At 73.2% G+C, this 115,343-nt stretch carries 89 protein-coding genes, 1 tRNA gene and 6 pseudogenes (1 of these 96 running past the window's edge); 42 read left to right on the top strand and 54 right to left on the bottom strand.

The genetic code is table 11. From position 1 onward, the window contains the following. The 7 genes and pseudogenes from ABZ621_RS32390 to ABZ621_RS32360 form a co-directional block, all read right to left on the bottom strand. On the bottom strand, window positions 1–722 hold the start of the coding sequence (locus ABZ621_RS32390) for a S8 family serine peptidase (RefSeq protein WP_360610019.1). It extends 2,608 nt beyond the left edge of the window; 722 of the gene's 3,330 nt are visible here — the first part of the coding sequence; its start codon is at window positions 720–722; its stop codon lies off the left edge, out of view. Next, window positions 719–1,066 (bottom strand): hypothetical protein, encoded by a 348-nt coding sequence (locus ABZ621_RS32385; RefSeq protein WP_360610018.1) that lies wholly within the window; start codon window positions 1,064–1,066, stop codon window positions 719–721. Before ABZ621_RS32385 ends, ABZ621_RS32390 begins: the two co-directional genes overlap by 4 nt. Window positions 1,067–1,160: 94 nt before the next feature. Further along, window positions 1,161–4,388, bottom strand: a complete 3,228-nt coding sequence (locus ABZ621_RS32380; RefSeq protein WP_360610017.1) for an AAA family ATPase — start codon at window positions 4,386–4,388, stop codon at window positions 1,161–1,163. Between the two features lie 177 nt (window positions 4,389–4,565). Further along, window positions 4,566–5,642, bottom strand: a complete 1,077-nt coding sequence (locus ABZ621_RS32375) for a zinc-binding dehydrogenase (RefSeq protein WP_360610016.1) — start codon at window positions 5,640–5,642, stop codon at window positions 4,566–4,568. A 28-nt stretch (window positions 5,643–5,670) separates the two neighbouring features. Next, window positions 5,671–7,128: an aldehyde dehydrogenase gene (locus tag ABZ621_RS32370; RefSeq protein WP_360610015.1), complete on the bottom strand. Its 1,458-nt coding sequence runs from the start codon at window positions 7,126–7,128 to the stop codon at window positions 5,671–5,673. Window positions 7,129–7,305: 177 nt separating this feature from the next. After that, on the bottom strand, window positions 7,306–8,169 hold the full coding sequence (locus ABZ621_RS32365) for a 3-hydroxybutyryl-CoA dehydrogenase (protein WP_360610014.1): 864 nt from the start codon (window positions 8,167–8,169) through the stop codon (window positions 7,306–7,308). A gap of 17 nt (window positions 8,170–8,186) precedes the next feature. Further along, window positions 8,187–8,486: pseudogene (locus ABZ621_RS32360) on the bottom strand (hypothetical protein); the annotation flags it as partial. Between ABZ621_RS32360 and ABZ621_RS32355 the strand changes: the two are divergent. From ABZ621_RS32355 to ABZ621_RS32335, 5 genes and pseudogenes are all read left to right on the top strand, one after another. Continuing rightward, window positions 8,486–8,872 (top strand): annotated as a pseudogene (locus ABZ621_RS32355) (ATP-binding cassette domain-containing protein); the annotation flags it as partial. The pseudogenes ABZ621_RS32360 and ABZ621_RS32355 overlap by 1 nt on opposite strands. A 65-nt stretch (window positions 8,873–8,937) precedes the next feature. Next, window positions 8,938–9,741 (top strand): ABC transporter ATP-binding protein, encoded by an 804-nt coding sequence (locus ABZ621_RS32350; RefSeq protein WP_360610030.1) that lies wholly within the window; start codon window positions 8,938–8,940, stop codon window positions 9,739–9,741. Beyond that, window positions 9,738–10,628, top strand: coding sequence for a branched-chain amino acid ABC transporter permease (locus ABZ621_RS32345; protein ID WP_360610013.1), 891 nt, complete (start codon window positions 9,738–9,740; stop codon window positions 10,626–10,628). Before ABZ621_RS32350 ends, ABZ621_RS32345 begins: the two co-directional genes overlap by 4 nt. Window positions 10,629–10,689: 61 nt before the next feature. Then, on the top strand, window positions 10,690–11,838 hold the full coding sequence (locus ABZ621_RS32340) for a branched-chain amino acid ABC transporter permease (protein ID WP_360610029.1): 1,149 nt from the start codon (window positions 10,690–10,692) through the stop codon (window positions 11,836–11,838). Further along, window positions 11,835–13,097 (top strand): ABC transporter substrate-binding protein, encoded by a 1,263-nt coding sequence (locus ABZ621_RS32335; protein WP_360610012.1) that lies wholly within the window; start codon window positions 11,835–11,837, stop codon window positions 13,095–13,097. Before ABZ621_RS32340 ends, ABZ621_RS32335 begins: the two co-directional genes overlap by 4 nt. A 532-nt stretch (window positions 13,098–13,629) precedes the next feature. Here the strand turns inward: ABZ621_RS32335 and ABZ621_RS32330 are convergent. Together ABZ621_RS32330 and ABZ621_RS32325 are read right to left on the bottom strand one after the other, a co-directional pair. Next, window positions 13,630–14,616, bottom strand: a complete 987-nt coding sequence (locus tag ABZ621_RS32330; protein ID WP_360610011.1) for a hypothetical protein — start codon at window positions 14,614–14,616, stop codon at window positions 13,630–13,632. Window positions 14,617–15,000: 384 nt separating this feature from the next. Then, window positions 15,001–16,701, bottom strand: coding sequence for a class I adenylate-forming enzyme family protein (locus ABZ621_RS32325; RefSeq protein WP_360610010.1), 1,701 nt, complete (start codon window positions 16,699–16,701; stop codon window positions 15,001–15,003). A 441-nt stretch (window positions 16,702–17,142) separates the two neighbouring features. On the opposite strand from ABZ621_RS32325, the gene ABZ621_RS32320 reads away from it, so the two are divergent. Then, a complete protein-coding gene (locus ABZ621_RS32320) occupies window positions 17,143–17,460 on the top strand; it encodes a hypothetical protein (protein ID WP_360610009.1) in 318 nt (105 codons plus the stop codon). Then, on the top strand, window positions 17,457–19,040 hold the full coding sequence (locus ABZ621_RS32315) for a transporter (protein ID WP_360610008.1): 1,584 nt from the start codon (window positions 17,457–17,459) through the stop codon (window positions 19,038–19,040). The genes ABZ621_RS32320 and ABZ621_RS32315 overlap by 4 nt, the downstream gene beginning before the upstream one ends. Before the next feature lie 175 nt (window positions 19,041–19,215). Here the strand turns inward: ABZ621_RS32315 and ABZ621_RS32310 are convergent, their stop codons facing one another. The 4 genes from ABZ621_RS32310 to ABZ621_RS32295 form a co-directional block, all read right to left on the bottom strand. After that, a complete protein-coding gene (locus tag ABZ621_RS32310) occupies window positions 19,216–22,575 on the bottom strand; it encodes an AAA family ATPase (protein ID WP_360610007.1) in 3,360 nt (1,119 codons plus the stop codon). 95 nt (window positions 22,576–22,670) lie between these two features. Next, entirely contained in the window at window positions 22,671–25,613 is a 2,943-nt protein-coding gene (locus tag ABZ621_RS32305; protein ID WP_360610006.1) for a hypothetical protein, read from the bottom strand. Beyond that, complete coding sequence (locus tag ABZ621_RS32300; RefSeq protein ID WP_360610005.1) at window positions 25,613–28,186, bottom strand: S8 family serine peptidase; 2,574 nt, start codon at window positions 28,184–28,186, stop codon at window positions 25,613–25,615. Before ABZ621_RS32300 ends, ABZ621_RS32305 begins: the two co-directional genes overlap by 1 nt. Window positions 28,187–28,761: 575 nt before the next feature. Further along, on the bottom strand, window positions 28,762–29,898 hold the full coding sequence (locus ABZ621_RS32295; protein WP_360610004.1) for a tyrosine-type recombinase/integrase: 1,137 nt from the start codon (window positions 29,896–29,898) through the stop codon (window positions 28,762–28,764). A 451-nt stretch (window positions 29,899–30,349) separates the two neighbouring features. Here ABZ621_RS32295 and ABZ621_RS32290 point away from each other — a divergent pair, with 451 nt between their 5' ends. The 16 genes from ABZ621_RS32290 (at window position 30,350) to ABZ621_RS32215 (ending at window position 49,893) form a co-directional block, all read left to right on the top strand. Beyond that, the gene (locus tag ABZ621_RS32290; RefSeq protein WP_360610003.1) at window positions 30,350–32,362 is read left to right on the top strand and encodes a phage tail sheath subtilisin-like domain-containing protein; all 2,013 of its coding nucleotides are present in this window, start codon (window positions 30,350–30,352) and stop codon (window positions 32,360–32,362) included. Window positions 32,363–32,373: 11 nt separating this feature from the next. Beyond that, window positions 32,374–32,895, top strand: coding sequence for a phage tail protein (locus tag ABZ621_RS32285; RefSeq protein ID WP_360610002.1), 522 nt, complete (start codon window positions 32,374–32,376; stop codon window positions 32,893–32,895). 4 nt (window positions 32,896–32,899) lie between these two features. Further along, the gene (locus ABZ621_RS32280; protein ID WP_360610001.1) at window positions 32,900–33,637 is read left to right on the top strand and encodes a hypothetical protein; all 738 of its coding nucleotides are present in this window, start codon (window positions 32,900–32,902) and stop codon (window positions 33,635–33,637) included. Between the two features lie 1,631 nt (window positions 33,638–35,268). Next, complete coding sequence (locus tag ABZ621_RS32275) at window positions 35,269–35,466, top strand: hypothetical protein (RefSeq protein WP_360610000.1); 198 nt, start codon at window positions 35,269–35,271, stop codon at window positions 35,464–35,466. Further along, window positions 35,463–36,662, top strand: a complete 1,200-nt coding sequence (locus ABZ621_RS32270; protein ID WP_360609999.1) for a DUF4255 domain-containing protein — start codon at window positions 35,463–35,465, stop codon at window positions 36,660–36,662. The genes ABZ621_RS32275 and ABZ621_RS32270 overlap by 4 nt, the downstream gene beginning before the upstream one ends. Then, window positions 36,659–36,934: a hypothetical protein gene (locus ABZ621_RS32265; protein ID WP_360609998.1), complete on the top strand. Its 276-nt coding sequence runs from the start codon at window positions 36,659–36,661 to the stop codon at window positions 36,932–36,934. Before ABZ621_RS32270 ends, ABZ621_RS32265 begins: the two co-directional genes overlap by 4 nt. Next, a complete protein-coding gene (locus ABZ621_RS32260; RefSeq protein WP_360609997.1) occupies window positions 36,931–37,563 on the top strand; it encodes a hypothetical protein in 633 nt (210 codons plus the stop codon). The genes ABZ621_RS32265 and ABZ621_RS32260 overlap by 4 nt, the downstream gene beginning before the upstream one ends. A gap of 32 nt (window positions 37,564–37,595) precedes the next feature. Beyond that, complete coding sequence (locus ABZ621_RS32255; RefSeq protein ID WP_360609996.1) at window positions 37,596–37,922, top strand: LysM domain-containing protein; 327 nt, start codon at window positions 37,596–37,598, stop codon at window positions 37,920–37,922. Beyond that, window positions 37,919–39,040 carry a hypothetical protein gene (locus ABZ621_RS32250; protein ID WP_360609995.1) on the top strand — a complete coding sequence of 374 codons (1,122 nt, stop codon included), beginning with the start codon at window positions 37,919–37,921 and terminating at the stop codon, window positions 39,038–39,040. The genes ABZ621_RS32255 and ABZ621_RS32250 overlap by 4 nt, the downstream gene beginning before the upstream one ends. Next, window positions 39,037–39,585, top strand: coding sequence for a phage baseplate assembly protein V (locus ABZ621_RS32245; protein WP_360609994.1), 549 nt, complete (start codon window positions 39,037–39,039; stop codon window positions 39,583–39,585). The genes ABZ621_RS32250 and ABZ621_RS32245 overlap by 4 nt, the downstream gene beginning before the upstream one ends. Window positions 39,586–39,592: 7 nt before the next feature. Further along, complete coding sequence (locus tag ABZ621_RS32240; RefSeq protein ID WP_360609993.1) at window positions 39,593–39,946, top strand: hypothetical protein; 354 nt, start codon at window positions 39,593–39,595, stop codon at window positions 39,944–39,946. 4 nt (window positions 39,947–39,950) lie between these two features. After that, a complete protein-coding gene (locus tag ABZ621_RS32235; RefSeq protein ID WP_360609992.1) occupies window positions 39,951–40,313 on the top strand; it encodes a GPW/gp25 family protein in 363 nt (120 codons plus the stop codon). After that, window positions 40,310–43,102 carry a putative baseplate assembly protein gene (locus ABZ621_RS32230; RefSeq protein ID WP_360609991.1) on the top strand — a complete coding sequence of 931 codons (2,793 nt, stop codon included), beginning with the start codon at window positions 40,310–40,312 and terminating at the stop codon, window positions 43,100–43,102. The genes ABZ621_RS32235 and ABZ621_RS32230 overlap by 4 nt, the downstream gene beginning before the upstream one ends. After that, window positions 43,099–46,317, top strand: coding sequence for a putative baseplate assembly protein (locus ABZ621_RS32225; RefSeq protein ID WP_360609990.1), 3,219 nt, complete (start codon window positions 43,099–43,101; stop codon window positions 46,315–46,317). The genes ABZ621_RS32230 and ABZ621_RS32225 overlap by 4 nt, the downstream gene beginning before the upstream one ends. Next, the gene (locus ABZ621_RS32220) at window positions 46,314–48,452 is read left to right on the top strand and encodes a hypothetical protein (RefSeq protein WP_360609989.1); all 2,139 of its coding nucleotides are present in this window, start codon (window positions 46,314–46,316) and stop codon (window positions 48,450–48,452) included. Before ABZ621_RS32225 ends, ABZ621_RS32220 begins: the two co-directional genes overlap by 4 nt. 76 nt (window positions 48,453–48,528) lie before the next feature. Beyond that, the gene (locus ABZ621_RS32215; protein ID WP_360609988.1) at window positions 48,529–49,893 is read left to right on the top strand and encodes a DUF6519 domain-containing protein; all 1,365 of its coding nucleotides are present in this window, start codon (window positions 48,529–48,531) and stop codon (window positions 49,891–49,893) included. Window positions 49,894–49,909: 16 nt separating this feature from the next. Here ABZ621_RS32215 and ABZ621_RS32210 read toward each other — a convergent pair whose 3' ends face one another. Both ABZ621_RS32210 and ABZ621_RS32205 read right to left on the bottom strand, forming a co-directional pair. Further along, window positions 49,910–50,245 (bottom strand): hypothetical protein, encoded by a 336-nt coding sequence (locus ABZ621_RS32210; protein WP_360609987.1) that lies wholly within the window; start codon window positions 50,243–50,245, stop codon window positions 49,910–49,912. 312 nt (window positions 50,246–50,557) lie between these two features. Further along, the gene (locus ABZ621_RS32205; RefSeq protein WP_360609986.1) at window positions 50,558–51,454 is read right to left on the bottom strand and encodes a BTAD domain-containing putative transcriptional regulator; all 897 of its coding nucleotides are present in this window, start codon (window positions 51,452–51,454) and stop codon (window positions 50,558–50,560) included. Window positions 51,455–51,815: 361 nt separating this feature from the next. Between ABZ621_RS32205 and ABZ621_RS32200 the strand changes: the two genes are divergently transcribed. From ABZ621_RS32200 to ABZ621_RS32190, 3 genes are all read left to right on the top strand, one after another. Next, window positions 51,816–52,523 carry a hypothetical protein gene (locus ABZ621_RS32200; protein WP_360609985.1) on the top strand — a complete coding sequence of 236 codons (708 nt, stop codon included), beginning with the start codon at window positions 51,816–51,818 and terminating at the stop codon, window positions 52,521–52,523. 16 nt (window positions 52,524–52,539) lie between these two features. Then, window positions 52,540–54,060: an alpha/beta fold hydrolase gene (locus ABZ621_RS32195; RefSeq protein WP_360609984.1), complete on the top strand. Its 1,521-nt coding sequence runs from the start codon at window positions 52,540–52,542 to the stop codon at window positions 54,058–54,060. 135 nt (window positions 54,061–54,195) lie between these two features. After that, window positions 54,196–55,530 carry a sugar ABC transporter substrate-binding protein gene (locus tag ABZ621_RS32190; RefSeq protein WP_360609983.1) on the top strand — a complete coding sequence of 445 codons (1,335 nt, stop codon included), beginning with the start codon at window positions 54,196–54,198 and terminating at the stop codon, window positions 55,528–55,530. A gap of 52 nt (window positions 55,531–55,582) precedes the next feature. Here the strand turns inward: ABZ621_RS32190 and ABZ621_RS32185 are convergent, their stop codons facing one another. The 6 genes from ABZ621_RS32185 to ABZ621_RS32160 form a co-directional block, all read right to left on the bottom strand. Then, window positions 55,583–57,100 carry an alkaline phosphatase family protein gene (locus ABZ621_RS32185; protein ID WP_360609982.1) on the bottom strand — a complete coding sequence of 506 codons (1,518 nt, stop codon included), beginning with the start codon at window positions 57,098–57,100 and terminating at the stop codon, window positions 55,583–55,585. A gap of 184 nt (window positions 57,101–57,284) precedes the next feature. Beyond that, on the bottom strand, window positions 57,285–58,433 hold the full coding sequence (locus tag ABZ621_RS32180; RefSeq protein ID WP_360609981.1) for an extracellular solute-binding protein: 1,149 nt from the start codon (window positions 58,431–58,433) through the stop codon (window positions 57,285–57,287). Window positions 58,434–58,492: 59 nt separating this feature from the next. Then, entirely contained in the window at window positions 58,493–61,261 is a 2,769-nt protein-coding gene (locus ABZ621_RS32175; RefSeq protein ID WP_360609980.1) for a SpoIIE family protein phosphatase, read from the bottom strand. Window positions 61,262–61,331: 70 nt separating this feature from the next. Next, a complete protein-coding gene (locus tag ABZ621_RS32170) occupies window positions 61,332–62,129 on the bottom strand; it encodes a DeoR/GlpR family DNA-binding transcription regulator (RefSeq protein WP_360609979.1) in 798 nt (265 codons plus the stop codon). 190 nt (window positions 62,130–62,319) lie between these two features. Then, entirely contained in the window at window positions 62,320–64,740 is a 2,421-nt protein-coding gene (locus tag ABZ621_RS32165; RefSeq protein WP_360609978.1) for an RICIN domain-containing protein, read from the bottom strand. A 148-nt stretch (window positions 64,741–64,888) separates the two neighbouring features. Further along, window positions 64,889–66,328, bottom strand: coding sequence for an RICIN domain-containing protein (locus tag ABZ621_RS32160; RefSeq protein ID WP_360609977.1), 1,440 nt, complete (start codon window positions 66,326–66,328; stop codon window positions 64,889–64,891). 414 nt (window positions 66,329–66,742) lie between these two features. Between ABZ621_RS32160 and ABZ621_RS32155 the strand changes: the two genes are divergently transcribed. Then, window positions 66,743–67,738: a LacI family DNA-binding transcriptional regulator gene (locus ABZ621_RS32155; RefSeq protein WP_360609976.1), complete on the top strand. Its 996-nt coding sequence runs from the start codon at window positions 66,743–66,745 to the stop codon at window positions 67,736–67,738. Between the two features lie 62 nt (window positions 67,739–67,800). Here the strand turns inward: ABZ621_RS32155 and ABZ621_RS32150 are convergent, their stop codons facing one another. Continuing rightward, entirely contained in the window at window positions 67,801–68,796 is a 996-nt protein-coding gene (locus tag ABZ621_RS32150; RefSeq protein ID WP_360610028.1) for a LacI family DNA-binding transcriptional regulator, read from the bottom strand. A 311-nt stretch (window positions 68,797–69,107) separates the two neighbouring features. Here ABZ621_RS32150 and ABZ621_RS32145 point away from each other — a divergent pair, with 311 nt between their 5' ends. The 4 genes from ABZ621_RS32145 to ABZ621_RS32130 all read left to right on the top strand — a co-directional run bounded on the left by ABZ621_RS32145 (window position 69,108) and on the right by ABZ621_RS32130 (window position 74,346). Continuing rightward, window positions 69,108–70,034 (top strand): sugar ABC transporter permease, encoded by a 927-nt coding sequence (locus ABZ621_RS32145; RefSeq protein WP_360609975.1) that lies wholly within the window; start codon window positions 69,108–69,110, stop codon window positions 70,032–70,034. A gap of 3 nt (window positions 70,035–70,037) precedes the next feature. Next, window positions 70,038–71,021, top strand: a complete 984-nt coding sequence (locus tag ABZ621_RS32140) for a carbohydrate ABC transporter permease (protein WP_360609974.1) — start codon at window positions 70,038–70,040, stop codon at window positions 71,019–71,021. Window positions 71,022–71,112: 91 nt separating this feature from the next. Then, window positions 71,113–72,453, top strand: coding sequence for a sugar ABC transporter substrate-binding protein (locus ABZ621_RS32135; RefSeq protein ID WP_360609973.1), 1,341 nt, complete (start codon window positions 71,113–71,115; stop codon window positions 72,451–72,453). A 141-nt stretch (window positions 72,454–72,594) separates the two neighbouring features. Beyond that, window positions 72,595–74,346, top strand: a complete 1,752-nt coding sequence (locus ABZ621_RS32130) for a beta-galactosidase family protein (RefSeq protein WP_360609972.1) — start codon at window positions 72,595–72,597, stop codon at window positions 74,344–74,346. Window positions 74,347–74,755: 409 nt separating this feature from the next. Here ABZ621_RS32130 and ABZ621_RS32125 read toward each other — a convergent pair whose 3' ends face one another. The 10 genes and pseudogenes from ABZ621_RS32125 to ABZ621_RS32080 form a co-directional block, all read right to left on the bottom strand. Then, entirely contained in the window at window positions 74,756–75,784 is a 1,029-nt protein-coding gene (locus ABZ621_RS32125) for an ABC transporter permease (RefSeq protein ID WP_360609971.1), read from the bottom strand. Further along, complete coding sequence (locus ABZ621_RS32120) at window positions 75,781–77,385, bottom strand: sugar ABC transporter ATP-binding protein (RefSeq protein WP_360609970.1); 1,605 nt, start codon at window positions 77,383–77,385, stop codon at window positions 75,781–75,783. The genes ABZ621_RS32125 and ABZ621_RS32120 overlap by 4 nt, the downstream gene beginning before the upstream one ends. Window positions 77,386–77,498: 113 nt before the next feature. Next, on the bottom strand, window positions 77,499–78,554 hold the full coding sequence (locus ABZ621_RS32115) for a substrate-binding domain-containing protein (protein WP_360609969.1): 1,056 nt from the start codon (window positions 78,552–78,554) through the stop codon (window positions 77,499–77,501). Window positions 78,555–78,674: 120 nt separating this feature from the next. Further along, window positions 78,675–80,739: pseudogene (locus ABZ621_RS32110) on the bottom strand (ATP-binding protein). 48 nt (window positions 80,740–80,787) lie between these two features. After that, window positions 80,788–81,474, bottom strand: coding sequence for a response regulator (locus ABZ621_RS32105; RefSeq protein WP_360609968.1), 687 nt, complete (start codon window positions 81,472–81,474; stop codon window positions 80,788–80,790). Between the two features lie 100 nt (window positions 81,475–81,574). Continuing rightward, a complete protein-coding gene (locus ABZ621_RS32100; RefSeq protein ID WP_360609967.1) occupies window positions 81,575–82,246 on the bottom strand; it encodes a potassium-transporting ATPase subunit C in 672 nt (223 codons plus the stop codon). Window positions 82,247–82,252: 6 nt separating this feature from the next. Next, on the bottom strand, window positions 82,253–84,403 hold the full coding sequence (kdpB, locus tag ABZ621_RS32095) for a potassium-transporting ATPase subunit KdpB (RefSeq protein ID WP_360609966.1): 2,151 nt from the start codon (window positions 84,401–84,403) through the stop codon (window positions 82,253–82,255). Next, window positions 84,400–86,064 carry a potassium-transporting ATPase subunit KdpA gene (gene kdpA / locus ABZ621_RS32090; RefSeq protein WP_360609965.1) on the bottom strand — a complete coding sequence of 555 codons (1,665 nt, stop codon included), beginning with the start codon at window positions 86,062–86,064 and terminating at the stop codon, window positions 84,400–84,402. Before kdpA ends, kdpB begins: the two co-directional genes overlap by 4 nt. A gap of 8 nt (window positions 86,065–86,072) precedes the next feature. Further along, entirely contained in the window at window positions 86,073–86,162 is a 90-nt protein-coding gene (gene kdpF, locus ABZ621_RS32085; RefSeq protein WP_033204243.1) for a K(+)-transporting ATPase subunit F, read from the bottom strand. Then, the gene (locus ABZ621_RS32080) at window positions 86,159–86,296 is read right to left on the bottom strand and encodes a hypothetical protein (protein ID WP_360609964.1); all 138 of its coding nucleotides are present in this window, start codon (window positions 86,294–86,296) and stop codon (window positions 86,159–86,161) included. The genes kdpF (ABZ621_RS32085) and ABZ621_RS32080 overlap by 4 nt, the downstream gene beginning before the upstream one ends. 112 nt (window positions 86,297–86,408) lie before the next feature. Between ABZ621_RS32080 and ABZ621_RS32075 the strand changes: the two genes are divergently transcribed. Beyond that, window positions 86,409–86,744 carry a YnfA family protein gene (locus ABZ621_RS32075; protein WP_360609963.1) on the top strand — a complete coding sequence of 112 codons (336 nt, stop codon included), beginning with the start codon at window positions 86,409–86,411 and terminating at the stop codon, window positions 86,742–86,744. 6 nt (window positions 86,745–86,750) lie between these two features. Here ABZ621_RS32075 and ABZ621_RS32070 read toward each other — a convergent pair. The 3 genes and pseudogenes from ABZ621_RS32070 to kdpF (ABZ621_RS32060) form a co-directional block, all read right to left on the bottom strand. After that, a pseudogene (locus ABZ621_RS32070) lies at window positions 86,751–89,012 on the bottom strand (ATP-binding protein); the annotation flags it as partial. Window positions 89,013–89,186: 174 nt separating this feature from the next. Beyond that, window positions 89,187–89,342: pseudogene (locus ABZ621_RS32065) on the bottom strand (sensor histidine kinase KdpD); the annotation flags it as partial. Between the two features lie 50 nt (window positions 89,343–89,392). Then, on the bottom strand, window positions 89,393–89,482 hold the full coding sequence (gene kdpF / locus ABZ621_RS32060) for a K(+)-transporting ATPase subunit F (RefSeq protein WP_033204253.1): 90 nt from the start codon (window positions 89,480–89,482) through the stop codon (window positions 89,393–89,395). A 366-nt stretch (window positions 89,483–89,848) separates the two neighbouring features. Here kdpF (ABZ621_RS32060) and ABZ621_RS32055 point away from each other — a divergent pair, with 366 nt between their 5' ends. After that, the gene (locus ABZ621_RS32055; protein ID WP_360609962.1) at window positions 89,849–90,166 is read left to right on the top strand and encodes a hypothetical protein; all 318 of its coding nucleotides are present in this window, start codon (window positions 89,849–89,851) and stop codon (window positions 90,164–90,166) included. On the opposite strand, the pseudogene ABZ621_RS32050 reads toward ABZ621_RS32055, so the two are convergent. Further along, window positions 90,147–90,614, bottom strand: a pseudogene (locus tag ABZ621_RS32050) (hypothetical protein); the annotation flags it as partial. The gene ABZ621_RS32055 and the pseudogene ABZ621_RS32050 overlap by 20 nt on opposite strands. 30 nt (window positions 90,615–90,644) lie before the next feature. Beyond that, window positions 90,645–91,331, bottom strand: coding sequence for a VanZ family protein (locus tag ABZ621_RS32045; RefSeq protein ID WP_360609961.1), 687 nt, complete (start codon window positions 91,329–91,331; stop codon window positions 90,645–90,647). A 180-nt stretch (window positions 91,332–91,511) separates the two neighbouring features. Here ABZ621_RS32045 and ABZ621_RS32040 point away from each other — a divergent pair, with 180 nt between their 5' ends. Continuing rightward, window positions 91,512–92,192, top strand: coding sequence for a DUF4230 domain-containing protein (locus ABZ621_RS32040; RefSeq protein ID WP_360609960.1), 681 nt, complete (start codon window positions 91,512–91,514; stop codon window positions 92,190–92,192). 75 nt (window positions 92,193–92,267) lie between these two features. Here ABZ621_RS32040 and ABZ621_RS32035 read toward each other — a convergent pair whose 3' ends face one another. Further along, the gene (locus ABZ621_RS32035) at window positions 92,268–93,113 is read right to left on the bottom strand and encodes an RNA polymerase sigma factor SigF (protein ID WP_360609959.1); all 846 of its coding nucleotides are present in this window, start codon (window positions 93,111–93,113) and stop codon (window positions 92,268–92,270) included. Window positions 93,114–93,298: 185 nt separating this feature from the next. Here ABZ621_RS32035 and ABZ621_RS32030 point away from each other — a divergent pair, with 185 nt between their 5' ends. Continuing rightward, window positions 93,299–93,721, top strand: coding sequence for an ATP-binding protein (locus tag ABZ621_RS32030; protein WP_360609958.1), 423 nt, complete (start codon window positions 93,299–93,301; stop codon window positions 93,719–93,721). An 18-nt stretch (window positions 93,722–93,739) separates the two neighbouring features. Here ABZ621_RS32030 and ABZ621_RS32025 read toward each other — a convergent pair whose 3' ends face one another. From ABZ621_RS32025 to ABZ621_RS32010, 4 genes are all read right to left on the bottom strand, one after another. Beyond that, complete coding sequence (locus ABZ621_RS32025) at window positions 93,740–94,165, bottom strand: SsgA family sporulation/cell division regulator (RefSeq protein WP_360609957.1); 426 nt, start codon at window positions 94,163–94,165, stop codon at window positions 93,740–93,742. Window positions 94,166–94,231: 66 nt separating this feature from the next. Beyond that, window positions 94,232–94,621 (bottom strand): STAS domain-containing protein, encoded by a 390-nt coding sequence (locus tag ABZ621_RS32020; protein WP_360609956.1) that lies wholly within the window; start codon window positions 94,619–94,621, stop codon window positions 94,232–94,234. Beyond that, entirely contained in the window at window positions 94,618–95,733 is a 1,116-nt protein-coding gene (locus ABZ621_RS32015) for a cobalamin B12-binding domain-containing protein (RefSeq protein WP_360609955.1), read from the bottom strand. Before ABZ621_RS32015 ends, ABZ621_RS32020 begins: the two co-directional genes overlap by 4 nt. Continuing rightward, window positions 95,730–97,409, bottom strand: a complete 1,680-nt coding sequence (locus ABZ621_RS32010; protein WP_360609954.1) for a PP2C family protein-serine/threonine phosphatase — start codon at window positions 97,407–97,409, stop codon at window positions 95,730–95,732. Before ABZ621_RS32010 ends, ABZ621_RS32015 begins: the two co-directional genes overlap by 4 nt. Window positions 97,410–97,679: 270 nt before the next feature. Here ABZ621_RS32010 and ABZ621_RS32005 point away from each other — a divergent pair, with 270 nt between their 5' ends. Next, a complete protein-coding gene (locus tag ABZ621_RS32005; RefSeq protein WP_360609953.1) occupies window positions 97,680–97,937 on the top strand; it encodes a WhiB family transcriptional regulator in 258 nt (85 codons plus the stop codon). A gap of 24 nt (window positions 97,938–97,961) precedes the next feature. Here the strand turns inward: ABZ621_RS32005 and ABZ621_RS32000 are convergent, their stop codons facing one another. Both ABZ621_RS32000 and ABZ621_RS31995 read right to left on the bottom strand, forming a co-directional pair. Further along, entirely contained in the window at window positions 97,962–98,408 is a 447-nt protein-coding gene (locus tag ABZ621_RS32000; RefSeq protein ID WP_360609952.1) for an ATP-binding protein, read from the bottom strand. 113 nt (window positions 98,409–98,521) lie between these two features. Next, complete coding sequence (locus tag ABZ621_RS31995; protein ID WP_360609951.1) at window positions 98,522–99,733, bottom strand: SpoIIE family protein phosphatase; 1,212 nt, start codon at window positions 99,731–99,733, stop codon at window positions 98,522–98,524. A 107-nt stretch (window positions 99,734–99,840) separates the two neighbouring features. Between ABZ621_RS31995 and ABZ621_RS31990 the strand changes: the two genes are divergently transcribed. After that, on the top strand, window positions 99,841–100,353 hold the full coding sequence (locus ABZ621_RS31990) for a MarR family transcriptional regulator (RefSeq protein ID WP_360609950.1): 513 nt from the start codon (window positions 99,841–99,843) through the stop codon (window positions 100,351–100,353). 134 nt (window positions 100,354–100,487) lie between these two features. On the opposite strand, the gene ABZ621_RS31985 is transcribed toward ABZ621_RS31990, so the two are convergent. The 4 genes from ABZ621_RS31985 to ABZ621_RS31970 all read right to left on the bottom strand — a co-directional run bounded on the left by ABZ621_RS31985 (window position 100,488) and on the right by ABZ621_RS31970 (window position 108,750). Further along, window positions 100,488–101,648 (bottom strand): PP2C family protein-serine/threonine phosphatase, encoded by a 1,161-nt coding sequence (locus ABZ621_RS31985; RefSeq protein ID WP_360609949.1) that lies wholly within the window; start codon window positions 101,646–101,648, stop codon window positions 100,488–100,490. Between the two features lie 66 nt (window positions 101,649–101,714). Then, window positions 101,715–102,083, bottom strand: a complete 369-nt coding sequence (locus ABZ621_RS31980) for an STAS domain-containing protein (protein WP_360609948.1) — start codon at window positions 102,081–102,083, stop codon at window positions 101,715–101,717. Between the two features lie 54 nt (window positions 102,084–102,137). Beyond that, window positions 102,138–104,606, bottom strand: coding sequence for a SpoIIE family protein phosphatase (locus ABZ621_RS31975; RefSeq protein ID WP_360609947.1), 2,469 nt, complete (start codon window positions 104,604–104,606; stop codon window positions 102,138–102,140). 115 nt (window positions 104,607–104,721) lie between these two features. Then, on the bottom strand, window positions 104,722–108,750 hold the full coding sequence (locus ABZ621_RS31970) for a HAMP domain-containing protein (RefSeq protein ID WP_360609946.1): 4,029 nt from the start codon (window positions 108,748–108,750) through the stop codon (window positions 104,722–104,724). 284 nt (window positions 108,751–109,034) lie between these two features. Between ABZ621_RS31970 and ABZ621_RS31965 the strand changes: the two genes are divergently transcribed. Further along, on the top strand, window positions 109,035–109,262 hold the full coding sequence (locus ABZ621_RS31965; protein WP_360609945.1) for a DUF5133 domain-containing protein: 228 nt from the start codon (window positions 109,035–109,037) through the stop codon (window positions 109,260–109,262). A gap of 123 nt (window positions 109,263–109,385) precedes the next feature. On the opposite strand, the gene ABZ621_RS31960 is transcribed toward ABZ621_RS31965, so the two are convergent. Beyond that, a complete protein-coding gene (locus ABZ621_RS31960; protein ID WP_030215177.1) occupies window positions 109,386–109,547 on the bottom strand; it encodes a DUF5670 family protein in 162 nt (53 codons plus the stop codon). A gap of 108 nt (window positions 109,548–109,655) precedes the next feature. Then, on the bottom strand, window positions 109,656–110,027 hold the full coding sequence (locus ABZ621_RS31955; protein WP_360609944.1) for a hypothetical protein: 372 nt from the start codon (window positions 110,025–110,027) through the stop codon (window positions 109,656–109,658). Window positions 110,028–110,206: 179 nt separating this feature from the next. Between ABZ621_RS31955 and ABZ621_RS31950 the strand changes: the two genes are divergently transcribed. Further along, complete coding sequence (locus ABZ621_RS31950; RefSeq protein ID WP_360609943.1) at window positions 110,207–110,380, top strand: CsbD family protein; 174 nt, start codon at window positions 110,207–110,209, stop codon at window positions 110,378–110,380. A 119-nt stretch (window positions 110,381–110,499) separates the two neighbouring features. On the opposite strand, the gene ABZ621_RS31945 is transcribed toward ABZ621_RS31950, so the two are convergent. After that, on the bottom strand, window positions 110,500–111,021 hold the full coding sequence (locus ABZ621_RS31945) for a DUF6328 family protein (protein WP_360609942.1): 522 nt from the start codon (window positions 111,019–111,021) through the stop codon (window positions 110,500–110,502). Between the two features lie 1,186 nt (window positions 111,022–112,207). Here ABZ621_RS31945 and ABZ621_RS31940 point away from each other — a divergent pair. After that, window positions 112,208–112,281, top strand: a tRNA-Trp gene (locus ABZ621_RS31940). A gap of 28 nt (window positions 112,282–112,309) precedes the next feature. On the opposite strand, the gene ABZ621_RS31935 is transcribed toward ABZ621_RS31940, so the two are convergent. Both ABZ621_RS31935 and ABZ621_RS31930 read right to left on the bottom strand, forming a co-directional pair. Beyond that, window positions 112,310–112,684 carry a PRC-barrel domain-containing protein gene (locus ABZ621_RS31935; RefSeq protein ID WP_360609941.1) on the bottom strand — a complete coding sequence of 125 codons (375 nt, stop codon included), beginning with the start codon at window positions 112,682–112,684 and terminating at the stop codon, window positions 112,310–112,312. Between the two features lie 72 nt (window positions 112,685–112,756). Then, window positions 112,757–112,981, bottom strand: coding sequence for a DUF6458 family protein (locus tag ABZ621_RS31930; protein ID WP_360609940.1), 225 nt, complete (start codon window positions 112,979–112,981; stop codon window positions 112,757–112,759). Between the two features lie 276 nt (window positions 112,982–113,257). Between ABZ621_RS31930 and ABZ621_RS31925 the strand changes: the two genes are divergently transcribed. Continuing rightward, on the top strand, window positions 113,258–114,277 hold the full coding sequence (locus ABZ621_RS31925; RefSeq protein ID WP_360609939.1) for a serine/threonine-protein kinase: 1,020 nt from the start codon (window positions 113,258–113,260) through the stop codon (window positions 114,275–114,277). A gap of 89 nt (window positions 114,278–114,366) precedes the next feature. Next, a complete protein-coding gene (locus ABZ621_RS31920; RefSeq protein WP_360609938.1) occupies window positions 114,367–114,510 on the top strand; it encodes a hypothetical protein in 144 nt (47 codons plus the stop codon). Between the two features lie 178 nt (window positions 114,511–114,688). Here ABZ621_RS31920 and ABZ621_RS31915 read toward each other — a convergent pair whose 3' ends face one another. After that, a complete protein-coding gene (locus ABZ621_RS31915; protein WP_360609937.1) occupies window positions 114,689–115,075 on the bottom strand; it encodes a hypothetical protein in 387 nt (128 codons plus the stop codon). Window positions 115,076–115,343: the final 268 nt, after the last annotated feature.

Below are 115,343 nucleotides of genomic sequence, written 5' to 3'. Positions count from 1 at the left end.
GGGTGGGTCTGGTCGGCCCCGGTGTCGAGCACGGCGACCTTGACGCCCTTGCCGGTACGGCCGGACTGCCAGGCGGTGTCGGCCCCGATCTGGGTGAGGTTGCGGTCCAGCGCGTCGGCGTGGACCTTGCCGTCGAGCCAGATGCTCTCGACGCCCTTCAGCGCGCCCTTGGTGTCGAGGGCGTCACCGAGCTCGGCCGCGTCGTCCTTGTCGAGGACGGCCGTGCTCGCCTTCAGCGAGCGGAAATCACGCTGGGCGGGCAGCAGACCGTCGCCGGCCAGCGCCTCCGGCCGCTGCGCGCCGGCGCGGCGCACGATCAGCGGCAGCGTTCCGGCGCGGGAGTCGTCGTACCCGTCGCGGATCAGGCCGTCGACGTTGAACAGCTGCGGGTCCAGGACGGAGCCCACCTTGCCGATGACGTCGCTCGGGTAGAAGTACGCGTCGCCGTCGATGTCCGTACGGGCGAGGACCGTACCCGGCTCCGAACCGTCGGCGGGCTCCGCGCTGTACGACTTCCTGCCGTCCGAGGTGGTGGTGACCGTGACCCGGTCACCCGTGACGAGGGTGACCGTACGGCTCACCGCGGCGCCGGACGGGGAGACGGCCGGGGTGACGGCCGCGTCCGGTACGGGCCCCGCGGCCGCTGACGGCAGGGCCGCGGGCGAGCACAGGGCGGCGACGGTGATCGCCGCCACGAGTCGGGCACGGGCGGGGTGTCTCATGAGGTCTCCGGGTTCTGGAGGGGGGAGGAGGTCGGCGTGCCGGGCGCGTTGGACGACGGCAGCTTGATGCGGTACGCACTCCGGTCGTCCGTCCCGTCCTCCTCGAGCAGCACGGTTCCGGTGAGCCGGCACCACGCGCGGAGGGAGGGACGGACCTGAGGGTTCGCGCTGTGCAGTTCCAGCACGCTGCCCTCGGGCAGCTCGCACCGGCGCCGCTCCAGGAGGTCGAGGATGCGCGCCCATGGCTCGCCCCCCGCGTCGACGACGGCGCGGACCGAGTCGTCCGGAGCGGACGACTCGGGGAAGGCGGCGCCGGACGACGCTCGGGACGGGGCAGCACACATGGGGCGGTTCTTCCTGGACGGTCGGGAACGCGGGCACGCTCACCCGGGATTCCGGGGGTGGCCAGGACCGTAGGCAGCCCTCGTTACCCGCGAATTACCGCTTTTCCAGGAGGGTGGACGGACCGGCTCTCCGGGTGACGACCCGAGTCGCGGCCAGCTCCGCCGTCAGCCGTCGCATTCCTTCCAGCACCTGAGGATCGCGGGCGAGTGGCATCGCGTCGGCGCAGGCCCGCAGCGCCTCCTCGGCCCGCGTGTGACGCCCGCACCGCAGTTCGACCTCGGCGAGTCCCACCAGCGCGTACGGCAGCACCCATGAGGCACCGAGCGAACGGGCCAGCCTCACTGCCGCGTTGGACAGAGCCGTCGCCCGGCGGTGGTCGCCCACCAGCAGCTCGGCGCCCGCCAGATTGCTCTGGTCGAAGGCCAGCACGGTGGGGTCGCCCGTGCGCCGGGCGACCCAGACGGCTCGCCGCGCGAAGTCCCGTGCGGCCTTCGGCCGGCCCTCCTCACGGGCCAGTTCGCCCACGACGGAGAGCGCGCTGGAGATCAGCGCCGCGTCGCCGGTCCGCTCGGCCGTACTCAGGGCCGCCTCGGCCGCCTCGCGGCTCTCCCGTACCCGTCCGGTGACGAGCAGGGCGGCGGCGCGGGTGGTGAACGTGCGGGAAAGCAGCGGATCCCGCTCTCCGGCGGGGAGCCGCACGGTCTCCGACTCCGCCCGGCGCAGGGCGACGAGCGTCTCGTCGAAGTGCCCGGCGTGGAAGCCCAGCGCGCCAAAGGCGAGATGGAGCCTGGCACGCTCACCTGCCGTCGACCGACCGCGCGGAGCGCCCCGGAGCACGGCGAGACCGTCGAGCGGGCGCCCTGCACGGCCCAGGACCTCGGCCAGACACACCGCGGCGCGCAGCGTGCCGGAGGAGTCCCCGGCCGCCGTCAGATCCCGCAGCGCCCGCCTCAGCACGTCCTCGGCCTCCGGATAGCGTGCCGCGCGGCGCAGGACCTCGCCCCAGGCCAGCCGCGCCTCCCCCGCCGCCGCCCGGTCGGTGGTGTCCAGCCGGGCGACCAGTTCCCGGTAGTAGTCGCAGGCGCTGTCGTTGGCGTACAGGGCGGCCGCCCGGTCGGCGGCCGCCCGGAGGAAGACCGGTGCCCGCTCGTCGTCGGCGACCGCCATGTGGAACGCGAGGGTGTCGACGGCGTCGGGACGCAGCCGCAACACCGCGTCCGCGTACGCCTGGTGGATCCGCCTGCGCGCGGCTCTGCTCAGCTGTTCCGCGCAGGCGAGTCGTACGAGTGGGTGGCGGAAGGCGTAACCGAGAACGGCCCGGCCGCCAAGGACGACATCACGTTCCTCCACGATGCCCGATCCGGCCGCCGCGTCGAGGGCCGCCGTGACTTCCGGGCCCTCCAGCGGCGGATGCAGACCGGCGGAGGCGACGGCCTCGATCTCGGTGAGCGCGACGGCGGTACCGCCGGCGACCGCCAGGGCGGCGAGGGTGCGGCGGGCGTCACGGGGCAGGCGGGTGAGTCTGCTGCCGACGAGACGCCGGATGCCGTCGGGAACGGCGTCGGCGTCCGGCTCGGCGGTGGTGCGGTGCCGCGGTTCCATGCGCTCCAGGTCCGCTCCCGGGGTGCTCGTCAGTTCCAGGGCGAACAGCGGGTTTCCGAGCGAGAGCCGGAAGATGCGAGAGACCGTGCGACGCGCCTCCGCGGATTCGACGGAGCCGGAGCCCGAGCGGCCGGAGAAGTCCGTGCCGGCCGCGGAGTCCGTGCCGACGGGGCGGCCCGCAGCCGCGGCGGCCAGCCCGGCGCAGTCGGCTCGGCTCAGACGCAGGAGGTCGACCTCCACCGCCATCCGCTGCCGCAGGATCCCGTCGAGCACCTGTCGCCGCACGTCGTCCGGTTCGAGCGTGTCGTCGCGGCAGGTGGCGATGAACCGCCAACGTCTGGCCTGAGTGGTCCGGACGAGATGGTGGAGCAGGCTCAGCGAGCCCGGGTCGGCCGCGTGCAGATCGTCGAGCACCACGAGGACCGGCCGGGCCGCCGCCAGGTCGGTGAGGAAACCGGCGACGGCGCGGAACAGCCGCGCTCGCTCCTCCTCGGGGCTCGCGGCGGCGGCCGGTCCCCCGCCCAGCGACGGCAACAGGGTGGCGAGCCCCGCATGTTCGGCGCCCACCCGGGAACGCTCCTCCGCGCCGCACCCGGCGAGCAGGCCGTCGAGCGCGTCGACGAAGACCCCGTACGGCGTCTGCCCCTCCGCCTCGTGGCTCGTGCCCCACAGCACGCACACGCCCTCGGCCGCCGCACGGCGTGCCGCCTCCGCGACGAGCCGCGTCTTGCCGATGCCCGCCTCGCCGCGCACCACGACGAGGGGGGCCGGCCCGGCCGGCGCCGCCGCCCCGGGTTCCCGCGCGGACCCTCGGGCATGCTCGACGAGGAGCTCCAGCGGGCGCTCCCGGCCGAACAGCGGCAGGCGTTCGGGGCGGCGGATCGCGGGCGGCAGCGGCGCGGGTTCCGGCAGGGTGCGCGCGGGCGGTGGGACGGTCCGGGCGTCGAGCGCGGCCAGGGCGGACCGGTGCAGCGCCTCCAGTTCGGCGCCCGGCCGCACGCCCAGTTCCTCGGAGAGCGCCTCGCGGCAGGCGTGGTACTGCCGGATGGCCTGGCGTGGCCGGCCCATGGCGCACCAGGTCCGCGCCAGGAGCAGGTGCAGCCCCTCGTCGGCGGGGAATCGGTCCAGCGCCTCGCGCAGCACACCGACGGCGTCGTCGGTGCGGCCGTCGGCCAACAGACTTTCCGCAAGGGCCCGTACGAGCTGTTCGCGGAGCACCTCGATGCGGAGCCGACGTTCCCGCGCCCAGTCCGCGTACCGGTCCTCAGGGAGGAGCTCCCGGCCCAGGGAGGCCAGTGCCGCGCCGAGTGCGTCGGGTGCTCCCCCGGCGAGCGCGGCCCGGGCGGACTCCTCCGCCTCGTCCGCGTCGACCCGTACCCGGTCCGCCGCCAGGAAGAGCGCCTCGCCCTCCGCCACCACGTAGGAGGACGGAGTCCGGGGCGTGAGTTCCGGTTCCAGGGCGTGGCGCGCGGCATGGAGCGTGACCCGCAGGTTCCGTGCCGCCGACTCCATCGGGACGTCCGGCCACAGCAGCTCCATCATCTCCTCGCGATGGCGCCGCCGCCCCGGGGCCACGGCCAGCAGCTTCACCAGCGTCTGCGCGGTGCTGCGGCGCCAACGCCGGGGAATCTCCACGCCGTCGTCACGGACCGCCCCGAACCCTCCCAGGAGGTGCAGGGTCAGCCGTGGAGCGCGCGGGGTCTCGGCCGGTCCTGGCATGGCGCACACCTTAGCGATGAACGGTCTCTCGTACGACGGTGCTGTGCGCCCCTGCCGTCGCGGGCGCGACACCGTGGGCGGTGTGTCCGGACGACGTGCTTCCGGACGTCCGCGCGACCGGGGATCCGGCTCGTTCCTGCGTGGAGTCCCCGGTCGTGCCGCCGCCGCTGGAGCGGCTCAGGCGATGTCGACGATCGTGCGCAGGGCCTCGCCGGTGTGCATCTGGCGGATCGCCTCGTTGATGTCGGTCAGCGGGACATGGTGCGTGATCATCGACTCGAGGTCGATGCGGCCCGCGCGCCACAGGTCGATGATCGTGGCGTACGTGCGGCGGATGTCGTCGCCGCCGTAGAACGAGGGCAGGATCGCCTTCTCGTTGAGGACCAGTTCGGCCATGCTGATGTCGGTCATGTCGGTGCGCGAACCGGCGCCGACGAGGCAGACCGTGCCTCCGAGGCGGGTGGCGTCGTAGGCGGCGCGCAGGGTGCCCGCCTTGCCGACGGCCTCGAAGGCGTAGTCGAAGCCGAAGCCTCCGGTGAGGCGCTTGACGGTCTCCGGCAGCTCATCGGGAGCGATGGCCTCCGTGGCGCCGAACTTCAGCGCCCACTCGCGGCGGTTCGGTGTCGGGTCGACGGCGATGATCCGGGCCGCACCGGCGACCTTGGCGCCCTGGAGGATGCTGATGCCGACGCCGCCGAGACCGATGACGACGACCGACGAACCGGGCTTGACCCTGGCCGTGTTGAGGGCCGCGCCGATGCCGGTGGTGACGCCGCAGCCGATCAGGGCGGCGATGTCGTAGGGCACGTCGTCGGGGATCGGGATCGCCGCGTAGGCCGCGATCACGGTCTCCTCGGCGAAGGTGCCGGCGCCCAGCATTCCGGGGACGGCCGTCTCCCCGCTGCGGAAGTTGATGTGGGCGAGGTTGCGGTAGCCGCTGCGGCACAGGTGGCCGTCGCCGGCCTTGCAGGAAGGACAGGCGTCGCACGGCGGCATCCAGCAGACGATGACGCGGTCGCCCGGCTTGACGTGCGTGACGCCCTCACCGACCTCGACCACCTCGCCGGCGCCCTCGTGGCCGGGAACGAACGGGGCGGGGTGGGCGAGCACACCGCTCATGGCCGACAGGTCGGAGTGGCACAGGCCGGCCCTGTGCAGCTTGACGCGGACGCGTCCGGGGCCGAAGGACGTCGACTCGACGTCGACGACGTCCAGGGTCCCGTCGCCGGTCTTGTGCAGGACTGCTGCGTGCATCGTGGGCTCCTCGTGGGTGTGGCGGGGGTCAGGATCGGGCCGGGGCGGGCAGGTGGATCGTCTTGGTCTCCTGGTACGCGGCGAAGCCCTCGGGGCCGAACTCGCGGCCGATCCCGGAGTTCTTGTAGCCGCCGAACGGGCCGGCGACGTCGAAGCGCTGGCAGTTGACCGAGTACGTGCCGGTGCGGATCAGCCGGGCGATCTCGGTGCCGTGCTCGTCCGTGCCCGCCCAGACGGTGCCGGCCAGGCCGTAGGGGGACTCGTTGGCGATCCGGACGGCGTCGGCCTCGTCCTCGTAGCGGATGAGGCAGATGACCGGCCCGAAGATCTCCTCCTGGGCGATGCGCATCCCGTTGTCGACGTCACCGAACAGGGTGGGCTCGATGTACCAGCCGGTGCCCAGACCTTCGGGGACGCCGCCGCCGGTGAGCAGCTTGGCGCCCTCGTCCTGGCCGATGCGGATGTAGTCGAGGTTCCGCTGCCGCTGCCGCTCGGTGACCATCGGACCGATCTGCGTGGCCGGGTCGGACGGGTCGCCGACCCTGAGCGAGGCGACGGCGGCGGTGAGCTTCGCGGCGATCTCGTCGTAGCGGCTCGCCGGGGCGAGGACGCGGGTCAGGGCGACGCACGCCTGGCCGCTGTTGGCGAAGGCGCCCATCACGAGGTTGGGCAGGGCGGCGTCGAGGTCCGCGTCCTCCAGGAGGATCGCCGCGGACTTGCCGCCGAGCTCCAGGGTGACGCGGGTGAGGTTCCGGGCGGCGGCGGCCATGATCCGCTTGCCCGCGTCGACCGATCCCGTGAAGGCGACCTTGTCGATGTCCGGGTGGGCGACCAGGTAGGCGCTGGTCTCGCGGTCCGCCGGAAGGACGCTGAGCACGCCTTCCGGAAGTCCGGCGGCCTCGCACACCTCGGCCAGGAGGTAGGCGTCCAGGGGCGTTTCCGGGGAGGGCTTGAGGACGACGGTGCAGCCCGCGAGCAGGGCGGGCGCGAGCTTGCCCGCGATGGTCAGCTGGGGCACGTTCCAGGGGGTGACGGCGGCCACCACGCCAACCGGCTCGCGGCGGATCAGCAGGGGGCCGGTGAGACCGGGCCGCTCCTCCTCCGTCGCGAGGCCGGCGGCGACGGCGAGGGTCGCGCCGAAGGTGGCGACGGCGCTGAGCGCCTGCGCGCGGACGGAGACGGTGACGGGGCAGCCGTTCTGCAGGGTGATCAGTTCGGCGAGCTCCTGATGACGCGCGAGGAGCCCGTCCTTGATCCGGGTGACGATCTCGATGCGCTCCGCGGGCGTCATCCGGGGCCACGGGCCGTGGTCGAAGGCTTCACGGGCCGCCGCGACCGCGCGGTCCACGTCCTCGGGCGTGGCGTGCGGCACGCGCCCGACGACCTGCTCGGTCACCGGCGACACCACCTCGATGCTGTCCCGGCCCGCGGGCTCGGCCCACCGGCCGCCGATGAAGAGGGTGCGGCGTTCCAGGATGTCGGTCATGTGCGGGGTCCTCGCTGTCATTGCGTAGGCAGGGTGATGCCGGAGGGCGGTCGGTCACACGATCGACAGGATCCTTCGAAGTGAACGATGACTACTTGTCCAACAGGTGCGACACCTTTGAAATCCGGCTCCATCGCTGGCTAAGTTAATTTAGACTAACGCGGCTGCCCAGAGACATCAGTCCGTGTAGACATAGAAGCCGCACCCCGCCTTCCGGCCCACGGCGCCGGCCGCCACCATGCGCCGCAGCAGCGGCGGCGGGGCGTACAGCGGCTCCTTGAACTCCTCGTACATCGATTCGGCGATCGACAACGCCGTGTCGAGGCCGATGAGGTCGAGAAGCCGGAGCGGCCCCATGGGGTGGGCGCAGCCGAGCACCATGCCGGCATCGATGTCCTCGGCCGAGGCCACCCCGGACTCGAGCATCCGCACGGCGGAGACGAGGTAGGGGACGAGCAGGGCGTTGACGACGAAGCCCGCACGGTCGCGGGCCAGGACGACGGTCTTGCCGAGCGTGCGCTCGATGAAGGCCGTCACGTCCGCGGTGACCTCCGGGGCGGTGAGCTGGGTGGGGATGACCTCGACCAGCCGCTGCACCGGTACGGGGTTGAAGAAGTGCACGCCGACGACACGCCGCGGCTGTCCGGTGACCGCGGCCAGGTCGATGATCGGGATCGACGAGGTGTTGGAGGCGATGACCGCCTCGCGACCGGCCAGGACACGGTCGAGCCGCTGGAAGACGGACGCCTTGACGTCGCGCTGTTCGGCAACCGCCTCGACGACCAGATCGCGGTCGGCGAAGCCGTCGAGGTCGGTGGTGAACGAAAGCCGGCGAAGCGCCGCCTCACGCTCCCCCTCGGTCAGCTTGCCGCCCCGGAGCCCCCGGTCGAGCGAGGCGGTCAGCCGGGACCGGCCTGCCGCGAGGGCTTCGGCGCCGCGTTCGGCGACCACGACGTCGAGGCCGGCGCGCGCGCAGACCTCGGCTATCCCGGAGCCCATGAGCCCGCAGCCCACGACCCCGACTCGACTGAATTCACGCATCCGACGGATGTCCTCTCTCACTGTTGACGGCGCCACCGTTCACGGTCGTCGGTGTCGCACACCCCGAACACCTCGAAGACGAGCTCGCCGGCGGCGGGGTCCGTCCCGGCCACCGGACGCACCCGGGTCCCCTCGCGCACGAGATGCGGCGGGGCACCGACGACCCGACAGCGGAGCGTGAAGCCCTCCGGGAACCGCACGACCGACTCGCTGCGCATCGCCCTTCGATAGCGGCTCACCACCGTCGACCGGACCACGACGCCCCGGCCGTCACTCCGGTGGGAGTCGAGGTCGCTCGACGCGCACACCGGGCACAGGGCTGCTCTCCGGCGGCGAACAGCAGATGCTCGCCATCGGGCGGGCCCTGATGGCACGGCCCCGGCTGCTGCTCCTGGACGAGCCCTCCCTCGGCCTCGCGCCGCTCGTGGTCGCGCGGATCGCCGAGGTGGTCCGGCACATCAACGCACTCGGCACCGGCGTCCTGCTCGTCGAGCAGAACGCGGCCCTCGCCCTGGAACTCGCCGACCACGCGTACGTCCTCGACGTCGGCCGGATCCGCCTCGAAGGACCCGCCGACGAGCTGTCCCGGTCCGACGAGGTCCGGCGCCTGTACCTCGGCGAGCGGCCGGAGGGAGACGGCGAGCCGGGCCCCGGCGACGAGGAGGCCGCTCCCGCCCCCTCGCTGGGCAGGTGGTCCCGTTGATCCGCGAACTGCTGCGCCACGCCGCCTCCCCCGGGACCTCACCCTCGCAGGAAGGGGTTCCGGCGCTGACCGTGGAGGACGTGACCGTACGCTTCGCCGGCCTCACCGCCCTGGACGGCGTCGGGTTCACCGTCGCACCGGGCAGCGTGCACGCGCTGATCGGCCCCAACGGGGCCGGCAAGTCCTCCTGTTTCAACGTCCTCTCGGGGGTCTACCGCGCGGCGAGCGGCAGCGTGCGCTTCGGCGAGGCGGAGCTGACCGCCCTCCCGCCGCACCGGATCGCCGCCCTCGGCGTCGCCCGGACCTTCCAGAACATCGTCCTCACCCGGGGAACGGTCGCGGACAACCTGATGCTGGGCCGCCAGACCCTGACCCGCGCCGGCTTCACCGCGACGGCGCTGCGCCTGCCGAGCGTGGTGCGGGAACAGCGTCTGCACCGCGAGCGCGTCCGCGAGATAGCCGAGTTCACCGGGCTCGGGGCGCTCTTCGACGCACCGGTCGCCCTCCTGTCGTACGGGGACCGCAAGCGCGTCGAACTCGCCCGGGCGCTCTGCATGGAGCCCAGGCTGCTGCTCCTCGACGAGCCGGTGGCCGGCATGAACACCGCCGAACGTCTGGGGATGGCCCGCACGATCGCCCACATCAGGGACGCCCTGGGCGTCTCCGTGCTGATCGTCGAGCACGACATGGGGATGGTGATGCGGATGGCGGACGAGGTGACCGTCCTGGACTTCGGGCGCCGGATAGGCGGCGGTTCGCCCGAGGCCGTCCAACGCGATCCGGCGGTCGTCCGGGCGTACCTGGGCGGCGGCCCGTCCTCCGCCACCATCCCGGCCCCCGACGGCCCTGACACGGAGCAGGCTCCATGAACACGCTCGTCCAGACCGTCTTCAACGGCATGGCCCTCGGCTCGGTCTACGCCCTCGTGGCCCTCGGCTTCTGCCTCGTCTTCAAGGTGTCCGGCGCGGTCAACTTCGCCCACGGCTCCCTCCTGCTCCTCGGCGGCTACCTGGTCGCGGTCCTGCACGAGCCGCTCGGCTTCGTCGGCGCCCTCGCCGTCGCCGCGCTCGGAGCGGCGGCCGCGGCGGCGCTCGAAGCACTCGTCCTGCGCCGGGTGGCGCGGGCGAACGGTCCTGCCGTACCCACCATCCTGACCATCGGCGTCGACATCCTCCTGCTCACCGAGCTCGCCCGGCGGATCGGCGGCGACGTCCTCGGCACCGGCGACCCCTGGGGAGCCGACGTGCTCACGGTCGGCGGCGTGACCGTCGCCCAGGCCCGGGTGTACTCGCTGCTCGCCGCCGCACTCCTGGTGGGCACGTTCCTGGCGGCCTTCCGGTGGACGGGCTGGGGCCTGTCCATGCGCGCGTACTCCTCCGACGCCGAGGCCGCCGCGCTGATGGGCGTACGGGGCGACCGGCTGCGCATGAGCGCGTGGCTGCTCGCCGGCGCGCTGGCCGCGGTGGCCGCCGTCTTCCTGGCGGCGTTCCCCGGCACCGGCATCGACCGGACCACCGGCCAGATCGCCCTCGCGGCCTTCCCCGCGGCGGTGCTCGGCGGACTCGGCTCGGTCGGCGGCGCCCTGCTGGGCAGTCTCCTCGTCGGCATGGCGGAGGCCCTGGCGACCGGCTACCAGCAGCAGTTGAGCGGCCTCGGCTCCGGACTCGCCGAGGTCGTCCCGTACGCCGTGATGGTGCTGGTCCTGATCGTCCGGCCGCAGGGCCTGCTCGGAGCCAAGGAGTCATCCCGTGTCTGACCGCTTCTCATCGGCTCCCGCATCGGTCGTTCGGCGGCTGCGGGCCCTCGGCCCCCGGCGGATCGCCGCCCTGGCGGGCTGTCCGCTGCTCCTGGCACCGCCGCTCTACCTCTCCTCCTTCTGGCTCCAGACCGGGCTCTTCGCGATGGTCGCGGTGATCGCCGCGATCGGCCTGAACCTCCTCGTGGGAACGGCCGGACAGCTCTCGCTCGGCCACGCTTTCTTCCTGGCGGTCGGGGCGTACGGCTACACCTGGCTCGCCGACGACTCCCACCGCTCCGGGACGACCGAGCTCGCGGGTCTCGGCCTTCCCCCGCTGGTCGCGTTCGCCGCGGCGGTGACGCTCGCCGGTGTCGCGGGCGCCGCCTTCAGCCCCCTCTCGGGTCGGCTGCGCGGCATGTACCTCGGGGTCGCCACGCTGGCCCTGATCTTCTTCGGCCACCACGCGATGCTCAACGCCGAGTCGTACACCGGCGGTTTCAACGGCCGGACGGTCCCCGACATGGAGATCCTCGGGCTGAGCCTGGGCGATGCCGACGACGGCCTGGCGGTGCTCGGCGTCCCCTTCGGGGGGCTGGAACGGCTCTGGTACTTCGGCCTGGTGCTGGTCGTGGTGGCCGCCCTGGCGGCCAGGAACCTCCTCAGGGGGCGTCCCGGCCGGGCACTCGGAGCCCTGCGCGACAGCGAGGTCGCCGCCGCGGTGATGGGGGTCCCTGCAGCCCGCTACCGCGCCGCCGCCTTCACCGTCTCGTCGATGTACGCGGGCGCGGCGGGCGCACTGCTGGCGCTGGCCGCCCAACGGGTCGTCCCCGACTACTTCAGCCTGCTGCTCTCCATGGACATGCTCGCCATGATCGTGATCGGCGGCCTCGGCTCCGTCGCGGGCGCGGCGGCCGGGGCGGTTTTCGTCAGCGTGCTGCCTCAGCTGCTCGCCCACTACTCCGACGCCCTTCCGCTGGTGGTGTCCGCCGGTTCCACCGAGCCGGGGCTCGGCTCGGCAGACGCGGCGCGCTTCCTCTACGGCGCCGCGCTGGTCCTGACCCTGGTCTTCGCCCCGGGAGGACTCGTGGGTCTCCGCGGCCGGCGGGCCGCCCGCGTCCTGCGGGGTCTTCCACGGCCGCGTCGCTCCTCCTCCCCTACCACTCCTCCTCCCCCGCCTTCCGCCGGTGCCGGCACCGGCGGCGACACCCTCAAGGAGCACACACCGTGAACCGCAGAAAGACCCTCGTGGCCGCCGCGGCGGCCACCTCGCTGGCCGTCGTCCTGGCCGCATGCAGCACCAAGGGCGGCGACTCCGCCGGTTCCACCGACAAGGCCGGCATGAAGACCGGCCCCGGCATCACGCAGGACAAGATCAGCGTCGGGGTCCTCACCGACCTCAGCGGTCCGGTCGCGCCGCTCGGCAAGAGCGCCCTCCAGGCCGAGCAGCTCTACCTGAAGCAGGTGAACGCCGCGGGAGGCGTCTGCGGACGCACGGTCGAGCTGGTGGTGCGCGACCACGGGCTCGACGTGCAGAAGGCCGTCGCGGCCTACGCCGAAATCGAGCCCCAGGTCGCGGCGCTCGGCCAGCTGAGTGGCTCGGCACAAACCGCGGCGCTGCTGGACGGCATCGAGAAGGACAAGCTCCAGTCGATCCAGATCGGTGCCTCCGGCACCGTCCTGGGCAAGCCCCACCTGCGCCTGATGGCCAGCACGTACGACATCGACATGGTCAACGGAGTCGGCTTCCTGGTGAAGGCCGCGAAGCTGAAGAAGGGCGACAAGGTCGGTCACGTCTTCATCGAGGGCGAGTACGGCGGCAACGCGGCCGAGGGCGCCAAGTTCGCCGCGCAGAAGGCCGGCCTCACCCTCGTCGCGCAGACCGTGAAGCCCACCGACAAGGACCTCACCGCGCAGGTGACCGCGCTCCGTGCCGCGGGCGTCAAGGCCGTCGTGTTCAGCGGCGTCCCCGCTCAGACCGCGTCCCTCGTCGGCGTCGCCGCCGCCACCGGCCTGAAGGTACCGGTGCTCGCCAGCGCCCCGGCCTACGTGCCTCAGCTGCTGGCAACACCGGCGAAGCCGGCGCTGGAGAAGATGCTGTACGTGGCCAGCCCCTGGCCGGCGCTCAGCGTCGACGAGCCGTCGGTGAAGAAGCTCGTCGACGACTACACCAAGGCCTACCCCAAGGACCCGGTGAACCAGGCGGCGCAGGCCGGCAACGCGGCCGGCTCCCTCCTCGTTGGCACCCTCAAGGCCGCCTGCGAGAAGAAGGACCTCAGCCGCGACGGCATCAGCAAGGCCCTGCGCAGCCTCACCGCGTACGCCGAGGGCTTCCACGAGCCGCAGGACTTCTCCGACCCGGCCAAGGCGTCCAGCACGAAGACGTACATCGCCCAGCCCGCCGCGGACGTTCCCGGCGGCATGAAGCAGATCCAGGACGCCACCGAGGACCCGGCACTCGCCGAGTACCTCGCCGCGCACGGGAGCTGATACATCGGGCGCGGTGACATGACTGCACGGGACGCCGAAAGGCGCTCCCGTGCGGTCGTCGTCTTGTGCGCGGTCGCTCCCCACGGGCTCTCGGATCCCGGTCAGCACGACGAGTGTCCCGACAGCGCGTGCCTGCTCCCTGTTGAGCGCGAAGAGGTCGAGAAGACCGCGCTCGGTGCGGGCTCGGCGGACGTCGTCGAGGGAGTACGTGTTGACCGGCCGCCAGGTCCGGTCCCGCGGTCAGCGACCGTACGCGGTCCGCCATGGTCGCGACCCGCTGCCCGCGGACGAGGCCGCCGCCCGCGTCCGCAGAGTCGAGGCCCCCGGCGACCGTGCACCGCGCCTCGCCGTGTCCGGCGAGGGGTGCTGACGTGGGGAACACGGAGCGGGAGGGGCGCCTTCCGTACGGCGGGCGCGCGAGGGCGGACCACTCCGGGGTCTCCCCGGCCGGCCCCGTGGCGTCCGCGACGGCACGGACGCGAGCGGGCCCGTGCCGCTCGGCGGCACGGGCCCGTTGTCGGGGAGGGCGGGGTCAGGACAGGGCGTAGGAACGCAGGGACGGCTCGGCCCACACCTTGGTGGCGTTCAGGAGCTCCGCGCTCATGTTCGCTGCGGCGACCGCGGTGGCCCCGCTCGCCTCGGACACCGTGACGCCGGGGAGGTTCACGTCCAGGCACTTGCCGAACGGCAGCCGGCCGGGGTCGGCCGCCCCGGAGTGCGAGAGCGCGTCGACGACCAGCCCGTAGGCGACGGAGTCGTACAGGAAGCCGAAGTGGGTGACGGTGCGCCCGGGGCAGACGCTCTGCATCGATATGTTCGCGGCGCCGCTCACCGGCGCGGTCGTGACGGGGACGATGGCCTCGTCGGTGAGGCTGTAGAGGTTGGTGTAGGAGACGGGGCCGGGGGTCTCGTCGCCGGCGTTGAGGGCGGCGAGGAAGTCGGATCCGACACTGAACTGGTGCAGTGCGGGAGCGCAGGGGGCCGTGCAGAAGAGGTTGCCGGCACCGATGCCGTGGCCGGGGTTGGCCAGGAAGACCGCGTCGTCGACCTCGCCCTGCAGGCTCGGCCACCACCTGAGCGCCCAGCGGATCTCCATGTTGCCCTGGCTGTGGCCGATGACGTCGACCTTGCGACCGGTCAGGGAGTTGATCCTGCCGACGGCGTGGACGACGTACTCGGCGGCCTCCTGGATGTCGCCCATCGACCTGTTGGGCAGGTCGACCGTGCAGACGTCGTAGCCCGCGTCGCGCAAGGCGGGGGCGTAGCCCCAGCCCCAGCTCTCGTCGGCGGTGGAGCTGGTGCCGTGGACCAGCAGCACCGGCTCACGGTCGGGATGGGCGTAGGAGCCGGGGCAGTGCAGCGCCGCGTCGAGCGTGGCGGCCGGGGTGTCGAGCCCGGGTTCGACGGCCGCGGTGGCGGCCGGGGCGGGCCCGAGAAGGACGGCGACGAAGACGCCCAGCAGGGCTGCGGCGAAGGCGCTCGGCCGGCGGCGCAGCGGGGTCTTCCACGATCTGTTCAACGTGACTCCTGTGGGTGGAGGGGTGGGTGGGTGCCGTGTCCGGACACCGGCCGTGGCCGTGTCCGTGGTTGTGGTTGTGGCCGTACGCGCACGAGGTTCGGTCGGGGCCCGGCGAGAATCGGCGAGCGAATCGGAGGATCACGTTCCAGGTCCCGGCGGGAGCGAACAACCCTTCGCGCACGCCCTGTTCGGCTCCGGCGCGATCTGTGTGGGCGGTCACAGGAGAAGGCACCGCGTCCTGCCCCGCGACACAAGACCTGCCCGCCCGCGACCGTCACCCAGCCGTGGCGTCCACGCACCGGAGCGACGAGCGTCTCCACGCGCGTGGACGCGAAGGCGTCGGCGCCCCGCGCTTCCCCGGGGCGCCGACGTATCCACCTGTTCTCAGCGCGCCGTGGCGGCATCCTCGGTGAGCTGGTCGCGCAGTGCCGTCTTGAGGATCTTGCCGGTGGGCGTGAGCGGCAGGAAGTCGACCACGCGCAGGTCACGGACCTTCTGGTAGGGCGCGACGCGCTCGGCCACGTACACCATCAGCTCGTCGGCCAGCTCATCCGCTTCCGCGACGCCGGGGCGCAGGACGACGAACGCGGCCGGGATCTCGCCCGCGTTCGCGCTCGGGGCGCCCACGACCGCGGCCTGGGCCACGGCCGGATGGCCGCAGAGGATCTCCTCCAGCGGCTGCGGATAGACGTTGTAGCCCTTGTAGATGATCATGTCCTTGGCGCGTCCGACGAGGAAAAGATGGCCGTGTTCGTCGAGGCGCCCCATGTCGCCGGTACGCAGCCAGCCGTCGGCGAACTGCTCCGCCGTCAGCTCGGGCTGCCCGTGGTACCCGTCGGCGACCTGTGGGCCGCTCGCCCACACCTCACCCGTCTCCCCCGCCCCGAGGACGGTGTGCGTGTCCGGCGAGCGGATCTCGATGCGGGTGTCGAACACCGCGATGCCGACGCTGCCCACCGGGGTCGCGACGGTCGGGTTCGGCGGGGCGCCGGCGAGCCCCATGCTCGCCTCGGTGAGTCCGTACCCCTCGCAGACCAGGGCGTTCGGGAAGACCTCGGCGAGGCGGCTCAGCGCCTTCGTGTCGATCGGCGCGGCTCCGGAGACAGCCATCAGCACCCGGGAGTAGTCGTGCTTGTCGAGGGCCGGGCTCGCGAGCAGGGCGTAGTACATCGCGGGGGACCCGGTGATCGCGGTGACACCATGGCGCTCGACGTCGGCGAGGAAGGCATCCGGCTGGAAGCCCGCCACCATGACGGTGGTCTGCCCCAGGACGATGTTGACGCTCTGCGTGATCAGGCCCATGCCGTGGAAGAGCGGGGCGACGGCGATGGTGGCGCCCTCGCCCACCGGCAGCGCGTACGCGTTGAGGGCGTCGGGTACCGGCCGGAGGAACACGCCGCCCTCGGCGTCCTGCTCCGGCAGGGTAGCGGAGCGCAGGCACGCCGCCTGGAGCGCGGCGGCCACGGCGTTGCGGTGGAGCACGCGCACGGCCTTGGAACGGCCGGTGGTACCTCCGGTCAGCTGGAAGTGGGCGACCTGCTCCGGGTCCGTCGCGTACCCGGTCAGGGGGGCGGCGGCAAGCAGCTCGGCGAAGGGCACGGTCTCCCGGTGGGCCGGGGGCGGGGATGCCGGCGCCGGAGCGGCGGCGGTCCCGGACACGCACACCACGAACCGCACGCCGGGGACGTCGACGCCGGCGAGCGCGGCGGCACAGGCCGGGTGGGTGACGACCGCTGCGGCTCCCACGTCCTGGAGCTGCTCGGTGAGCGCGCGGGCCGGTTGGGCGGGGTTGACCGGGGCGACGGTCGCGCCGGCGCAGATCGCGCCGTAGTACGCCACGACGTACCAGAGCGAGTTGGGCATGTGCATCGCGACGACGTCGCCCGGGACGATGCCCCGCTCCCGCAGCCCGCCCGCCACGCGCAGCGCGTGGTCGTACAGCTCCGCGAAGGTCAACGTCTCCTCGCCGTCGCGGACGGCGATCCGGTCGGAGAAGGACCGGGCGGCGCCCGCGAGGATCCGGTCGATCCCGGCGTCCGGGTAGTCCAGGGACGGGGGCATGCTCTTCGGCCACGCTCTGGTCATGGGGAACTCCTGTACTCCTGGATTGCCTGAAGAGACGGCAGCGGATCTTGAGGGATCGGCGCGCGATCGCACGGGGCGCAGCCGAGGGAAGCGGGAGGGACCTGGCAACGACGTCACCAAGTGGCGGCCAAGTTAATCCCACATAACCACCGTGTCCAGGCATTGCTCATGCAGTCGAGCCCGAGAACATGGCAGTAACAGGCATCGACCCCGGAAAGCCATCAGCGATGTGTCTTCACACAAACCGAATGATCCCCGATGGGACGACACACACGATCGGCGCGGTCCACGAGGCCCGGCCCCGATCCGAATGGACTCGGCACCCGCGGGCCCCGCATGCTGCGGCGGCCGACGTGCGCGATGTGCCCGCGCACCGACCCTCCCGACCCCCTTGGAGCCACGTTGACGCTTCCCGGCCGGCCACGCCCAGTTCCACCGTTCATGCCCACGTCGGCACCCCGCACCGTCGGCACCCCCGCCACAGACGTCGCCACCGCCGAATCCGACGCCGCGGGCCTGCTCGCGGCGATCATGCGGACCGGCGGCCGGTGGGCGGGCCGGGCCGGAGCCGGCTTCGCCCTGCTCTCGGTGGCGGCCTCCGCCGCGCCGGAAGGTCTCGCCGACCCCGTGGCGGGACACCTCTCCCTCGCGCTGCTCCTGCTCTGCCCCCAGGTACTCGTGATCGCCTGGGCGTTGACGGGGCACGGGCACGAGTCGAACCGCGTCGACGTCGCCCTGGGCGCCCGGGGGCTGTCGTGAGAGCGGCGGCCTTCGACGCGCCGGAGTCGTTCTTCACCGTGTTCACGGTGTTCCTGAGCCTGTGCGGCTGCCTGTGGGTGGTCAGCGGCGCGGGCGACGACGACGCCGCGATGTTCCCCTCGCGGTCGTCCGAGGAACCGGCCTGGCGCAGCGGCCTCGTCATCAGCGGCGCCGCCCTGTCCGCCGTGACCCTGATGGCCCTCATCGGGCTCGTCGCGCTGACCGGTTACGACGGGATGATGCTCTCGCTCGGGGTCGTCATGGGCCTCGTGCTGCTGGCCCTGCTGTTCGCGGACCCCCTGCGCAGGGTGGGCGGGTACACGGTGGGCGACGCGCTCGCCCACCGCTTTCCCGAGCGCTCGGTCCGCCTGGCCATGGGTCTGGTGACGTTGGGCGTCTGCCTCCCCTACGTGGTGCTGCAACTGACCGCGATCGGGTCGCTGTCGGCCTTCGTCCTGGGGCTGACCAGCAGCGGGGCGAAGACGGCGTGCATCCTCGTGATCGGCTGTGCCGTCGTCTCCCTCGCCATGAGCGGCGGGGTTCGCGGCACCGGCCGTGTCCAGCTCGTCAAGGTGCTGGTCCTGCTCGTGGTGATGGCGGGCGCGGCCTTCCTCGTCCTCGACCGCTTCGACTGGAGTCCCGACCGGCTGCTGGGCGCGGCGGTGACGGGGAGCGGCGTGGGCACCTCCTACCTGGGGCCGGGTGTCCAGTACGGCAGCGGACCGATGGCGGCGGCGAACCGCTTCGGTCAGCTCATCACCGTGGCGCTGGCGGTGTGCTGCCTGCCGCACGTCACGATGCGGGTCCTCGGCTCGCCGGGCGGCAGGGCGACGCGCGCGGCCATGCGCTGGGCGGTCGGGCAGCTGATCGCGATCTCGGCCCTGCTCCTCGTCGTCGGCCTCGGCGCGGCCGCGGTCCTCGGCGGACCGGCGCTCAGAGGCGCCGACCCGACGGGCAGCATCGCCCTCCTCCTGGTCACCCAGGAGCTCAGTCCCGGCGGCATCCTCGTGTCGGCCGTCTTCAGTGCGGTGTTCCTCACCGCCCTGACCACCGTCGCCGACGTCACGCTCGCCGCCGCGGCCTCGGTCGCCCGCGACCTGCTGCCACGCCGCCCACGGCCGGGCACCGAGAGCGTCCCCCGTCAGGACCGCCGTGCCCGCTGGGCGGCGGCCGTGGTGGGCGCGGCCACCGTCGGTCTGTCCGTGCCCGCCGCCGCCTGGAACCTGCTCGTGCTCTCCACGCTGGCCATGACGCTCGCCGCCTCCGCCCTCGCCCCCGTCCTGGTGTACACCTTCCTCTGGCGCGGGTTCACCCGGCAGGGCCTGCTGTGGTGCGTCTACGGCACGAGCGTTCTCACCCTCGCACTGGTGGCCGTCTCACCCCTGTTCTCCGGCTCCCCCTCGGCCGCCTTCCCCGACCTGGATCTCCAGGGGACGGCCCTGGTCAGCCCCGGGCTGCTCACCGTTCCCGCCGGCTTCGCGCTCGGCTGGCTCGGTAGCGTCCGCGACCGCGGGTCGGACGCTCCCGCGCGGTACGCGGACCTGGCCGCCGCCATGGCCTCCGAAGACCGGGCGGCATGACCTCGCCGATCCGCTGCGCGGCGGGTCGGCGACGCCGGCCGTGGGCGACGGAACCGTTCCCCTGGGCCCGCTGCCGCGCGATCTGCAGGACCTCGGCGTCAGGCGCGAGTGCTGCTGGGGCCTCGCCTGCACCACGGTTCTCAGGGGTGGGGGCGAGCGGACCCGGCGGCCCGCCTCACCACCGCCTACCGCGGGCGAGTTCGATACGACGGATCCCGGCCGGGTACGGCAGCCCGGCTGCCAGCTCCTCGGCCGCGGCGAAGAGCTCCGCCGACTCGGCGGAGCGGCCCGACGCACCGACGGCAGCGGCGTGGACGGTGCGGGCCGCGGCCTCCGTCAGCCGCTCGCCCGCCTCGGTGGCCCGCTCGATCTCGGCCCGCGCCAGCTCGGCGGCCCGCTCGGCGCGCCCTGCGGCAAGGTGCGCCCACGCGGCGATGTGGACGGCACCGGACCCGGTCACCTGGTCCAGCAGCGCCAGAGCCGCCTCGGGGTCGCCCTGCCTGATCCGCCATTCGGCCTGCGCGGTCAACACCTCGTGCTGGGCCTGGCGGTCGGTGTGCACCACCGCCCAGCGCAGCGCGGTCTCCAGCAGCTCGGCCGGGTCACCTGCGGCCGTACGCATCCTGACCCGGGCCCCTGCGAGCAGCGCGTACGGCGTCGACCAGTCGGGCTCGGTCCGCGACGCCTCCACCGCGGCGGCGGCCTGGGCCGAGGCCTGCTCGCACTCCTCCAGCAGGAGATACAGCTCGGCCAGGTTGGCCTGCTCGAAGGCGACGGTCGCCGGATCGCCCGCACGCTGGGCGACGGCCAGGGCCCGGTGCCCGGTCTCGACGGCCTCCCGCAGCCGGCCCGCGCGGCGTGACTGCTCGCGCTGGACGGACAGGACGGACCCGAGCAGTCTGGGTTCGCCGAACGCCTCGGCGTGCGGCAGCGCCGCGTCGGCGACCGGCCCGGCCTCGGTGAACCGGCCGTCCAGGGCCAGTGCGGCCGCCTGAAGCATCAGCGCCCGTCCCCACAGGCCGCGCCGCTCGGGACCGACGACCCGTTCGGCGGAGGCGCCGGCCAGCCGGGCCGCTTCCACGGCCTGCGCGTAGCGGCCGACGGTGAGACAGACCGCGGCCCGGCCGGAGTGATGGACCGCGGTCGCCCGAGCGGAGGTGGCGGGACCGGGTGGCTGGGCGTCGAGCAGGGCCAGGCCCTCCTCGGCGGCGCGCACCCTGGCCAGCACGTCGGCGAGCCGGCCCGTGGCCAGCACGAGCCCGTCCGCGTCGCCGCGTCGCCGCAGGTCCTCCACCGCCCCGCGCAGCAGACGGACGGCGTCTTCGTAGCGGCCCATCCGCTGGAGCACGGCGCTGTGGTCGATGCGGGCCCAGGCGGCCTCGGCGGTCAGCGAGTCGAGCAGGCCGGTCAGCTCGGCGTAGTAGTGATCCGCGGTGTCGTTGGCGCACAGGGCGGCGGCCCGCTCCGCGGCCTGGCGCAGATAGCCGGTGGCGCGCGGGTCGTCGGCGCGGGCGAGGTGCGCGGCAAGGGTGTCGACCGCGTCGGGGCTGCGGCGCCGGACCACGTCGGCGTACGCGGAGTGCAGGAGGCGACGGCGGGCCGCGGAGAGCTGCTCGTAGCAGGTGAGCCGGATCAGCGGGTGGCGGAAGGCCAGTCCCGGGACCGGGCGGCCGTCGACGACCACCGCACGTTCGGTGAGCACGGAGGCCGCGACGGCGGCGTCGGCGCCCGCGGTGGCGTTCGCGGCGGGTATCCGTGGGTGCATACCGTTAGCCGCGACGTCCAGCACCTCCGGCAGCGCGGCGTTGCCGCCTGCGACGGCGACCGCCTCCACCACCCGGCGGGCCTCGGGGTCGAGCCGGGCCAGTCTCCCCGCGACGAGCTGGCGTACGCCCTGCGGAGCGTGGACCTCCTCGGGTTCCCCGGCGTGCTCCCCCCATTCCCGCGCGAGCTCCAGGGCGAACAGGGGGTTGCCGAGCGACAGCTCCCAGACCCGCTCCGGGGCCGCGGTCCCCTCGGGCAGACCCAGAGCATGAGCGGCGAGCGCCAGGCAGTCGTCGCGGCCGAGTCGCTCCAGCCGCAGTCGCCGGGAGAGTCCGGCCCGTTCCAGGAGGTCGAGTGCGGCCTGCCGCGGATCGGTCTCGGCCAGTTCACCCGTCCGGCAGGTGACGGCGAAGCGCCAGCGGAGGCCGGCGGCGGACGCCCGCCGGGCCAGATGGCTGAGCAGCTGGAAGGAGCCGGTGTCGGCCGCGTGCAGATCGTCGAGCACGACGAGGACCGGCGCCGCCGCTCCGAGGTCGCGCAGCAGTCCCGCCGCCGCGCCGAACAGCCGCTCGCGCTCCTCCTCCGGGCTGCGCGCGGCGTCGATGCCGGTGCGGCCGAGTGACGGCAGCAGCGCGGTCAGCTCCGGGTACTCCACGCCCACACGGGCCCGGTCGGCCGCCGACCGGGCGACGAGCCAGCCGTCGAACGCCTCCACGAAGGCGCCGTACGGGGTGCGCCCCTCCGCCTCGTGTCCGGCTCCCCACAGCACGAGGGCGCCCTCCGACGCGGCCCGCCGTGCCGCTTCCGTCACCAGCCGCGTCTTGCCGAGGCCGGCCTCGCCGGCGAGCAGCTGGACCGGGGGCGCGTCCTCGGCCAGCAGTTCGGCGAGCGCCCGGTCCCGGCCGTGCAGCGGAACGGGCGCCGGGACCCGCAGCGGAGCGGGCAGGGTGAAACCCGGCCCCGTCGCGGTCAGGCCGCTGCCCGGTGCGCCGAGGGCCAGCAGATGCAGTCGCTCGGTGGCCGGGCCGGGGCGGATGCCCAGCTCCGCGTCGAGGATCTCGCGGCAGCGGTGGAACTGCCGGACCGCCAGTCGGGGCAGGCCCTGCCGGAGATAGGCGTCGATCAGGAGCTGGTGGGCGCGCTCGTCCGCGGCGTTGTCGTCGAGGACGGCCCGGGCGGCCGCGACCGCCTCCTCGGTGAGCCCGTCGGCCAGCAGCGCGGCGGCGTGGGCGAGGCGCAACCGGTCCCGCAGCTCGGCGGCCCTCTCGCGGCGGGCCCGGGCCCACGGCGCGTAGCGGTCCTCGGGGAGCAGTTCCCCGGGGAAGGCCGTCAGGGCGTCGGCGAGCCGGTGGACGCCGCCGGCCTCCAGGGCCGCGACGGCCAGGTGCTCCGCCTCGTCGGCGTCGATCCGGACGGTGGCCGGTTCGAGCCTCAGCAGCTCGCCGTCGGTGGTGAGGTAGGAGGAGACGGTGCGAGGGGCGAGCTCGGGTTCCAGGGCACGGCGGGCGGCGTGCAGGGCGACCCGCAGGCTCCCGAGGGCGGCCGCGCGGTCGGCCTCGGGCCAGCAGGTCTCCATCACCAGCTGACGGTGCAGCTGGTGGTCGGGAGCGACCGCGAGCAGCTTCACCAGGGTGCGGGCGCCGGGCCGCGGCCAGCGTTCGGCCGGGGCGGGACCGCTGTCCCGCGTGGCCCTGAATCCGCCGAAGAGGTGCAGCCGGAGCAGGGGGGCAGCGGTGGAGCGGTGCTGTCGGTCCGCGTTTTCCCTGTTCATGAGGGCAGCAACTGTAATCCGTCCGGTGCAGTGCGCCCGGCGGGTCCCGTGTGCTGTGTCGCACACGGGACCCGCCGGTCAGCAGGTGGTCGGGCTCACGGGCTGTCGATGGTGAGCGTGGTCAGCTGGCGGATCGCGGTGTACGGACGGACGTACTCGTCCCCGGCGAGGGCGTAGGTGCGGTCGGTGCCGTCCTCGTCGAAGTTGAGCGAGACCACCTCGTCGACGCCGTCTCCGTCCAGGTCACCGGTGAAGAGCTCCTGGGCCCCGAGGATGATCTTGCTGACGGTGGGAAACGGGTAGTCCGTCCCGGCGGTGAGCACCGACGGTTCGTGGACTTCGACGGTCTGTACCCCGCCGGAGACCAGCAGGGTCTGTCCGTTCGGGCCCGCGGCTATCGCCCCGCTGCGGGTGTCGGCGTACATGTACAGCCTGTGGTCCTGGCCGTTCGCCGCGTACGTCCGGTAACCGGCGTTGCCGACCATGACCAGGCCTTGCGGGCCGGCGAACCAGTTCCACAGCGTCCTGGCGCCGCCGGCCAGGGCCTCGTGCAGGAGCTCCCCCGTACGGCCGTCGCGGATCTGGGTCGTGATGGTGAACTGGCCGTTGTACACCGGATCGTCGGAGACCTGGCGCGTCACGTACGTGTACACCACCGCGTGCCCGTCGGCGTACGGGATGCCCGCCGACGCGAAGGTACCGGCGCGCAGCGGGACTCCGTAGACCTTGCCGTCCGTTCCCGCACCGGGCTGCGGCGTGAACGACCAGGCGACCGAGCCGTCCCTGCCGTTCAGGGCCACGCCGCCCGCCGGAGTGACGTTCGGGATGCCGGTCCCGCGGGTCTGGAACTGGGCGTAGACCCGGCCGTCGCCGGTCGAGACGTCGGCGAAGACGGCGTCGCCCACGCTCGCGGGGGCGGCGTACTCCCACAGCGGCTTGCCGTCGCCCTGGTACGCCCGGACCTTGTCGGTGGCCACCACGATCGCGGCCTTGCCGTCACCGTCGAGGTCGGCGGCGGCGACGTTGCGCACGAACCGGCCGCCGCCGTCGATGACGGTGAGGACCTTGCCGGTCCGGGCGTCCACGACCGCGGTCGCGGTGTCCGCGGCGACGACGAGTTCGTCGCGGCCGTCGCCCGTCACGTCGGCCTTGACGACCTGGTGGACCTGGCCGGGCAGGACGGCGGTCCACAGCCGCTTCGGCTTTCCCGCGACCAGTGACGGGCCGTCGAAGGCGAAGAGCCCGTCGGACTGGCCGCCGACGACCAGGTCCTGCTTCCCGTCGCCGCTGATGTCCGTCGAGGCGGCGGTGAAGAGCATGCCCTGGAGCGGCAGCAGGCCCTCCTGCTTGCCGCTGCCCATGTTGTAGACGCGTACGTTCTGATTGTTGTCGACCGTACGCAGGTGCCAGCCGTTGTCCTGGTGGTACGGCTGCGCCGCGAACTGCGAGGCGACCGGGCCGCGTTGTTCCCACTTGATGGCACCGTTGTTCCCGGCCAGTACGGCGAGGCGCGCCTGGCGGGCGGCTTTGCGGTTCTCCGCGGTGGTGCTGCCCCTGTCGTCCAGGTAGGAGGCGACGACCTTCCCGTCCACCGTCCTCAGGCCCCACGCCCCGCCGCTGTCACCGATCGAGCCGGGGTCTCGCTTGATCGTGCGGGACCACAGCGGCGTGGCGTCGTCGCCGTTCAGGGCGCGCACGGTGTTGGCGTTCAGAAGCAGGCCGCCGCTGTCGAGCGTGGACTCGCTGACGATGTACTCGGGCTCGGCGTCGCCCTGGACGTCACCGGTCGTCATGGCCAGCGGAAGCGCGTTGACCCGGGTGTCGAGGGAGGTACGGGTTCCGTCGGCCGGCGCGTAGGAGACGATCTCGTACTTCACGCCGTCGTTCGGATCGGACTGCTCCAGGGCGACCAGCCGGTCCCGGGCGGCGTCGAGGTACAGCCCGCGGGAGTACAGGCGGTTGGTCACCGCCCACTTGACGCTGCCGTCCGCGGTGTCGAGGACGAGGGTGTGTCCGCTCGGCGTCCTGTCGGGGCTGTACGCGCGGCTCTGGTTCCAGGAGGCGGCCAGCAGGCCCTTCCCGAGCGGCTCCAGACTGCTCCACGCGACGCCGGTGTAGGCGCCCGCGTCATGGGTCCAGGTCTCGCTGGGGACGAGCTTGCCGTCGCTCTTCGCGAAGCGGATGCCGTTCAGCGTCGTGCGGGAGCCGGCCTTCGAGTTGAGGTTGTAGAAGGCCGAATCGGCGACGATCAGCGTCCTGTCGACGATCTTGATCTGGAACGCGCCCGCGTACAGCTTGGACCAGAGCGTCCTGCCCGTGGCGCCGTCCAGGACCGTGACGAAGGTCCCGGTGGGCAGGGGGGAACCGGGCGACGTGAACGGGCGGTAGGGGTTGTCGCCGACCTTGGCGGTGAAGACCACGTCGGCCACGCCGTCGCCGGTCAGGTCGCCCGTGTCGTAGCCCTGGTCGGAGCTCGCGCTGAAGGGGCTGACCGCGTTGAAGCCCATGACGATGCGGGCCGGGTAGGGCTCGGCCTGGTACGGCCGGATCGGGGTGACCTGCCAGTCCGTGTACAGCGAGGTGGTGTCGCGCATCCACAGCTGCCTGCCGTCGGCGGTGCGGCGCTGCACGGTGCCCAGAGAGTGAAGGGTGAAGAAGTCGCCGTCGGTGCCGGCCACGGGAACGGTGGCGGCCATGCCCTGGACGCCCTCCATCGCCGACCGCTGGGTCAGCTTCCCCAAGGAGGCGCCGGTGCCGGTGGCGTCCAAGGACGACTGGCCGTCCGTGGCGGTGGTGTCGGTGGACCCGGACGGCACGGAGGTGTCCGCTCGGGCCGTGGTGTCCAGGGGGTCGTCACTAACGCCGTCGCCGTAGACGTCGATCCGGGCGTGCCGGGCCAGCGCCTCGCTCTGGGCGGCGGTGAGGGTGAGCAGGCCGCTGTCGTCGGCGCCCAGGGCCGGCGGGGCGACGCTCAGCGTCAGGCCGGCCGCCACGAGGACGGAGGCGAGGCGGAGGCCTCGGTGGCTGATGGTGCTCATCACGCGCCCTTCCGGGAGAAGCGGATCGCGGTGGCGTCACTCAGGACGCCCGCGTCGAAGGAGTACGGGAGGGCGTCGGTGCCGGCCTGGTTCTCGATGCCGACGGTCGCCGAGGCGCCCCGCTGCAGGGCGTTGGCGCCGATGCCGCGGTACTGCAGGGTGACGGCGCCGGTGGCCTCGTCGAAGACGGCCTCGAAGGAGATCCGGACCGAGGTGTCGGCGGCGAACGCCGCGTTGTTCCAGACGATGGCGAACTTCCGGGAACCCGGGCCGCCGGTGGTGGCGGTCTGGACGCTGGACTTCTTGTCCAGGACCAGGTCGTCCCAGAAGGCGGCGAGGACGCCGTTGGGCTGGGCGGCGGTGGGCAGTGCGGTGTTGGCGTAGTCGCCGAGGCGCGGCTGGAGGAAGCCGACGAGTCCGTTGGTGGTGACCGAGGCGCTGGTGTACTCGACACCGTAGAACGTCACCGGGAAGGGCAGCGTCACGCTGGTCGCGTCCTCGTCGCCGGTGAGGCCGGTCCTGGTGGTGCCCGCGATCCAGGAGGAGGCGACCGGGGCGCAGCTGTAGGTGCCGGCGGTGTCGGTGCGGTGGGGCAGCCGCACGGGGGCGGACTCGTCACCGTCGACGGTCAGGGCGCCGGTCCAGACGCCGTTGCACAGCACCGGAGCGGCGGGAGTGGCCTTGAGGGAGAAGGAGCCCTCGGCGACGTCCGGAAGGGTGAAGCGGCCGGTGGCGTCGGTGGTGGCGACGGGTACGGGGGTGCCCGGGAGCTGCACGGTGGCGCCCTTGAGCGGATTGCCCGTGACGTCGACGACGGTGCCGGTGACGGCGTGGTGCGGGACGGCGGTCAGGCCGAAGTCCTTGGTGGCGTCTGCGCCAGCGGTGACCTGGTAGCCGGTCGCGGCATCGGCGTATCCGTAACCGCTGAGGGTGAAGGAGTAGCTGCCTGCGGGCAGGGTCAGCCGGTAGCCGCCGTCGGCGGTGGTGGTGACGCTCCGGGTGGCGGTGTCGCCGGTGGCCTTGACGACCATGCCGCCGAGCGGGGCTCCGGTGACCTGGTCGGTCACGTGGCCGCTGATGACGGCGGCGGTGTGCGGGGCCGCGTCCACGGCACCGAGGATGTCGAGCTTGCCCTCGCCCCAGACGTTGTTCATCCCGGCGGTGCCGCCGCAGTGGGTGTCGTCCACGTCGCGGGCTGCGCCGTTCAGCAACGCGCGGGTGGCATCGATGTCACCGACCAGCGACGGTGCCTCGGACCACAGCAGTGCCACGGCGCCCGCGACGTGCGGCGTGGCCATCGACGTACCGTTGATCGCCTTGTAGGTGGAGCCGGGCCAGGTGGAGCGGATGTTGACGCCCGGGGCGGAGATGTTCGGCTTCGCCGAGCCGTCGACCAGGGACGGGCCGAAACCGGAGAAGGAGGCGATCTTCCCGCTGGAGTCGTAGGCGCCGACGCCGTAGGAAGGGGCCTGCGCGCCCGGCGCGTGGGACGTGGAGCAGGTCACGCCGTCGCCGTCGTTGCCGGCCGCGAAGGCCTCGAAGATGCCGGCGGAGTTCCACGCCTCGACGATGTCCTGGTAGAAGGTGGTGTCGCCGCCGCCCCAGGAGTTGTTGACGATGTCCGGCGCCAGGTCCGGGCGCGGGTTCTGCCCGTTGCGGTCGGTCGGGGCGAGGATCCACTGTCCGGCGGCGAGCAGCGAGGAGTCGGAGCAGGACGAGGACTCGCAGCCCTTGGCGGCGATCCACTTCGCACCGGGCGCGACGCCGATGCCGCCCTTGCCGACCATGGTGCCCATGGTGTGGGTGCCGTGACCGTTGTTGTCGCAGGGGGCGCCGTTCGACGAGGCGCACTGGCCGGTGGGGTCGTACCAGTTGTAGTCGTTGCCGAAGGTGCCGCCGCCGAGGTTGCCCCGGTAGCTGTCGACCAGTGCCGGGTGGTTGAACTGGACGCCCGAGTCGATGTTGGCGATGACGACGCCCTCGCCCCGGGTGCCGTACTGGGACCAGACCTGGTCGGCCTTGATGTCCGCGACGCCCCACTCGGGGGTGCTGTCGCCGGTGGCGAGGGAGTCGGTGCCGGTGGCGGCGCCGTCCGTCTCGGAGGCGGCCTCCACCTCGTCCAGTGCGTAGTGGCGTTCGGGCACGATGGCGGCCACGTCGTCACGGGCCGCCAGTTCCTCGACCAGCGACTCGTCATCGGTGGTGACGAGCAGCGCGTTGGCGATCCAGAAGGGCCGGTAGCCGATCTTCTGCTGGTCCAGGAAGGTGCGGAGCGGCCTCTGGCTGCGGCCGGCCTCGGCCCGCAGGGCGTCGAACGCGGCCTTGGTCTTCTCCGCGTGGCCGCGCTTGCCGCGGGCGGCGGAGAGGTCGGCATGCCGCTTGAGCACGACGAAGAAGGCCGATTCCCTGCCGGCGGCGACGGAGTCGAGGACTGCCGAGTCGACCTTGGCCCGGGCGGCGTCCGCGCCGGCGGGAGGCTGAGCGGCGACGGGTACCGCGCTTGCCAGCACAGCGGCGAGCGCGGCCGTCGCCCACAGGGCGCGTCTGCGGCCGGGCGTACGGGGCACGTACATGGGACGGCTCCTTGGTGAGCGAGTGAGGGGAGTGATCCCGGCGCGCCTCGGGGCCGGTGCGCAGAGGGGGGATCAGGCAGAACGCACGTTAGACCAGGTGTCATTACTGGCCCGTTACAGCACATCCGGCCGGCCGGTACGAGGTCGGAACCACCGCAGGACCCCGCGAGCACCGCCGACCCGGTGGCGAACAAGCCCCGGCAGCGACGGCCGGCGTCCCGGCGCCCCTTCGAAGGGGCGGAAGCTCACCCCACGCCCCGCGTCGTCGAGCGGGCCTTCGGCCGACGCCTGCAGATCCGCCACCTCGCCCGCGACGACGAAACCCGCCACACCACCCGGAAGCTGACCCGCCTTGCGGTGATCGACCTGACGAGTCAGGGGCGGCGGTGGGTACGCCGGGAGGGACGTGGTCCCACGTCTGGGCTCCAGCCTCGCCCTTGGGGCTCGCCGACAATCCGACTGGGTCGGGGCGGAACACCGTTGCCGTTCCGAACCATCGTTCCCGCTGGAGAGAAGGATGCCGTGCTCGTACTACCAGCTGACCAAGAACCTGCTGTTCCTCAGCGGTGGAGGAATCAGGCGGCTTCCCAAAGGCCGGCTTCCAGGATCCGGGCGGCCTTGGTGATGCTGCCCGGCATCAGATGTCGGTAGGTCCGGTACGTCTCTTCGATGGACTTGTGACCCATCCACTCCGCCACATCGGTGATCGGGATGCCGTTCCCGAGTGCGTTCGAGGCGAAGTAGTGCCGGAAGCCGTACATCCCGACCCCTTCCTCCGGCGGAAGATCCTTGAAGAGTTTCCTCACCCGGCGCCGCTCCATGCCTTCGGTGAAGTAGCCGCCCGGACCCCGCAGCAGATAGCCGTCCTTCGTGGTGCCGTGCTTCTCCGCATGCCGCTCGATCGCCTCCCGCACCGACCGCGGCAGAGGCACCTCCCGGAACTCCCCCGCCTTGCGGTGCTTCAGTTTCGCCGGCCTCAGCGTGTTGGAATGGATCTGTTCCCTCACCCGGTACACGTCCTTGGCCACGACGTTGTTGACGTTCACCGCCCGCGCCTCGCCATTGCGCAGACCGCACCCCGCCATCATGACGATCTCCAGAGCAAGGTCCTCATCGGCCACGGTCAGCGCCTTCGTCACGTAGCCGAGGGACGGAATGGCGACCTTTCCCCGCACGTATTCCGGTTCCTGGACTCCCTTCACCGGATCATCGACCATGGCCCCCTTGGCATAGGCGTCCCGCAGGATGGTCTTCAGGATCCGGAATATGTTCACCTGATTCCCTCGGCCGACTCCGTCGCTCTCCATCTCGTCCAGGAACCGCTCCACCACCATCGGCGTGACCGCATTCAGCTTCCGCGCTCCCAGACGGGGGACGATGTGCACGTTGATCGAGCTGTCGACGTGCTCCCCCGTGGAGTAGTCCGTCATCCTGCGCTGCCGGGGCCGCCACTGCTTCGCGTACTCCTCGACCGTCAGCTGCCCCAGCTCACGCCGGGCCGCCGCCACCGACGGCGCCGTGGTCTTCTTCTCCGCGTAGAGCTGCGTGAGGCGTTCGATTGCGTCGTCCTGCGTGGCATATCCGGACTCCTCGCGCTGCTTTCCGAGCGCGTCGCGGAAGCGGATCGAGTACGGGTGGGGGCAGCGGGTGGGCTTCGCGCAGTCGCAGTCCTTGAAGAAGGAGCCCATGCCGCGGGCGAGCTGTCGGGCCATGTCACGCACCATCCGTTCCGGCCCAAGATCCTGCTCAGGCGCCGCACTGTCGGTCACAGGCCAGCAAGCACGGACACCATGCAGACGCATGCTGACCGTTTGCTGACCTGAGGGGGGCACATGATGCCCCTGACCTGCGGCGACGCCAAATAGTCAGATCTTGGACTTGGACAGAGTGCGCAGCACTTCGGACTCCTCCAGGACGGCTCCCTGCCTGCTGGAACATCGCTCCGGTCCCTGCCGGACGCCGTGCCGCCGACCGGTCGGCAGGTCGTCACCTGATCGACGGAGCCGGTCGGCACACAGAGCGCCGTGGTCCGATTTGTCTGTATATGGTGCTCGCAGATCACGATCAGAGTCCTGCCGGGCCGACGTCCGGCGGACCCACGTCCCTGCATCCTCCCCGCGGACACCGGGCCGGGCGCATACCGGACGGAGAGAAGGTGCTGGCATGCCGGTGAACGTCACCTACCCAGGCGTCTACATCGACGAGGTCAAGAGTTCCGTCAGGACGATCACGGGCGTTCCGACCTCGGTCGCCGCGTTCGTCGGTCACGCCCCCCGCGGTCCGGTGGACCGGCCGGTGCACATCACCGGCTGGGCCGACTACGAGGCCAACTTCGGTGGTCTCCAGGCGAACTGCCCGATGAGCTACGCGGTGTACCAGTTCTACCTGAACGGCGGGAGCGAGGCCGAGATCGTCAGGGTGGTGAAGACGGACGAGGAGCTCGTCCACCTGCCTCTGGCGACGCCCCCGCCCGCGCGGCGGCCCGCCCGGACGCCGTCCCCGCCCGCGGAGGACGACGAGGCGGCGGAAGCCTCCCCCGGCACAGGGGACGACGCAGCCTCCGGCGAGCAGAGCCGAGGGCGGAGCGGGGCGGGCGGCTCGGGCGGCTCGGGCAGTTCAGGCGGCTCCGGCGGCTCGGGCGGTTCAGCCGGCTCGGGCGGTTCGGGCGGCTCCGGCGGTTCAGGCGGCTCCGGCGGTTCAGCCGGCTCCGGCGGTTCGGGCGGCTCCGGCGGTTCAGCCGGCTCCGGCAGTTCAGGCGGCTCCGGCGGCTCGGGGAGGCATGGCTCCGATCGTCAGGGCGGGGACACCGCCCGGACGCCGGGCCTCGTCGCCGCCTCGCCGGGGCGGTGGGCGCGGAACCTGCGCGCCCGTGTCGACCACGACACCTCCGAGTTCGAACCCTCCGCCCTGGAGGACCGCCCCAACCCGCCGCACGAGCTGTTCAACCTGACGGTGCGCGACATGGCGACCGGCGCCGAGGAGCGGTACCTCAACGTCAGTATCAAGCCGGGCAGCCCGCGCCACCTCGCCCAGCTCCTGGAGTCGTCCCAGCTCGTCCGCCTCGCACCCGGCGCCACCCTCGACACGGTGCCACCGGAGAACTCCGTCCCGGAGGACGGATCCGACCCCTTCGCGGCCAAGACGCCGGACGGGCCGACGGGGAAGGCACCGTTCTACTACGCGCCGGCCGACGCCGGCGCGAGCGGTGCCGCCGAGGACACGCTTCCGGCCCCAACGGACTACGTGGGCAAGCCGGCGGAGAAGACCGGCCTGTACCAGCTGCTGAAGACGGACATCTTCAACATCCTCTGCCTGCCGGACGCCCACTCTCTCGACGAGCGCCAGGGCGGCGCGACCAAGTCACTGCGGGCCGAGGCGCTGCAACTGTGCGTGCAACGACGGGCCGTCCTCCTGGTCGACCCGCCCCCGACGTGGACGAGCCCGACCCCACCGAGCGGCGCTTCCAACGCCGGTGTCGTGGCCGCCGTCCTCGAACACGCCGCGGACGTCGAAGCGGGCGTCGACGGCAAGAACGCCGCTGTCTACTATCCCCGTGTCCTCGCGCCCGACCCGCTGCTCGGCGGCGCGGTCCGGGCCTTCCCGCCCTGCGGGGTGATGGCCGGCGTCCTGGCCCGCACCGACGTCCAGCGCGGCGTGTGGAAGGCCCCGGCCGGTACGGACGCCTCGCTGACCGGTGTCAGCGATCTCGAAGTGCCGCTGACCGACCTGGAGATGGGGCGGCTCAACCCGGTCGGCATCAACTGCCTGCGACGGCTGCCGGCGGCCGGCCCGGTCGCCTGGGGAGCCCGCACCCTGCGCGGCTCCGACCGGCTCGCCGACGAGTGGAAGTACCTGCCGGTCCGCCGCCTGGCCCTCTTCATCGAGGAAAGCCTGTTCCGGGGCACGCAGTGGGTGGTGTTCGAGCCGAACGACGAACCGCTGTGGGCGTCCGTCCGGCTCAACGTCGGCGCCTTCATGAACTCGCTGTTCCGCGCCGGCGCGTTCCAGGGCCGGACTCCCCAGGAGGCCTACCTGGTCAAGTGCGACAAGGACACCAACCCACAGAACGACATCGATCGCGGAATCGTGAACATCCACGTGGGCTTCGCCCCTCTGAAGCCCGCCGAGTTCGTGATCGTCCACATCCAGCAACTCGCCGGTCAGATCCAGGTCTAGGAGGACGACCGATGCCGGAAGTCACACGTCGCGATCCCTTCAAGAACTTCCGGTTCCGGGTGAAGTTCAGCGGGGAGACGGCCTACATCGCCGGAATCAGCAAGGTCAGCGGGCTCAGACGGACGACCGAGGTCATCCGGCACCGCGACGGCGGAGACCCCGGCACCAGCCGCAAGCTCCCCGGCCGCACCGAGTACGAGGCCATCACCCTGGAACGCGGATGCACCACCGACACGGCCTTCGAGGAGTGGGCCAACAGAGTCTGGAGCCTGAAGAACTCGGCGGGCGGTCTGGAGACCTCCCTCAAGGACTTCCGGCGTGACCTCATCATCGACGTCTTCGACGAGGGCGGCCAGCAGGTGCTGTCCTACTCCGTCCACGACTGCTGGGTCTCCGAGTACCACGGCCTGCACGAACTCGACGCCGGATCCAGCGGCGTCGCCTTCGAGCGGATCAAGGTCGAGCACCACGGCTGGGTGCGGGAACACACCGAGCAGCCTCAGGATTCGCAGTTCACCGATACCGCCGGGTGACCGCGTGCCGCGTCGACTGACCGAAGCGAACGTCCTCGACGTCTGGGAGGGCGGACTGGACAGCACGCCGGCGGCCCGGGCCCTCCTGATCGCCTCGATGGCGATGGCCTCCCCCGGCGAACAGGACATCGCCGACCTGCCGTTGAGCGCCGTGAACGCCCTCCTCCTGGACCTGCGGTGCGGCGCCTTCGGCGACGCGTTGCCCTGCACGACCGAGTGCCCGGCGTGCGGCGACAGCCTCGACGTCACGGTGGCGGCGGACGAACTGCGGCCGGCCGCTGCCGGCGGCCGGACCGGAGAGGCGGTCGCCGCGCCGGCCACGGCCACGTTGACGACGGGTGGCTTCACGCTCGCCTACCGTGCCCTCACCGGCCGGGACCTCCGGGCCGTCGACCCCACGGCACCCGGGGCGCGCCGGACTCTGGTGCGCCGGTGCCTGCTGAGCGTCAGCCCGCCCGCCGACGACCTCCCCGACGACGTACTCGACGCCCTGGCGTCGCGGCTGGCGGAGCTCGACCCGGGCGCCGACACCGTGCTCACGCTGGACTGCCCCCAGTGCGAACACCGTTGGGAGGCCGCCCTCGACATCGCCGACCACGTGTGGAGCGACGTGTCCGGTTACGCGCGCGGGGTCCTGCACGACGTCCACGCCCTGGCGCGGGCCTACGGCTGGTCGGAGGCCGACGTGCTGTCGGTCAGCCCGGCGCGGCGGCAGTTCTACCTGGAGGTGAGTTCCGGATGACCGACTTCGTGGACCGGCTGCTCGGCGCTCCGGGCCCGCGCCTCCGGCCGCTGGCACCCCACGCCTTCGGCCGACGGGCGCCCTACCTGCCGGGCGGCGCCACGGACCTGCCGGACGCGAACCTCGTGGAGGACGCCGAGGAGCCGGCGGCGGCCGCGAGTGCGGTGGCGGTGGCGGCGGTTGGCGTGGCGCCCGGTACGACGGCCGGCGTGGCACCCGGTACTGCGGCTGACGTGGCCCCCGGTACGACCGCTGGCGTGGCACCCGGCACGGCCACCGGCATGACGCCCGGTACGGCCGCCGGCATGGCGCCCGGAACGACTGCGCCTGCCCCGCCGGCGCCGCCGTCCCAACCTGTGCCCGTAGCCGATGCCGTTGCCGGAGCCGGAGCCGGTGACGCCGACGATGGCGATGGCGATGGCGACAACACGGACGAGCGGACGGCTTCTGGTGAGCGGAGCCCGTCCATGCCCTCGTACGTCGGCACCCCCCAGCCTTCCCCTACCGGCGCCGTGACCCGTGACCGCACCCCGTCGGCCGGCCCGTCACCGACGGACGAGGACCGTGCCCGTGCCGCCGACCGGCCGGTGCTGGGGCCTGGTCCCGCGCACGCCGACCGTCCCGCGCGCCCCGACCGCCCCCGTGCCTCCGACGGACAACCGAGGCAGGGTTCCGCGCGCCACGACCGTCCCGACCGCCCCCGTCACCCCGCTCGCCGTGACGCCCAGCATGGGCCCACCCTCGGCCCGGGGCCTCGCTCGATCGCCTCCCCGCCGCCCGCCGACGGGCCTCCGTCCGCCGTCGATACGCCCGCCCGGACCGACCCGACGGATCCCACCTCCACCACGCCGTCATCCGGCGAACCGCACGCCTCGCCGGCCGCACCGCCGCGGGCAACGCGTTCCGTCGGTCCGGGGCCACGCTCGTTCGCCTCCCCGCCGCCCGCCGACGGCCCTCCGTCCGCCGTCGATACGCCCGCCCGGACCGATCCGGCGGATCCCACCTCCACCACGCCGTCATCCGGCGAACCGCAGGCCTCGCCGGCCGCACCGCCGTGGGCAGCGCACTCCGTGTCGGCCTCTCCCCCGCCGCACCTGCGCGCGCATGGGATCCGCGCCAACCCTGACGTGTCATCGCAGGAGCCGCTGCCCGGTCCCGAGGCGGCGCGGGAACCGGGACCGCGTCCACAGCCGCCGTCGCGTCCGCAACCACAGCCGCAGGGGACTCCCGAGGTCTCGCGCGCTCCGGGGCGAGCGTCTGCCGTGCCACGTGAGCCCGCCCCTGCGGTGCGACGTGCCCATGTCGGTGGCTCCGCCGGGACCTCCTCCGCGCCGACACACCCCCCGTCGGCTTCCCCCACGCGCACCACGCCTCCCACGCCTCCCACGCCCTCCGCTCCCCCCGTGGCACCAGCGACCGCCGACACCCCCGCGGTCACCCGGCTCGCCGAGAGCGTCGAGAGCGTCGAGGCCGGTGAAGCCACCACGGCGTCACCCGACCGCCCCGCCGCACCCCTCGTCACCGGAAGCGCGCCGTCCCCTCAGTCGTCCGCCGCCCACCCCGTCGTCGACGAGCCCCGGACGTCCTCACCTCCGCGTGCGTCTTCCGGACCCGCCCGTACCGCGACGCCCGTGACCCGTCGATCCGCCTCCGAGACGCGCCGGGCGCCCTCCGACTCACCGGCGGCGGAGCCCGTGGAGACCGTCGTACACGTCACCATCGACCGTCTGGTCGTGCGCGCCGCGCCCGCCGAAGCCGTCGTCGACGCCCCGGCTCCACCGCGGCGCTCGCGGCTGAGCCTCGACGAGTACCTCGGGAGGCGGCCGTGAGCGACGCGCTCGCCATCGCCGCGGTGACGGAGACCCTGCGGGCCGTCCTCGGCGACGCCGTCCGGCGCGCGGTGCCGGGCGCGCGCGTGACCGCCCGTCACCCCTACGACGCGGGCGACGCCGACGCCGCGCAGGCCGGACCGGCGCTGAACGTCTTCCTGTACAGAACCGACGTCGACGCGGCCTGGCGGAACACCGACCCGGTCGGCACGCACCCCGGTGAGACCCGCCACCCGGCGCTGGCGCTCGCCCTGCACTATTTGTTCTCCGCGTACGCGTCGCCGGGTGAGGACTCCACCCTTCCGGAGCGGCTGATCGGGGCGGCGATGTCCGCGCTGCACGACCGGCCCGAGCTGCGGGCGGACGATCTCAGGACCGCCGCGGACTTCAGCGATCTGCACCTGCAACAGGAACCGGTGAAGCTCACGCCGTCGGCGCTGACGGCCGACGAGATGTGCCGCCTGTGGTCGTCCCTGGGCGGCGGCTACCGGCTGTCGGTGGCCTACGAGGCCCGCGTCGTCCTGATCGACAGTTCCGTTCCCGGGCGCACGCCGCTGCCGGTGCTGCGTCGTGGGGAGGCCGGGGCCGGTCCGGCGGCGGCGCCGACGGCGGTGGCACCGTGGCCGGTGCTGGAGGCCGTCGGTCCCTCGGTGGCCGCGCCGGGATCGGACGTCGTGCTCAGCGGCACCGGGCTGGCCGTGGGAACACCGAGCGTGCGCCTGACGCACCTGCTGCTCGGCGGGCCGCCGGTCGTGCTGCCGGCCCGCGCCGACACGGCCGGCGCGGTGCGCGCCACGCTGGGCGAGGACCTCGGGGCGGGCCGCTGGTCGGCGGTCGTCGTGCTCACCGACGCCGACGGCGCCGAGCGGACCACCCGGCCCCGGACCCTGCGGGTCGCGCCGCGCGTCACGAGCCCCCTGCCGCTGACCGTCGTACTCGACCCGGAGGGAGCCGCGGTGCTGGAGGTGACGTGCGCACCCGCTGTTCACCCGGGGCAACGGGTGGAACTGCTCGTGGCCGGCCGGCCGGTGACGGCCGAACCCTTCACGCGGGCCACCGGCACCCTGCGGTTCCGGCTGGCGGCGGGCGCGCCGGGGCGGTATCCGCTGCGCCTTCGCGTGGACGGCGTGGACAGTCCGCTGGTCGACGGGGACACCGGGCGGTTCGACCCCGACGCGGCGGTGGTGATCACATGACGGCCGGCCGTGTCGAACTGCGCATCCGCCGGCTGGAGCTCGACGCGGCCGCCGTGCCGTCCCGGGCCGCGCTGTGCGCGGCCGTGGAGGCGGAACTCGCGGTGCGGCTCGGCCTCGCCCCCGCCGACCGGGGCGGGGGCGGTCGCCGCGCCGTACCGGCGGACGACGCGATCGCCGCCCTCGGCCGGCGGGTCGCCCTGGCCGTGCTGCGTGAGCTGGACGTCCGCGAGCCGGTGCGGTCACGGCCGGGGGCAGGTGAGCGCAGGCCATGAGTTCACCCGCGCCCCGGAGGGGCGGCATCGTCTTCCTCGATCCCGAGCAGGGACGTGTGCTGCGCGTCGTGCCGTTCCAGTACAACCCCGACAGCATCACCCGTACGCTCCGCCCGCGGGGCATCGGCGCGGACGCGGGGGACCGGCTGGAGGCACTGCGGTTGCAGGGACCGCCGTGCGAGACCTTCCGCGTCGACGCGGAGCTCGACGCCACCGACCAGCCGGGGGCGGCGGGCGGTCCCGCGGAGTCCGGGCTGTTCGGGATGTTGTCCGCGCTGGAGACGGCCGTCAGTCCCACGGCCGAGCAGCTGACCCGGCAGAACGATCTGGCCGCCAGGGGAATCCTGGAGATCGCCCCCGTGCAGGCCCCGCTGCCGGTGCTGGTGCTCGGCCCGCGGCGGGTGCTGCCCGTCCGGATGCTGGACATCGACGTGACGGAGGAGGCGTACGACGGGGACCTGAACCCGATCCGGGCGCGGGTGACGCTGACGGTGCGGATCCTCACCGTCGACGACGTCGGCTTCAGCCACCGGGCGGGCGGTCTCCACCTGCAGTACCAGCAGAGCAGGGAACGCTTCGCGGGACTCGTCGGATACGGCCCCGGGGCCGTCGGCTACGCGGGGGGCTGAACCGTGCACCACCAGGACGGAGGAGGTCGGGCGTGATCGAGCCCAACAGCAGGTACCACGCGGTGCCCACCACCACGTACACCCTGCCCGGCGGCGGGACCGTCGCCCACCTGCGCCGCCGCTTCCTGCCCCGGCCCGAGGAACTCACGGCCGTGGGTGAGCACGTCGTCGTCGCCGGGGACCGGCTGGACCGGATCGCGGCCCGGCGGTACGGGGATCCCGAGCAGTCGTGGCGGATCGCCGACGCGAACAGGGCGACGCGTCCGGACGAGCTGACCGCCGTTCCCGGCCGGCGGCTGCGGATCACCCTGCCCGCCGAGGCCTCCGCGCCGGGCGCCGGCGGCGGGACGGCCCCGTGACGGCCCACTCCCTGCACCTCATGCTGCTCGTCGGGGACGTCGTGCCCGCCCCGGCCCCGGCGGCGCTCGTCGACGCCCTGCACGGGGCGCGGATCACCTCCGCCAGCGGCCGGACCGGCGGCTTCCAGCTGACCTTCGCCGTCAGTGCCGGATCCGCGCCGGCGCAGGCCGTCATGCCGGGCGGGGCGCTGCACCCGAAGAAGCGCGTCGTGGTCGCCGTGATCCTGGCCGGCCGGTGCCACGTCCTCGCGGACGGGGTGATCACCCATCAGGAGATGCACGCCGTGCGGGAGCCGGGCCGGTCGTTCCTCGTCGTCACCGGCGAGGACCTGTCGACCCTCATGGACCTGGAACACGTCAGGCGCGCGTACCCCGGGCTGCCGCCGCACCTGCGGGCGGCCACGGTCTGCGCCGCGTACGCGCAGTACGGCATCACGCCGCGGACCGTGGCTCCGGTGCTCGCCGACCAGCCGAACCCGCTGATCGACATTCCGGTCCAGTCGTCGACCGATCTCGCCTATCTGCGGTCGATGGCGTCGGACGTCGGGCACGTCTTCCACCTCGAACCCGGCCCGGCGCCGGGCGTCAGCACCGCCTACTGGGGCCCGCAGAACCGCGACGGGGCGCTGCAACCGGCCCTCACCACCGGCTGCGGCGCCGCCGACAACGTGGAGGAGCTGACCTTCGCCCTCGACGCCCTCGCCGACTCCGGCCTGCGGACCCACCACCTCGAACCGTCGTCCACGACCGCCTCCGAGCTCACCGCGCCCGAACCCGCTCTGCTGCGCCGGAGCCTCGCCGAGAGCCCCGTACAGGTCCTGCGCACCGCAGCGCTCGGCGGCCAGACCGGCCGCTCCCCGACCAGGACGCTGCTGGCCGGACTCGGCCGCAGGCTCGCCACCGACGCCGTCACCGGCCACGGCACGCTCGACGTGCTGCGCTACGGCCACGTCCTCACCGCGCACGGCCTGGTGGGCGTGCGCGGAGCCGGACGGGCGTATGACGGGCGCTATTTCGTGGCGGGCGTCACCCACGACCTCACGCGCGATACCTTCAGGCAGCACTTCACGCTGGTCCGTGACGGACTCGGCGCCGACACCCGGACGGTGACCCCATGACAACCCCGGCAGCAGGGACGACGGCCCGGACGGGACAGTGGCCGGGCATGTACGAGGGTGTCGTCGAGTCGGCCGTGGACCCGACCGGCATCGGCCGCCTCCTGGTGCGCGTCCCCGAGGTGCTGGGCACCGAGGCGGCCGTGTGGGCCGCACCGCTGCCCCCGCTGGCCGGCCCGGACTGCGGCATGTACGTGGTGCCGCCACCGGACTCCGGGGTGTGGGTGCGGTTCCTCGACGGCGACCCGGAGCGGGCGGTGTGCGTCGGATTCCGTCGCGGCGGGCCCGGGGACGTCCCGCCGGCCGCCAAGTCCGCGCCGCCGGGCGTCCCGCAGATCGTCCTGGCCACGCCCTCCGGGAACGCCCTGGTGATCAGTGACATGCCGGGCCCCGCCGGGGGCATCAAGCTCCAGCTGCACGGGGAGAACGGCCCGTTCATCAGGATCACCGAGACGTCGATCGAGATCTCGTGCGGGCCCGGACTGGCCACCGTGCAACTGGCCGGTCCCCAGGTCAGCGTGAACAACGGCGCGTTGACGGTGCTGTGAGGAACCCATGCCCGGACTGCTGCTCCACTACGGCGCGATGATGATGTGCGCCCACCCGCCCGGCCTCGTGACCATCCCCGCCCCGGTCCAGCAGCGCGTCCTGGTGGGCCCCCAGCCGGTCGCGACCAGCGCCGACACGTTCCTCGTGGCCGGGTGCAGCTTCCCGGCCGTCACGCTCGGCGCGCCGCCCTGCACGAGCGTCGTCTGGCTGCACACCTCGGCCCGGGTGTTCGTGAACGGTCTGCCGGTCCTGCTCCAGCCGTCCCCGCCCGTCGGCGTCGCCCCGGCCGTCGGCGTGGGCACACCGCCGCCCAACCCGCCGATGGTGCTGGCGATGCAGTTCAGGGTCCGGGGGATGTGACCGCATGGACATCGAGTTCCCCTACCGGTTCGACGCCCGGGGGCGCACGGCGACGGCCCGCCACGCCGACCATGTGCGGGACATGGTCGAACTGGTCCTGTTCACGACTCCGGGAGAACGCGTCAACCGGCCGGACTTCGGGTGCAACCACCTCGACCTGGTCTTCGTCGGCAACAGCCCCGAGCTGGCCGCCACCCTGGAGGTGGCCGCGCAGGCGGCGCTGCAGCGCTGGCTCGGCGACCTGCTCACCGTGGAGTCCCTCACCGTGACCTCGGAGGAGGCGACGCTGCACGTCCACGTCGCGTACGTGCTCACCGCGACCGGGGAGCACCGCACCGTCACCGTGAGCGGAGGAGCCCTCTCATGACCGTGCTGGACGGCCCGGACGACGACCTGCGCGCGCGGGAACCGGCCGGTATCGCGGAGGTACGGGCGCACCCGGACCGGCGCGCGCTGACCGTCGCCTTCTTCGGCACCCTTCCGCGGCGCGTGAACCGCAACAGCTTCCTGATCGAGGGCGGACGGCGCGTCGGCGGCATCCGCGTCGTACGGGTCACCCCCGAGGCCGGACCGGAACCGGACGGCGACGGCGTGACACGGCTCCGGCTGGACCTGGACCGGCCCGGCGACGACTCGACGTACCGGCTACGGCTGCTCGGACGGGGCTTCCACGGCGCCCACGACCGGGCGGACTTCACCTTCGATCCCGGTGTGCGGCGCCCCCCGCGGGGCGCGCCGCACACCGTGCCCGCGGGCGGGCCACCCGTCGGCCCGGCGCCGGCGATCGACTATCTGACCAAGGACTACGCCAGCTTCCGGCGCCTCGTCCTGGAGCGGCTGTCGCTCACCCTGCCGCAGTGGACCGAGCGGCACGTGCCCGACCTCTGGATCACCCTGGTCGAGCTCCTGGCCCACGTCGGCGACGGGCTCAGCTACCAGCAGGACGCCGTGGCCACCGAGGCCTACCTGGACACCGCCCGGCTGCGCACCTCGGTGCGGCGGCACGCCCGCCTCGTCGGCTACTCCCTGCACGACGGCTGCGCGGCCCGCACCGTCGTGTGCGTCGAGACGTCCACGCAGCGGACCGTGCGGACCGAGGACCTGGCGTTCACCGCGCTGCCGGAGGACGCGAGCGCCGGGGCGGGCGGCCCGACGATGTCCCGGGAGGCACTCACCGCCGGCCCGCATCCGGTGTACCAGCCGCTGGAGCGGCGCACGGTGGAACTGCGCCCGGAGCACAACGCCGTACCGCTGTGGGCGTGGGGGCAGGACACGTTCCTGCTGCCCGAGGGCACCACGCGGGCCGCCCTCCTCGACGGGCACGGCGGACAGCGCGCGCTGCGCCTGAAGGCCGGAGACCTTCTCGTCCTGGAGGAGAGACACGGTCCCGGGGGCGGCGCACCCGACCCCGGCCACCGGCAGGCCGTCCGCCTCACCCGCGCCACGCGCGACGTCGACGCCCATTCCGGCATCCCGGTCGTGAAGATCGCCTGGGCGGACGAGGACGCCCTCGCCTTCCCCCTGTCGGTCCGGAACCCGCCGGGGCCCGACGGGCGGCCCGGCGCGTCCGTCGTGGCGTGCGGCAACGCCCTCCTCGTCGAACACGGCCTGGACCACACCTGGCTGCCGGGCGAGGACGCCGAGGAGACCGTCAAGGTGCCGGAGGCGGCGGACGGCGCCGCGCCCGCCCGGCCCTTCACCGCGACGGTGCGCGGCACGCCCGTCACCTGGTCGCCGCCGTACCCGCGACCGGCCGACGTCGCCGCCGCGCAGGCCCGCCGGCTGCTCGCCCTCCCCGGCGAGGCGCGCGACCGGCTGCGCGACCTGCACCACGAAGCGGCGGGACTCGACGAGGACGAGCGCGACTTCCTGCGCACGTGGTTCGGCGCGTCCCGGGTCGGCGACCTCTCCGACGCCACCGTCCGCCACGACACCTTCGCCCGGCTGCTGTCCCGCTTCCACGGGCTGCTCGAACCCAAGCTGCGCCGCCTGGACACACTCGTGCGCCGGGCCCGGTCCGGATACGTCCTGGATCCCGCGGACGCGGACTGGGAACTCGAGACGACCTGGGGGCACGAGGCCGCGGAGGCGCTGCACCGCGACAACCCCGCCCTTCACGGCCCGGCCCGCACCGCGCTGCGCCCCGATCCGCGTGAGGCGCTGCCGGTGCTGCACGTGACGGAGACCGACGGGGCGGACGGTGCCGGGGCCCGGTGGACCCCCCGCCGGGATCTCCTGGGGAGCGGTCCCCTCGACCGCCACTTCGTGGGCGAGACCGACGACGAGGGTGTGCTCACCCTCCGCTTCGGAGACGGCCGGTGCGGGCGGGCGCCCCGCCCGGGAACCCGGCTGCGCCTCGCCTACCGGGTGGGCAACGGCCGGTCGGGCAACGCGGGCAGTGAGGTCGTCAACCGGATCACCCACCGCGACAGCACGCTGCCGTCCGTCACGCGCGTCCGCAACCCGGTGCCGGTGACCGGCGGCACCGATCCCGAGCCGGTGGCCGAGGCGCGGCTCGCCGCCCCCCGCTCCGCCTTCCGCACCCTGCTGCGCGCCGTCACCGCCGAGGACTACGCCACGCTCGCCGCGGCCCACCCCGAGGTGCAGCGCGCCGCCGCCACCCTGCGCTGGACCGGCAGCTGGTACGAGGCCGACGTCGCCCTCGACCCGGCCGGCACCGCCGTGCCGTCGCCGGCCCTGCTGGCGGACGTGCGCGCCGCGCTGCACCCCTACCGGCGCATCGGTCACGACGTCGTGACCCGCCCCGCCCTGCTGGTCCCGCTCGACGTCGCGCTGTACGTCCTCGTCGACCCGCACTACGTCACCGCCCATGTGCGCGAGGCGCTGCAGCGCGCCTTCCTCCCGGGACGCCGGCCCGACGGCACCCTGGGGCTCTTCGACCCGTCGGCGCTGACCTTCGGCACTCCGGTACGGGCCAGTGCCCTGGTGGCGCTCTGCATGGGCGTACCGGGGGTCCGGCACGCCGAGGTGACGCTGCTGCGCAGGTTCCGGCCCTCCGGAGCGCAGACCACGGGGCCGGACGTACCGGCCTCCGGGGAGCTGCGCCTGCGGCCCCTGGAGATCCCGCGGCTCGACGGTGACGTCACCCGCCCGGAGAACGGGCGTCTGACCCTGCGTCTGAGAGGCGGACGATGACCGGCACTCCCCCCGGCGGGCAGGGCACCGGCGGCCGCGACCCGGCCCGGGTGTGGAACCGGCCCGGACTGCCCGAGCTGGCCTACCGCGTGGGCAGTCACCGGGAGTTCCTCGACGCGATGCTGGCGCGGCTCTCCCCGGCCGGCGAACGGCCGCCGCTGGCCGCGCTGACCACCCGGGAACCCGACGATCCCTCGATCGCCCTGCTCGACGCCTGGGCCGTCGTCGCCGACGTGCTGACGTTCTACCAGGAGCGCATCGCCAACGAGGGGTTCCTGCGCACGGCGACCGAGCAGGAGTCCCTGACCCGGCTCGGCCGGCTGGTCGGTCACCGGCCGCGCCCGGCACTCGCGGCCACCGCCCATCTCGCCTACACCCTGGACGCCGGGACGTCCTGCGTCGTACCGGCCGGCTCGCAGGTCAAGAGCGAGCCCGAACCCGGCGGGCTGCCCGCGGTGTTCGAGACCACGAGTGACCTCACCGCCCGGGCGGAGTGGAGCGCGCTGCCCGTGCGCACCACGCGCCCGACCACGCTCACGCCCGACGTCGTCACCGGCATCGCCTCCGTCGACGTGGACGGCGTGCAGCACGCCCTGCGCCCCGGTGACCGCCTGCTGTTCACCTATCCCGACGCGCGCCTGAACCTCACACGGCTCGTGACGGGCGTCGAACGGGACCCCGCGCTTGCGCGGACCACCGTGCGGCTGCGGGTTCCCGACCCACCGCGGCAGCTGGACAACGCGGTGGAGGCGCTGCGGGAGGACGTGGAGGAGGCCGCGGAGCGCGCGCCGTCGCGGGGGCCGTTCGAGGAACTGCTGGACATGCTGCGGGAGGTGCGGCAACGCGCCGAGGAACTGCGCGACCCGGACACGCTCGCGGCCCGGCTGGACCGCAGGCTGCGCCGGCTGCGCGAGCGTCTCGCCGCCCTCGGCGACGACGTGGACGTGGACGCGCTGGCCGAGCGGGCCGCCGTACGGATCGCGACCGTCCAGGACGCGGTCCGGCGTCTGAACGAGGAGCCCGCGCCGGCGGCCCCGGCCGGCGGGGAGGCACTGCTGCGGGACCTCGGCAGCCCCGGCGGGCGGGTCGTGCACGCGGTGGACCCGCTGCTGCACGCGCTCGGGCCGGGCAAGACGCCGCCCCGGCCGGCGCCCGGCGTCAGCGATGCCCTGGGCCCGGGATCCGACGCGCTGCCCCGGCTGCTGGCGGGCAACCGGCCCGGGCTCACCGAGTCCCTGTACCGGGCGCTGTCCGCCGTCTCCGTTCCGGCCACGGCACCGCCCGGCGTGCAGCACTTCCGCGTCACCGCCACCCCGCTGGGCGCCTCGCTCCCGGACGACGGCCGGGTGAGGCGGCTGCTGCGCGCGGCGGCGCCGTCCCGGTCCGAGGACGACGGACCGCTCGCGAACGACGTCCTGCTGCTGGACGCGGTGCACGAGGCGATCCAGCCGGGCAGCTGGATCGCCGTGCAGGTGGCGGGCCGCGCGCGCATCCGCGTCATCCGGGTCGTCGAGGTGGGGCGGCTGTCCGTCGCCAACGACCAGGACGCCCTGCGGGTGACGCGGCTGCGGCTGGCCGAGCCGTGGACCGAGGACTGCGAGGACATCTCGGTCCGACGGGCCACCACCGTGTGGGCGGCCGGTGAGCCGCTGGTCCTCGCTCCTTCGACCGACACCGACGATCTGGCGGGCGACACGGTGCCGCTGGACGGAGTCTTCGAGGGGCTGGCCCCCGGCAGGCTGCTCGTCGTCTCGGGCGAGCGCACGGACGTCGTGCCGGAGGACGGTGCGGCCACCGGTCGCCGCGCGGGCGTGCCGGGCTCCGAACTCGCCGTCCTCGCCGGTGTGCGTCACGCCTTCGACGGCACGTCCTGCGACGACCGGGTGCGCACCACGCTGCGGCTGACGGCGCCGCTCGCGCACCGCTACCGCCGGGACACGGTCGTCGTGCACGGCAACGTCGTCCCGGCGACCGCGGGCGAGACCGTCACCGAAGTGCTCGGCAGCGGTGACGCCACCCGGGCCGGACAGGTGCTGCCGCTGCGCCGGGGCCCGCTCGTCTGGCTGCCGTCGACCAGCGCCGACGGCGGCGAGGAGGCCCTCACGGTGCGCGTCGACGACGTGGCGTGGCGGCGGACCGCCGACCTGAGCGAGGCGGGGCCCACGGCGCGGGTGTTCAGCCTGCGGGCAGGCCCCGACGGGCGGGCCGCCGTGGAGTTCGGGGACGGCCGGCAGGGCGCCCGGCTGCCCACCGGCACGGAGAACGTCACCGCCCGCTACCGCATCGGCGGCGGACGCGCCGGCAATGCCGCGGCCGGCCGGATCAACCAGGTCGTGAGCAAGCCCCTCGGCGTCAGCGGCGTCACCAATCCGCTGCCCGCGACCGGAGGGGCCGACGCCGACGGCCCGGCGGAGCTGCGCCGGGCCATCCCCCTGCGCCAGGCCGCCTTCGACCGGCTGGTGTCGGTGCGCGACTTCCAGTCCTTCGCCCGCGCCTTCGCGGGCGTCGGCAAGGCCGTGGCACGCCGCTGCGTGGACGACGGCCGCCCCTTCCTGCACGTCACCGTGGCCGCCGCCGACGACGCCCCGCTGGACACCTCCTCCCCCCTGCTCGCCGCACTGCGCACGGCGCTGCGCCGGTACGGCGACCCCGCCCTGCCGGTACGGGTCGAACCGTGCGAACGCGTGCGCCTCGTGGTGGTGATGGGCGTGCGCACGGCCTCCGACCACCTCCCGGAGAAGGTCGAGCGGCGGGTGCGCGAGGCGCTGGCCGAGCGCCTGGGATTCGCGGGGGCGCACCTGGGCCATCCCGTGTACCTGAGCGCCGTCGTCGCCGCCGCCCACGCGGTTCCCGGCGTCGACTTCGTCGACGTCGACGCGTTCGGGGGCGTGCCCGAGGGCGCGGACGCGGCCTCGGTCGTCCAGTTCGCGCAACACCCCTCCGTCGTCCCGTGCGTGCCCGCCCTGCCCGCCGGCCCGCGCCTGGTCATCGCCCCGGTGACGTCCGGCCGCGCTCCGGAGGGCGCCCCACCGCATCCGGCCGCCGCCGTCGACGCCGCGCAGGCCCCGACGGTACTGCTGCACCACCCGGTCGCCGCACCCCCGGCCGGCCCGCGGACCGCCGGGACCGCGCCCCGCGCGATGATGCGCCCCGCCCAGCTGGTCCTGCTCGACCCGGCCGTGCCCGACACGCTGATCCTGCGGAGGATTCCATGACCCCCGACGAGCTGTACGCGCTGCTGCCCGCGGTGCACCGTCGGCGTGACGAGGCGGAAGGCGGGCCGCTGCGCGCCCTGCTGACGGTCGTCGCCGAACAGGTCACCGTCCTCCAGGAGGACATCGAACGGCTCTACGACAACTGGTTCATCGAGACCTGCGACGACTGGGTGGTGCCCTACATCGGGGACCTCGTCGGATACGAGCTGCTGCCCGGGATCGTCTCCGCCCTGTCCGACGACACCTCCCGGGGGACCGGCCTGCCGGCCGCGGCGGTACCCCGCCGCGATGTCGCCGACACCGTCGTCAACCGCCGCCGCAAGGGCACCCTGGCACTCCTCGAGGACCTCGCGTCGGCCGTGGCCGGGTGGCCCGCGCGCGTCGTCGAGCACCGTCGTCTGCTCTGCGTCACGCAGCCCGTACGGCGCTGGACCTCCGAGACCGGGTCCGGGAGCCGCGGACCGGTGCGCGGCGGACTCGTCGACGTCCGCCGCCCGGCCGACCTGGACCAACTGGGAGGTGCCTTCGACCCGTTCGCCCGCACCGTGGAGGTGCCGCGCGCCGGTTCCGCCCGCCGCCCCGGCCGCTACGGCATCCAGTCGGTCGGGCTGCACCTGTGGCGGCTGCGCCCCTACTCCGTGACACGCGCCCCCGCCTACTGCCTGGATCGCGACCGGGCCTGCTACACCTTCAACGTGCTCGCCATCGACACACCCCTGTTCACCGCCCCCGTACCGGAGCCGTCGAGCTGTCACGTCGCGGACCGGACGAACGTCCCGGAGCCCATCGGCCGCAGGGCGCTCGCCGACCGGCTCTACGACTACTACGGGCCCGGCAAGAGCCTGTGCGTGTGGACCGGCCCCCACGCCGTGGACGACGTGGTGCCCCTCGGACGGATCGTCGCCGCCGACCTGTCCGACTGGCGGTACCGGCCCCGTGCCGGGCAGGTCGCCGTCGACCCCGTCCTCGGCCGCCTGATGCTCCCGCCGGGCACGGCTCCCGCCCACGGTGTCCGGGTGACCTACCACCACGCGTTCTCGGGCGACCTCGGCGGCGGCGAGTACCCCCGTCCCGAGCCCGTGCCCGCCGACAGCGTCGAGCGCTACCGGGTGGGCCCCGACGAGAACCACCGCAGCATCGCCGACGCGCTCGACCACTGGCAGGCGGCGAAGCGGGGGCACCCGCACAAGGCGGAGGCGATCGTGGAGATCACCTCCAACGACGTCTGGACGGAGCCGGACGACATCCGCCTCGACCCGGGAGACCGGCTCACCCTGCGCGCCGCCGACGGGGTCCGTCCCGTCATCCGGCTGCGTGGCCGGCGCGGCGACGACAGTCCGCGCGCGCTGACGATCACCGGTCCCGAGAACGGGCTCCCGTCCGAGGCCACGGCGCGCATCGTCCTCGACGGGCTGCTGGTGGCGGGCGGTTACGTGCGCGTACGAGGCGGCGTGGACCGTCTCGTCGTCCGGCACTGCACCTTCGTACCGGGCTGGGAACCGGACCAGGGCAGGCCGTTGGCTCCCGGAGCGCCCAGCCTGCACATCGCCGGGAGCCCGGTCCGCACCGAGATCCGGCACAGCGTCCTCGGCGCCGTCACCGTGGCGGGCCGCGACGGGCGGGAGCCCCACCGGGTCGACGTGTGCGACAGCGTGCTGGACGCGACGCTGCGCGAGGCGACGGCGGTCGGCTCCCCGGACGGTGGCACCGCGGACGTCGTCCTCACGGCCCGGCGCACCACCGTCATCGGGGCCGTGCGCGCCCGGGCCGTGGACGTGCTGGAGAACTGCCTGCTGGACGGCGAGGTGCGGATCGACCGGCGCGACCAGGGCTCCGTACGGTTCTGCTGGCTTCCGCCGGGCTCGGTGACGCCGCCCCGCTTCCACTGCGAACCCGACCACTCCGGCGATCCGGGGCGGGTGGTGCTGCGTTTCGCCGACACCCGGTACGGCTCGCCCGACTACGTGCGGCTCGCCGACACCTGCGCCCAGGAGATCCGCCGAGGCGGCGACAACGGCTCGGAGCCCGGCGCGCTGCACCACCTCTTCCAGCCTCAGCGGGAGGACAACCTGCGCACCAGGCTCGCCGAGTACACGCCCGCCGGCTGCGACGCCGGGCTCTTCTTCGCCACCTGAGTCCCGCCCGGAACCGTCCGGAACCGCCCCGACCACCCCGTACCGTCCGCCTTCGGCCCAGGCAGGAAGCACACGCATGCACGGCGACTTCTCCCGCGTCATCTTCGACCCCGCTCGGCGTTTCTCCTCCGTCCTGTCCCAGCAGGGCCGGGTCCAGCTCGACGCCGACCTCAACGAGCAGACGGCGATCCTCCTGCACTACGTGCGCACCCTGGCCTCCGACGTCCTCGGTCCCGCGGCGTACCCGCCCGAACCGGACGGCCTCGGCGGGTTCGGGATCGACGGCTACGACGGGGACACCTTCGCCGTGGCCCCGGGGCGCATGTACGTCGACGGCATCCTGTGCGAGTCCGACGGGACGGACTACTGGGACCAGCCCGACGGGCACCTGGACCCCGAACGCGACCAGCTGCCCGCCGGTCCCTTCCTCGTGTACCTGCGGGTGTGGGAGCGGTTCGTCACCGCCCTGGAAGCGCCGTGGATCCGGGAGAAGGCCCTCGGTCCGAACGGCCCGGACACCACGGCGCGCACCCGGGTCGTCTGGCAGGTGTGCGCGCTCCCGCTGGAGCCGGGGTCGGCCACGCCCGACATGCGCAGTGCCGCGTCCTTCCTGCGGGAGCACGTCGGCAGCCGTTTCGAGCCGCGCGGTGTGCTCGCCGCGCGGACCCGGCGCCCCGAGGAGGCGGCCGGCTCGGCGAACGGGCCGGCCCCGTCGTCCGGCTACCGGGGCCCGGAGAACCAGCTGTACCGGGTGGAGGTGCACCGCGGCGGCAGGGAGGGCACGGCGACCTTCAAGTGGTCGCGGGAGAACGGCTCCGTGGCCCTGCCCGTCCGGGGCGTGTCCGGAGCCGTGGTCGAACTGGAGACGCTGGGCCGGGACGACAAGCTCGGCGTGGACGTCGGCGACGTGGTGGAGATCATCGACGACGCCGTGGTCTGCCGCGGGGCGTCGGACCGGCCCGACGAGGGCTGCGGACGGCTCTACACCGTCCAGCGGGTCGACTACGACGATCACCGGGTCACCCTGGACGGCACTGTGGGGGACGACCCGTACCACCGGTCCGCCGGCGAGATGCCGACGCGTCATCCGCTGCTGCGCCGCTGGGACCACGGAGCGAGCGGGTGGGACGGCGGACTCACGGAAGCGATGGGCGTTCCCCTGCGCGAGGGAGAGTGGCTGCCGCTGGAGGACGGGGTCGAGGTCCGGTTCGAGCCCAGCCAGGACGGACCGCGCGTCTACCGCCGGGGCGACTACTGGCTGATCCCCGCCAGGGTGCTCACCGGTGACGTCGAGTGGCCCCGCGGCCGCCAGGGGCAGCCCCTCAAGCGCCGCCCGCACGGCGTCCGCTACCACTACGCCCCGCTCGCGCTCCTGGAGCCGCGCGACGGCGACGACTTCCGGCTGGTGGATCTGCGGGTGCCGTTCCCCCCGCGGCGGTAGGTGCCGCGGCGGGGGGTCAGCGTGCCACGAACCCGAAGAGGTAGACGGCCCAGGCGGCGACGAGCACGAACGCCAGCACGACCAGGGCGACGGGCGTGGTGCGGGCGGACACCTGCGCGCCCGTCGTCAGGTTGTGCAGACGCTTGACGCGCAGCGTGCCGCGTTTCACCTTGCCGTGGGCACGTACCCGGTCGCCCTCGTTGACGGCGCCCTCGAAGGAGTAGCCGCGCATCTCCACGGGGACGAGCCGCAGGGGACGGCCCTGCCGGTCGTGCACCTCCACGCGGAAGTTGCAGACCACGGTCGAGCTGGTGTTGCCGGAACTGCCCTGCACCTCCGTGCGGATCTGCACGTTCCGCGCCACTCCCTCGACCAGGCCGCTGCCCGCGAGGGTGCCCACCGGGAGCGGCGGGACGGGCGGTGGGGGTGGCGGATCGTTCCGGAGCGGAGGCGGTGGGGCCGGGGGCGGTGGGACCGGTCGGGGCGGCGGCGGAGGTGGGGGTGGAGGTGCGGGCGGCGGGAGGATCCTCCGGCGTGGCGGCCTCGGTTCGGGCCCCTCGCCGTCGTCGTACAACGGGACATAGGCGCGGCACCTAGGGCACCGCTGCGCACCGTGCGGCACATCGGTGCCGCACATCTCGCAGGCCCAGCTGCCCTCCACCATCTAGTCGACCCGGTGCTCGTCGTGGTCCCGCAGGGAGAGGTTCTGCACGGTGGCTGGCATGGTGCTTCTCCTGTCGTGGTGCTGGGGGGCCGTGGTGCTGTGGTCCCGCGGTGTCGTCCTCGCTGCGGTCAGCCAGGCCAGGGCGTGCCTGCCTCCGAAGGCGGAGCGGGCCCGCTGGTGGTCCTGGGGGTACGGCAGCCGCTCGGCGAGCAGGCGTGTGAACCGAAGCGAGGGCTCGATACCCAGTTCCTCGTTCAACAAGGTGCGGAACATCGCGTAGTGGCCGAGCGCTTCGCCCACATTGCCCTCCGCGAGATGCACGGACACGACGACCCGGTGCGCGCTCTCGCGCAGTGGCTCGGCGCGGATGCCGGCCCACGCCGCTTCCATCGCCAGCGCGGTCCTGCCCTGCTCGATCAGGGTGTGCGCCAGCGAGTCGAGGGCGTGCAGCCGCAGTTGCCGCAGGCGCTCGCGCTCCAGCAGCACCCAGTCCTCGTCCCAGCCCGGCAGGAGGTCTTCTCCGGTGAGGAGCCCGAGCGGGGGACGGCGGTACGGCGGCGGGGCGCCGCCCGTGACGAGGCCGAGGGCCGTACGGGTGAGGACGTGGACGTCCACGCGCAGCGCCGGAGCGACCATCAGGACGTCTCCGCAGCAGTGGACGAGCGGGAGTTCGTCCCGCGGAAGCTTCCACAGAGTGGTCCGCAGGCTGCCCCTGGCGTGCTCCTCGGTGACCTCGGGCCACAGCGTGCCGGCGAGGACCGTGCGGGGCACGCTCTCGCGCAGGCTCAGGAAGGCCAGGAGCCGTTGACCATTGCGACACAGCTCGATGCTCTGCCTTCCGCATTCCAGTCGGAAGCGGCCGAGCAACCGCAGCTGAGCGGAGGGAGTCACGTTCATGATCGCCTCGCGCACGGGGATCTCGCGTGAGCGCGCCGCTCGGAAGCGGTACCGTCTCGTCGGCGCTGCTTCCCGGCCCGCCGAAATCCGCCGGCTCGGCTTCGGGGTCCACGACCTCGGACGAGGCCTGTCCCCCTCAGTCTCTGCCGCTGTCTTCCCCTCTGCAACTCGGTGCCCGACCGTGCCGAAGACGGCCGGCCGCTGGTCACCGGGGTGCTCCCGGCCCGTCGGCGCGCCGCGGAAGCGGCCGTGGTGACGGCGGTGTGACGCCGGGCTGACGGCGGTTCCGTAGCTTCGGTCACGGTGGCCGAGTCCCTCTCGGAGACCGTGACGAGCGAAGGACGTCCCCTAGGAGGCCAAGATGACCTGGAGGGTCGCGAACAGCCTGGAAACCCTGCGGCACCAGCTCGACGCACGCTTCCCCGGACGCAGCCTCGCGGCCGACGGCGGCGTCGGCGACGCAGCCCACCAGGCACGGGGCGACAACAGTGACCACAACCCGTGGTACGGGCCGGGCATCGTCACCGCGCGCGACTTCACCCACGATCCGGCGCACGGCCTCGACATCCAGCAGGTCGCCGACGAGCTGCTCGGCAGCCGCGATCCGCGCATCAAGTACGTCATCGCCAACCGTCGGATCGCCTCCAACCGCTCCTGGCAGTGGGGTCCGTACTCGGGTGCCAATCCGCACGAGGCGCACTTCCATCTGTCCGTGGTGGCCGATCCCCTCTGCGACGACGCCCAGAACTGGAGACTCCCGCTCTTCGGCGAGGTGCCGGACGGCGGGGGCGGCGGGGGCGGCGGGGGCGGCACGGTCGAACCGGGCGCCTTCACGACCTGGGGAACCGACGTCAACGTGCGGGCGGCACCCTCCCTCGGCGCCGCCGTCGTGGCCGTACTGCCCGGGCCCACGCGGGTGACGGTCACGTGTCAGACCAGGGGCGACACGGTCAACGCCGCCGGCCACGTCAACGACGCGTGGTCGTTCGTCCCCGCCCTCGGCGGATATCTCTCCAACATCTTCATCGACGATCCGGCCGCCTGGCTCCCGGGCGTCGGTGAGTGCTGACACCTAGGCGGCCCGTATGTCGCAGGCCCAGAAACTCCCCGTCATCTACGTCCGGGGCTTCGCCGGCGGTCAGTCCGGCATCGACAGCGCGGTGGCGGACCCGTTCCTCGGATTCAACGCCGGCTCCACGCACATCCGGATCGGACCGGACGACAAGCCGAACTTCTACCAGTTCGAAAGCCCCCTGCTGCGGCTGATGGTGGACGAGGGCTATCAACTCCTCGTCCAGGGAAGCCAGGAGACGTATCTGGACACCCACGCGGAAATCCCCGCCGACAGCATCTGGATCCACCGCTTCTACGACCCGTCCGCGAGCACCTGGGGCGGCACGCCCAAGGAGTTCCGCGTCGAGGACGCCGCGCAGGACCTGCTCGAACTGATCGACGAGCTCAGGGCGAAGGCCCACGTCGACCGGGTCCATCTGGTCGCCCACTCCATGGGCGGCCTCATCTGCCGATGCCTGATCCAGAAGATCCTCCCGGAACGCGGCATCGAACCGGCCGGCCGTGTCGCCAAGTTGTTCACCTACGGCACGCCGCACGGCGGCATCTCCTTCGACTTCGGTTTCGGGATGCTGGAACGGCTGCGGGACGCCATCGGCATCAACGGCGCCGACATCTTCGGGCGCGAACGGATGTACCAGTACCTGACCCCGCGCGCCACCGCGGCCGACGAGCCGCCCGAGGACTGGGATCCGCGTGCCATGCCCGCCGACGGGGAGCCCTTCGCCTTCCCGCTCCGGCAGGTCTTCTGCCTGGTGGGCACCAACCCGGGCGACTACGACGTGGCGCACGGCCTGTCGTCCGCGGTGGTCGGGGCCCGCAGCGACGGCCTGGTGCAGATCGACAACGCGTACGTGCCAGGGGCCTTCTGCGCCTATGTCCACCGCAGTCACAGCGGACGCTACGGCCTCGTCAACTCCGAGGAGGGCTACCAGAATCTGCGGCGGTTCCTGTTCGGCGACCTGAAGGTGGAGTCCGCCCTCGTCCGCTTCCGACTGCCGGAGGAGAAGAACACGGCGTGGCAGGCGGAGGTCGGCTTGTCCATCCGCGGCCTGCAGATCGTGATGCACGAGCGGACCGCCGACCAGTGGTGCCCGATCCAGCTCGGCGACGACGCGCAGCCCGGCGTGGACGGCGACGGAGCGGTGCCGCTGGTGAGCACCTTCCTGTGCGAGAACCTGGCCAGCCCGAACGGCGCCGGCGCCCTGCGGTACGCGCTCCACCTGCGCATCCTCTCCCTGCGCGAACGGGACAACGGTTTCCTGGACTTCCGTGACCACATCGAGAAGACGGCCGACTTCGACGACATCCTGATCGTCGACGTCGGCAGCGACGCCGGGGTTCCGGCGCTGCGCGCCACCTGGAACTCCGACATCGCCGGTCCCATCAGCGACTTCAAACCGACCAGCCTGGATCTGGCCGACGAGGATCCGGTGAGCGGCAGATGGATCAGCCACATTCCCCTGCCCCCCGCGACCGCGGCGATCCTCGGTGAAGACGCGCGGGTCCGCCTCGCCGTGACCGGGTGGAACTGACGCGCGGGACATCCGCACGGGACATCCTGCCCGGCAGTTGACGCCCCTTCTCCGGCGGTGCCACCATCAAGCCCCTGATGGTTACGTAAACATCTTCTGTCGTACCCTCCCGGCGTCATCGATCAGGAGCAAACTATGGGCAACCGCACCAGCCACGGACTGCTTGGCGCTCTCCTCGTGGTCCTCGCCGCCGGGATCGGCGGTACGGCGTGCGGCTCCCCTGACCCTGACGGTGACGGAACGGACAGGAAGGACATCCGGAACGCGCTGGAGAAGGGCGGCAAGGTGACGGTGTGGGCCTGGGAACCCACCCTGAAGAAGGTCGCCGCCGACTTCGAGAAGAAGTACCCCAAGGTCGACGTCGAACTCGTCGACGCCGGCACCGGCGACAAGCAGTACACGGCACTCCAGAACGCCATCGCCGCCGGCTCCGGCGCCCCCGACGTCGCCCAGATCGAGTACTACGCCCTCGGCCAGTTCGCCATCGGCAAGACCGTCGAGGACCTCTCCCCCTACGGCGCCCTCTCCCACGCCAACAGCTTCACACCCGGCCCCTGGCACGCCGTCCACCAGGACGAGGGCATCTTCGCCCTGCCGATGGACTCGGGCCCCATGGCGTTCTTCTACAACAAGAAGGTCTTCGACCAGCACGGCGTCAAGGTCCCGACCACCTGGGACGAGTACGTGGAGGCGGCGCGGACCCTGCACAAGGCCGACCCGAAGATCTTCATCACCAACGACACCGGCGACCCCGGCGCCACCACCAGCCTCATCCGGCAGGCCGGAGGCCGCCCGTACTACGTGCGCGGGACCGACATCAGCATCGACTTCGACGACGACGGCACCAGGAAGTACACCGCCACCTGGCAGAAGCTCCTCGACGAGAAGCTGGTCGCCCCGATCAGCTCCTGGAGCGACGCCTGGTACAAGGGACTCGCCGACGGCACCATCGCCACCCTCTCCATCGGCGCCTGGATGCCCGCCAACCTCACCTCCGGCGTCCCCACCGCCTCCGGCGACTGGCGCGTCGCCCCCCTCCCCCAATGGACCAAGGGCGACAAGACCAGCGCCGAGAACGGCGGCAGCTCCCTCGCCGTACCCAAGGCCGCAAAGAACAAGGAACTCGCCTACGCCTTCACCGAGTTCGCCACCACCGGAACCGGCGCCACCACCCGCGTCGCCGAAGGCGCCTTCCCCGCCACCCGCGCCGACCTCGAATCCCAGGCCTTCCTCGACAAGCCCTTCCCCTACTTCGGCGGCCAGCAGGCCAACCGGATCTTCGCCGAATCCGCCCGCAACGTCGGCGAGGACTGGTCGCACCTGCCGTTCCAGGTCCACGCGAACTCGATCTTCAACGACACCGTCGGGAAGGCCTACACCTCCGGGGCCGGACTCTCCGACGGTCTCGACGCCTGGCAGGACGCCTGCGTCGCGTACGGCGACGACCAGGGCTTCACGGTGAACCGGTAGCCGGACGCGGGAGCGGCCGCGGCGCGCTCCCGCGTCCGAGCGGACGGGACGGTCAGGGGGTGAGGCCCACCTGGTCGATCGTCCAGAAGGCACTGTTGGTGCCGGTGTAGTGGAAGTGCAGCCTGGCGGTGGTGGCGCCCGGGGGAACGGCGACCGTCAGCTTCTCGTAGGCGTTGCGGTCCGCGCCGTAGGACCGCAGCAGTTGCCGGGGACCGCCGTCGAAGGAGATGTGGACGTCCCCGGTCTGCGGGCCGTCCACCTTGTAGGTGGTGGCGTAGGAGACGGTCGCGGGCGCTCCGCCGCTCACGGGGAAGACCGGGCTGGTGAGCGTGGAGTCGAACGGTCCGACGCCGTGGGACCTGTCGTCCCACTCGTCGGAGTCGGCGACGGCGAAGACGTCGCGCGCCCGGACGTTGGTCTCGCGCCCCTGCCCCAGGTCCGTGTTGCTCCAGAACTCGTCGGTGGCGAAGGACCAGCCGCGCCACTCGGTGACGCCGCCCGCGGGCATGGCGGAGTTGTCGATGGTCCAGCCGCTGGGCGGGGTGGTCGTCCAGCCCTTGAGGGAGGCGGGCAGGGCGAGTTCGTCGACCCGGGTGTCCAGGGCCGGGCGCAGGGCGTCGAAGGCGTCGGGCGCGAGGGTGCCGACCGCCTTGCCGTCGAGCTGCCACGCCGGGTCCGCGGCCACCCCGAAGTGCGCGAGGACGGTCGGTGCGATGTCGGTGACCTTGACGTCGTGACGGACCGAACCCGGGGTGAAACCGGCGCCCTTGGCGATGACGAAGGTCTGCCGTTCGCTGGGGCTGTTGCCGCCGTGTCCGCCGTTCGGCAGGTGACCGTGGTCGGCGGTGACGACGATCTGCCAGTCCTCGTCGGCGTACGTGGCGCGGGAGGTGACGGCGTCGAGGATCCGGCCGATCTCGGTGTCGGCCTTGGCGAGGGCGTCCAGGTAGGCCCGGTGGGCGGTGCCGTAGGTGTGGCCGGCGCCGTCGACCTCGTCGAGGTGGACGAAGGCGGCTTCCACGTCGGTGGTCTTGAGCCGGGAGACGGCGGTCGCCGTGGTGTCGGCGTCGCCGACCCCGCCGAGGCGGGTGTCGACGGCCGGTCCGAAGACGGTGTCGCGGAGGGGCGCCCAGGTGCCGACGACCAGGGTGTCGAGCGTGGGGTCGGCGGTCTCCAGACGGGTGGCGTAGTCCGGGTAGAGGTCGGGACGGGCGCCGTCGAAGCTGTTGTCGACGACCTTGTGCTTGTCGGGCCAGACTCCGGTCGCGATGGTCGACCAGCCGGGGCCGGAGGACGTGGGGGCCATCGGGTTCGCGTAGAGGTTGCCGGTGGCGGTCATGCCGCCGGCCATGAGGCTCTTGACCCTCGGCATCTTCGCCTTGTCGAACGCGGCGAAGGTCGCGCCGTCGACGCCGATCACCAGCGACTTGGGGCGCTTGACGGCGTCGCCGGCACCGGAGGGCGACGGCTCCTCGCCGCGGGCGGCGGCGTTCGCGGAGGCGGCAAGCGGCAGGACCGCGGCCGCGAGGGTGCCGGCGAGGGCGGCACGAAGAGGACGGGACAACTGCACGGAGTCTCCTCGGGAGGATGTACGGGGGTGCACGACCGTCGCGGCCGGGCAGAGGAGATCCTGCACCCGACCGAGAATCAACAAGTACACACAGAGTCCATCAGACATGAACACTCCATGGAGGTTCGGTACAGACCCGTTATCCATTCGCGATCTTCTGGGGAACTCCGTCGTGCGCCGCCGGTCACCCGTCGAGGGCGTCGGGCCAGTTCTCGCGCACCACCCGCAGCGCCTCGGTCAGCTGCGCGTCGCCGGGGAAGACCGGCGGGCCGCCCTCGACCGTCGGCAGCCGCGCCGCCTTCTCCTCGTCGAGCGTGCCGTCCTTCGCCATGACGTCCATGAGCATCGGACGGGCGTACCCGGTCAGCCGCAGGTTCTGGCCCTCCGTGCTCGCGAGGTACTCCAGCCACAGCCGCGCCGCGGCGGGGTGGGGGGCGTGCTTGTTGACGGCCTGGGCGTAGTACTGCGAGAAGCTCGCGTCGAAGGGGATGGAGACCTTCCACCGCACGTCGGTGCCCCTCAGCTCGTCGACGTGCCGGAGGTTGAGGAAGTCCCACTCGATGCTGATCGGGGTCTCGCCGCGGACGATCGCCTCGGGGTTGGGGTTGCCGCGGTTGTAGTTCCCGACCTCGTCGAGCTTCGCGAAGAAGTCGATGCCCGGCTGGATGTCGTCGAAGGAGCCGCCGTTGGCCAGGGCGGCGGCGTAGACGCCCGCGAAGGCGGAGCCGGCCGTCACCGGATTGCCGTTGAGCGCCACCATCCCCCGGTACTCGGGCTTGAGCAGGTCGGCGAAGGAGACGGGGCAGACCGCCACCCTGTTGTCGTCGCAGCCGATGGAGACGTAACCCCCGTAGCTGTTGAACCAGGCTCCGCCCGGGTCCTTCTGGTTCGGCGGGACGCTGTCCCAGGCGGCGACCCGGTACGGGGCCAGCAGGCCCTCGCGCGCGGCCGACTGCGCGAAGGCGTCGCCGAGGTCGAGCACGTCCGGGGCGGTCGCCTCGCCCTTGGTCCGCCGGATGTCCTCGATCTCCTCCTGGCTGGAGCCGAACGGGTTGCTGTTCACGATCTCGATCCCGTACTTCTTCTCGAAGCCGTCCATCAGGCCGCCGTAGTTCGCCCAGTGGCGCAGCAGCGTCGTCGTGTTCAGCGTGCCCTCCTTCTTCGCCGCCGCGACCAGCGCGTCCATGCCGCCGGCCTCCTCCGCGGAGCCGGCCACGGCGGGGGCCACCACCCGCACCGGCTCGTTCTCCCCTCCGCAGGCGCTCAGGCCGAGGACCGCGACGCACAGACAGGTCGCGAGGGTGACGACACGCGTCCGGGGCAGGTCGACCACGGCGTCTCCACGAGGGGGAGAGGAACGGTGGGGGCTGATCTCCCAGCCTACGCGGGCCCTCACAGCTCCGCGTCGTCCCACTGGCCGAGGATGTCGTCCTCCCCCAGGGCGTCGAGGTCGGGACCGGCGCCGGGAGCGGTCGCCTGGGCGGCCCAGATGGTCTTCCCCCGGGGGGAGTAACGGGTGCCCCACTTCTCCGCGTACTGGGCGACGAGGAAGAGACCGCGGCCTCCCTCGTCGGTGTCGGCGGCACGCCGGATGTACGGGGCCGTACTGCTGCCGTCGGACACCTCGCAGACCAGGGAGGCGCCGTAGAGGAGGCGCACCCGGATCGGTTCGAGGCCGTAGCGGACGGCGTTGGTGATCAGTTCGCTGAGAATGAGTTCGGTACCGAAGGCGATCTCCTCCAGTCCCCACTCGGCCAGCTTGCGGGCGCACGCGTTGCGGACCGGACTCACGGCCGCCGGGTCGCGCGCCACGTCCCATACGGCGACCCGGTCGGGGTCCATGCGGCGGACGCCGGCCACGAGCAGGGCGACGTCGTCGCCGGACCCGGTCGGAAGCATGGTGTCGATGACGGCGGCGCAGGTCTCCTCCGGGCTGCGGCCGGGCCCGGTGAGGGCGTCGCGCAGGACGGCCAGGCTCGCGTCGGGGTCCCGGGTGCGGTCCTCCAGGAGGCCATCGGTGTAGAGCACGAGCCTGGAACCCTCCGGCAGGACCGTCCGGACCGTCTCGACGGGCATCCCGTTGCCCAGTCCGAGGGGCGGGGAGACCGGGGACTCCAGGAACTCCACGGTCCCGTCGGGCCGGACGACCGCGGGCGGCAGGTGGCCCGCGGTGGCCACGGCGACCTCGCCGGAGACGGAGTCGTAGACGACGCACAGACAGGTGGCTCCGGTGATCGTCTCGCCCCAGCCCTCGGAGGGTTCGTCCTGCACGTCGATGAGGGTCACGAGTTCGTCGAGGCGCCAGATCAGCTCGTCCGGGGAGAGGTCCAGCGCCGAGAAGTTGTGCACGGCGATCCTCAGGCGGCCCATGGTGGCCGCGGCGTGCAGGCCGTGGCCGACGACGTCGCCGACGACCAGTGCCACGCGGGCACCGGGCAGGGGGATCACGTCGAACCAGTCGCCGCCGACGCCGGACTCCGCGGGAAGGTAGCGGGAGGCCACGTCGAGCGTCTCGTCGCCCGGGAGACTGCGCGGCATCAGGCTCCGCTGGAGCGTGACCGCCATCGTGTGCTCCCGGGTGTACCGGCGGGCGTTGTCGATGGAGACGGCGGCCCGGTTCGCCAGCTCCTCGGCGAAGGACAGGTCCTCGTCGGTGAACGGCGGGGAGGCGCCCGACCGCCAGAAGTTCGCCACCCCCAGCACCACGCCCCGGGCGCGCAGCGGGACGACCGCCAGCGCGTGGATGCCGTACTGCAGGACGCGCCGGGCCCGCTCCTCGTCCTGGGCGCGCCACCCGGTCGAGGAGGCCAGGTCGGTCACCACCACCGAGCGGCCCTCGGTGACGCTGACGTCGACCGGCGATCCGGGAACGAAGCGGATCAGCTCGCCCGAGGGATAGAGGGGGTGGTCCTCGGTGAGGCCCGCGAGGGCCGTGCGGCGCAGCTCCGTGCCGGCCCCGGCCGGCTCCTCCCCGCTCAGGACGGGGTCGAGGAGTTCGACGGTGACGACGTCCGCGAAGCCGGGGGACGCGACCTCCGCCAGCTCCTCGGCGGTGCGCACGACGTCCAGGGTGGTTCCGATCCGGACCCCGGCGTCGTAGAGCAGGGTCAGCCGCTCCCTCGCCACCTCCGCGCGCCCGGACAGGGAGCGCAGCTCGGTGGTGTCCCGCAGGGTGACCACGCTGCCGCGCCGGCCTCCGGGGGCCAGGGTGACCCGTTTGTTGAGGGCGAGGAGGCGGTCCGCGGCGAGGTGCACCTCGTCGGTGGCGATCCGGTCCGAGGAGAGGAGGGCCGTGAGGGAGGGGTCGAGGCCCAGTTCGGTGACGCGGCGTCCCTCGGCGTCCGGGGGCAGGCCGATCAGCCGGCGCGCCTCGTCGTTGGCCAGCAGCAGCCGATGGTCGCGGCCGGTGATGAGCACGCCCTCGCGGACGGCGTGCAGGACGGCGTCGTGGTGCTCGTACATCCGGGTCATCTCCGCCGGGCCCAGCCCGTGGGTCTGGCGGCGCAGCCGTCGGCTCACGAGGCCCGTGCCGAGGGCCACCAGGCCGAGGGCGGCGGCCGCGCTGCCGAGGAAGACGGGCAGCTGCTGGTCGAGCGAGTCCTGGACCTTCTCGACCGTGACCGCGGCGGAGACGATGGCGACGACGTCCCCCCGGGCGTCCCGGACGGGGGCCGCCGAGACCACGGAGAGGCCCAGGGCGCCCTGGAAGGTGCGGGTGAAGGGCCGGCCGGCGGCGGCTTCGGCGTACGGTCCGATGACGTGCTTGCCGAGCTGGGTGGGGTCGCTGTGGGTGAGGGTGATCCCGTCGAGCTCGTAGACGATCAGGGCGTCGATGCCGGCCGCCTTGCGTGCTCCTTCGGCGAGGGGCTGGAGCTCGACCGTCGGAAAGTCGTTCTGCAGGGCCCGTACGAGCCCCGGCGCGTGGGCGAAGGACTGGGCGGCCGCGACGGTCCGGTGCCGGGCGTCGGCCATGGTGTCGCGGCGGGCCTGGACGACGAGCGCGACGACGGCGGCGGCCACGAGGAGGACGACGAGCACCAGCTGGAGGAGGAAGACCTGGCGGGCGACGCTGCGGGTGGTCAGCCACGACGCGAGGCGCCGTCGTCCTCCGGGGGACGTTTCCAGAGGATCACCGCCTTGATGGCCAGCTTCGCCACTCATACTCCACATTTATCCCTTTTCGGCTGCCGCCTGGCAACCATGGGAGCCCTCGGGTGGGGGCCGGGGAACCTCAGGCGTTCGCCGGGTCGGCCAGGATCAGCCGGCCGACCTCGCGGGTCAGGACCGATCGGGCCTCCTCGTCGAGGGAGTGGTCCGAGACGAAGTAGTCGATCTCGTCGAGCCCGGCGAAGCGGCTGAGCCCCACCACGCCCCACTTGGTGTGGTCCGCGACCACGGCGAGCCGTGCGGCGGACTCGATCAGCGCCCTGTTGGTCTGCGCCTCGGCGAGGTTCGGGGAGGTGAGGCCCGCCCGCTCGGACACCCCGTGGGCGCCCATGATGACGAGGTCCACCCGCAGCGAGCGGATCGTCTGGTCGGCCAGCGGTCCCACCAGCGAGGCGGACCTGGTCGGGGCGCCGCCGGTGAGGAGCACGGTCGGGGCGCCCCCGTCCGGTTCCTCGGCGAAGTCGCGCAGCAGGTCGGCGACGGGCAGCGAGTTGGTGACGACGGTGAGACCGGGCGTGTGCCGGAGCCCGGCCGCCACCGCGTAGGCGGTGGTGCCGCCGGACACGGCCACGACGCTGCCCGGCTTCACGAGGCCGGCCGCCGCCGTGGCCACCGCGGCTTTGGCGGTCGACTCCAGGTCGGCCTTGGCCTCGAATCCGGGTTCCTCACCGGTGGTGGCCGTGGCCGTCGCGACGGCTCCGCCGTGCACCTTCTCCAGGGAGCCGGCCCGGGCCAGCGCCTCCAGATCCCGCCGGACGGTCATGTCCGAGACCCCGAGCCGCTCGACGAGGTGGGCCACCCGCACGGCGCCGTCCCGGCGCACGAGGTCGAGGATCACCGCTCGCCGCTGCAGCGCCAGCACCGACTCCTCCGCCCCTGTCTCGTCCGTGTCGTGTGGGAACCGGCCGACGAGAAGTCCACCGAAGTCATCACTTTCGAACAGGATACATACCCCCGTGTGAGGGAGCGGGGCACGCCCGCTCCGGTGGTGTGGGAGAGCCGCGGGCGGGCCGGTCCGGCCGCCGGAAGGCCGCCGGACCGGCCCGCCGCCGCTACGAGGTGGTGAACTGCTGGTTCGGGACGGCGGAGCAGCCGAACTGGACGACCTCCGCGCCGTTCGCCGTGGATGCCCCGCTCACGTCCACGCACTTGCCGCTGTGCCGGGCGAGCAGGGTGGCGAAGCCGTCGGGCGACCTGTGCACCGACCACTGCTGGTTGGCCCCGCCGTTGCAGGCGTACTGGAAGGCGACGGCACCGTCGGCGGTCGACTCGTTGGTGACGTCGAGGCACTTGCCGCTGTGCCGGGCGACGACGTTGACGTAGCCGCCTCCCACGGGGCGCAGCGACCACTGCTGGTGGGTCGCCCCGCCGCAGGTGTACTGGACCACCTGGGCTCCGTCCGCGGTCGAGGCTCCCGTCACGTCCAGGCACTTCCCGCTGTGCCGCATCCGCAGCGGCGTCCAGGTGTCCGCGTCGAGGGAGCGGAAGGTCCAGGACTGGTTGGCCCCGGTCGTCGGACGGTAGACGCCGACGGGCGCGCCGTCGCCGGTGGACTCGCCGCTGACGTCGAGGAGCTTGCCGCTCGCGCTGTTGACGAGGGTGTGGTGTCCGTCGCCCGACGTGGACAGCATCCACTTCTGCTCGTCGGCGGTGCCCGCGTTCACCAGGGCGAGGGAGTCGCCCTGGGCGGCGAGGGCCTTGCCGTTGGCGACGCTGGTGACGCGGTAGGCCGCGGTGTTGCTCCAGTCGGCCGAGGACAGCTTGGTGAACTTCCACTGCTGCGCCGCGGTGCCCGGGCTGGAGGTGCGCTGGACCAGGGTGTTCTGGCCGCCGCTGGTGGCGACCGCGAGCGCCTTGCCGCTGTGGTCGTTGAGCAGCTGGCGCGCGGCGCCGGTGGGGGCCGTGGTGTCGGAGGCGTTCACGCCCGTCGCGCCGGGCAGGACGAAGGTCGTGACGGAGCCCGCGCCGACGGTGGCGGTGAGCGTCTTGCCGGCGGGAGCGAGGTCGCTCTCGCGGTGCAGGTTCTTGGTGCCGTCGGTGGTGTAGCGCTGGACGGGCCCGGTGCCCACGGTCTGGAAGCCGCCGAGGTTCAGGGTGAGCCGCTGGGGTTCGCCGGTGGGGTTGGTGTGGACGACGACCGCGCCCTGGCCGGCCGGGCGCAGGGCGGCGAAGGTGTCGGCGTTGTCGGTGTTGATGACGCGGGCGCCGGGGCGGACGAACGTGGTGTAGTTCGCCAGCGCCCAGTACTTCTTGTTCTTGCGGAGCGGCTCGGTGGCCGCGTCCTCCGGGGTGAAGTCGGTCTGGATGAGGCCCCAGTTGGAGTTCTCGCGCCCCGGCGTCATGTTCTCGTAGTCCTCGACGGCCTGCCACAGGACCCAGGCGCGGGGCTCCAGTTCGCGGAAGTCCTCGTTGACCCGCTGGGTGAGGTCGAGGGCGGGGCTCATGTCGGTGAAGCTCTGTCCGACGCTGCCGCCGAGGTCCACCTCGGACATCCACAGGGGGGTGGCCGTCCCCTTGGCGATGTCGCGCGCTCCGGTGCGGCCGCCGGTGCTGTACGTGTGGGTGTTGAGCCGGCCGACAGCGGCCTTGGCGGCCGTGTCGTAGGTGTCCCAGTTGGCGCGGAAGGTGTTCGGGTTGGTCTCGTCCATGGCGGCGATGGGCGTGCTGACGCCGTCGGCGTTCAGCCGGGCCCGCATGGTGGTGAGCATGCGCGCCTGGGAGGCGGGGTCCCAGTGGGAGCCCTCCTGCCGGCCACCCGCGCCCCAGTAGTTGGTGTTCGGTTCGTTGATGGGCGAGAGGGTGTCGAAGGTGACGCCCGTGGCCGCCTCGGCGCGCTTCATCGCGCCGGAGAGGTACGCCGCGAACCGCTCGTACTGGTCGGAGCGGAGGTTGTCCTCCCACGCGTTCCAGTTGCCCGAGACCAGGCCGCTGTTCGTCATGAAGTACGGCGCGGAGTTGGAGAACGCCTCGAAGGTGTCGGCGCCTCGCGCCTTGGCGGCGGTGACCCACCAGCGCTGGTTGGCGTCGGCGTCCGGGTTCCAGTGCGTGGGGTTGCCGGGATCCCACCAGTCGGGGGACTCGGGGCCGGGGCGGTTCCACCAGCCGGGGACGGCGCCGCCGGCCCGCATGTACGGGGTGGTCTCCGGGCTGTCGCCGCCGCCGATGTTGTAGCGGGCGATGGTGAAGCCGAGGCCGTCCGCGCCGTAGAGGGCGTCGGCGAGCGCGTTGCGCTGGGCGTCCGGCCAGCCTCCGGTCACGTTCGCGAACCAGGCCAGCGCCGTGCCCCAGCCCTCGAACGGCTGCTGCTGGTAGCTGGGATCGGGGCGGACGGTCACCGCCTGGCCGGTCTCCTCGGCCGCCGCGGAGACCGTGGGTGTGAGGCCGGCCGCGAGGAGGGCGGCCACGGAGGCGGCGCCCAGGAGCGCGCCGCTCCGGCGCACACGGGTCGGGGGTCGTTCTCTGGTGGAACGCATGGTCGATCTCCCTGAATGGATCGGTGGTCGTCGATCACCGAGGGGCCGCGGGCGTCGGGGCCGGAGCGCCGGGTGTCGCGGAGGGGTGTGGGGTGGGGCAGGCCCCGTCGGGGGCGCGGGGCCTGCCCCGGGGTGGTCCGGACGTCGGTCAGGCGGCCGTGCGGAGCCACTTCTGGTTGGCGCCGTTGTTGCAGCTCCACTGGATGAGTGCCGTGCCGTCGGACGTGGACTGGTTGGTCACGTCCAGGCACTTGCCGCTCGACGAGGCGGACAGCTGCACGGTGCCGCCGGAGCCGGTGACCCGCCACTGCTGGGCGGTCGTCCCGCTGCAGGGGTACTGGACGATCGCGGCGCCGTCGGCGGCCGACCCGTCCTTCGGGGCCAGGCACTTGCCGCTGTAGCGGGCGACGATCTGCACCCGGTTCGTGCCGGCGGGCTTCAGCCAGAACTGCTGGTTGACGCTGTTGGCGCAGCCCCACTGGATGAGGGCGGCCCCGTCGGCGGTGGAACGGTCGGCGACGTCGGCGCACTTGCCGCTGTGCGAGGCGGTCAGCGTCTCCCAGGTCCCGAGCCCCTGCACCGTGCCCGCGGCCGCGTCCACGGTGATCTGCGGGTAGTAGTCCATGGTCATGGTGGTGTCGGTGGGGAACGTCAGCGGGAGCCAGACGTACTGGGAGTCGTTCACCATGCCGCCCATGGAGTTGCCCCACCGGTCGCCCATGTAGAGGTACGAGGTCCCGGACGTCCCCTGGACCGGCAGCACGTATGCCGTCTGGGATCCGTAGGTGTTCCAGTCCCCGATGTCCCGCAGACCGCTCCAGGCGCCGGTGACGCTGGTCGCGGTGGCGTACTTCTGCTGGTTGGGCGCCCAGCCCGTGGCTCCGGAGGTGAGCAGGAAGTAGACGCCGTTGCGCTTGAACATCGCCGGGGCCTCGCGCCACTGGCCGGACCACAGCTTCTGCACCTGGGCGTCGATGTCGGTGTAGTCCGGGGTCAGGCGGTAGACGTGGAGATCGGCGTTCTCGTTCGCGGCGGAGATCATGTAGCCGGTGCCGTCGGTGTCGACGAACGTGGTGATGTCACGGGACATGTGGCCGAGCGGACGGAAGCTGCCCCGCCAGGTGTAGTCGCCGTCGACGGTGTCCGAGACGGCCACCGCCGCGCGGGCCTCGGAGTAGTCGGTCGCGCTGCCCTCCTTGTGCATCCACATCACGAACTGGCCGGTCGAGGCGTTGTACATCACCTTCGGCCGCTCGATGTTCGCGCCCGCGAGTTCGGGGTGGCTGCTCGCCGTGAGGACGTGGTGGCGGAACTCCCAGGTCTTCAGGTCGGTGGAGCGGTAGGCGGACACGTACTTGAAGCTGTTGTCGGCGTTGCGGTTCTCGCCGAACCAGTAGTAGTACGTGCCGACCTTGACGACCCCGCCGCCGTGGGCGTGGACGGGGTTGCCCGCCGGGTCGGTGAACTGGACGGCGTTGGTGACGGTGACGGCCGCCGCGTGGGCGGTACCGGTGGCACCGAGCAGAGACAGGAGGACGGCGCAGAGTGCGGTGAGCACGGTGGCCGCCCCCGAGGTGGTGCGTCGCATGATCGCGTACCTCGTGGTCTGGGAGGGGGAAGGGGCTGGTGTGGCGGATGGGGCGAAGACGCGGCTTCCGCGCGGGAAGCCGTTCGCCGGGGGATCGCGCTCGTGGGTTCGCGGCCGGCCGCGGGCGGCCGCCGGGTCCGAAAGATGACGACGGCACGTGACCGTCGCGTTACGGGGAGGTGTCGGCTTGCCGTGTTCGCGTAAACACGGGCGCTTGGGAGGAGAGTTTGGGAGGGGCGACAGGGGCTGTCAAGGATTCGGACACGATCCGCCGAAGATTGACCGACTGGTATGTTTACGCCAACACGCCTGGGCCTCGCGGGACGCCCGGACGCTCGCGACGGAAGGTCATCGATGGCGACGGACAACAGAACAAGGTCGCCCCGCTCACGACCGGCCCGCCAGTGGCCGTCCATGGCGGACGTCGCCTCACTGGCCGGCGTCTCCTCGCAGACGGTGTCCCGGGTGGCGAACAACCGGCAGAACGTCGACTCCGCGACCCGCGAGAAGGTGCTCTCCGCCATGCAGACGCTCGGCTACCGCCCCAACACGGCGGCCCGCGCGCTGGTCACCGGCCGTTTCGGAGCGCTGGGCGTCGTCAGCTTCGACGTGGGCGCACACGGCAACGCCCGCACGCTCGGCGCGATCGCCGACGCCGCCCGCGAGGCCGACTTCTCGGTGAACTTCATGGGGGTACGGGCCCAGACCGAGGCCGCCGTGCGCCACGCCTTCCAGCATCTGATGCTGCAGTCCGTCGACGGCATCGTGCTGGTCGAGTCGCAGATGCTCGACACCCCGTCGCTGCGCCTGCCGCCGTCGATGCCCGTGGTGGTCGCCGACGGCGACACCGGCCACGAGTACCCCCACGTCGACTTCGACCAGGCGCACGGCTCCCACAGCGTGGTGTCCCACCTCCTCGGCCTCGGCCACCGCACGGTCTGGCACCTCGCCGGCCCGCCCGACTCGTTCGCCGCGCGCCGGCGCTCCGAGTCCTGGCGCCGGACCCTCACGGACGCGGGCGCCCCCGTGCCGCCGGTGGTGTACGGGGACTGGTCGGCGCGGTCCGGCTACCGGGCCGGGCTCGACCTCGCCCGCAGGCCGGAGGTCACGGCCGTCTTCGCCGCGAACGACCAGATGGCGATGGGCCTGATGCGCGCCCTGCACGAGGCGGGCAGGAGCGTGCCCGGCGACGTCAGCGTCGCCGGTTTCGACGACATCGCCGAGGCCGCGTACCTCATTCCGCCCCTGACGACCGTGCACCAGGACTTCGAGGTGGTCGGCAAGCACTGCGTGGCGCTGCTGCTCGACCAGATCGAGGGCCGTACGGACGGGCCGCGGCGCAGGGCGGTGGAGCCCGTCCTCGTGGTGCGCTCCAGCACGGCTCCGCCGCGACCGGGCGCCCTGGCCTGAAGGCGCGGGCCCTAGGGGGCGGCTCCCCCGGCCCCCCACCGTGCGGCCGTGAGCGTGCGGCGTCAGCTCTCCCGTCCCCGCGTGGCGGGGGACGCCGTGCTGCTCCGTTCCACCAGGGTGGTCGGCACGAGACGCACCCCCGTGACCGTCTCGCCCGCCAGCTCCCGCAGGACCGCGTCGACGCACCACTCGCCGACCCGCGCGAAGTCCTGGTGGACCGTGGTCAGGGGCGGGATGAAGGACGCCGCCTCGGGGACGTCGTCGAAGCCGACGACGCTGACGTCCTCGGGGACGCGTACCCCGCGGTCGTGGAAGGCCCGCAGCACGCCGAGGGCCATCTGGTCGTTGGCCACGAAGACCGCCGTGCACCCGGGCTCGTCCGCGAGCCGCAGACCGGCCTCGTATCCCGATTCCGGGGTCCAGTCCCCGCGCAGCACGGGCGGCACCGAGCGCCCTTCGGCACGCAGCGCCTCCTCCCACGCCTCGGCGCGACGGCCCGCGGCGAAGGACTCCTCGGGTCCCGCGACGTGCCACACGGTGGCGTGGCCGAGGCCGAGCAGGTGCCGCACGGCGGCGCGGGCGCCCTGCCGCTGGTCCGTGTCCACGACCGGGAAGTCCGTGGCGTCGGAGTCCACCACGACCACCTTGACGTGCGGCGGCAGGGTGAGGGCGGCGGCGTCGAGCAGGTGCACCTCCATGATCAGCACCACCGCGTCGACCGCCAGCTCGTCGAGGCGGGTGAACGCCCCCTTGACGTTGTCCTGGGTGGGCGCGTCGAGCGGGATGAGCGTGACCGCGTAGCCCGCGCGGGACGCCGACCCCGCTATGGCGTCCAGGGTGCGGACGTTGCCGGTGCTGGTGAGCCCCATCGTGATGACGCCGATGGCCCGGAAGTCACCCCGCTTGAGGGCGCGGGCCGCGCTGTTCGGACGGTATCCCAGCTCCTTCATCGCGTCGAGGACCCGCTTCCTGGTGGCCTCGACGACGGCCGCGTCGCCGTTGGAGACGCGCGACACCGTCTGCGAGGACACGCCCGCCAGCTGGGCGACGTCCGCCATGGAGACACGGCGCTGCCTGGTACGCACACCCCGCCCGCCGTCCTTCGCGGCCGCCGCCGGCCGGTCGGTCGCGTTCTGCTCGGTCACCCGATTCCCTCTCATTCGCTGCCACTTCGTGCTTGACGCTCCCCTGCGGGAATGTCACCATCACGCTACCGATGATTACGTAAACATTTCTCGTCGGCCAGCCCTCCCGCAGGGCCGGTTCCCGGCCACAGGCCGCCCCTGTGCCTCAGGCCTCCATCCGCCTCAGGCACCGAACCCCGCTCCCGTCTTCCGGACCGACCGGTCACCGACGCTAGGACCACGCCATGACGCTTCTGTCGACGCGCGCTACGGCAGCACCACCGCCCCGCCCACGAGCCCGCTTCCGTCTCCGCAAGGAGGCCCTCGTGGGCTGGGGGTTCGCCGGCCCGTTCGTCGCGGTCTTCGGCCTCGTCTTCCTCGCACCGATCGGATACGCCGGCTATCTGAGCCTCTTCCAGGACCGGCTCATCGGCGGGACCTCCTTCGTCGGCCTGGACAACTACGGCGAGGCGCTGACGGACCCCCGCTTCTGGGACGGCCTGATGCGCGTCGGCCTCTTCCTGCTGGTACAGGTGCCGATCATGCTGGGCATCGCGCTCCTCGCGGCCCTCGCGATCGACAGCGGCCGCCTCTACGGCAAGACCTTCTTCCGCGTCTCGATCTTCCTTCCGTACGCCGTCCCCGCCGTCGTCGCCAGCCTCATCTGGGGCTTCATGTACGGCGACCAGTTCGGCCTGGTCGGCAACATCAACGACGCGCTCGGCGTCAGCCTCCCCAACCCCCTCTCCCCCTCCCTGGTCCTCGCCTCCATCGGCAACATCGTCACCTGGGAGTTCGTCGGATACAACATGCTGATCTTCTACTCCGCCCTCAAGGTCGTCCCCCGCTCGCTGTACGAGGCGGCGGCGATCGACGGCGCCGGGGAGTGGCGGATCGTGACCTCGGTCAAACTGCCGGCCATCCGCAGCGCCCTGGTCATCGCCACGATCTTCTCGATCATCGGCAGCTTCCAGCTCTTCAACGAGCCGAGCATCCTGCAGAAGCTCGCCCCCAACGCCATCACCAACGACCTGACCCCCAACCTCTACACGTACTCGCTGTCGTTCTCGGGGCAGCAGCACAACTACGCGGCGACCGTGGCGATCGTGATGGGCGTGATCACCGCGATCATCGCCTACGCGGTCCAGCTGCGCGGCATGCGGAAGGGCTGAGCCATGACCACCTCCATGACCACCGCGGCCGCCGAGTCCACCCCGGACCCCCGGGAGCCGCGGACCGGCGGGACCTCGGCCGCCCCGCGCCGCGCCCGCCCCGCGCCGGCCCGGACCCGTGGGCGGCTCCCGCACACTCCGCTCGACCCCCGGCGCAGCGTCCCGCTGACCCTCCTCACCGGCCTGGTCCTCGTCTACACCCTGCTCCCGCTCGCCTGGCTGGTCATCAACGCCACCAAGAGCCAGCGGGGACTGCTCGACTCCTTCGGGCTGTGGTTCGCCGACGACTTCAACCTGTGGGACAACATCACCCGCACGGTCACCTACGACGACGGCGTCTTCGTCCGCTGGCTGCTCAACACGCTGCTGTACGTCGCCGCCGGCGCGGGCGGCGCCACGGTCCTCGCCGTCCTCGGCGGCTACGCCCTCGCGAAGTACGACTTCCCCGGCCGCAAGGCGGTCTTCGCGGTCGTCATCGGAGCCGTGGCCGTCCCCGGCACCGCCCTCGCGGTGCCCACCTTCCTGATGTTCAGCAACATGGGCCTGACGAACACCCCGTGGGCCGTCATCATCCCCTCCCTGATCTCCCCCTTCGGGCTCTACCTGATGTGGGTCTTCGCCGCCGAGGCCGTCCCCACCGAGCTCCTGGAGGCCGCGCGCATCGACGGCTCCGGCGAGCTGCGCACCTTCTTCACCATCGCGCTGCCGCTCCTCGTGCCGGGCACCGTCACCGTGCTGCTGTTCTCCATGGTCGCGACCTGGAACAACTACTTCCTGCCGCTGATCATGATCAAGGACCCCGACTGGTACCCCCTGACCCTCGGCCTCAACGCCTGGAACGCGCAGGCCCAGACGGCCGGCGGCGAGGCCGTCTTCGACCTGATCGTCACCGGTTCCCTGCTGACGATCGTCCCGATCGTGGCCGTCTTCCTCCTCCTCCAGCGGTACTGGCAGTCCGGTCTGGCCGCCGGCAGCGTCAAGGAATGACCGTCCGCCACCCCGATCCACCCCTGCACCCGCACCTCCCTCCCCACCCGGAAGTCCGTCCCGCCCGCACCACCGACCAGGAGCACCTCCCATGCGTACCCACACCTCCCGCAGACTGCTCGGCGCCCTCGCCGTGCTCGCCACGCTCTCGCTGACCGCCACGGCCTGCGGCTCCGACGACTCGGACACCGGCACCGGCGGGGGCACCCCGAAGGACGTCACCGCCGCGCTGGAGAAGGGCGGCAAGGTGACGGTGTGGGCCTGGGAACCCACCCTGAAGAAGGTCGCCGCCGACTTCGAGAAGAAGTACCCCAAGGTCGACGTCGAACTCGTCAACGCCGGCACCGGCGACAAGCAGTACACCGCCCTGCAGAACGCCATCGCCGCCGGCTCCGGCGCCCCCGACGTCGCCCAGATCGAGTACTACGCCCTCGGCCAGTTCGCCATCGGCAAGACCGTCGAGGACCTCTCCTCCTACGGCGCCGCCAAGTACGGCACGAGCTTCACCCCCGGCCCGTGGAACGCGGTCTCCGAGGACAAGGCGATCTTCGCCCTGCCGATGGACTCGGGCCCCATGGCGTTCTTCTACAACAAGAAGGTCTTCGACCAGCACGGCGTCAAGGTGCCGACCACCTGGGACGAGTACGTGGAGGCGGCGCGGACCCTGCACAAGGCCGACCCGAAGATCTTCATCACCAACGACACCGGCGACGCCGGCGCCACCACCAGCCTCATCTGGCAGGCCGGCGGGCGCCCGTACAAGACCGAGGGCACGAACGTCACCGTGAACTTCGGTGACGAGGGAACGAAGAAGTACACCGCCACCTGGCAGAAGCTCCTCGACGAGAAGCTGGTCGCCCCGATCAGCTCCTGGAGCGACGCCTGGTACAAGGGACTCGCCGACGGCACCATCGCCACCCTCTCCATCGGCGCCTGGATGCCCGCCAACCTCACCTCCGGCGTCCCCACCGCCTCCGGCGACTGGCGCGTCGCACCCCTCCCCCAGTGGACCAAGGGCGACAAGACCAGCGCCGAGAACGGCGGCAGCTCCCTCGCCGTACCCAAGGCCGCCAAGAACAAGGAACTCGCCTACGCCTTCACCGAGTTCGCCACCACCGGAACCGGCGCCACCACCCGCGTCGCCGAAGGCGCCTTCCCCGCCACCCGCGCCGACCTCGAATCCCAGGCCTTCCTCGACAAGCCCTTCCCCTACTTCGGCGGCCAGCAGGCCAACCGGATCTTCGCCGAATCCGCCCGCAACGTCGGCGAGGACTGGTCCTACCTGCCGTTCCAGGTCTACGCGAACTCGATCTTCAACGACACCGTCGGCAAGGCGTACGTCTCCCCGACGAGGCTCGACGACGGCCTGAAGTCCTGGCAGGACGCCAGCGTCGAGTACGGCAACGACCAGGGCTTCACCGTCAACAAGTAACCCGTACCACCCCGGGGGCGGGGCCCCCTGGCGCTCCGCCCCCGGACGCCCTTGGAAAGGGCTTGCCATGCCCGTCATGTTTGCGTAAACATTGACGGCGTCCCGACCCCGCACGACTTCACCTACAGGAGCAAGCAGCGCATGCCCGTTCTCCAGACAGACCAGACCGGATTCCTGCTCGACGGAAAGCCCTTCCGTTTCCTGTCCGGCGGGCTGCACTACTTCCGGGTCCACCCCGCGCAGTGGGAGGACCGGCTCCGCAAGGCCCGGCTCATGGGCCTCAACACCGTCGAGACCTACGTCCCCTGGAACCTCCACCAGCCGCGCCCCGACCGCTTCGTCCTCGACGGCGGGCTCGACCTCCCCCGGTTCCTCGACCTCGCCGCCGCCGAGGGGCTGCACGTCCTGCTGCGTCCGGGCCCGTACATCTGCGCGGAGTGGGAGGGCGGCGGCCTGCCCTCGTGGCTGCTCACCGAGCCGGACATACGGCTGCGCTCCCGCGACCCGCGGTTCCTCGCGGCGGTGGACGACTTCTTCCGCCGCCTGCTCACCCCGCTCCGGCCGTACCTCGCCTCGCGGGGCGGACCGGTCCTGGCCGTACAGGTGGAGAACGAGTACGGAGCGTACGGCGACGACACCGCCTACATGGAGCACATCGCCGGCTCGCTGCGCGCCTGCGGCGTCGACGTGCCCCTGTTCACCTGCGACCAGCCGGTCGACCTGGAGCGGGGCGCCCTCCCCGGCGTCCTCGCCACCGCCAACTTCGGCAGCCGCTCGGCCCACCACCTGGCCGCCCTGCGCGCGCAGCGGCCCGAAGGGCCGCTGATGACCACGGAGTTCTGGATCGGCTGGTTCGACCGCTGGGGCGCCCGGCACGTCGTCCGCGACGCCGACGACGCCGCACGCGAGCTCGACGAGGTCCTCGCCGCCGGCGCGTCGGTGAACTTCTACATGTTCCACGGCGGCACGAACTTCGGCTTCACCAACGGCGCCAACGACAAGCACACCTACCGCCCCACGGTCACCTCCTACGACTACGACTCGCCGCTGGACGAGGCCGGGGACCCCACGGAGAAGTACACCGCCTTCCGCGACGTCATCGCCAAGTACGCGCCCGTGCCGGACGCTCCCGTGCCCGCCCCGGGCGCCAAACTGGCGCTCCCCGCCGTCCCGTTGACGCAGAGCGCCGAGCTGCTGGCGAGCGCGGACGAGCTGTCGTCGCGGATCGCGTCGCGCCGGCCGCTGACCATGGAGGAGCTGGAGCAGGACTTCGGCTTCGTCCTGTACGAGACCACGGTGCCCGTGCGCGGTCCGGCCCTGCTGGAGATCGAGCAGGTCCGCGACCGGGCCCAGGTGTTCGTCGACGGACAGCCCGTGGGCGTCCTGGAGCGCGAGAACCACGAGCACTCCCTGGCCTTCACGGCCCCGCGGGCCGGCAGCGTGCTCTCCATCCTGGTGGAGAACCAGGGCCGGGTGAACTACGGCCAGGGCATCCACGACCGCAAGGGACTCCTCGGCTCGGTCCTCGTCGACGGCGTCGAGCCGTCCGCGTGGACGAACCGGCCGCTTCCGCTGGCCACTCTGGAACAGATCCCCTTCGCGCCCACCACGACGACCCCCGTGGGCCCGGCCTTCCACCGGGGCACCTTCGACGTCGCCGAACCGGCCGACACCCACCTCCACCTCGACGGATGGACCAAGGGCAATGCCTGGGTCAACGGCTTCCCGCTGGGCCGGTACTGGTCCCGTGGCCCGCAGAAGTCGCTGTACGTCCCCGCTCCCGTCCTGCGCCCCGGCGCGAACGAGATCGTGGTCCTGGAGCTCCACGCGGGCCCACGGGGCCGTACCGTCGACTTCCGCGCGACGCCCGACCTCGGCCCGACCGAGGAGTAGACCCGTCGGCGACGCCGGGGCCGGGCCCGTCCCCCGCGCGCCCGGTCCCGGCACCGCTTCAGCCCAGCCCTCCCGGCTTCCGGGAGGGCTTTCGTCGTTCCCCGGGGGCCGCTGGGCGCGCCGTACGGCGGGCGGCCGCGACCCGGTGGACCGCGGTGGACTCGGCGGGCCCGGCGCAGCCGGCGGGCCCCCGCGCCCGGCGGGCTCCCCGGACGCGGCGGGCCCCCGTACCCCGGCGGCCGCGACAGGCACCGGCCGGGGGCGGCCGGGGGCGGCCCGGACCGGTGCCGCCGCCTGGGCGCGCCCTCCGCCGTACGCCCCGCGCGCTCCCCCCGCATGCCGCGAGGCCCGCTCCCCGAAGGGAGCGGGCCTCGTCCGGGCGCGGACGCGCCGTGTGCCGGGAGGCGGGTCAGTGCGGGAGCCCGACCGCCCGTTCGCCGTTGCGGCGCTGCTGGATCACCACGGCGGCCACGAGCAGGGCGCCCTGGGCGACGTTCTGCCAGAAGGTGTTGATGCCCTCGACCGTGAGGCCGTTCTCCAGGGCGCCCAGGAGGGCTACGGCGAGCAGGGTGCCGCCGACTCCTCCCTTGCCGCCCTTGAGGGCGCAGCCGCCGAGGGCGGCGGCGGTGATGGCCTTGAGTTCGAGGCCCTCGCTGCCGGAGACGGGCTGGCCGGAGCCGGTACGGGCGGTGAGGAGGATGCCCGCGACGGCGGCGACGACACCGATGAGGGCGTACACCGCGACGAGGTACTTGTTGATGCTGATGCCGGCCAGGCGCGCGGCGGTGTCGTTGCCGCCGATGGCGTAGAGGTTGCGGCCGATGTCGGTGTACCTGAGCATCACGTGCACGGCGATCGCGACGACGATGAGGATCCAGACCATGACCGGCAGCCCGGCGATCTTGCCGCGGCCGAGGAAGACGAAGACCGGGTCGTTGAGGACGTACCCCTGGGCCCGGCCGTCGGACAGGAGCTGGGCGAGGCCCTTGTAGGCGGCGAGTCCCGCGAGGGTCGCGATGGTCGGGTTGACGCGGCCGTAGACGATGACGAGGCCGTTGAGGACGCCCACCAGGACGCCGATGCCGACGGCGGCGAGCATGCCGAGGAGGGCGCTGGAGCCGGTGCCGGTGAAGACCATGGCGCTGACGACCGAGGCGACGCCGACCTGGGAGCCGACGGAGATGTCGAGGCCGCCGCAGATGATGACCACGGTCTGCACGATGGCGAGGAGGCCCGTGATGGTGGCGGCCTCGGCGATCACCTGGAGGTTCGACAGGCTGAGGTAGTTCTCGTTGAGGGCGCCGAACAGGGCGAGGACGACGACGAGCGCACCGATGAGGCTGAGGTTCTGCCCGCCGAGGGCGGCCAGCGGGGAGCGCTTGCGCGCCGCCGGCGGGGCCTGCTCGGTCTCGGCCGGGGAGGTGGTGGCGGTGGTCATCGGGGGCCTCCATGGGCGGAGTCGGTACGGGGCCGGGCGGCGGCCGGGGTGGGGGCGGGGTCGAGGGGCGCGAGATCGTCGGCCATGGCGAGGTTGAGGATCGCTTCCTCCGTGGCCTCGGCGCGGCCGAGTTCGCCGGTGACGCGGCCGCCCTGCATCACGACGATCCGGTCGGCGAGTCCGAGCACCTCGGGGAGTTCGGAGGAGATCACGAGCAGGGCGACGCCGTCCCGGGCGAGGTCGGCGATGATCCGGTAGATCTCCGCCTTGGCGCCGATGTCGATGCCGCGGGTCGGCTCGTCGAGGATCAGGACCTTCGGCCGGCGCAGCAGCCACCGGGCGAGGACGACCTTCTGCTGGTTGCCGCCGGACAGTTTGCGGACCTCGTGCTCGATGGACGGGGTGCGCACCCTGAGGCGGTCGGAGAAGTCCTGGGCGACGGCCTGCTCCCGGCCGCGGCGGACGAAGCGCATCCGGCGCAGGCGTTCCAGGCTGACCAGGGAGGTGTTGTCGCGGATGGACCGGTGCAGGAAGAGCGCCTGGGCCTTGCGCTCCTCCGGGGCCAGGCCGATGCCCGCCCGGATGGCGTCCTTCGGGCTGCGCAGCCGCAGCGGCCGGCCGTTCAGGGTGATCCGGCCGGAGCGCAGGGGGCGGTCGCCCGCGAGCGCGAGCCCCAGCTCGGAACGGCCGGCGCCCATCAGGCCGGCGAGGGCGACCACTTCTCCGGCCCTGACCCGGATGCTGATGTCGGTGACGTCGTCGGTGGTGACGCCGTCCAGTTCCAGGACGACGTCGTCCCGGGCGACGTCCTGCCGTACGAAGAGCGAGGAGAGGTCGCGGCCGACCATCATCCGCACGACCTCGCTCTCGGTGGTCGCGGCGGCGTCGAGGACGCCGGCGGAGGCGCCGTCGCGGAGCACGGCGATGCGGTCCGCGAGCCGGAAGATCTCCTTCATGCGGTGGGAGACGTAGATGATCGCGATGCCCTGGGCGCGCAGCCGGTCGATGAGGGCGAACAGCGCCTCGGCCTCGTTCTCCGCGAGCGAGGAGGTCGGCTCGTCGAAGGCGATGACCTTGGCGTCGCCGGTGAGGGCGCGCAGGATCTCCACCAACTGCCTCTGTGCGGGGGTGAGTTCGGAGCCGAGCCGGTCGGGGTCGATGACCTTGTCGAAGCCGAGCCGTGCCAGGTCCGAGGTGATCCTGCGGCGCAGTTCGGCGCGGTCGAGGCGTCGGCCGGCCTTGCGGGGCAGTGATCCGGCGTAGACGTTCTCCGCGACGGAGACGTGCGGGATGATCTCCGGTTCCTGCGGGATGATGCGGATCCCGGCCCGGCGGGCGTCGTGCGGCGAGGCGAAGGAGACCGGCGCTCCGGCGAGGAGGACGCGTCCTTCCGTGGGCGGGTGGTCGCCGGTGAGGATCTTCAGCAGCGTGGACTTGCCGGCGCCGTTCTCGCCCATGAGGGCGGTGACCTGTCCGGGAGGGAAGGTGAGGGTGACGCCGCTCAAGGCCTGAACGGCACCGAAGCGCTTGGTGACGTTCTCGACGGCGACACCGACACCTGGGGTCGCCTGCGTGGGGGGTGGGGTGCCGGGTGTGGTCATGCGGGCCTCATGTGCTGGAGGGACGGGAAGGGGCCGGGGCGGGCGCCGGGCGGCGGGAGAGGGCCGGTGCGGCGGACGGGGGCTGTGCGCCGCACCGGCGTCGGGGGCGGCGCTCAGCCGCAGGTGACTCCGGCGGACTTCCAGGTGGCGGCGTCGACCATGGTGGTCGGGGCGAAGGCTTCCTTCGGGAAGGCCTTGCCGTTCTTGAGCTTGTCGTACATGGTCTGCACGGCCAGGGCGCCGACGTCCTCGCCGTTGATGAACAGCGCGGCCCTCATGCCGGACGGCTTGCCCGAGCTCCAGTTCTTGCAGGCGAGGTAGGCGCCGAGGCCCACGCCGATGACGTCGTCGGCCTTGAAGCCGGCGTTCTCCAGCGCGGTCACGCCGCCCTGGACGTTCTCGTCGTTGCAGCCCCAGACCACCCAGTGCTTGACGTCCGGGTTCGCGGTGACGGTGGCCGCGATCTTGTCCTGGGCGCCGGTGGGGCTGTTGTCCGTGGGGACGTCGATGTTCTGCACCTGGGCGCCGGCCCCGGCGGCGAAGGCGTCCTTGGCCGCCTTGACGCGATCGGTACAGACGGTCACGTCCTGCTTCCACGCGGAGATGGTGCGGGTCTCCGCCGGGTTCCAGCCGGCCTTCTCGAACTCGGCGGCGGCGCGCTTGCCGACCTCACCGCCCATCTGGGCACCGCTGAAGCCGATCCTGGGCACGAGGGCGTCGGGGGGACAGGTGGACGGGTCCGGCCCGGTCGCGCAGATCTGGTCGTCGGAGGTGAGCAGGGCGACCTTGGCGTCCTTGGCGATCCGGGCGACCTGGGGACCGACGGCCGGGTCGGGAACGACGACGATCAGACCGTTGCTCTTCTGCGAGATCGCCGACTGCGCCTCGCTGATGGTCTTGTTGGCGTCCGTTCCGAGGTTGACGACCTTCAGGTCGATGCCGAGTTCGTCCGCCTTGGCCTTGGCTCCGGCCGCCTCTCCGACGAAGTACTCCTGGTCGCCCTGCTTCTGGAGGTACGTCAGGGAGATCCTGCCGTCGACCGTGGCCGCCTCTCCGTCGCCTCCCGGGCCTGACGCCTGCCGGCCACTGGAGCAGGAGGCGAGCGTGAGGACGGTGGCCAGTCCCAGTGCGGCCGCCGCCGTCGGACGCCGATGGTATTTCGTGAACATGTCATTCCCCTTGCCCGGACGGCCGCGTGAACAGCCAGGCGCCTCTGAAGTGTTGAAGTCACCACAGTGCACCAGTAATCAACTAGACACGTCACAGAAAAGCGCCGACTCCATCAAAAGTCAACATCCAGGCCCAGGCCGCCGGACTCGATACTTCTCCGTTATCGGCATCGGTACAGGCCGCTTTGCCCCCTTGATGCCCCGCCCACCCGCCGTAACCTGACCTTTCACAGGGACAAGCAGAATGTTGAAATCTGTTGTTTTCTCCCGGGTCACCGGGGGGGCCGGCAGCCCTTCCGGGGGCGGTGACGGGAGGGCGTCCGCGGTGGTCAGGACGAGGACCATGGTCAGGCCGCCTCCGGGGGTGTCCTCCGCCGTCACCGTGCCGCCCATCGACTCCACGAAGCCGCGGGCGACGGCGAGTCCGAGGCCGACGCCCTCGCCCCGCGGGGCGTCGCCGTAGCGCTGGAAGGCGCCGAAGACGCGGTCCTTCGCCTCGTCGGGGACGCCGGGGCCCCGGTCGACGACGCGGAGTTCGACGCGGTCGGCGAGGGCGCTCGCCGCGACGAGGACCCGCTCTCCGGGCGGGCTGTACCTGACGGCGTTCTCGACGATGTTGGCAACGGCCCGTTCCAGGAGGCCGCGGTCGACGGCGACCATGGGCAGCGTCTCGGGGATGTCCAGGTCGACGCTGTCCTCGGGGACGCCGAGGAGCGCCATGGGGACGACCTCGTCGAGGTCGGTCTCCCTGATCACGGCGGTGACGGTGCCGGTCTCCAGGCGGGACACGTCGAGGAGGTTGCCGACGAGGTGGTCGAGCCGGTCGGCGCCGGCCTCGATGTTCGCGAGCAGTTCCGTCCGGTCCTCGTCCGACCACTCCACGTCGTCGGCGCGCAGGGAGGAGACGGACGCCTTGATGCCGGCGAGGGGGGTGTGAGGGCGAGGGCCAGCCGGTCGCCGACGGGCATGTCCACGTCGGCGTCCTCCGGGCGGTCGATCGCGCGGGGGCCGACGCCCGCGACGTACGTCCACGGTTCGGTCTCGTCCCCGCGTTCCAGGAGCGTCACCGCCTCCATGGAGAAGGTCTCCCGGAGCCGTTCGAGGAGGGCGTCGAGGCCGGTCTCGCCGCGCAGCACGCTGCCCGCGAGGAAGGAGAGCGTCTCCGCCTCGGCCCGCAGCCGGGCCGCCTGGTGCGTGCGGCGGGCGGCGACGTCCACGACGGACGCGACGGAGATCGCGACGCCGACGAAGATCGCCAGCGCGACGATGTTCCGCGGGTCGGCGATGGTGAGCTGGTGGATCGGGGGCGTGAAGTACCGGTTGAGCAGCAGCGAGCCGAAGGCGGCCGAGGCCAGGGCCGGTCTGAGCCCGCCCAGCAGGGCGGCGGCGACGGTAAGCATGAGGAACAGCAGCACGTCGTTCGCGAGACCCGCGTCGGGAAGGGCGGTGCCGAGCAGCAGGGTGAGCAGGGCGGGACCCAGGAGGCCCGCGACCCAGCCCCAGACGGTGCGGGACCGGCCCAGCCGCGCCCCGCGGGTCACCGGCAGCCCGCCGCCCTTGGCGGCCTCGTCGTGGGTGACGATGTGGACGTCCAGGTCGGGGCCGGACTCGCGGGCGACCGTGGCGCTGACGCCGGGCCCGAAGACGTACTGCCAGGACCGGCGGCGGCTGACCCCGAGCGCAGCGCCTGCGGCGACATGTCGACCAGTTCGATCTGGTCGGCCCGGCGGACGACCTCGTCGGGGACCGTCTCCTTCTGACGTACGCCGGTGATCGCCTCGACGACGTCCCCGAGGGACTCCAGGTGCTGGATGTTGACCGTGGATATGACGTCGATGCCGGCGGCCGGCAACTCCTCGACGTCCTGCCAGCGCTTGGAGTTCCGTGAGCCGGGGACGTTGGTGTGGGCGTGCTCGTCGACGAGCACGACGGCGGGACGGCGGGCCAGGACGGCGTCGACGTCCATCTCCGTGAAGACGGTGTCCCGGTACGCGATCTCCTTGCGCGGCACCGTCTCCAGGCCGTGCAGCATCACCTCCGTGCGCGGCCGGTGGTGGTGCTCGACGAAGGCGACGGCGCAGTCGGTGCCGCGCTCCACCCGGCGGTGGGCCTCCGAGAGCATCGCGTACGTCTTGCCGACGCCGGGTGCCGCGCCGAGGTAGATGCGGAACTTTCCACGTCCCATGGTGAGGTGCGCCGCCGTTCTCGCGTGGGTGGTGCCGTGCGGAGGGGGTCAGGGTTCGAAGCGGTAGCCCATGCCGGGCTCGGTGACGAGATGGCGGGGGTGCGCCGGGTCCGGTTCCAGCTTGCGCCGGAGCTGGGCCATGTACACCCGGAGGTAGTTGGTCTTCGCGCCGGAGCTCGGCCCCCACACCTCGGTGAGGAGACGCCGCCGGCTGATGAGGGCGCCCGGGCTGTGGACGAGGATCTCCAGGAGGTGCCACTCGGTCGGGGTGAGCCGGACGTCACGCCCTCCTCGCCTGACCTTCTTGGCCACGAGGTCGACGGTGAACGACTCGGCCGTGACCAGGCGGGCCGTGAGCGGCCGGGCGGGTGCCTGCTCGGTGCGCCGGGTCGCCGCGCGGACCCGGGCGAGCAGCTCGTCCATGCTGAACGGTTTCGTCATGTAGTCGTCGGCTCCGGAGTCCAGCGCCCGGATCTTGTCCTCGGACCCGCTGCGCGCGGACAGCACGAGCACCGGGGCCCGGCTCCATCCGCGCAGCGCCTTGATGACGTCCACCCCGTCCATGTCGGGCAGTCCGAGGTCGAGCAGGATCACGTCCGGCTGCTCCGAGGCCACGAGCCGCAGCGCCGTGGCGCCGTCGGGCGCGGCGGCGACGGCGTACTTCCGGGCCTGCAGGTTGATCACCAGCGCACGTGCGAGCTGCGCGTCGTCCTCGACTACCAGCACCCGCGTCATCGGTGCTGCCCTCCTGTAGTGGTCCGGTGTGCGGCGGAAGCCGGCGCGGCCGTGGATCGTCGATGGCCGCGCCGGCTCCGCTGTCGTTCCGCTAAGCCCATCAGCGCGTGGCCGCCAGGTCCTTGAGGGCGGTGTTGAGTGCGAGGACGTTGACGCGGGGTTCGCCGATGAAGCCGAGGATGCGGTCGTCGGTGTGGTCGGCGACGAGCTTCTCGACGGCGGCGACGTCCAGACGGTTCTTCTCGGCCACCCGGTGGACCTGGAGCTCCGCGTACTCCGGGGAGATGTGCGGGTCCAGGCCCGAGCCGGAGGACGTGACCGCGTCGGCGGGCACGTCGGACGGCTTCACCTCGAAGCCGGCGGTGGAGTTGTCCTTGACCACGGCCGCCTTGGCGTCCGTGACCCACTTGATCAGGTCCTCGTTGTCGCCCGAGCGGTTGGTCGCGCCGGAGAGGACGATCGAGTACTGGGTGTTCACGGAGTTGGTGCCGAGGCCGTTGGACGGGCGCGGCTGGAACCAGCGCAGGTCCGGGGCCGGGGTCTCCTCGCCGTCCTTGAGCGGCAGGTGGTAGGTCTGGCCGATGAGTTCGGAGCCGACGACCTTCCCGCTCGCGTCCTCGATCTCGGAGCCGTTCGCCTTGCCGGGGAAGGCGAGTTGGGCGATCCCGGTGACGGTGAGCGGGTAGAGGACGCCGCAGACGAGGGTGAGGACGAGGAGGGCGCGCAGCCCCGCCCAGAGCACGCGTCCGGTGTTTCCTACGGAGTTGTTCATCGTGGGTCAGCCGATTCCGGGGATGAGGGTGAGGAGCATGTCGATGAGCTTGATGCCGATGAACGGGGCGATCAGGCCGCCGAGGCCGTAGACGCCGAGGTTGCGGCGGAGCATGGAGTCGGCGCTGCTCGGCCGGTAGCGCACGCCCTTCAGGGCGAGCGGGACGAGGGCGATGATGATCAGGGCGTTGAAGATGACGGCGCTGAGGATCGCGGACTCGGGCGAGGCCAGGCCCATGATGTTGAGCTTGTCGAGGGACGGGTACGCCACCGCGAACATGGCGGGGATGATCGCGAAGTACTTCGCGACGTCGTTGGCGATCGAGAAGGTCGTCAACGCGCCCCGGGTGATGAGGAGTTGCTTGCCGATCTCGACGATCTCGATGAGCTTGGTCGGGTTCGAGTCGAGGTCGACCATGTTGCCGGCCTCCTTCGCGGCCGACGTGCCCGTGTTCATCGCCACGCCCACGTCCGCCTGCGCCAGCGCCGGGGCGTCGTTCGTCCCGTCACCCGTCATCGCGACCAGCTTGCCGCCGGCCTGCTCGCGCTTGATGAGGGCCATCTTGTCCTCGGGGGTGGCCTCGGCGAGGAAGTCGTCGACGCCCGCCTCCTCGGCGATGGCCTTGGCGGTCAGCGGGTTGTCGCCCGTGATCATGATCGTCTTGATGCCCATGCGGCGCAGCTCGTCGAACCGCTCCCGCATGCCCTCCTTGACGACGTCCTTCAGGTGGATCACGCCGAGGACGCGGGCGCCCTTGTCGTCCTCCACGGCCACCAGCAGCGGCGTGCCGCCGGCCTGGGAGATCCCGTCCGTGAGTGCCTGGGCGTCCTCGGCGACGGTGCCGCCCTGCTCCTCCACCCACGCGACGACCGATCCGGTCGCGCCCTTGCGGATCTTCCGCCCGTCGACGTCGACGCCCGACATGCGGGTCTGCGCGGTGAACTCGATCCAGGTGGCGTGCGCGAGCTCGCCCTGGTGGCGCTCGCGCAGCCCGTACTTCCCCTTGGCGAGGACCACGATCGAGCGGCCCTCGGGGGTCTCGTCGGCGAGCGAGGAGAGCTGGGCGGCGTCCGCCAGCTCCGCCGCCGTCGTCCCGGAGACCGGGACGAACTCCGACGCCTGCCGGTTGCCCAGCGTGATCGTGCCCGTCTTGTCCAGCAGCAGCGTCGACACGTCGCCGGCGGCCTCGACCGCGCGGCCCGACATGGCGAGGACGTTGCGCTGGACCAGGCGGTCCATGCCCGCGATGCCGATCGCGGAGAGGAGCGCGCCGATCGTGGTCGGGATCAGACACACCAGCAGCGCAGTGAGGACGATGAGGGAGGTCTGCTCGTCGGCGCCCGCGTAGATCGCGAACGGCTTGAGCGTGACGACGGCGAGGAGGAAGACGATGGTCAGCGAGGCGAGCAGGATGTTCAGCGCGATCTCGTTCGGCGTCTTCTGCCGGGCCGCGCCCTCGACCAGGTTGATCATCCGGTCGATGAAGGTCTCGCCGGGCTTCGTCGTGATCTTGACGACGATCCGGTCGGACAGCACCTTCGTGCCGCCCGTCACCGCGCACCGGTCGCCGCCGGACTCGCGGATCACGGGGGCGGACTCGCCGGTGATGGCGGACTCGTCCACGCTCGCCACGCCCTCGACGACGTCGCCGTCGCCGGGGATGACGTCGCCGGCCTCGCACACGACAAGGTCGCCGATCCGCAGCTCGGTGCCGGGGACCTGCTCCTCGCCGGTCCGGGTGACGCGGCGGGCGACGGTGTCGGTCTTGGCCTTGCGCAGCGTGTCGGCCTGGGCCTTGCCCCGGCCCTCGGCCACGGCCTCCGCCAGGTTGGCGAAGACCGTGGTGAGCCACAGCCAGGCGGTGATCGCCCAGCCGAACCAGTCGCCCGGGTTCTTGAACGCCAGCACCGTGGTGACGACGGAGCCGACCAGGACCACGAACATCACCGGTGACTTGATCATCACCCGGGGGTCGAGCTTGCGGATCGCGTCCGGGAAGGAGGCGACCAGCTGCTGGGGGTCGAAGAGGCCTCCGCCGACCCGTCCCGCCCCCGCCGGCCGGTGGCCGCCGGGGACGTCGCTGTGCGGTGCGGCTGTGGTCGTGGTCGTGGTCGTGGGGGACATGGCGTCCTGCTGCTTCTTCGTGTCGAGGGTCATGCCGCGAGTCCTTCGGCGAGCGGGCCGAGGGCCAGGGCCGGGAAGTAGGTGAGACCCGTGATGATCATGATCGTGCCGACCAGCAGGCCCGTGAACAGCGGCTTCTCGGTCCGCAGCGTGCCCGCCGTCTCGGGGACGGGCGTCTGCTCGGCGAGCGAGCCGGCGAGCGCCAGGACGAACACCATGGGCAGGAACCGGCCGAGCAGCATCGCGATGCCGATCGTCGAGTTGAACCACTGGGTGTCGGCGTTCAGACCCGCGAAGGCCGAGCCGTTGTTGTTGGCGCCGGAGGTGAAGGCGTACAGGATCTCGGAGAAGCCGTGCGCGCCGGAGTTCGTCATCGAGTTCGCCGGGGTGTCCAGGACGAACGACGCCGCCGTGAAGCAGAGCACGAGCGCCGGGGTGACCAGGATGTAGCAGGCCGCGAACTTGATCTCGCGGGTGCCGATCTTCTTGCCCAGGTACTCCGGCGTCCGGCCGACCATGAGGCCGGCGATGAACACGGCGATGATCGCCATGATCAGCATGCCGTAGAGGCCGGAGCCGACGCCGCCGGGCGCGATCTCGCCCAGCTGCATGCCCAGCATGGTGATGCCGCCGCCGAAGCCGGTGTACGAGGAGTGGAAGGAGTTCACCGCGCCCGTCGACGTCAGCGTCGTCGCCACCGAGAACAGCGACGAGCCGGCGATCCCGAACCGGGTCTCCTTGCCCTCCATCGCGCCGCCCGCGATCTCGAACGCCGGGCCGTTGCCCGCGGACTCCGTCCACATCATGAGCGCGGTGAAGCCGATCCAGATCGCGGCCATCGTGCCGAGGATCGCGTACCCCTGCTTGATCGAGCCGACCATCCGGCCGAACGTCCGCGTCAGCGCGAACGGGATGACGAGGATCAGGAAGATCTCGAAGAGGTTGGACAGGCCGTTGGGGTTCTCGAAGGGGTGGGACGAGTTGGCGTTGAAGTAGCCGCCGCCGTTCGTGCCCAGCTCCTTGATGACCTCCTGCGAGGCCACCGCGCCGCCGTTCCACTGCTGCGTGCCGCCCGTGAACTGACCCACCTCGTGGATCCCGGAGAAGTTCTGGATCGCCCCGCACGCCACGAGCACCAGGGCGCCCACGACGGAGATCGGCAGCAGGATCCGTACGACACCGCGGACCAGGTCGGCCCAGAAGTTGCCCAGCTCACCCGTACGGGAGCGGGCGAAGCCGCGCACCAGCGCGACCGCGACCGCCATGCCGACCGCGGCCGACACGAAGTTCTGCACCGCCAGGCCGCCGGTCTGCACGACGTGGCCCATGGCCTGCTCGCCGTAGTACGACTGCCAGTTGGTGTTCGCCACGAACGAGGCGGCGGTGTTGAACGCCTGGTCGGGGTCGATCGACACGAAGCCCAGCGAGCCGGGCAGCGAACCCTGCACCCGCTGCAGCAGGTAGAGGAAGAGGACGCTCACGGCGGAGAAGGCGAGGACGCCGCGCAGGTAGGCGGGCCAGCGCATCTCCACCGACGGGTTCGCGCCGATCGCCTTGTAGACCCATCTCTCGGGCCTGAGGTGCTTCTCCGAGGAGTAGACGCGCGCCATGTGGTCACCCAGCGGCCGGTACGTAAGACCGAGCGCGACGACCAGGGCGAGGAGCTGGAGGGCTCCAGCGAGAACAGGACTCATCTCGGGACTCAGAACCTCTCCGGCTTGACCAGCGCGAGGACGAGGTAACCCAGCAGGGCGGCGGCGACGAGCAGACCGACGATGTTCTCGGCACTCACAGCTTCGCCACCCCCTTGGCGATGAACGCCACCAGCGCGAAGATCGCGACCGTGGTGACGACGAAGGCCACGTCGGCCATCGTGAACTCCCGGTGAGGAAGAAAAGCGGATTCTCGGACGAGATGAGAGAACACCCTTTCCAGCCGCCCTCCGCCGTCGTTGACGTCGCCCTAACGCCGGCGCCGCCGCTCTTGACGCATCCCCTACGCGGGGGATGCAGGCCCGGGCGCCGGTAGGGTCGGCGGCGTGATCGTCGCCCGTTCCCTCGCTCTGTTCGCCGTCGCCGCCCTGTTCGAGATCGGGGGCGCGTGGCTGGTCTGGCAGGGCATCCGCGAGCACAAGGGCTGGATCTGGATCGGCGCCGGTGTCATCGCGCTGGGCCTGTACGGGGTGGTCGCCACGCTCCAGTCCGATGACGATTTCGGCCGCATCCTCGCCGCCTACGGCGGGATCTTCGTGGCCGGGTCGATCGCCTGGGGGATGGTCGCCGACGGCTACCGCCCCGACCGGTGGGACGTCATCGGCGCCCTCGTCTGCCTCGCGGGCATGGCGGTGATCATGTACGCGCCCCGGGGCCGGTGACCGACGTCACGGCCGCCCGTGGGCGAGGGCCCCGGGCGTCCGGGCGACCGCGCCGGGCAGCGCCGCGACCATGGTCGGGCCGCCGCCGGGGGTGTCCTCCGCCGTGAGGGTGCCGCCCATCGCCTCGGTGAGCCCGCGGGCGAGTGCCGGGCCGAGGCCGACACCGGTGGTGTCGTCGGTGTCGCCGAGGCGCTGGAAGGGTTCGAGGACGCGCTCGCGGTCGGCTGCCGGGAGGCCGCCCCGGTCGGCGACGCGGAGTCCGACGCGGCCGGAGAGCGCACTGGCCCCGAGGCGGACGACGTGTCCGGGCGGGGAATGGCGGACCGCGTTGGCGACCAGGTTGGCGACGACCCTTTCGAGGAGCGGAGGATCGGCGAGGACGAGCGGGGAGCTCTCCAGGCCGTCCAGGGTCACCCGGTGCTCCGCGTCCGGGAGCCCGTCCAGGGGCGGCGGGGACGACCTCCTCCCACGCCGTGGGAGGGAGGTCCAGGGCGAGCGCCCCGGCCTGGAGGCGGCTCATGTCGAGCAGGTTCTCGACGAGGCGGCTGAGCCGGGCCATGGACTCGTCGGCGGTGGCCAGGAGCTCGTCGCGTTCCTCGGCGCCGAAGTCGACGTCGGGGCTGCGCAGCGAGGCGACGGCGGCCCAGCCGGCGGCGAGCGGGATCCGCAGGTCGTGGCTGACGGCGGCGAGCAGCGCGGTGCGCATCCGGTCGGCCGCCTTCACCGGCTCGGCCTCGGCCGCGGCTTCGGCGAGGCGGGCCCGTTCGACGGCGGCGGTGACATGGGCGGAGAAGGCGGTGAGGACGCGGCGCTCGGCAGCCGGCAGGGTGCGCCCGCGCAGGACCAGGAAGCCTCCGTCGCCGAGGGCGACCTGGCTCGCGGCCGGATCGTCGACGGGGTGGTCGACGAGCTCGGCGGCGTGGGCGCCGAAGGTCTCCCGGGTGCGGGCGAGCAGGGCGGGCACCGTGTGCTCGCCCCGGACGACGGAGCCGGCGAGCGCGGAGAGGGTCTCGGCCTCGGCGGTCGCCCGCGAGGCCCGGCGTGACAGGCGCAGCGACCGGTCGACGATCGCCGCGACGACGCCGGCGACCAGGACGAATACCCCGAGGGCCAGCACGCTGTCGGGGCCGCCGAAGGAGAACGCCCCGACGGTGGGCATGAACCAGTAGTTGAGCAGCAGTGAGGCCGTCACCGCGGCGACGAGGGCGGAGCCGATGCCGCCGACGCACGCCACCCCGACCACGGTGACGAGGAAGAGCAGGGCCTCGCTGGTGAGGCCGAGGCTCCCCCGGGCCCGGTAGAGGAGCAGCGTCAGGAGCACGGGGAGGACCACGCCCGCGAGGGGGCCGGCGATCTTCCTGGGCAGCGGGAGCGTACGGCGCGGGGAGCGTGTCAGGCGGCCTCGGCCCGCCCGCTCGTGCGTGACCATGTGCACGTCGATGCCGCCGGAGAGGGTGACGGCGGTCTCGCCGATGCCCCGTCCGGTGAGGAAGCGTTCCAGCCGGCCGCGCCGGCTCGTCCCGAGCACCGGCTGGGTGGCGTCCGACGCCCGGGCGAACTCCACCAGCGCCGTCGGCACGTCGTCGCCGACCACCGTGTGGTAGCTGCCGCCGAGGCTCTCGACCAGGCTCCGCTGGCGGGCGAGCGCCTCGGCGGAGACCCCCGCGGCCGGCCCGTCGCCGCCCACGACGTGGACGGCCGACAGTGCGCCGAGCGCCGAGCGGGCGGCGATCCGGCCCGCGCGGCGTATCAGGGTGTCGCCCTCGGGACCGCCCGTCAGACCGACGACGACCCTCTCCCGAGCCTCCCAGACACCGGCGATGCCGTGGTCGGAGCGGTACGTCCGCAGGGCGTCGTCGACCCGGTCGGCGATTCACAGCAGGGCGAGCCGGCGCAGCGCGGTGAGGGTGCCGGGACGGAACCAGCCGGCGAGGGCGGCGTCCACCTCTCGGGAGGATGGACGTTGCCGTGCGCCATCCGGCGGCGCAGCTCCTCGGGGTCGACGTCGACGAGGACGATCTGGTCGGCGCGCCGGACGAAGCCGTCGGGGACGGTCTCGCCGGGCGGCACCTCGGTGATCCGCTCGACGACGTCGCTGAGCGATTCCAGGTGCTGGACGCCGGCCGTCGAGACGACGTCGATGCCGGCCGCGAGCAGTTCCTCGACGTCCTGCCAGCGGTGGGCGTTGCGGTGCCCCGGCGGGTTGGTGCGGGCGAGGTCGTCGAGGAGGAGAAGGCCGGACCTGCGGAGCAGGGCGGCGTCGAAGTCGAACGCGGCGGGTCCGGGGTCCGATCCGCCGTGGCGGCCGTCGCCCGGCCGGCCCCCGCCCGCGTGCTCCGGCCCTTCCGGTCGCTCCGGCCCTTCCGGTCGCTCCGGTCGCTCCGGTCGCTCCGGGGGCCTCGGGGGCTCCGGGGGCTCCGGGGGCTCCGGGGGCTTCAGCCGCTCCAGGCCGTGGAGCAGGGCCTCGGTGTGGGGGCGGCCCCGGCAGTCGGCGGCGCCGACGACCACGTCCGTGCCCCGGGCCGCTCTGCGGTGGCCCTCGTCGAGCATCCGGTAGGTCTTGCCGACCCCGGCCGCGGCACCGACGAGGACTCTCAGCCTGCCGGGGCGTGCGGTGGGCGGGCCCGTCTCCGGGCGCGCGGTCCCGGTCAGAACTTCTCCGGGCGGATGAGGGCGGCCACGAGGTAGCCGACGAGGGCGAGGGCGACGAGGAGACCGACCACATTCTCGATGCTCACGAACGATCAACTCCCGTTGGAGTTCCGGCCGGGGCCGGTGTGCGGATGTCTGCGTCCATCGAAGCGGGCCACGCGGCCCGTTTCCCCGACCTTGACGTCGTCCTGTCGCCCCGCGGGCGGACGCTGACGCGGCCGATACGGGTCCATGACGCGTGAGCCACACCGACGGGTGCGGCACGGCCGGGGCACGTGCGGCCGGACTCGTCCGGCCCGCGGCCACCCCCTCGGGGCCGCGGGCCGGAGCGTCCCTCGCGTCGGACGGTGTCGTCGCTCGCGCCGCGGTGTCGGTCCGGGCCGTCGGTCACGGACCGTGCGCGCCGCTCGTGCGACGGCGGCGCGTTCCCTCCCACCTCGGGCTTTCGAACGGTGAGCGCGGCCCCGGGCCTGCTGACGGTCAGGGGGCTGTGGGTCACCAGGACCGTGCGCACCGACCGGCTGGCGGCCGCCGTCTGGCCGGCGGACACCGCCGGGCGTCTGTCCCTGCGGGACGAGGACGGAGCACGGGCCGAGGTCGATCTCCGCGTCCTGCTCGCCGACCCCGCCCTGTGGCTGCGCCTGGAGACCGACGCCCGCGCCTCCCGCGCACGCGGCACCCTGGACCACGGCGCGGCCGACCTCGCGCGGCTCGCCCTGCACGTCCACACCGAGACGGCGCGCTCCGTCTTCAGGTTCTCCGGTCTGTGACGGCCGCTCGTCGACGAGCGGGGCCGCCGCCGGGACCGGTACGGCCCCGGGCACGGGCGTCAGCAGGTAGCGCCCGCGGACCCGGCCGGCCGTACCCGCCCACCGGTTGCCCGAGGCGGAACCGCAGCCGGCAGATCACGGCGTAGGTGTCGCGGCGGACGGCGTGGGCGACGACGGCGCCCCGCTGGTTCTGCAGCAGCCGCTGCCACAGGTGTTCCGGCTCGGCCTCGGGGATCAGGACGGTGACCCGGGTGCCCGGTTCGGTGGTGCGCAGCGCGCGGACGTAGGCGCTGACGGGCCGTCCGAGGGAGCGGCGTTCGGCGGGGAGCCGGACGAGGCCGACGCCCGGGTTCCACAGGGCCCAGTCCCGCTCCAGGGCCTCGGTGGCCGCCAGGTGCTCGGCGTCGGGGTGGCAGACGGTGACCGCGCGGACCTCGTCGCCGAGGGCTGTCACCGCGGCTACCCCGCGCGGCCGGCCCTACGCCGAAGCCCGCCGGCCCGGTCCTCCCGCCCCGGTGCGCGCCGGGCGCCGGCGCTGCCACCAGTGGGGGCGGGTGCGGGGGTGCACGGCCCGCCCCAGCCTCCGTCCGATGATCACGTAGCCGAGCAGCGCTCCCGCCGTGTTGAGGAGGACGTCGTCGATGTCGAAGGCGCGGCCGGTGACGAGCGCCCCCTGGACGAGTTCCACGAGCAGCATGGTGGCGGCGGTGAGCGCCGCGACCCGGAGGAAGCCGCGGGCCTTGCGCGACAGCAGCGGCAGCAGGACGCCGAAGGGGACGCCGAGGAGGACGTTGCCCCCGAGCTGCCGGACGGTGTCCACGAACGCGGGCCTGTCGAGGTACGCCTCGATCGAGCGCCCGGGCGTCAGGTTGCTGTGCGTGAGCGGCGCGGAGGCCGGCGAGGCCTCCAGCGTCAGCCGGGCCAGGACCACGCCGAAGGCCACCATGCCCGCCAGAGCCGTGACGGCGACCAGCGCCCGCACGAGACGTCCCGGGCCGCGGCGGTCCGCGACCGCGGACCGCCGCGGCGCGGCGTCCGGCTCCTTCCGCTCCGGGTTCCCGTCGGCCGCCGGACCCCCGTCCGCGCCGGCGACGTCTCTCCGGTCGCCCTCGTCCCCTCCGGCGGGCGCACCGCCCCGCCCCTTCGACGCTCTCCGACCGAACATGGGCCGTCTCCTCCCCTGGGTGTCCTCGTGCGAACGGATCCCGGGTACCCCCGCCGGGCCGCCGCATGCCCCGCGCCCGGTCCGGCGCCCCCCTCCGCACCACCCTTCTCTCCGGCCCCGACAGGCGGCGACCGGACGGGAGTCGGGTGTGCGAGCGGCGGACAGGGGCATCCGGCCCGCATGGGAGAAGAGACCGAGAACAGACCCGCGCCGACCCGCCGTCCGTGGAAGCGTCCCGGCGGGAGGTGGCGCCTCGCCGTCGTCGTCCTGTTCGTGCTCGCCGTCGCCCTCATGCTGATCGGCCAGTTCCTCCGGATCCCCGGCCTGGACGTCTTCGGGAGGGACGTGAAGGACCGCTCCGGCCCCGCGGTCCTGAAGTCCGTCCAGGACCTGAGCCGGTACGAGGGGGCCGCGGGGACCTACCAGGTCGTGGTCGACCTGGAGCACGACGCGCGGTTCCTTCCGGACGCGATCCGCGGCACCCGGACGCTGTACGTGGCGAGCGGCGGCGTCACCGCCTACGTCGAGTTCGGCGGCCTCGGGGACGACGCCGTGACCGTCGACGCCGGCCGGACCGAGGCCGTCCTCCGGCTGCCGCACGCCCGGCTGGCCGCCCCGGCGCTGGATCCGGAACGGTCGTACGCCGTGTCGAAGCAGCGCGGACTGCTGGACCGGATCGGCGACCTGTTCTCGGACAACCCCGCGAGCGAGCAGGCGGTCCACGTCCTCGCCGCCCAGCGCATCGGCGACGCGGCCCGCGCGTCCGACCTGACGTCCCGGGCGGAACGGAACACCGCCGCGATGCTGCGGGAGCTGCTGCGGGGCCTGGGCTTCGAGCGGGTGGCCGTGACCTTCGTCTGAGCGGCCCGGACGCCGCCGGGGCCCCGCACCGGACGTGCCACGGTGCGGGGCCCCGGGCCGTGCGGGCGGGCCGGATCAGTCGGCGCCGCAGCCGAGCAGGCCCTCGCGCAGGCGCTTCACCGTGCGCGCGAGCAGCCGCGAGACGTGCATCTGCGAGCAGCCCAGCTCCTCACCGATCTGCGCCTGGGTCAGTTCCTCGACGAACCGCAGGTGGATGATGCGGCGGTCGCGTTCGTCGAGGTCGGCGATGAGCGGGGCCAGCGAGTGGAAGTCCTCCACCAGCGCCATGGCCGGGTCCTCGCTGCCGATGAAGTCGGCCAGCGAGGCGTCGCCGTCCTCGTCCTCGCCGCCGAGGACGGCGTCCAGGGAGGAGGAGTTGTAGCCGTTGGAGGCCAGCCGCGCCTCGGTGACCTCCTCCTCGGTGAGGCTCATCAGCTCGGCCAGCTCCTTGACCGTCGGCATCCGGCCGAGGCGGGTGCCGAGTTCCTCGGTCGCCTTGGCCAGCTCGACCCGCGCCTCCTGGAGCCGGCGGGGCACGTGCACCGCCCAGGAGGTGTCCCGGAAGAACCGCTTGATCTCGCCGACGATGTAGGGGACGGCGAAGGTGGTGAACTCGACCTCGCGCGCCAGCTCGAACCGGTCGATCGCCTTGATCAGGCCGATCATGCCGACCTGGACGATGTCCTCCATCTCGTCGGCGCGGTGGCGGAACCGCCCGGCGGCGTACCGGACCAGGCTCATGTTCATCTCGATGAGGGTGTTGCGCGCGTACTGGTACTCGTGCGTCCCCTCCTCCAGCGTCGCGAGTTCCTGGAAGAAGACCTTCGACAGGGTCCTCGCGTCCTTGGGGGCGACCGCCGACGTGTCCGGGATCAGCGGCAGTGTCCCCGCTACGGACTCGATTCCCGTGGTCGTCGACATCGTGGTGACCGTCACACCGTTCCCCTCTCACGTGTCATCCCCGTCGGGATGCGTGGCCCTGAGGTTGCCCGCATACCCGGACTTCCCCCGTCCACACGGATCGGATGCGGACTTCGTCCGCGCCGGTTCCCTTTCCCCGCACGGCGGGCAGACGGATCCTCCGACCCATCGTCAGGAGGAGAGTCATGACACGGGATCCCTCGATGAGGGCCGTCGGCTGGGCGCGGACGCTGCCGATGGGCAGCAGCATCAGGACGGCCCGGGACTGGACGCGCGCGCACCTGGCCGCGATCGGCTGGGACCGTACCGCCCCCGGGGTGGCGGACTCCGTCGTGCTGACGGTCTCCGAACTCGTCACCAACGCCCATGTGCACGCCCACAGCGACGCGCAGCTGATCCTCACCTGGGACGAGGAGTGCCTGCACGTCACGGTGCACGACTCCTCGCCGCTGGTTCCCGAGCAGCGCGGCCCGGACGACGACGCCCTGGGCGGACGCGGACTGCTCCTGGTCGACGCGCTCGCCGACGACGTGCGGACCCGCCCCTGCCCGCGGGGCAAGGACGTCACCGCCTGTTTCCGCCCGGCGCCCGCCGGCCCGCGGGGCTGAGGGGCCGCGCGCCGCGCTTCAGCGCCGCAGGGCCGCGAGCAGCGGCCCCCAGTCGATGTGGTGTTCCTCCGTGCCCTGCGGCACCAGGACGAAGGTGTCGCGCACGAAGCGGCCGAGGGCGTCCTGGTCGCACCTGACGAGGGCGCGCTGTCCCGCCGGCCCGAGCCGCAGGAGGAGTCCGCCCTCGGGGGCCGGGCCGAGCCGGACCTCTCCGTCGCCGGTGGGCCGGAGCGATCCGGTGAGGACCATCTCGCGGTCGACGCGCCACACCACCGGGTCCTCGCCGAGGAGGTGGAAGGCGAGGCTCAGGGCGTGGGGGTCGCGGGAGTCGTAGCCGACGGTGGTGTCGATCCGGATCTCCGCGTCGGGGGTGACCAGTTCCATGGGCAGGGACCGGGTGAGGACGCGCGGTGCGGGGAGCGGTGCGACGGGGTGCTGGGGCATGGGGTCCTCCGGCTGAAGGGCTGTCAGCGAGCGGGTGCGGTGTCCGCTTGACCCGTCCCGTCCCCGTTACACCTCGCGCCGCCCTCGCGGATGCGCCGATGGTGTCGCGATGTCGTGAAGGTCGTGAAGGTCCGTCAGGTACTCGTACGTGCCGGTGAGTCGGAGCAGCCGGTCGAGGAAGGGCGGCCGGTGGTCGAGGCGCAGCGGGACGCCCGCGGCCTCGGCGAGCCGGTGGAGGGCCAGCAGGGCGGAGAGTCCCATCGAGTCGCACAGGGTGAGCCCGCCGCAGTCGACGTGGAGGCCCGCCCGGTCGCCGGCCGGGTCGAGGTGGGCCCGGGCCGCGTCCAGCAGCTCGTCGGCGCTCTCCCAGGCCAGGTCACCGGTGAGCGTCAGGTACAGGATCCGGTCGGGCGCCGCGACGGCCCGGACGTCGAAGGTGTGGTCGGGGCTGGTCACGACAAGGGTCCCGGGGCGGGCGGGGCGGGTACGCGGACGAGAGCGCGGCGTCCGGCGGCGAGGTGCGCCCGCGCGCGGGGGAAGTCGTGCTGGGCGTCGGCGAGCAGGTCGAGGGCGGCGGCCAGGGCGTCGCCCGGGACGCCGCGGGCGCGGAGGATCCCGGCGGTCCAGGTGACGAAGCCGGTGAACAGCCCGGCGTCGTCGGTGTAGAGGGACGCGCCGAGGAAGTCGACGATGTGGGCGAGGTCCTCGGCGGTCCGCTCCCACTGCCGTTCGGTGTACGAGGCCGTCGCCGGGACGGCTTCCCCGAGGCCCTGGAGGACCTGGCGGACCAGCTGGGTCCTGGCGCGCGTGACCAGGGTGTACTCCTGGTCGGCGAGATGGGGCAGGCCTCCGGCGGCGGCCCGGTCCGCGTCCGGGCGCGGCGGACCGGCGGCGAGGAGGCGGGCGGCGGCCCGGGCGTCCGGCGCCCATCCGTCGGCGCCCAGCAGGCGGGCGTGGCGGCCGTCCGGGCCGAAGGCGGCGCCGCCGACGAGGACGGGGAGCCCGATGGCCTGGACCGCGGTGACGGCGGCGTGGGCCGTCGGCAGCCGGACGGGCAGCGAGGCCGAGAGGGCGACGACGTCCGTTCCGGTCTGGTGCAGGTGCGCGATGAGGTGGGGGGTGGGGACGTGGGCCCCGAGGTAGTCGACGAGGAAGCCCCGGCCGCGCAGGACCTCGGCGAGGAGACGGGCGGGCAGGGCGTGCCACTCGCCGTCGACGCAGGCGACCGTGACGCGCCGGGGCGCCCCGCCGGTCTCCGGCCGGGGGCCGGAGCCGTGCGCCGTGCGGTGGGCGAGGGCGGCGACGGCGCGCTCCTGGATGGCCGTGGCGGCGTGCTCCTGGGCGACCCCGACGCGGCCGGCGGCCCAAGCGGCGCCGATCCCGGCCTGGACGGGGCCGATCACGTCGAGGAGGAGGTCCTCGGCCCCGATCCCCGCGTCGTGGGCGCCGAGGACGACGGCGGTGGCCGCCGGTTCGTCCCTCGCCTCCAGGGCCTCCCACAGCTGTCGTCGGGTGGCGGCGAGGCCGGTGGTCCGGGTGGCGTCCGGGGTGCCGGTCCGCGTGCTCATGCGGGGTACCCGTCCTGGGCGCGGCCGTTCACCGCGGCCGGCCGGGAGGCGTTCGGCGCGGTGATGGCGACGACGGCCATGTCGTCGTGAGGACCTCGGCCCACCCAGTCCCCGGCGAGCATCTGCACGCGCTCGACGACGGCCTCGGCGGGGAGTCCCACGCAGTCGGCGAGCACGGAGCGCAGCCGCTCCTCCCCGAACATGGCCGAGCCGAGCGGCCCGCCGCGGGCCTCGGTGATGCCGTCCGTGTAGAGCAGGCAGGTCTCGCCGGGTGACAGGACCACGGTCGCGGACCGGCTGGTGACGACGGGGAGGGCGCCCACCAGGGTGCCGCCGGTGTCCGCCTCCTCCACCTCTCCCGTGGTGCGCAGGACCAGCGGGCGGGGGTGGCCGGCGCTGGTGAGGCGGAGCCGCACCCGGCCGCCCGTGCGCCGTACCGAGGCCAGGACGAGGGTGGCGAAGCGGGTGTGCCGGGCGGTCAGCAGGGCACCGTTGAGCAGCCGCAGGACGTCCTGGTGGTCGCCGGCGAGGGGCAGCAGGGCGTGCACGGTGCTGCGGATGCGGCCCGTCAGCACGGCGGCGTCCAGCCCCTTGCCGCACACGTCGCCGAGGACGGCGAGCGTCTCCTGGCCGTCCTCGGTGCCGGGGTGCACGTCGTAGAAGTCGCCGCCGATCCGCTCGGTGTCCTGGGAGGTGCGGTAGCCGCCGGCGAAGTCGACCCCGCCGACGTGGTGGAGCCGGGGCGGGAGGAGTTCGGCGATCAGCGCGCGCGTGACGCGGGCCTGTTCCGCGTAGAGGCGCGCGGCCGAGAGGGCGGCGCCGGCGCGGGCGGCGAACAGCCGGGCGAAGAGCTCCTCCGAGGCGTCGAAGGCCCGCTGTCCGCCTCGTCGCAGCAGGATCAGGGCGCCGGCGGGCACGCCGTGGCCGGGCAGGGGGGTGATGGCGACCGACCCGGGGGTCCCTCCGAAGTCCTCGGGCACGGCCCAGGAGGGCAGTTCGCCCGGGTCGATCCAGCGGGCGGGCACGGGCGGGAAACCCTGGAGCGCCTCGGCGAGGCCGGGTACGAGGGCGGGATCCAGGGTGAGCTGGGTCCGCCGGAATCCCCCGGCCGTCGCGGTGACCACGGTGGAGCGGTTCCGCACGGGCGGGGAGACCACGAGGGCGGCGTCGCCGAGGTGGTCCGCGGCGAGCAGGGCCGCCTTCTCCAGGCAGCGGTCGGGGTTGAGCGAGGCCAGCAGCTGGGTGGACGCCTCGGCCAGGATGGCGTGGCGCTCCCGCTCGGTGCGCAGGGCGTCCTGCGCGGCCGTCAGCTCGGAGTCGTCGACCAGCCACCAGGCCACGTCGCCGTGGCCTGACTCGGTGGGGTGGGCCCTCAGGAGCCGGCCGTCGTGGCTGCCGCGCAGCGGGGCGGGTACCGCCCGCGCCGGCGTGGCGGCTGGGGCGCGGGCCGGATGGGCGAGCCGCCGGTGGGCCTCGGCGAGCCATCCCGGGACGACCTCTTCCAGCCCCTTGCCGACCCCCATCCGCGGGAAGAGGTCGGCCGCGGCGGCGTTGAACTCCACGACGCCGCCCTCGCGGTCGGCCACCACCGCCGGATGCGGCGACCCGATCCAGGAGGTGCTTCCCGCTCCCGCGCCCTCCCGGGAGCGGCCGGACTCGTCCTCGAAAACAGTCATAAGCGTGGCCCGCGCGTCGAGGCCCGCCACCTTCCCAGTCGACGACGGCTCGTCCGTCCACCCTCGCGCAGTGGGGGCCGCACATCAAGCGAACTCCACTCCTCCGGTACGTACCCCGCTCTTCCCCGCACGGTCCTCACGCCTCCGACACGGACCCTTCACCGGACGCGCGCCGCGCCCCCTGGGCGGTCCCGCCCCGGGTTTCGCGGACGGACGAACGGTCAGGCGGACAGGGAACACCGTTCCCTGACGCACACACCGGAGGCTCACATGGACGGCTGGCGTGCCGAGGCGGCCTGCCACGAGGTCGATCCCGATCTCTTCTTCCCGGTGGGGACCGGCTCCTCCGCCCTCGCCCAGGCGGAGGAGGCCAAGAGGGTCTGCCGCCGGTGCCCGGTACGGGAACCGTGTCTGCGCTCGGCCCTGGCACAGCCTCACCCGCCGTCCGGCGTGTGGGGAGGGATGACCGAGGCCGAGCGGCGCTCGCCTGAGCACCGGGCCCTCCGCCGGGCGGCCGACCGCCGGTGACGGGCGCGGGCCTCCGGTGCCGGCCTACTCCGGCAGGAGGGAGAGGCGGGCGCGGACCCGCTTCCCCTCCGGCGCGGGCTCCACGGTCAGGCTCCGGCAGACGGCGACGACGATCTCGACACCGTGCTGTCCGATGCGGCGCGGGTCGTGCCCGCGCGGCACGGGGGCGGCGGCCTCCTGGTCGAAGACCGAGATCTCCAGGACGTCGCGGCCCAGTTCGAGGAGGAGTCGGCAGGGGCCCGCCGTGTGCCGGATCGCGTTGGTGACGAGTTCGCTGACCACCAGCTGCGCCAGCTCGACGCGTTCCTCACCGACCGGTCCGGGAAGCACGGCCGGGGCGGCCGCCAGGAAGTCGGCCGTGAAGGCGCGGGCGGAGGCGATCGCCCCGCCGCGGGCGCCGTCGGCGTACACCGCGCCCGCGGACAGCAGGGGTTCCGGGACCGCGCGCTCCGCGGTGATCGCGTCCGTCATGGCGCTGGTACTCCCCTCGTCCTGGGCCTTCGACTGGGCTCCTCGTACCCGCCTTTCCCCTCTTCATGGGCCCCACACCACCCGCGGCGCCGACCCCACCCGTCGGCAGGACGTCAAGGGGACCCCGCCACGGTCGGCGCGGGCCCGTCGGAGTGTCCTTCCCCCGGGGTCCCGGCCTCGTGGCCGCGCCAGTCGAGACAGAGGACGAGGACGCTGTCCGGCGTGCCACGGGGCGTTCCGCGCAACGCCCGTACGACGGCCCGGGGGACGTCCGCTCCCTTCCGGCGGCGCGCGCCGGCGAGGGCGTGCGCCACGGCGCCGTCCGCCGCGCCGTGTCCGTCGCGGGCCGTCGTCCCGCCGGCCCCGTGGGCGACGAAGACCAGCCGGTCGCCGCGCAGGAGGCGCAGCCGCTGGGGGGTGTAGACGGTGTCCTCGAACATGCCCAGGGGCAGTTGGCGGTCGAGGTCGAAGCGTTCGGTCGCGGTGGGGCGGACGCGCCAGAGCGCCGGCGATCCGGCGTCCACCACCTCGGCGTCTCCGGTGGTCAGGTCGAGCCGGAGCAGCAGGGCGGAGAGGGGGTGCTCGCCGCCGTACTGGCCGTAGAGCGCCTGGTCGGTGAGGCTGGCCTGGGTCACCAGGTCGAGCCCGGCGCGCCGGGCGTTGCGGAGCGCCGTGAGGGCGAGGGTGCTCGCCAGGGCGGCCGGGGTGCCGGGGCCGGTGCCGTCGGCGACGACGATCACCAGGTCCCGCTCGGTGGCGCTCCAGTCCATCAGGTGCCCTCCGGAGGTGTAGGCGGGCTCCCAGTGCGCGTGGAGGTCGAAGGCCGGGCCGGCGCAGGCCCGGCCCGGCAGGGTGTCCCACTGCATCTCCCCCGCGACGCTGAGGGCCCGGGTCCTGCGGGTACGGCGGTAGAGGTCGGTGTGGCGGTCGGCGACGCGCAGAGCGTGCCCGAGGGTCTCGGCGACCAGGGCGAGGCTGGCGGTGGTCCGGGGGGTGACCCGGTCCGCGGGGACCTCGACGACCAGGACGCCGAACCGGTCGCCTCGGACCGTGACGGGCAGGTAAACGGTCGCCGTGGGCCCGACATCACGGAAAAGATATGGTTGCTGGGTGCGGAAGACGCGGCCGGCGGGGCCCGCGTCCACGGGCGTGTGCGGCATCCCGGCAGGTGCCTGGACGGGCTCCACGGGGCGCAGGGTCGTGAATCCGTAGTCGACGAGCAGCAGATCGGCACGGGTCGCGGCGTACAGGTCCGCGAGAATGGCACGGAGGGAGTCCAGCAGGAGGTGTGGTGCCGCCCCGCGCAGTGCGCCCTCCACTGTCACGTGTCGGTCCACCGGATCCGTACCGCCTTCTGGAGAGATGTGGAAATGACCGGTCCGTCACGAGGCCGCCGCCCGCGGCTCCGGGCGTCCGAGGAGGGTCGGCAGGCATGAACGGCAACCCCGCCCCGCCGCCGCGGGAACCGCAGCGGACGGCCGAGTCCGCCCGGGAGCTGATCGAGCTGCTGGAGGTGCTGTGGGAGCGCGGCCGGGACATGGTGTCGTCGACACCCGTCTCGGCGAGTCAGCTCCGCGTGCTGTACAGCCTGGACCGCGAGGAGGGCATCAGCCTGCGCACCCTGGGCGAGCTGCTCGGCTCCGCGCCGCCCTCGGTGAGCCGCATGTGCGACCGGCTGGAGGCACTGGGCTTCGTGCAGCGCCTGCCCAGCCCCGTGAGCCGCCGGCAGCTGGAGCTGCACCTGACCGTGCACGGCAAGGCGTACCTGCGGGACCTCAGGGCCCAGCGCGAGGAGGCCCTGCTCGCGGTCATCGCGGACATGTCGCCGACGAGCCGCAAGGCGCTGCTGAGGGGGCTCAGCGGGTTCCACGAGGCCGTGGGGCGGGGCGGAGCGGCCGCCTCGTCACCCGCCCCCAGGCCGCTGAAGGACGTCAGTTCGGCCTGACCGCCGTACGCCGCCGGCTCCGGCCGCGCGCACACCCCTTGTCCTCAACATCCACCTCTGGTCATCCTTGACGGCGTTCTTCCGGGCACCGCGCCGGTGTTGCCCCAAGGATACAGTTGCCGTACGGCAATTGATCACACGGTGCCGTGCCAGTCGAGGCAGACGACCAGGGCGTCGTCCTCCAGCGGACTGCCGCCGTGATGGACGGCGAGCTCCCGGAGCACCGCCTGCGGCACCTGGGTGGGCGGCAGCAGCCGCGTCCCCCGCAGCGCGCGGGCCAGCGCCCGGTCGCCGTAGCTCTCCCCCGCGGGCGAGACGGCCTCGTACACGCCGTCGCTGCCGAACAGCAGCCGGTCGCCCGGCCGCACCGTGAACCGCTCGGGCACGTACACGGTGTCCTCGAACATGCCGAGCGGCAGCTGCGCCTCGAAGCCGACGGACTCCACCGTCTGCCCCCGCTGCCGCCACAGCCGGGGCGATCCGGCGTCCACCGCCTCCACCTCGCCCGTGGCCAGGTCGAAGCGGAGCAGCAGCACCGACACGAAGGCCTCGCCCCGGTACTGCGCGTACACGGCCTGGTCCGCCAGCGCGGCCTGGTCCGCCGGCGGGAGACCGGCCCGCCGGGCGTTGCGGAGCGCGTTGATCGCCAGGTTCGTCAGCAGGGCGGCCTCGATGCCCTCCCCCATGCCGTTGGTGACCGTCAGGGTCAGCCGGCCGTCCGAGACCGACCAGTCGTAGTTGTCGCCGAAGATGGCGTAGGCGGGCTCGAGATGGGCGGCCAGCGCGAACTCGGGACGGACACAGGACCGGCCGGGGAGCAGCTGCCACTGCATCTCCGCCGCGAGCGTGAGCCGCGTCGCGCGCCGCGCCAGGACGTACAGGTCCGTATCGCGCTCCGCCACCAGGATCTCGTGGCCGAGCGCCTCGCAGACCTGGGCGAGCCCCGGCAGCAGCGGCCTGAGGTCGGCCTCCGGGGGCAGCTCGGCCGTCAGCACCCCCAGCCGGTCGCCGCGGACGGTGACGGGCAGGTGGAGCCGGAGCGCCCCGGGCTCCCGGACCACGTGCGGTTCCTGGGCGCCGAAGGCGCGCCCCTGGGGGCTGTCGTGGATCGGCACCGACGGATCCGCTCCGGAGACGTGCCCGACGAGCTGGAGCGTCCGCAAGCCGTAGTCGGCCAGGCGGAGTTCCACCCGCACCACCCCGCAGTGCTCCCTCAGGGCGTCCTCGACGACCCCCACGAGCCGGTGCGGAGCCGCCCGGCGGAGCGCCTGCTCGATCTCGGCGATGTCGTGCACGGTCCTCCTCTTCCCCTTCCTCGTCCTCGTCCCGGTCCCGGGCGGGGCGCCCGCGCCACCCGTCCGCTACCGGGAGCCGCCGGCCGCGGCCAGCGCCTCCGCCACGCCGTCGTGCGGCGGGATCGTGGTCGTCACGCCGGTGATCTCCAGGATGCGGCGCACGGCCGGGGTGGGCGCGGCGAGGTACAGGTCGCCACCGTTCTCCCGAGCCCTGTTGACCGCCCTGATCAGGACGTTCAGCCCCGAGGAGTCCATGAAGCCGAGCGCCGACAGCTCCAGCACGAGACGGGCCCGCCCCAGGGAGAGCTGCTGCCACAGCCGGTCCTCCAGCCGTGCGGCCGTCTCCATGTCCAGCTCACCCCCCACGGTCAGCACGGCCGTGCGGTCGTCGAGGATCTCGACGTCGACTTCCAGGTTCGCTTCTCGCTCGGACATGATCCCTGCTTTCCATGGGGGGGTGGGGGCCGGTCGCGGCTCGGACGGACGGGGTCAGGAGACCCGGACGCCGACCACGCACGTGTCGTCGTCCGTGTCCGACCTGCTGCGCGCCAGCAGCTGGTCCAGCCGGCGTTCGAGGCTGTCGGACGGCTGCCGGGCGACGGTGAGCAGCTGGGCGACGGAGTCGTGGACGGCGGTGTCCCGCCGCTCGACGAGCCCGTCGGTGTACATGAGCACCGTGTCGCCGGGTTCGAGCCGGAGCTCCGCCTCCTCGTACTCGGCCTCCGCGAGCGCCCCCAGCAGCAGCCCGCTCAGCAGCGGCAGGTCGTCCGCCTCCTCCCCGCGGACCAGCACCGGCGGGAGGTGGCCGGCGCGGGCCCAGCGCAGGGACCGGGTCACCGGGTCGTAGATGCCGCACACGGCGGTGGCCGTGACCTGGGCGGTGAGGTGGTGGGCCACGCTGTTGAGCCAGGACAGCAGCTGCCCGGGGCCCGCGCCCGTGACGGCGAGGCCGCGAAGCGCGTTGCGCAGCACCACCATCCCGGTGGCCGCCTCCACGCCGTGGCCGGCGACGTCCCCGACGCACAGGAGCACCTTCTTGGACGGCAGCACGACCGCGTCGTACCAGTCGCCGCCGACCAGGGACTCGGACTCGGCGGGCCGGTAGCGCACGGCGACGTCGAGTCCCGGCGCGTCCAGCGGCGGCTTGGCCGGGGGCATGATGGCGTGCTGGAGCTGGAGGGTGAGCCGGTTGCGTTCCTCGGCCGCCTCCTCCGTCGCCGCCAGCCGGTCGCGGGTGGCCGTGAGGGCGACCTCGGTCCAGTGCTGCGCCGAGATGTCCTGGTAGGCGCCCCGGACGGCCTGCAGACCGCCGTCGGGGCCCAGGGCGGGTTCGGCGGTGACCCGGATGTGCCGGGTGACGCCGTCGTGGCGGATCATGCGGAAGGCCGTGGAGGCCACCCGCCGCCCGTCCAACACCTTCCGGAGGAAGCGGCGGATGGTGTCGGCGTCGTCCGGGTGGGCGTGGGCAGCGAGCTCGCGCAGGGCGACCGGCCGCTCCGCCGGCCCCCGGCCGAAGAGCTCGTACAGCTGACCGTGCCAGGTGATGTCCCCGGTGACGACGTCCTCCTCGAAGGCGCCGACCCGGCCGAGCCGCTGGGCGTGCTGGAGGAGGCTGGCGAGGCGTGCCGACTCGTCCTCGACGCGCCAGATGAGCAGGACGCTCGCGCCGTGGCGGCTGATGCTGATGTCGGCGAGCGAGGCGAGCGGCACCTGGTCCACCAGGGCCGTGAGCCGGACCCGGCGGGCGCGGAACGGCTCCCCCGTGGCGTAGACCCGCTCGATCCGTTCGAAGAGGTCGCCGCCGCCCGCCGTCGCCGGGTACGCCTCCAGGAGCAGCGCCCCGTCGACGGATCCGCGGGGCCGTCCGGCCGGATCCTGGAAGTGCGCGTTGGCGTGCCGGATGCGGAAGTCGACGAGCTTCCCCGCCTCGTCCAGGTGGGGGGTGAGGACGAGGGCGGGGTCGTAGAGCCCGTCCGAGAGTCCGGCCAGCGCCGACGCCCCGTCACCGCCGGGGAAGGGGAAGCCGCCGGGCCCGGGGAAGCCACCCGGGGACGCCTCGGGGAGCGCCTCCAGGGTGTGGGCGCAGAGCTCGGCGAGGGCTTCGAGCTGGCGCTCCACGGCCTGCGGCAGGGGGTCGAGCGGACGGCTCCAGCAGACCTCCAGGACGCCGTGGACGCGTCCGCCGGTCCCCGCGGGGACGACGACCCGGCCGCCGTCGGGGTGGCGCGCCCGGCCGATCGAGGGCACGCCCGCTGCCGCCAGGGAGGCGTACCGGACGGTGCGGCGCCCGACGAGCGCCTGGCGGGCCGCCGTGGTCACTCCCGGCGGCACGTAGTGCCAGCGGGCCGCCTCGTCGAGGCCGAAGCCGGCGTGGCCGCGCAGGCTCAGCGAGGTGTCCGGGCCGGTGGTCCAGATCGCCACGGCGACGGCGCCCAGGGGTTCGAGGGCGTGCCGGAGCAGCGACTCGGCGACGGACTGGGTGTCCCCGGCGCTGAGCGCCGCGCCCTCCGCGGTGCGCAGTCGCACGGCGGAGAGCCCGGCGGGGGCCTGGGCGGCGGGGGCCGGGGCGGCGGGGTCGCCGACGGCCGTCCGCACGAACGCGTCCGCCGCCTCGGCCATCCGGTCCCGGGCCGCCTGGTTGACGACGTCCGCGGCCAGCTCCAGCCGGGAGACCCCGGCCCGGTCGGCGAGCTCGGCGAGCTGGCGGGCCGCCTGGGCGGGGCCGCAGCCCAGGCGCTCGACGATGACGCCCTTGGCGAGTTCGATCAGGGCGCGGCCCTCGGCCGCCGCCTGCGCGGCCCGCACCTCGCCGCGCAGCCGTTCCACCGTGGCGGCCAGCCGGCCGTCGGCGGACGCGCCGGGGGGCGCGCCGTCGGCGGGGGACGGGAGGGCGGTGCCGGGGGCCGCGGGCACGGCGGCGCCGGCCGGGTCTCCGCCCGGGAAGCGGGGGGCGCTCATGTCGGCGACTCCTCGGTCGGGGCGGCCCCGGGACCACCGTGCGGACGGGGCCGGGGTGCGCCGGCGCGGCGCTCCGGGGCCGGACGGGGAGCGCGGGGCGGTCCCGGGACGGCGGTCACGAGGCCGCTCCGCCGTCGAGCCAGCGGCGGACGCAGGCGATGAGTTCGTCGGCGTCGACGGGCTTGGTGACGTAGTCGCTGGCCCCGGACGCGAGGCTCTTCTCCCGGTCGCCGGGCATCGCCTTCGCGGTGACGGCGATCACGGGCAGGTCGGCGTACCGCGGCAGCTCCCTGATCCTCGCGGTCGCCGTGTAGCCGTCCATCTCCGGCATCATCACGTCCATCAGGACGAGGGAGACGGCGGGGTTCGCCAGGAGGGTCTCGATTCCCTTCCGGCCGTTCTCCGCGTGCAGCACGGTGATGCCGTGCAGCTCCAGGATGCCGCTGAGGGCGTACAGGTTGCGGGCGTCGTCGTCGACGGCGAGGACCGTCCTGCCGCGCAGGGTCGTGTCGATGGTCTGCGACGCGGGCGCCCGGTGGTCGCCGCGCACCAGGGGCACGACGTCGCCGGGCTGTTCCGCGGACAGGTGGAGGGCGATCCGCTCGCGCAGCTCGTCGAGGCTGGAGAGGAGTTCCAGCGGGCGGCGGCGGGCGAGGTCCTGGAGGACGCCCTCCTCCTCGGCGGGGAGCCGGCGGTTGTTGTGGGCGAGGACGGGGACGGTGTGCAGCGCCTCGTCGCCGTCCATGGCGTCGAGGAAGCGCAGGGCGTCGCCGTCCGCCATGTCGACGTCGAGGACGACGCAGTGGAACGGCTGGGCGGCGAGCGCGGAGGCGGCCTCCTGGGGGCCCGCGACCGCCATCAGTTCGATGTCCGCGCGGCCCGTGTGCCCGCCGTCGGCCGCGAGTTGGGAGACGGCGTTCTCGGCGACGACGGCGAGGAGTCCGCGCGGGCGCTCCTCGATCACGAGGAGGCGCCGGGGCGGCCGGGCGGCCGGGGCGCCGGGCAGCGCGAGCGCGCCGCCCCGGGCCGGGGCCGGGACGGCGAGCACCGCCGAGGGGTCCGCCGACGGGGCGACGGGGTCGGGCTGTTCGGCGAAGTCGGTGCGGGCGACCGGGAGGTAGAGGGTGAAGGTGCTGCCCCCGCCGGGCACGCTCGTGACGGTGAGGGCCCCGCCCAGCAGATGGGCGATCTCGCGGCTGATGGAGAGTCCGAGGCCGGTGCCGCCGTACTTGCGGTTGGTCGTCCCGTCGGCCTGCTGGAAGGCCCCGAAGATCGCCTCCAGGTTCTCGGGGGCGATGCCGATGCCGGTATCGCCGACGCGGAAGGCGACGACCGGGCCGCCGCGGTCGACGGAGACGGGCAGTTCGCCGTCCGAGGCCGGTTCGATACGCAGCTCGACGCTGCCGTGCTCGGTGAACTTGACGGCGTTCGACAGCAGGTTGCGCAGGACCTGCCGGAGCCGTGCGTCGTCGGTGACGAGGTCCACGGGGACGCCGGCCGCCGTGGAGACCGCGAAGGCGAGGCTCTTCTGCGAGGTGAGGGGGCGGAACGTGGCCTCGACGTAGTCGAGGAGCCTGCGCAGGGGCACCCGCTCGGGGTTGAGGTCCATCTTCCCGGCCTCGACCTTGGAGAGGTCGAGGATGTCGTTGATCAGCTGGAGCAGGTCCGATCCGGCCGAGTGGATGATCCCGGCGTACTCGACCTGCTTGGCCGTGAGGTTGCGGGTCGGGTTCTGGGCCAGCAACTGCGCCAGGATGAGGAGGCTGTTGAGCGGGGTACGCAGTTCGTGGCTCATGTTGGCCAGGAACTCCGACTTGTACGTGGAGGCCAGCGCGAGCTGCTGGGCGCGGTCCTCCAGCTCCTGCCGGGCCTGCTCGATCTGCAGGTTCTTGGCCTCGATGTCGCGGTTCTGCGTGGCGAGCAGGGCCGCCTTCTCCTCCAGTTCGGCGTTGGAGCGCTGGAGTTCCTCCTGCCGCACCTGGAGTTCCTCGGTGCGCGAGCGGAGTTCGCCGGCCAGGCGCTGGGACTCGTCCAGGAGTTCGTCGGTGCGGGCGTTGGCGACGATGGTGCTCAGGTTGACCCCGACGGTCTCCATGAGCTGTTCCAGGAAGTCCCGGTGCACGGAGGTGAAGGGGCTGAAGGACATCAGCTCGATCACGCCGAGCACCTGCTCGTCGACGACGACCGGCAGCACCACCAGGCTGCCCCGGGAGGTGCTGCCGAGACCCGAGGAGATCGTGGCGTAGCCGGCGGGGACGTCGTCGGCGGCGATGGTGCGGCGGCTGCGGGCGGCCTGTCCGACGAGCGACTCGCCCAGCCGGAAGCGGACCCGGTCCCGGTCGCCGGCGGGGCGTCCGTAGGAGCCGACGAGGCCCAGCTCGACGCCGTCGGCGCCTTCCTCGGCGAGGTAGAAGGCGCCGTACCGGGCGGACACGAGCGGGGTCAGCTCGTCCATGACGAGTTCGGCGACGACGGCCAGGTCGCGGTGGCCCTGCATCAGCGCGGACATCCGGGCCAGACTGGACTTGAGCCAGTCCTGCTCCTGGTTCGCCCGCGTCGTCTCGCGCAGCGAGCCGACCATGGCGTTGATGTTGTCCTTGAGTTCGGCCACCTCGCCCGACGCCTCCACGGTGATCGAGCGGGTGAGGTCGCCCTCGGCGACGGCGCTCGCCACCTCGGCGATGGCGCGAACCTGGCGGGTGAGGTTGCCCGCCAGCTCGTTGACGTTCTCGGTCAGCCGCTTCCAGGTGCCGGAGACGCCCTCGACCTCGGCCTGGCCGCCGAGCCGGCCCTCGCTGCCGACCTCGCGGGCCACGCGGGTCACCTCGGCCGCGAACGAGGACAGCTGGTCGACCATCGTGTTGATGGTCGTCTTCAGCTCCAGGATCTCGCCCCGGGCGTCCACGTCGATCTTCTTCGACAGGTCGCCGTTGGCGACGGCGGTCGTGACCTGGGCGATGTTCCGGACCTGTCCGGTCAGGTTGTTCGCCATGGAGTTGACGTTGTCGGTGAGGTCCTTCCAGGTGCCGGCCACGTTCGGCACCCTGGCCTGGCCGCCGAGCCGGCCCTCGGTACCGACCTCGCGGGCCACGCGGGTCACCTCGTCGGCGAAGGCGGACAGGGTGTCCACCATGGTGTTGATGGTGTCGGCGAGGGCCGCGACCTCGCCCTTGGCCTCCACGGTGATCCGGCGGGAGAGGTCGCCGCGGGCCACGGCGGTGGCGACCTGGGCGATCGAACGCACCTGCCCGGTGAGGTTGGAGGCCATCACGTTGACGTTGTCGGTCAGGTCCTTCCAGGTGCCCGAGGCGCCCCGGACGGTGGCCTGGCCGCCGAGGTTGCCCTCGGTGCCGACCTCGCGGGCGACCCGGGTCACCTCGTCGGCGAAGGCCGAGAGCTGGTCGACCATCGTGTTGATGGTCGTCTTCAGCTCCAGGATCTCGCCCCGGGCGTCCACGTCGACCTTCTTGGACAGATCGCCGCCCGCGACGGCGGTGGCGACGTGGGCGATCGCCCGCACCTGCGCGGTGAGGTTCCCCGCCATCGAGTTGACGGAGTCGGTCAGGTCCCGCCAGGTGCCCGAGACGCCCTTCACGTCGGCCTGTCCCCCGAGGATGCCCTCGGTGCCCACGTCGCGGGCCATGCGCGTGACCTCGTCGGCGAAGGCCGAGAGCTGGTCGACCATCGTGTTGATGGTGTTCTTCAGCTCCAGGATCTCACCGCGCGCGTCCACGTCGATCTTCTGGGAGAGGTCGCCCCTGGCGACCGCCGTCGCCACCTGGGCGATGTCGCGGACCTGCGTGGTGAGGTTGCCGGCCATCGCGTTCACCGAGTCGGTCAGGTCGGCCCACGTGCCGGAGACCCCGGGCACGACGGCCTGCCCGCCGAGCGTCCCTTCCGTGCCGACCTCGCGCGCCACCCGCGTCACCTCGGAGGTGAACAGGGACAGCTGGTCGACCATCCCGTTGAACACCCGGGAGATCTCCCCCATCAGCCCGTCCGCCTCGTCCGGCAGACGGGTGCCGAAGTCGCCGTCGCGCACGGCCGTGAGCCCGGCCAGCAGCTGACGGAGCTCGGGCTCGGCCACCGCGGCCGGTCCGGGGTGCTCCCGGCCGGAGGAGCTCCTGGTCGTCGTCTCAGACATGCCCCATCCTCGTTCCCCACCAAGCTCGCGCACGGACCGTGCGGCCCACGCCGCGCGCCGGACGTCCGCTCCCCCGGGACGGTTCCGGCTGCCGCGATCGTTGCCGTACGGCAATCATGACGACACTACCCCTCCGTGATCGACACGAGGAGTCCGGAGCCGGATCATCCGGCCGGAACCCGCCCCTCGGGCCCCCGCGGACTCCGGGGGCGTAGCACCCCACGACCGGGGTACACGCGCGTCGGAACGGGCGGTCCCCCGCCCCACGACGAGGGGAGCAGTACGTGCTGATGGCCCACCCCGCGGTCCTGCGCGGTCTCATCGAGCAGTACGAGGCGCTCGCGGCGCTCCAGGCACAGAACGGCGGCGCGGAGGTACGGCGCCGCATGGACGACCTCGCGTACACGCTGTGCGTCTCCACCGGTACGCGTGACGTGGACGCGGCACTGATCGCGGCCCGCCATCGCCTGCCGGGCGCGCGCCCCGAGGACGACTCGGTGCTGACCGCCTGACCGCACGGCCTGCCCGGCACCCCCGTCGGGGGCGCCGGGCAGGGCCGGACGCACACGGCCGAGCCCGGCCCCCCTGACGGGGGTGCCGGGCTCGGTCACGCCGGGGCGGCCCGCCGGGGCCGCCTACCAGCGATACCAGCGACCGGTGCCGCCCTTCGGCCGGGCCACGAAGCCCAGCAGCCACAGGACGAGCACGATCACGGCTATCCACCAGAGCGCCTTGACGGCGAAGCCCGCGCCGAAGAGGAGCAGGGCCAGCAGCAGCACGAGAAGCAGGGGAACCACGCGGATCGACCTCCATGAGGACGGTGACGGAAAGGGGGACGTGCGCAGAGGGCCGCCGGGCGCGTACGCGCGCCGGCCCGGTGCGGCAGGGCGGGCGCCGCCGCCCGGTCAGCCGCGGCGTTCGAGGAACAGGGCCAACGGGCCCAGGTCGCGCCGCGCGGCCAGGCGCCCGGAGCGGCGCCCCCACCCGTACGAGAGGACCAGCGCGGCCGCCGTACCGACGGCGGCACCGGCCGTCACGGCCCGGTGCTCACGCACGGCGGCCCACAGGTCCCTCCCGGCGCCCCGGGCCACGATCGCGGCCGCGCGGGCCCGCTCCGCGAACGGCGCGGGCAGGACGCGCGGCTCCCCGAGAGCCGCCGGTTCGTACCCCTCGTCGACGTCGGGGTCGTCCACCCGCGTCAGGTCGGGGTAGTCCGGGACGGCGTAGGGGCCGGTCCAGGGGAACTGGTTCTGTTCGCTGTTCTCCGAAGCGCTCATGGGCACCGTCTCGCCGGACTCCCGCACGCTAAACCTGGCCGGCGGCGGGCGCACCCTGCCACGCCAGGCCGGCGCACCCGCCGGGAAGTGTCGGATTTCAGGGTGTTTGTTCTCGCCGATTCCGGTGAGGCGCTCTGTCGGCACACCTGTCCGCCACCACGGAGAAGGAGCGATCACTCATGTCGGGTAAGGAAAAGATGAAGGCCAAGGGCGAGCAGGCCAAGGGCAAGGCCAAGGAGGCGGTCGGCCGGATGACCGACGACGAGCGCCTCGAGGCGGAAGGCCGGGCCGAGCAGGCCATGGGCCACGCCCGCGACGCGAAGGAGAAGGCGAAGGACGTCTTCAAGCAGTGAGCCGGCGGACCTCGTCCGGCACGGAGAGGGGCGGCCCGCCATCCGGCGGGCCGCCCCTCTCCGTCGTCCTCCTCCGTCGTCCTCCTCCGCCGGCGGCCGTCGCCGGGCCGTCCTCCCGGTCAGCTCGCGTCGGCGTAGCGGGTGCGGACCCACAGCGGCAGCAGGAACCAGCAGACCAGGTACCAGAGGAGGACGCCGGCGACGAGCCACGGCACGTAGGGGTCGTGCGTCGCCACCCGCAGGATCAGGAACAGGGCGGCCGTCAGCGTCGCGAGCAGCAGCAGGATGCCCGCGAAGGTGAGCCGGGAGGCCCAGACGACGGCATGGGGCTTGACCCGTCGCCCGGACACGATCCGGTGGAAGGAGACGGGGCCGATCAGCGCGCCCGTGGCCAGCGACCCCAGGACGACCGTGACCAGGTAGATCGTCCTGTCGGTCTGCTCCAGGTCGTGGAAAAGCGGGGTGAACACCACGGTGAGGAGGAAGCCGAGGAGGATCTGGACGCCCGTCTGGGCGACCCGGATCTCCTGGAGGAGCTCCTGCCAGCGCCGGTCCGCCCGCTCCTCCTCGGTCTCGTCGCGCCCGTCGTGGCGGGGCTCCCTCGGCTCGTCCTCCGGCGTACGGCCGTCTCGTTCGTTCATGACGATCCTCCTTCTGCGGAACGGGGCGGGAGCGGACCGGCACCGCCCGGGCACGGTGGCGCTCCGCTCATGATCGGTGACGGGCGGCGCGGGCGCGCGGCGCGGGCGCGCCGGAGCGGCCCGGCACGGCGGAAGCCCCCGTCGAGCGCGGGGGCTTCCGTCCGGCGCGGCACGGTGCGGAGTCAGGCCCGCGGCGTACCGGCCGTTCGAGGGGGCGCCGGATGCCGCCACGGTCCGCGACGCGATTCCCCGTCGTCGCCGGGCCGTCGGCCCCGGTCGCCCGCGGCGGGACCGCCGTCCCGCCCGTCCGGCCCCTCCTGCCCGTCCCGTCCGCGCGGCGCGTCGGGGGTCACGGCGGGAGCGTAGGTGCGGCTCTCCCCGCTCCGGCCCGAGGCACTGGGGTCCTCGGACGGGGCTGCGGCCTCCGGCGGCCGCGACGACGGCGTCACCGGAGGGCGGGGCGGGCGGCGGGGCGGGCGGACCGGTGCGGAGGGCTCCGCGGCGGGACGCCCGGAGGGCGCGGGCGGGGAAGGCGTCCGCGTACGGCTCCCGCGCCCGGGGGTGCCGTACGCGGGGACGCCCGGGATCCACTCGCCCGACGTCGAGATGCCGTACGAGGGGACACCCGGCCTCCGCGGGTGCCGCGGCGCGTGCCGATGCCCGTGGGTCCGGGGTGCCGTCCCCGGTCCGCACGGGCCACCGGCGGCGCGGGCGAGGCGACGGGATCGGGTCGGTCCTCCCGGCGCGACGCGCGGTGCGCGGACGAGGCCTCGGGTCGGGTCCGACATGAGCGCCTCCTCCTCGACGGATTCCACGGGCCGATCGCCCGTCACCCTCTTTCCGGTGCCTACCGATTCGGCTTGCCGCTCGTCCCGGAGCCAAACCCCGGAAAGAGCGGAGACCTCTCGGCGGGGCGACGTTCCCGGGCCGAGCGGAGGCGGCCCGAGGCGGGACGGCCCGGGCATGCGACCGCCCCGCTTCGGGAGGGGGAGCCCGAGCGGGGCGGTCGCGAGGCCGTCGGCGCGCGGCGTGGGGGGTGGCCACGGGCCGCCGGCGGGGAGAGGTGGTCCTGGGCAGGCGGTGCAGTGGCCCGCCTACCCGCCCTTCGGGCGGTCATGCCCACGTGCCCGCCGCGACATCCGCCGGCAGCGCGTCCCGTCGGTGTGGCACGCTTCCCTCACGCCGAAGGGGTGTGGCTCAGCCGGCCAGAGCGCCGGCCTCCACAACCGGATGCCGCGGGTTCGACTCCTGTCGCCCCTGCTCACACCTGCCGAGGCGCGCGGGCCCGTCAGAGGCCGCCCATGCCTCCAGGGAAGGGCCAGGACGCTCGGTAGTACTGTCCGATCTCCTCGCGGTACTGCCGGTCCGCGAGGTGCTTGTCGGAGACGAACTCGGGCGAGTTCTTCACCTGTTCCTTCGACAGGGCGAGGTGGAGGGTCTGCTCCTCCAGGTCGACGCGGGTCACCGCCCGCGCCGGGACGAGCACCTCCTTGCCGAAGATCCAGACGCCCGTGTCGACGACCAGGTAGGAGTCGTCCACCTCGTCGGAGTGCTTGTCCACCTTGCCGATGTGCCCGTCGGAGGCCTCGACGCGCCACCCGGTGAGGTCGGTACCCGCCAGGTGGCCGGACTCGGTGCTGTAGGACCACAGATGGTCGGTCATCGCTGTCACTCCTCTGTCACTTGTCGCTGTGTGCGTGCAGGGCGCGGCGCGGCGCCGGGCGCGCGGGCCGCCTCAGAGCAGGTCACGACGGTCGTCGTCGGTGACCGTGGGAGCCACCGGCGGGACCACCATCCGGCGACGGCGCAGCACGCTGGTGTAGACGGCGGTCCCGAGCAGGCCGACGCCCATCAGGATCAGGCCGACCAGGTCGAGGTCGACCGCTTCGAGCTCCCAGTCGGACGCGAAGGTGAGGATGGCGCCGACGGCGATCATGATGATGAACAGTCCCAGACCCATGGTTGGTTGCTCCTCCCCTGCGGGTTGGACAGCGTCCGCGTACCCGGGTCTCCGGGGAACATTCCGCCGTTACCGGAATCGTTCGCTCGGGCCCGCTCCGCGCCTGGCGATCGGGCAGGGTGCCGTCGATCCGCCTTCTTCCAGGGGATGTTCGGGGGATGTTCATGAGCGCGCGGGGCACGCGTTCAGCCGCGGGCCCGCGCACACACCGGCGGGCGACGCACCCGACTCCCGGCCCGGCGACAGAGGGCCGGCCACACCCCCAGGGAGCCCTCGATGCAGCCCCGAGCAACGCCCGTACGTCCGGACGACGCCACCGGGCAGGACCGCACCGTCGCCGGGCGCTACCGGTTCGACCGTCTCCTGGGCCGGGGCGGCGCGGCGGACGTGTACGAGGCGCTGGACCTGCGGCTGCGGCGTCCCGTGGCCGTGAAGGTGTTCCGGCCCGCGGGCCTCCGCCGCACCGACGCACAGTGCGGCGAGGAGGCCCGCCTGCTGGCCCGGATGCACCATCCGGGCCTGGTGACCCTCTACGACACGGGCCGCGACGGAAGCCGGCCGTTCCTGGTGATGCAGCTCGTCCGGGGGACGACCCTGCGGCGGCGGATCGCCCGTGGGGCCCTCACGACCGCCGAGACCTGCCGGACGGGCGCCGCCCTGGCCTCGGCGCTCGCCCATGTGCACGGCCACGGCGTCGTCCACCGCGACGTCACACCGTCGAACATCCTGCTGGACAGGGCCGAGACCCCGCACCTCACCGACTTCGGCATCTCCCGCCGCGTCGAGGCCGTCGACGACGCCCCGGAGGACGCGGACGCCCTCGTCGGCACCGCCTCCTACATGGCGCCCGAGCAGGCACTGGGCCGGACGACGGGGCCCGCGGCCGACGTGTACAGCCTCGGCCTGGTGCTGCTGGAGAGCGTCAAGGGCGAGGCGGAGTACGGCGGAACGCCGCTGGAGGCGGCGCTGGCACACCTGCACCGGCCTCCGGTGCTGCCGGCCGGCCTCCCGGCGGGACTCGCGCGCCTGCTCACGGCGATGACCGACCGCTCCCCCGAGGCCCGCCCGGACGCCGCCGCCTGCGCCCGGATCCTCGCCGAACCGCGGACCGCGGGACACGTCTCCACGCCCTCCGCCGCGCCCGGCTCCCGCCAGGCGTCCGCCCGGCCTTCGCACCGGTCGTCGCGCCGGTCGCCCCTGTCGCGCCGCTCCTCCGCCGGACGGGCCACGGCGGCGACCCTCGTCACGCTCGGACTCATCCGCCGGGCGAACGACCCCTCCCCCAGCGGAATGTGACGCAACCTCAAAAACCTTCAGGCGTAGGACGGCCGCGCGGGGCAAGACGAAGTGGCAGCACTCGCAACGCGTTCTCGGAGGAGAATCCCATGACCGCACTGCTGAACCGCATCAAGCGATTCGCGGCCGGCCCCCAGGGCCGTGACGCGGCGGCGTCCCTGCGCCACGCCGCCACCGACCCGCGCGTACGCGCCCGGGCTCGCCGCCTGATCGGCAAGCTGCGCCGGCGCTGACGCCCGCCCGGTCGGGCCCGCACGCCGCCGCCCCGCGCGAGGTACCGCGCGGGGCGGCGGCGTGCGTACGGCCGGGATAGCCGGAACCGCCGCGATCGCCGGACATGCCACCGGCCCGGCGGAGCGCACCGTGAGGCCGGTCGCACCGCCGGGCACGGAAGGGGGAGCCCCCCGGGCATCAGGTGGACAACAGGCGCTGGAACAGGGCGCGGTACTGGCAGAGCGCGAGGCGCAGGCTCTCGGTGTCGGCCTCGAGCCCCTGGCTCCACTGCCCCTCCAGGGCGTTCCGGTGCCGGCCGAAGGTGTCCGCCAAGGTCCTCATCACGTCTCCGACGAGGACGTCGGCCGCGTGGACCGCCTGGCGGGGATCGTCGACGAACCGGCCCTGGACCTCGTGCCAGCGGCGGCGGAACTCCTTTTCCTCGGCCGGACCGAGCAGATCGGGGATCCCCTCCGCGTCCGGTCCGGCGGCACCGGGCCGCGCGCCTCCCCCGTCCGGGCCCCGCGACGGTACGGAACCACCGGGGGGCGGGGAGGACGGGGGCGGGGGCGGGGACTCCGGCATGGCCGGCGGGTACGGGTCGGGCGTCCGCTGAGCCGGAACCCGATGGTGCGCCGCGTGCGGGGGCAGGGGGCCACCAGGCCGACCGGACCGGGACGGGTCCCACCCGGCCGGACCGCACTGCGGCTGCGAAGGCGGCTGCGGCCGAGGCGGCGAAGGCGGCTGCGGCCGAGGCGGCGAAGGCGGCTGCGGCCGAGGCGGCGAAGGCGGCTGCGGCCGAGGCGGCGAAGGCGGCTGCGGCCGAGGCGGCGAAGGCGGCTGCGGCCGAGGC

It is taken from the genome of Streptomyces sp. NPDC007863, assembly GCF_040633895.1.
Taxonomy (GTDB): domain Bacteria; phylum Actinomycetota; class Actinomycetes; order Streptomycetales; family Streptomycetaceae; genus Streptomyces.
Note: the sequence above shows the minus strand (reverse complement) of the source record. Positions and strands in the feature narration are given on the sequence as shown.

Bases quoted from the DNA above. Each gene is read 5' to 3' on its own strand.
- ABZ621_RS32385 (WP_360610018.1), bottom strand. From the start codon at position 1,066: ATGTGTGCTGCCCCGTCCCGAGCGTCGTCCGGCGCCGCCTTCCCCGAG.
- ABZ621_RS32380 (WP_360610017.1), bottom strand. From the start codon at position 4,388: ATGCCAGGACCGGCCGAGACCCCGCGCGCTCCACGGCTGACCCTGCAC.
- ABZ621_RS32375 (WP_360610016.1), bottom strand. From the start codon at position 5,642: ATGCACGCAGCAGTCCTGCACAAGACCGGCGACGGGACCCTGGACGTC.
- ABZ621_RS32370 (WP_360610015.1), bottom strand. From the start codon at position 7,128: ATGACCGACATCCTGGAACGCCGCACCCTCTTCATCGGCGGCCGGTGG.
- ABZ621_RS32365 (WP_360610014.1), bottom strand. From the start codon at position 8,169: ATGCGTGAATTCAGTCGAGTCGGGGTCGTGGGCTGCGGGCTCATGGGC.
- ABZ621_RS32345 (WP_360610013.1), top strand. From the start codon at position 9,738: ATGAACACGCTCGTCCAGACCGTCTTCAACGGCATGGCCCTCGGCTCG.
- ABZ621_RS32325 (WP_360610010.1), bottom strand. From the start codon at position 16,701: ATGACCAGAGCGTGGCCGAAGAGCATGCCCCCGTCCCTGGACTACCCG.
- ABZ621_RS32320 (WP_360610009.1), top strand. From the start codon at position 17,143: ATGCCCACGTCGGCACCCCGCACCGTCGGCACCCCCGCCACAGACGTC.
- ABZ621_RS32310 (WP_360610007.1), bottom strand. From the start codon at position 22,575: ATGAACAGGGAAAACGCGGACCGACAGCACCGCTCCACCGCTGCCCCC.
- ABZ621_RS32305 (WP_360610006.1), bottom strand. From the start codon at position 25,613: ATGAGCACCATCAGCCACCGAGGCCTCCGCCTCGCCTCCGTCCTCGTG.
- ABZ621_RS32300 (WP_360610005.1), bottom strand. From the start codon at position 28,186: ATGTACGTGCCCCGTACGCCCGGCCGCAGACGCGCCCTGTGGGCGACG.
- ABZ621_RS32295 (WP_360610004.1), bottom strand. From the start codon at position 29,898: ATGGCCCGACAGCTCGCCCGCGGCATGGGCTCCTTCTTCAAGGACTGC.
- ABZ621_RS32290 (WP_360610003.1), top strand. From the start codon at position 30,350: ATGCCGGTGAACGTCACCTACCCAGGCGTCTACATCGACGAGGTCAAG.
- ABZ621_RS32285 (WP_360610002.1), top strand. From the start codon at position 32,374: ATGCCGGAAGTCACACGTCGCGATCCCTTCAAGAACTTCCGGTTCCGG.
- ABZ621_RS32265 (WP_360609998.1), top strand. From the start codon at position 36,659: ATGACGGCCGGCCGTGTCGAACTGCGCATCCGCCGGCTGGAGCTCGAC.
- ABZ621_RS32260 (WP_360609997.1), top strand. From the start codon at position 36,931: ATGAGTTCACCCGCGCCCCGGAGGGGCGGCATCGTCTTCCTCGATCCC.
- ABZ621_RS32245 (WP_360609994.1), top strand. From the start codon at position 39,037: ATGACAACCCCGGCAGCAGGGACGACGGCCCGGACGGGACAGTGGCCG.
- ABZ621_RS32240 (WP_360609993.1), top strand. From the start codon at position 39,593: ATGCCCGGACTGCTGCTCCACTACGGCGCGATGATGATGTGCGCCCAC.
- ABZ621_RS32235 (WP_360609992.1), top strand. From the start codon at position 39,951: ATGGACATCGAGTTCCCCTACCGGTTCGACGCCCGGGGGCGCACGGCG.
- ABZ621_RS32230 (WP_360609991.1), top strand. From the start codon at position 40,310: ATGACCGTGCTGGACGGCCCGGACGACGACCTGCGCGCGCGGGAACCG.
- ABZ621_RS32225 (WP_360609990.1), top strand. From the start codon at position 43,099: ATGACCGGCACTCCCCCCGGCGGGCAGGGCACCGGCGGCCGCGACCCG.
- ABZ621_RS32220 (WP_360609989.1), top strand. From the start codon at position 46,314: ATGACCCCCGACGAGCTGTACGCGCTGCTGCCCGCGGTGCACCGTCGG.
- ABZ621_RS32215 (WP_360609988.1), top strand. From the start codon at position 48,529: ATGCACGGCGACTTCTCCCGCGTCATCTTCGACCCCGCTCGGCGTTTC.
- ABZ621_RS32205 (WP_360609986.1), bottom strand. From the start codon at position 51,454: ATGAACGTGACTCCCTCCGCTCAGCTGCGGTTGCTCGGCCGCTTCCGA.
- ABZ621_RS32200 (WP_360609985.1), top strand. From the start codon at position 51,816: ATGACCTGGAGGGTCGCGAACAGCCTGGAAACCCTGCGGCACCAGCTC.
- ABZ621_RS32195 (WP_360609984.1), top strand. From the start codon at position 52,540: ATGTCGCAGGCCCAGAAACTCCCCGTCATCTACGTCCGGGGCTTCGCC.
- ABZ621_RS32190 (WP_360609983.1), top strand. From the start codon at position 54,196: ATGGGCAACCGCACCAGCCACGGACTGCTTGGCGCTCTCCTCGTGGTC.
- ABZ621_RS32175 (WP_360609980.1), bottom strand. From the start codon at position 61,261: ATGAGTGGCGAAGCTGGCCATCAAGGCGGTGATCCTCTGGAAACGTCC.
- ABZ621_RS32165 (WP_360609978.1), bottom strand. From the start codon at position 64,740: ATGCGTTCCACCAGAGAACGACCCCCGACCCGTGTGCGCCGGAGCGGC.
- ABZ621_RS32160 (WP_360609977.1), bottom strand. From the start codon at position 66,328: ATGCGACGCACCACCTCGGGGGCGGCCACCGTGCTCACCGCACTCTGC.
- ABZ621_RS32155 (WP_360609976.1), top strand. From the start codon at position 66,743: ATGGCGGACGTCGCCTCACTGGCCGGCGTCTCCTCGCAGACGGTGTCC.
- ABZ621_RS32150 (WP_360610028.1), bottom strand. From the start codon at position 68,796: ATGGCGGACGTCGCCCAGCTGGCGGGCGTGTCCTCGCAGACGGTGTCG.
- ABZ621_RS32145 (WP_360609975.1), top strand. From the start codon at position 69,108: ATGACGCTTCTGTCGACGCGCGCTACGGCAGCACCACCGCCCCGCCCA.
- ABZ621_RS32140 (WP_360609974.1), top strand. From the start codon at position 70,038: ATGACCACCTCCATGACCACCGCGGCCGCCGAGTCCACCCCGGACCCC.
- ABZ621_RS32135 (WP_360609973.1), top strand. From the start codon at position 71,113: ATGCGTACCCACACCTCCCGCAGACTGCTCGGCGCCCTCGCCGTGCTC.
- ABZ621_RS32130 (WP_360609972.1), top strand. From the start codon at position 72,595: ATGCCCGTTCTCCAGACAGACCAGACCGGATTCCTGCTCGACGGAAAG.
- ABZ621_RS32125 (WP_360609971.1), bottom strand. From the start codon at position 75,784: ATGACCACCGCCACCACCTCCCCGGCCGAGACCGAGCAGGCCCCGCCG.
- ABZ621_RS32120 (WP_360609970.1), bottom strand. From the start codon at position 77,385: ATGACCACACCCGGCACCCCACCCCCCACGCAGGCGACCCCAGGTGTC.
- ABZ621_RS32115 (WP_360609969.1), bottom strand. From the start codon at position 78,554: ATGTTCACGAAATACCATCGGCGTCCGACGGCGGCGGCCGCACTGGGA.
- ABZ621_RS32105 (WP_360609968.1), bottom strand. From the start codon at position 81,474: ATGACGCGGGTGCTGGTAGTCGAGGACGACGCGCAGCTCGCACGTGCG.
- ABZ621_RS32100 (WP_360609967.1), bottom strand. From the start codon at position 82,246: ATGAACAACTCCGTAGGAAACACCGGACGCGTGCTCTGGGCGGGGCTG.
- kdpB (WP_360609966.1), bottom strand. From the start codon at position 84,403: ATGACCCTCGACACGAAGAAGCAGCAGGACGCCATGTCCCCCACGACC.
- kdpA (WP_360609965.1), bottom strand. From the start codon at position 86,064: ATGAGTCCTGTTCTCGCTGGAGCCCTCCAGCTCCTCGCCCTGGTCGTC.
- ABZ621_RS32045 (WP_360609961.1), bottom strand. From the start codon at position 91,331: ATGTTCGGTCGGAGAGCGTCGAAGGGGCGGGGCGGTGCGCCCGCCGGA.
- ABZ621_RS32040 (WP_360609960.1), top strand. From the start codon at position 91,512: ATGGGAGAAGAGACCGAGAACAGACCCGCGCCGACCCGCCGTCCGTGG.
- ABZ621_RS32035 (WP_360609959.1), bottom strand. From the start codon at position 93,113: ATGTCGACGACCACGGGAATCGAGTCCGTAGCGGGGACACTGCCGCTG.
- ABZ621_RS32030 (WP_360609958.1), top strand. From the start codon at position 93,299: ATGACACGGGATCCCTCGATGAGGGCCGTCGGCTGGGCGCGGACGCTG.
- ABZ621_RS32025 (WP_360609957.1), bottom strand. From the start codon at position 94,165: ATGCCCCAGCACCCCGTCGCACCGCTCCCCGCACCGCGCGTCCTCACC.
- ABZ621_RS32015 (WP_360609955.1), bottom strand. From the start codon at position 95,733: ATGAGCACGCGGACCGGCACCCCGGACGCCACCCGGACCACCGGCCTC.
- ABZ621_RS32010 (WP_360609954.1), bottom strand. From the start codon at position 97,409: ATGACTGTTTTCGAGGACGAGTCCGGCCGCTCCCGGGAGGGCGCGGGA.
- ABZ621_RS32005 (WP_360609953.1), top strand. From the start codon at position 97,680: ATGGACGGCTGGCGTGCCGAGGCGGCCTGCCACGAGGTCGATCCCGAT.
- ABZ621_RS32000 (WP_360609952.1), bottom strand. From the start codon at position 98,408: ATGACGGACGCGATCACCGCGGAGCGCGCGGTCCCGGAACCCCTGCTG.
- ABZ621_RS31990 (WP_360609950.1), top strand. From the start codon at position 99,841: ATGAACGGCAACCCCGCCCCGCCGCCGCGGGAACCGCAGCGGACGGCC.
- ABZ621_RS31980 (WP_360609948.1), bottom strand. From the start codon at position 102,083: ATGTCCGAGCGAGAAGCGAACCTGGAAGTCGACGTCGAGATCCTCGAC.
- ABZ621_RS31975 (WP_360609947.1), bottom strand. From the start codon at position 104,606: ATGAGCGCCCCCCGCTTCCCGGGCGGAGACCCGGCCGGCGCCGCCGTG.
- ABZ621_RS31970 (WP_360609946.1), bottom strand. From the start codon at position 108,750: ATGTCTGAGACGACGACCAGGAGCTCCTCCGGCCGGGAGCACCCCGGA.
- ABZ621_RS31955 (WP_360609944.1), bottom strand. From the start codon at position 110,027: ATGAGCGCTTCGGAGAACAGCGAACAGAACCAGTTCCCCTGGACCGGC.
- ABZ621_RS31950 (WP_360609943.1), top strand. From the start codon at position 110,207: ATGTCGGGTAAGGAAAAGATGAAGGCCAAGGGCGAGCAGGCCAAGGGC.
- ABZ621_RS31945 (WP_360609942.1), bottom strand. From the start codon at position 111,021: ATGAACGAACGAGACGGCCGTACGCCGGAGGACGAGCCGAGGGAGCCC.
- ABZ621_RS31935 (WP_360609941.1), bottom strand. From the start codon at position 112,684: ATGACCGACCATCTGTGGTCCTACAGCACCGAGTCCGGCCACCTGGCG.
- ABZ621_RS31930 (WP_360609940.1), bottom strand. From the start codon at position 112,981: ATGGGTCTGGGACTGTTCATCATCATGATCGCCGTCGGCGCCATCCTC.
- ABZ621_RS31925 (WP_360609939.1), top strand. From the start codon at position 113,258: ATGCAGCCCCGAGCAACGCCCGTACGTCCGGACGACGCCACCGGGCAG.
- ABZ621_RS31920 (WP_360609938.1), top strand. From the start codon at position 114,367: ATGACCGCACTGCTGAACCGCATCAAGCGATTCGCGGCCGGCCCCCAG.
- ABZ621_RS31915 (WP_360609937.1), bottom strand. From the start codon at position 115,075: ATGCCGGAGTCCCCGCCCCCGCCCCCGTCCTCCCCGCCCCCCGGTGGT.